The following is a 96727-nucleotide window of genomic DNA, read 5'->3' on the forward strand; positions in this document are numbered from 1 at the left end:
TGCTTTAATAACATCTATAAAACTCTATAATTACAGCTAAATATACAAAAAAAAGAGCAGAAAAACTAAGTTTTCTACTCCTTAAATTATTATACTTATTACTTAAAGGACTTTTTCAGTGCCCTCTAAATTTAGAAAGCCTTTTTTATTTAAAACCACATCATTCCGCCTGATTTCTTTTCTTTTCCTGCAATTTTTCTAGTTTGTAGGTTAATGAAAACATTACGTAACGTCTTAGCACTACGTTTTCTTCATCTCTAATTGATGTCGCTGTGATGTTTCTTGTTGCGTTTTGATTTTGATTCAACATGTCATATACTTTCACTTTGGCCATCAATTTCTTTTGATAAAAACTATAAGACAAACTGGTATTCCATAAGTAGAAATCTTTCTTGAATCCGCTTGCTATGTTTGAGTTGTATGTGTATCCAAAGTCGTTTCCGAAAGTCCAATTTTTTGGCCAAAAACTCGTCACTTGTAAGTTCAATCGATGAGTAAAATTGGATGCCGATTCAATCACATAATTTGAGAAATTAGTTTTGCTAAAGGAATAATTGTACGATGGATTAATCGTTAACAATTCGCCATATTCGTAAGTAAAATTAACTCTTGGATTGAATGTGTAAGTTTTTGCACTAAACAATTCACCATCGGTATAACCTTTTGACAAACCAAAATTATTGTTTGCTCTTAATTCAAATCTATATTTATGACCTTCTTTTTTGATGGATTTATTCCAGTATAAACCAAACCACGAATTATATGTGCCAGATACATTTTCGTATGAAGTAGTTCGTTTTCTATTAGCATCAAATGTTGTTGAAAAGACGATTTGATTATCGTAAAAATTTCCTCCTGTATAAACTCCATATCCAGAACGCGTTGCGTAATCGAAATCTCTATAAGAAAAATAAATACCGTGATTTTGATTCAAATCTAAATTTGGATTCCCAATTATAGTATTCAATGGATTGGCTAAATCTTCAACTGGCAAAATTTGTCTTGCAGTTGGAAGCGTGTAAGAGTAATTGTAGTTAATCCATAAGTTTTTACTTTTTGAAAAACGATAACTAGCATAAGTGTTTATATAGGGTAAAACAAATTCTTTTTCTAAACTGGTTTTTACATTTAAATATTCTGAATCATTATCAAAATTGATTAATGTTGTTCCTATATTCAAATTGAAATTCATTTTTTTGCTATTGTACGCTAAACCTGTGTTTGGGGTAATTGTTCGTTCTAACGAATTAAAAACATTAGATAATTCATCATTTGCAATCGAATAAGTTTCATTTGTTGCATCAAAATCAAAAGAATTTCTTCTATCTCTATTTCTATCCATTTTATATTCTACACCCAATTTTACTTGAAGTGAATCTGTAATTGGTTGATAAAACTCTAGTTCAGCCCTATAATTGGAGCTTATGTTTTTAGAATTATTGGTCTGATTCCTGACATCATCTGGATCGGCTCCTTGATAAAAAATAGTTGTTGATCTAACAATTTCATCTTCTTTTGTGTTAGAATTTTCGCTATCAAAAACAAAACTTAAACTCTTCCCTTTTCTTTTAAATGATTTGGTAAAAGACAAAGTATTATTGAACGAGTCATTATTGTTTTCATAGAAATTGTTTGAGCTACTTTCGTTTAAAAGAGCATTAGCTGCATCAAAAGAAGATTGAGAAGCAACATTTCTATTTTTGTTATTCGACTTTGTGAAATTTGGCTCTAATGATATTGTTGTTAATGAATCTATTTTAAATTCAAATAATGATGTAACATTATGAACATATCTGTCTTCGTTTGTATTTGAATTTGAGTTTGTTGAGAAATTTCCAGAAGGTAAAAAATTAGTCAAACTAGTTCTATTGGTGTTCTTAGAATTTGCTCCAGAATAAAAATAACTTAAGGAAGTTTCTGCATCTTTAAACCATTCATCAGAATAATTCAATCCAACTAAATTAGACTGCGTAATCCCTTTATTTCCTCCAAAACTTCTTCCGTTTATTCCAAACGAACCGTTGTCACCAATCCAGACACTCCTATTTCTTCCGCCACCCATATTATCAAAAACTTCATCCATTGAGAACCCAGTTGCATTGATATTATTGGAAGATGCCAAAACACTAATTTTTCGTTTATTTTTAAAATAATTCACCAAAGTACTAGATTCATATCGTTTATCAGAACCACGTCCGCCCATGAACTTGCCAAAAAATCCTTTGTTTTTATCTTCGTCAATGGTTAGATTTATACTGGCCGTATTGGCACTTGCTGCAGCACCTGTTTGCTCTTCTTTTTTAGTTTTAGTGTCAGAAACTTGAACTTTATTGATGATATCTGAAGGCAAATTTTGTAGCGCAATTTTACCATCTTTATCAAAAAATGGTTTTCCGTTGACTAGGATTTGATTTACTTCTTTTCCGTTTACCGTGATTTTTCCATCAGCGTCAATTTCTACGCCTGGTAATTGCTTTAATAAAGTTTCAACATTAGCATCTGGACGCACCTTAAATGAAGATGCATTAAACTCTAAAGTGTCTTTTTTAATTCTAATTGGAGGAGTTTCTTTCTTGATGATGACTTCATCTAGATTATTTATAGCAACTTTTAATGCTAAAGTTCCAAAATCTTTGTCGGCAGATACATTCTCTAAAGGTATTTTATATTCATCATAAGTTACAAAAGACACTTTTAGAAAAACTGGTTTGTCAATTTTCTTCAATTTGAAATCAAATTTTCCAAATTTATCTGTAATCGTATAATCAATCACGGTAGAATCTTTGGCTGATGAAAGATAAACTGTTGCAGATTCTATTGGTAATTTGGTTACTTCATCAATTACTTTTCCTTTTAAATTAAAGGTATTTTGACCATAAGTAAAGGAACAGAATACAATTGCAAGTACGACGTAGAAAGTTTTAGGCATAAATTTATTGGTTAGTTTTTCTAAATAACTACGAAATAAAGACTTTAGTATTTAAAGAAATAATTTCTTACAAAACTTTAACATAAGTAAATAAAAAAACGCCCAATTTCTTGGACGTTTTTTTTATTATTTCTTCTTTTTAGTTGTCTTTTTTACAACTTTCTTTTTTGTAGTTATAGGAGCTTTAGTTTCGGGTATTATTGGGTCTGCTCCTCATTTCAACAATTTCATAGACTCTAAAGCATAATTATTTGTTGGATCTAAAGCTAAAGTTTTACTGAAAAACTCTTTTGCTTTTACTTTATCAGTATTAGCATAGAATGCTGCAATACTGTTATAAGATTCTGTAATTTTTGCTTTGTTTTTAGCTATTTCTTCGTCACCTTTAGGTAATACGATATCTAAATATTTTTGATAAGTAGCTGCCATCACCTCATCTTTTTCTAAAGAACTATTAATTCTAGCTTTGTATAAATATGCCTCTTGATAAGTTGGTGATGCTGTAATTACATTATCCATGGCTTTATCAGCTTTATCTAAACTTACAAGGTCAATAGTTTTAGCATCTTTTCCTCTGTTGATTGTGAAAACAGAAAGACCATAGTATACATTATCTTCAAGATAGTTTTTTGACGTTGGGTTAGAAATTGCTGCTTCAAAAATAGCTGAAGAAACATCATACAACTTTTGTCCAAAATACTTTTTACCAATTTCGTTCAAACCATTTGCTAAAACTGGCTCCATATTAAGAGCTTTCTGAATCTCAGCTGCTCCATTTTTTAACATTGTTGCGTCAACTGTTTTCCCATCTGCACCAATTGATTTTTTTACAAGAGCTAATCCTAAGTAATAATAATCACCAGGAATTACTTTAGTTCCTTTAGCAATAAATTCATTAAGTGCTGTAATAGCTGCTTCTGTATTTCCATTTTCATAAGCAGAGTAACCTAAATAACGTAGAATTCTTGGATTAACTTTATCTAGTTTTTTCATTTCATTTGCTTCTGCTTCTAGAGCTACATAATCTCTTGCTAAGATTAAGAAGTCTGCATGACGCATACGAGATGTCAATGAATAATCTGTTAATTTCATGTACTCATTATAGCTATCTAATGCTTTTTTGATGTTTTCTGTGTAAGTAGAAGGTTTATTGTTAGCCCACAAATAGTAGGTTTCTGCTAATTCTCTATAAACAGGACCATAACTTTTGTTGATTGCAATAACTTCATCATACGCTTTAATTGATTCTCTATAAGCTTTAGCACCTTTTAACAAAACACCCAATTGCATTTTAGCTCTAATCAAAGAACTATCAGATTGGTAAGCGCTTCTATAAGCTGAATATGCTTCATTTTGATTTTTTTCACCATAGTATGCATCACCTAAAGCTAAGTGTATGTATGCATTAGTTGGATTTGCAACTTTGGCTTTATTCAAAACTTCAATCGCTGCTTTATAGTCAGGTTTGTCAGCATTCATATAAGCTTTTGCAATATAGATGTACTCTTCCACATCTTTCTTTTTAAGATCTTTAGTTACTGCATCAAATTTAGATTTTGCAGCTGCAACATTACCACTATTCAATTCTAATTGACCTAGACCAATGTTATTGATTTTTCCTTCTTCAGAAGATAAACCTCTGTCAAAAGAAATTTTTGCAGAATCCTCGATGTTTTGAGTTAGATATATATTCCCTAAAAGAAATGATGCTCTACCATTACTTTTGGTTTGAATAATACTCTTTAATAATGACTTAGCTTTTTCATACTGTTCAGCATCAATCGCTTTTCTAGCTTGATCTAAGTCTTGTGCTTGGCTCACTGCGGCTGAAGCTAACAAAGCAATACTGAAAATTTTAAATTTGCTCATCTTATTGTAATTTATTTCTTGTTTTCTATTTGATTTCTAATTCTAATATTTCGGCTTGGTTCTCTCATTGGAGAAAGTCCCGATTGTGTAATTATTCTTTGTCCTATCTCTCCGGCTATGAATGAAGCAAAGCCCATTCCTAATCCTTCATATCCTTGACAATTGATAATATACAAAACACGTGCCAAAGGGTATGCTCTACTTCCTATGTTCTCTTGTGATGGGTAAACATACTTGTTATCAGTAGTTTTCACACTTAAAATTTTTACACTATTTACATATTTTTGCATTGCTGCTTTTGGTTGTGTCAACCAATTTATTCCAACTACACCAATCATTCCATCATTTTCTGAAACATGTTTTATTACTTCATCATTAGTTTTGAATGAAAAAACACCTTCACTTGGTAGTGATTCTATCTTTGCTAATCTGCATAAATAGCTAACTGTACTTGAGTTAGGGTTGTCAAAAACCAATCCTTTTATGCTGTTTTTAGTTCCTTTTAAATAATCAATTACTTCTTTTAAATCAATTAAAGTATCGTTTGATTTTGTATTCTTTATAAATGTTATGGCATCTATTGCAAATGCTGTAGTTCTAGGTTTAATTTTTTTCTGATTAAAAATAGCTGTTTCCTCCTTATTTAATTCTCTAGAAAGTACGATAATTCCTGATTTTTCATTTGTAAAATCAATAACGCTTTCTTTTTCAGATTTTGGAAGCAAAGTTATTTTTGCATCATACTGTGTCTCAAAAATAGTTACTTGATCTTCAACAATTGGCATTAAAGTTTCATCTACTAAAATTGTAGTTTTTCCTTCAATGATTGTGTCTGACTTAGGATCATTTATATCTTTTTTCACACATGATATTACAATTCCTAAAATAAGAATTGGAACTAAAATCAAAAATAAAATCTTTTTATTCTTCATCATTGTTAGTATTAAAATATCTATAGAATCTGAAAAAACCGTAAGCCATTAATAATATTCCTAGAGCTATTCTATATTGTGGTTGCAATCGTATTGGAAAACTAGTCCAAAAAATTAGCACAATACCAAATGTTAAATAAATCAAAAAAAACAAAAATCCTATAAATAGAAGAAATCGCTCGTTAAGCGATTTCTTCTTATAGTTTAAAATTAATTTCTTAATCATTACTATTCTTCTTGAGGAGCTTGAAGCGTGATAGGCAATTGGTAAGAACATCTTACTTTTTTACCATTTTGTTCAGCTGGAGTCCATTTTGGAGATTTTCTCAATACTCTTTCTGCTTCTTTTCCGGTTCCGTAACCGATATCTCTTAAAACTTTGATATCTGTTAATGAACCATCTTTTTCAACTACGAATTGAATAAAAACTTTTCCACCCGGACTATCCGAAGGTACATTATAGTTGTTTTCGATAAATTTATAAAACTTTGCCATACCACCCGGAAACTCAGGTTTTTGTTCGATACCAGCTGAATTATAAATTGTATTATCTTCCTCAACTACTGCAGGCCCTTTTGGTCCGTCACCTGGAGGTGTTAAAACTAAATCGGCATTTGGATCACCTTTGATGTCCTCTTTACCAAGATTTTTGTCTTTAATATCCTCAATTTTAACAATTTCTTCTGTAACCTCATTTGTTTTTGCCACTACTGGCTTAACAAATTTTACTTGATCCACTTTTGGTGGAGGCGGTGGAGGTGGCGGAAGATTTTCTTTAGGTTTTTCTTCTTTTGGTGGTAATTTTACTGTTGTAATTTTCTCATTTAATGACAAATCATCATCAGAAGAATCTGGGATTAAATTTATCAATAATGGAGTTGCCACTGCAAAAGAGAAAATAACCGCACCAATTATTAAAGCACGAACATTGGTCTTAGTATTGTCTTTACGCAATTCATAAGCACCATAACTTTTGTTACGTCCTTCAAAAACGATGTCTAGCCATTTATTATTTAATAGGTCTAACTTCATTTTGTTTCTTTTTATTGTTAGTACTTATTTAGCACCTTTATTAAGTTCTTCAGCTAATTTTTTCTCTGGATCAGAAAAATCATTAACTATTGCATAAGTAGGCACTTTACATATTGCCATTTCATCTAGGATATCAACTAAGTTTTTGTAAGTTGATTTTTTAGTAGGTTTGATAATTACAATTAAACCTTTATCCTTATCACCTGTTACCTCTGGAACTGATTTAACTTTAGGAAGTAAAACACTACGAATTCCTTCTTTTCCATAACCAATATCTTGAGGTTTCCCTCCTGGTTCTGGAGTTTCAATAAGTCCATGAAACCATTTGATTTTATCATTATCTCCAAGAATAACAGTAACTGTCCTTCTTTGGTCAACTTTAATATCAGCAGGTGGAGTATCATCAGTTTCTTTGTCAGGCAAACCTAAATCCATTGCTTTGGGTTTAGATAACGAGGTCGTTAACATGAAGAACGTGATTAATAAGAATGCTAAATCCACCATTGCTGTTAAGTCAACTTTAGAATTTTGCTTTTTACTTCTTACTTTTCCGCCTTTGCCACCGCCACCGTCGCCGGTATTTAATTCAGCCATTTTCTACTATCTTTTTTGAATTAATAATTTTTACCTCTTGTACCAGTAACTAAATTGAAGCTATTGATTTTTTGGTCCTGTAAAATATCCATAATTTTTTTAATTTTTGGATATTCTTGTTTAGCATCACCTCTAATGGCGAAGTCGAGATCTTTTTCTTTACCTAATTCAATATTTGCTTGACGAGCAGTATAAATCCAATCTTTTAATTGATTGTCTAAAGAATCCATTGGGATTCCTGGTTGTAAACCTGCTTTATTTCTTTCTGCGCCTTTCATAGCAATAATTTGTTTAAGAGCTTGTATTGGCACTCCAAATTCATCAATTAGAGCAAATTGAGCTGATTCTTCTGGTGTAAATTTTATTTTATACATATTACCCATTAACTCAAGTGTTTTTTCGCGAACATCTCTGTCCTTCATTCCAAAAAACACTTTATCTTTTCCTTCACTTTTACCAACAGTCAACGTCACTAAACCAGTTTCAGGAAGTTTCACCTCTACTGTTGACGCTGGCGTTTCTACAGGCAATGGCTCAGGAGTCTTTGCTGTAGCTGTCAAAATGAAGAACGTAAGCAAAAGGAAAGCTACGTCACACATTGCTGTCATGTCGATAGATGCCGCCTTTTTAGACATTTTTATTTTTGCCATTTGTTATATATTTTTTTATTTAACACATATATAATTAGGTGCTAAAAAAAAGTTACTATTATTTTAAACTTCCTCTCAATCTTCTGTAAGTATTCACGATTGCTGTTCCAGCTTCGTCGATAGAATACGTTAAAGTATCGATTTTAGAAGTAAATAAGTTGTAAGTAATAATTGCTAAAGCAGAAGTAGAAATTCCTGTCGCAGTATTGATAAGTGCTTCAGAAATACCATTTGCTAATAAAGCTTGGTCAGGAGTACCAGCAGTTGCTAATGCACCAAACGCTTTAATCATACCAGTTACTGTTCCTAATAATCCTGCAAGAGTTCCTAAAGATACTAATGTAGAAAGAATAGTCATGTGTTTTTCTAACATTGGCATTTCTAATGAAGTAGCTTCTTCGATTTCTTTGTGAATCATTTCAGCAGCTTCTTCGCTTGAAAAACCTTCTTTTTTAACATCTTGGTATTTAACTAATGCAGCTCTAATAGCATTTGCTACTGAACCTTTTTGTTTGTCACAAGCATCGATTGCATCTTCAATGTTACCACCAGCAATGCTAGATTGAACTTTTTTCATGAATGCATCTAAGTTACCTTTTCCAGCAGCTTTAGAAATAACGAAATATCTTTCGAAAGAGAAAACGATTACCATTAATAATAATCCCATTAAGACTGGTACAATTGGACCTCCTTTGTATACCATCGCTAAATAATTTCCAGGAAGTGGATGTCCTGTGTTTACTCCACCTTCGAAGTTTGCACCATTACCCATAATAAAGTTCCAAATAATCCATCCAACAAAAATACATGCTACGATGATAATTCCAGAAATCATTCCTCCTCCGTTTGAACCGTTGTCTTTTTTAACGTTTGCCATTTTTTAAAATTTTAAGTTTTTAATAATTTATAAGTTTTAGTTGTAAGTAAACTTGAATAGGAGCAAATTTAATTTTTTAGTTTAAATAAAAAAACTTTTTTTGTTATTTATAACATTATCTTAAATCATACAAATTCATAGTATTTATTCTATTGAAAATTTAATTTTAATGTTAAATGTTTAAAAGTTTCAATTATAACTAATTAAAAACTCAATAAATCCTAATCTTAATAACGTTTAATTAACTGCATTTATTATTAATATAGAGGTGAAAAAAGTAGAAAAGGTTGGGAAGAGGTGAAAAAATGAATCATATAAGGACATTAAGAGAAGTAAAAAAATGTATTATATTCGCTTTATATTAAAAAATCATTCTAATTTTCATAATAATGAGTAAAAAAGATAACTTCATTCAGCACATTAACGAAGGTTACACTTCTAAAGGAGAAAGTATAATTCTAGGAGCTGCAATTTTAGACGCCGAACCTGTTGGAGAAACTCAAGTTAGAATTCCATTGAAAACATTAAACCGTCATGGATTAATTGCAGGAGCAACTGGAACTGGAAAAACTAAAACCATTCAAGTGCTTTCTGAGCAATTGTCTTCTTTTGGAATTCCTGTTTTAATGATGGATATCAAAGGTGATTTTTCTGGGATAGCACAACCTGGTGAAGAGAAACCTTTTATTACTGAGCGTCACGCAAAAATAAATATTCCCTACGCTACAAGTTCTTTTCCTGTTGAGCTAATGACACTTTCTGCTCAAGATGGCGTGAGAATGAGAGCAACCATTTCTGAATTTGGACCTGTTTTATTTTCAAGAATATTAGATTTAAATGATACTCAAGCTGGAGTGATGGCGGTTATCTTTAAATATTGTGATGATAACAAAATGCCTTTATTGGATTTAAAAGACATTAAAAAAGTCCTTAATTATATCACCGAAGAGGGAAAAGATGAAATTTCTGAAAACTACGGAAAGATTTCAACGGCTACGACCGGAACAATTCTGAGAAAAATTATTGAATTGGAACAACAAGGAGGTGATTTCTTTTTTGGAGAAAAATCATTCGAAATTGATGATTTGATGAGAATCGACGAAAACGGAAAAGGATACATTAATATATTACGTCTAACGGATATTCAAGATAAACCTAAATTATTCTCGACATTTATGTTGAGTTTGTTGGCTGAAATCTATCAGCAAATGCCTGAAAAAGGTGATGTTGATCAACCTGAATTAGTTTTGTTTATTGATGAGGCACACTTAATTTTTGACGAAGCAAGTAAAGTTCTTTTAGATCAAATAGAAACAATTATCAAGCTTATTCGTTCAAAAGGAATTGGCGTTTACTTTGTAACACAAAATCCTATGGATATTCCTAAAGGTGTTTTGGCGCAATTAGGTTTAAAAATTCAGCATGCATTGAGAGCTTTTACAGCAAATGATAGACAAGCCATCAAACAAACTGCAGATAATTATCCAACTTCTGATTACTATCAAACCGATGAAGTTTTGACTTCGCTTGGAATTGGAGAAGCCTTTGTTACTGCATTAAATGAAAAAGGAATTCCAACACCTTTGGCTGCAACAATGCTTCGCGCTCCTCAAAGTAGAATGGATATTTTAGTGGATTCAGAAATTGAAGCTATCAATGCCAAATCGAAACTTGTAAAAAAATATGCCGAAGAAATCGACAGAGAAAGTGCTTACGAAATTCTGAATAAAAAAATTGAAGAAGCGTTTGAACAAGCTGAAGAAACAGAAGTTGAAGAAAAGAAAAGCAATGAACCAAGCACCGCTGAAGTTATTGGTAAATCGGTGACAAAAGTGGTAACAAGTGCTAGTTTCATTCGTGGAGTTTTTGGTATACTGATGAAGTTATTTAAGAAATAAATTTGATAACTTTTTCATAATCAATTTATAAGATTTTTTTTATACTTTTGTTTGTAACGTTACGCAACCTTTGTAATCCTCTTGCATCTTAAAGTTAAAACTATTGATTATGAGAAAATTCTACACCATATTATCCCTTATTCTATTCACAGCAATTGCTCAGTCGCAAATTGTAAACATTCCTGATGCTAATTTTAAAAGTTTTTTACTTTCCTATCAACCTGTTATTGATACAAATGGTGATAATCAAATTCAAAATAGTGAAGCTTTAAATGTGACAACTTTAGATATACAAAGCTATAATACCACAAATTTAACAGGAATTGAAGCGTTTACTAATCTTCAAAGTTTAACTTTTAACACCTCTGCAACCTCTGTAAATTTGACTGGATTAGTGAATCTTGAAAATCTTTATAGTCAAGGCAATCAACTAGTTTCTCTAGATGTATCTATGTTGTCTAACCTACGAATATTAAATTGTTCTACTACTTACTTAACAAATTTAAATGTAACTGGTTTAACAAATTTAATTGATTTAAATTGTTTTGGATGTTCTAACCTATCATCTTTAAACCTTACTGGTCTAACTAATTTACAAAACTTAAACTGTTCTTATTGTGATCAATTAACCACTTTAAATTTAAATGGTTTAGTCAATCTTCAAAACTTAGATTGTTCTGATTTGGGTGGATTAACAAATTTGGATGTAAGTTCACTAGTCAATCTTCAAAATCTAAATTGCTCAGGAAATAATTTAACTTCACTGGATGTTAGCAACTTAAATGCGCTAACAAATCTACATTGTTCCTATAATTATATACAAACTTTAACAACTACAGGAGCAAACAATATAACTCAATTAAATTGTAGATATAATGCTTTATCATCATTAACAGTTAATAATATGCTAAATCTACAAATTCTGGATTGTGAATCACAAGGAGGCGGTGGAATATCTAATTTAGATTTAACTGGATTAAGTAGTTTAAACTTTCTAAGTTGCAGTGGTAATAATTTAAACACTCTAGATGTTACCAATTTGGTTAATCTTACACATTTAAGCTGTAGTGATAATTCTATAGGAACATTAAACTTGTCTAATTTAAACTTATTAACTCATTTAGAATGTTCGCTAAATCCTCTAACATCTTTAAATGTTTCTAACCTAATTAATTTGACTTTTCTAGGTTGTGCTTCAAATCAATTAAGTACTCTAAACGTAACTCCATTGATTAACCTTATAACACTAAACTGTGGACAAAATAACCTAACTAATCTTGATGTCTCAAGTTTAATAAGCCTTAGTAATTTAGTTTGTAGTGGAAATCAATTAACAAGTCTTGATGTATCAAATTCACAATACATTAGCAATTTAAATTGTTCAAACAATCAATTATCTAGCATTGATTTATCTAATCTTGGATATTTAATTTATATAAATGTTGCTAATAATTTATTTACTTCAATAGATCTAAGTAATACTGGATTAATCATTTCAACATCAACTAACATTCCTTCTTATGACTTCAATAGTAATCCAAATTTGACTTATATTAACCTAAAAAATGGACATCATATTGATTTTCTTTCTAGTTACATCTTTTTTAATTGTCCGAACTTAGCTTACATCTGTGTACAAGACCAATATATTCAATATATTCAGCAACAATTGCAATATGAAAATATTACAAATGTTCAAGTAAACTCTTATTGTAGCTTTGTTCCTGGTGGAGTAAACAATTCAATTACAGGAGCATTTACTTTAGACATCAATAATAATGGTTGCGATGTAAACGACTTACATCCTTATGATATAAAAATCAATATAAATGATGGAACTCTTTCTGGAGCTACTTTCACTAATAATAATGGCCTTTATAGTTTTTACAATCAAGCAGGAAATTTTGTTTTAACTCCACAATTTCAAAATCAATATTTTACAGTTTCTCCAACTGCGGCTACACTTAATTTTCCATCGCTGGATGGTTCTTCACAAACTCAAAACTTTTGTATTACACCTAATGGAATTCATAATGATTTAGACATTACTATAATTCCTATTCAGCCAGCCCAACCAGGATTTGACGCTTTATACAATATTGTTTATAAAAACAAAGGAAATCAAACACTTTCTGGAGCTATAAATTTTCAATTCAATGATGCTATATTAGATTACATTACTGCCAATCCAGTAGTTTCAAGTCAATCTTTAAATAATTTAAATTGGAATTTTAGTAATTTATTTCCACTTGAAAGCAGAAACATATTTTTAACCTTAAATGTAAATGCTCCAACAGAAATTCCTCCTGTAAATATTAATGATGAATTGGTGTTTACTTCTACAATAAACCCAATTTCTGGAGATGAAACAGCTTCAGACAATGTCTTCAATCTGAATCAAATAGTGGTTGGTTCTTATGATCCAAATGACAAAACGTGTTTAGAAGGTACAACAATTTCTCCAACAAAAATTGGTGATTATTTACACTATTTAATACGTTTTCAAAACTCTGGAACTGCTCCAGCAACAAATATTGTTGTAAAAGACATGATTGATGCTACAAAATTTGACATTAATACATTACAATTAATTACAACATCACATCCTCAAGTAACGAGAATAACAGGGAATAAAGTTGAGTTTATTTTTCAAGGAATTAATCTTCCTGCCGAACAAGACAATGAGCCTGCAAGTCATGGTTTTATTGCTTTTAAAATTAAAACTAAAAACAATTTAGTTCTTGGTAATTCGGTTTCTAATACTGCCGACATCTATTTTGACTATAATTTCCCAATAATTACAAACACAGCAACATCAACATTTACAGCACTTGGAGCAAACGAATTCGAAAATAAATCGGTTAGTGTTTATCCAAATCCAACCAAGAATATCTTGACTATAACTGCAAAAGAAAACATTACTTTTATTCAGTTATTCGATATTCAAGGACGATTAATTGAAACAAAATTAACTACTTCAACTGAAGCTAAATTTGATATATCTAAACAATTAGCTGGAATTTATTTTGTGAAAGTGTATACAGAAAATGGTGTGAAATTTGAAAAAATTATTAAGCAATAATGAAAAAATACTTAATCCAAAAAACACCTTTTGTAGTTCCAACTACTGATGGCAAATTGATTGAAGAACATCATGGAAAAGTCGCTACAAATAATAATGACATTTCAATTGCTCATATGGTTGCGCCACCAAAATGGAGTGAACCTTTTCAAACACCTGAATTTGAAGAATACACTTATATTATTTCAGGTAAAAAGCAATTCATTATTGAAGGTGAAGTTGTTGTTTTAGAAACTGGTCAATCTATAAAAATTGAAGCAAATACAAGAGTTCAATATTCTAATCCGTTTGATGAACCTTGTGAATATATTGCAATTTGCAAACCGGCATTCGATTTTACAAAAGTGCATCGAGAGGAAATTTAGTAAACAGTTTTCAGTTTTTGTAGAATCAAGTTCTCTACTTCTTCTGAATTCCAATTTTCTTGTATATTCTCTATTTTTAAAATTTCTTCCATGATTTTATTTTGAAAATCACCTATAGCTAAAGCTTCAGAATAAGGCTGTAAACTAAAAGTTACTCTACTATATAATGGCATCCATTTGTCAGGATGTTTGTCAGAAAACCATTTTTCAATTTTCTTTTGAAGAAGAAATTTTTCATCTGCGGTTTTCGAACTCATTTCCATGAAATTTCTATAGGAAAGTTCTGCAATAGCATCTGTATTTGGTTTTCTAGAGTTTTCGTAATCGTTTAACAAATTTGCCCAATCATCACCATATTTTTCAATCATATTATTTAAAACGGTAATATCTTCAAATCCAGCGTTCATTCCGTGACCATAAAATGGAACTATAGCATGACAAGCATCTCCAATTAGAGCAACTTTATCACTAAAAGTCCATGGGAAACACTTCATAGTAACTAAATAACTTGTTGGATTTTTAAAGAAATCTTCTACAAGATTTGGAATTACTTCTTTTGTATCTGGAAAATGTTTTGCGAAAAATTCAACTAATTGTTCCTTTGTTTTTAATTCTTCAAAAGAATTTTCTCCATCATGAGGCATAAACAATGTACAAGTAAATGTACCATCTAGATTGGCTAAAGCCATCAACATAAATTTACCTCTAGGCCAAATATGTAAAGAATTTTTATCTAATTTATGTGAACCATCTGCATTAGCAGGAATGTGTAATTCTTTGTAACCAATTTCTAAAAATTCTTGTGAATAATTAAACATACTCTGACGTTGCATTCTATGTCTAATTCTTGAAAAAGCTCCATCGGCACCAAAAGTTAAATCATAGTCTTTAGTAAACCACTCGCCTCTTTCAGTTTCTCCAATTGATATTGTTGCAGTAGTTAAATCAACATCCCAAACCTTTTCTTCAAAGAAAAATTCAACACCAGCTTTTTCAGCTAAATCAACCATTTTTTTATTTAATAAACCTCTAGAAAGCGAATAAATAACTTCACCATCTTTACCATAAAATTGTTCATTAACTGTATTTTCACCAACGTGAATAGCTCGTTTTTCAACAGGAATCCCAATTCCTAAGACCTCTTTCTCTAAGCCAACATCACTCAAAGCTCTAACACCTCTATCAGATAAAACTAAGTTTATAGATCTTCCAGAGAAATTTATTTTTCTAATATCTGGACTTCTATCATAAATATGAACAGTGTGACCTCTTCTTTTAAGATAAATTCCTAATAAAGTTCCAACTAATCCTGAACCTACAATGGCTATTTTTTTGGGAGTTTGCATTATATTTTTATAAGCGGTTTTGCAAATTTATCGAATTATATTTACATCTTACTGACAAAAACCAACTTTGTTGAAGTTTCCATAATCTCTTTCTTATTCATCTTCATTTTTCTGAATTTGCCTTGATTGTACATTTCGGCTTGGTCATTATAATGCTTACTCATTGGATTTCCTGAGTTTCCTGTTGGTAAAATACTCACACTATTTTCAACATCAGAAAAATCGATAATTCTTCTAGTTGAAGGTCCAGCTTTTACTTCATAAATTCCATTAGAAGGAAAGCCAAACATTAAATTATTAATCACTTCATTGCTTCCTGCTACTTCAAATTTTCCGACATTAAAAAATGAAGATAAAAGTTCAATTTGACCAATTGGATGAACGTGTTCCAAAGTATGAACCCTATTCCAAGTCCATTTTGAAATGTCATTTCCAAGTTGTTTTTCGAGTTCGGTAATGGATTCTTTAAATGATTTTGTTAGAATTTCTTTTCGAGTTTCTTTTTTATCTTTAGTTTTAGAATTATCCCACCAAACTGAATTTTCGTTAGCTACTTGAGGTTCAATTATTTGCTTAATTACATGTGTTGAAAGCAATGCCGAAAATTTAACTTTACCCAATTCGTCTTGAAACGTATTTTCTAAATATCTATAGATTAATTTATTATAAATTGTTGATTGAATAGTAGTTAATTCGTTTTCGCCATCCCATTTTACTAAAGAATACATTGCGTCTTTTTCTAAACGAGAAAAATCATTTGTATTCAAACTTGAAACAATTGATATTGCATTTTTTGCGGAATTGGTTGAAGTATTATCCAAAATCATTTTTTCAACATCCTTAGAAGTCCAATTGTTTTTTGGAAAAAGAATACTTTCAATTCTCATTGCTCTATCTTTTGGCAAATAATATCCAGGATACAAATAACCATCAACGGCTTCAGTTTGATTATTGGAAGAATACACATAATTCCAACTAGGATTTAAGGCTGTTGGATTTTTAGAAAAATCAAGAAACTCTTTTTTATCGTCTTCACCATTACTTCCATTTAAAATGAAATTTGGGTTGACATTTTTTGGTAATTTATACAATTTTCCTGCGGCTGTCCATGAGATATTATTTTGTGCATCACCATACATGATGTTTAATCCTGGCGCATGAATAAGCTCAATATTTGTTCTAAAATCAGTTATATTTTTAGAATGACTTAAATGATAAACTGCATCAAGAATTTGATTTTTTTGCTGCGTATAAATCCACGAAAGTGCAATAGGTTTGTCAGTAGAAATAGTATTCAAAACTCCATTCATAATGGGTCCATGAATGCTTTCCTTAATATTTAAAACAATATCGGAACTGTCTTTTACTTTGATGGTTTTTTTTCGATTCTTAAAATCTAAAAACTCATTTTTATACTTGTATTGATTTTCATCCTTCTGATTAATTTCCTCTTGAAACAAATCTATATCGTCGTTTTCAAACATCGTTAATCCATAAGCATAGTCTCGATTATGTCCTAAAAGTGGAAATGGAGTTCCTGCCAAATAGTAGCCATATATTTCGTAATCTGGACAAGAAATATGTGCTTCATACCAAGTGCAAGGTTGTGCAAAACCGATATGCGGATCGTTGGCAAAAATTACTTTTCCATTTTTGGTTTTTTGTGAACCAATTACCCAACTATTACTTCCAATAAATGCTGGAACTGGTGAATTGTCTAAAATACTTGCTACTTGTTTAGAAATCTCGGAATAATTAGAAACTTCGCCTTCAAAACTTTTTAATTGAACAGCACCAAAAGAACCATCAAGTCCAAAATCTTTCAAATATTCTGAACCCAAATTATCACGAATATCGGTCATTAAAGGATCAGTTTTTTGAGCCATTGCAAAACTAAAAGACATAAATCCGAAGATATTATAAACATCTTTTAGAGTAAATGGTTTCTTTTCTAATCCTAATAAAGTGTATTCGACTGGAGTTTTTCCGTTTTCAATGTATTGATTTATCCCATCAAGATAAGCCATTGATAATTTATAACTTTCTGAATTTTTATCAATATTCGCTACAGCTTTTTCAGAATTTTCATCAATACCTAAACCAACAAAAAACATATCTGTTTTAGAAACTTTATTCCCAAAAAGTTCCGATAATCTGCCAGCGGCAATTCTACGTAACAATTCCATTTGCCATAATCTATCTTGCGCATGAACATAACCTAAAACTACTTGAGCATCGGTTTGATTAGCAGCATAAATATGTGGAATTCCATATTCGTCAAAGAAAACTTCTGTGTTTTTAGAAATGTTTTTTATGTCAACTTCACCTTCGTATTGAGGTTTTGTTGTTTGAAGATAAATGTAAAGTGAAAGTGCAATTAGAAGTAGTAGTGCAACAAAAATAAGTAATGCTTTTTTGAATTTTTTCATAAAGTAAGATAAAACTCAAAGTTAAATAAAAAATCCGCAACAATTACTGCTGCGGATTTTAAAAATTTTATTTTAAAATTTTATTTTTTACTACTGTCAATTATTGCTCCTGTTCCAGCGCCAACTCCAGCTCCAGCAAGTCCGCCAATAATGGCACCTTCTCCTTTTTTCTTGCTAATCGCTGCACCAGTTATTGCACCAACTCCAGCACCAATTACAGCGCCTTTTGCTGCTCCACTCCAACCTTTTCTTTTTGTTGTTGATGTTGTTGTTGCTCCTGATGACTGAGTTTTTGTAGTATTATTAACTACAATTACTTCTTTCTCTTTTGCGATTTTAGCAGCGTCAACTTTCATCGAATCAATAATTCTTTGTTTTTCTGCTACAACTTTCATTGAATCAATAACAACTTGTTTTTCTGAATCTACAACACCAGATTTGTCTGAATTTTTACAAGAAGTAAAAAACATCATTCCTAAAATTGTTACCGAAACTAATAAATTCCTCATATATAATTTTTTATATTTTTTTAAAGGTACGTTATTACTAGCTGATAAGTTTTTTAAGGTGTTTAATTTAACGTTTCCTAAAACTTACTTTCTTGGAAACTCTATTTTTGTCCCAACATTCAATCCGTTATTTTTGGCTAAAACACCACACATGTGAAATAACATTCTTGCTCCTACATTTCCATCCCAATCGTCGTTTTCGCCTGGCGCTACTTCTACCAAGTCGAAACCTATGATTTCTTTGCCACTTTCGGCTAATTTGTTGAATAAATAGGTAGCTTGTTCAAATGAAAATCCGCCTGGAACTGGAGTTCCTGTATTAGGACAATACCATGGATACATTCCGTCGATATCAAAAGAGATGCAAACTTTTTGTGGCAGTGAAGCAATGATTGCATCGCATTGTTGTTGCCAAGTCATTCCTTCAAAAGTTTCTTTTTTCAAATCGGAATCGGTATGAACTAAAACTCTTCCGTTTTCTGATTTTACAACGTCAACTTCTTGCTCACAGAAATCGCGAATTCCAACTTGAACGATTTTAGAAATCTGCGGAATTTGTAACGCATTGTACATAATTGATGCATGCGAATAAGTAAAACCTTCGTAGGCAATACGCAAATCCATGTGCGCATCAAGGTGTAAAATTCCGAAATTATCGTGTTTGGTTGCCAAAGCTTCGTAATAACCAAGTGGTGTTGAATGGTCACCTCCAAGAAGAACGACCTTTTTACCTTGGTTCATCCAATGCAAAACCGTTTCTCTAACTTCTGAATGCAAATCTCTACAAACAGTATTTATTTTATCTAAATCGGCTTTCAATGCAGGAATTTCAAACACATCTTGACCGTCTTCCAATGCTTCTATAATGGGTTGAGCTAATGCTTTGTATTTATCAGAATTGGTTTTCCATGAATCTGGAATTTCTGCGTAATACATTCCTAGTTTCCATAATTCTGGAAAATCTTGATGATTCAAATCCACTTGAAAAGAAGCATCCAAAACAGCTTCTGGACCTTCTGAAGCACCAGCTCCATAACTTACAGTTACTTCCCAAGGCACAGGAATTATTATGATTTCTGATTGTTCTGATGAAAATGGCAATCCGAAAATAGTTGCATCAGCTAATCCTGGTTGTGATGGATCGAAAGTATTTATTATCTCTTGTTTAGTCATTTTGATAGTTTCAAAGTTTGAAAGCAGCAAAGTTAGTGTTTAAAGTATTTTTTTGAAACTATTTTTTCATCAAATCAAAATATACATATGATAATTGTCATCTTTTTTGCAAGCTAAAAAAGTCATCTTTGACGATTACAATTATTAATAATTATTTAGGTATGAATAAAATAAATGCACATACTTTTCATATTCCAGTTATGGGATTGGCCTACACTATTGATAGTCCGATTCGAGTGGCTCAGTATGGAATATCGTCGGTAATTTCGATTACTGATGATGAAGTTATTGAAAAAATGCGAGCGTTTTACAGCGAAAAATTTGAACAACCTTATCAAGAAATCACACAAAAGTTTCACGATTATAGAGCTGAAAGAATTACTCATTATTTGAATTTGGTAGATACTATCGTTAAAGAAAAGTTTGAAAATTTCAAAAACGAATTGGCGGAAAGCAAAACTTCATTGGAGAATTATATTGCCATGTTGCCGAACAAATCGGATTTGAAAAAAGGATTACAAGGTTTTATTGACGACGGAATTACGATAAAAGAAACTATCAAAAGTTATCTTGAACAACATCTTGCTCCTGGTGATATTGATGTGAATATTATGACCAAAGTCGATAAAGATAATTTTGATAAAAACGATCAATTACCAGTAGAATTCAATGATGCTCACGCAGCACTTCGTGGATTTGCCAATAGTAATTTGACTTCATCAGTTGTACTTTCTGCAGGAATGAATCCGAGATTGTATAGCTATTTTGAAAATTTTAAAGACTTTTTTCCAGATTTTAATTCAGATTTAAAAAAGAAAATCATTTTGAAAGTAAGCGATTTTCGTTCGGCTATGATTCAAGGGAATTTCTTGGCTAAAAAAGGACTTTGGGTTTCGGAATACAGAATCGAGTCGGGTTTGAATTGTGGCGGACACGCTTTTGCTACTGATGGTTATTTGATGGGACCAATTTTGGAAGAATTCAAAGAAAAGAAAAATCAATTGGTGCAATCGGCTCATGATTTATTGGTGAAAGCTTTAGGACAAAAAGAAATGCCTGTTCCAGAAAAACCATTAGCATTAAAAATCACGGCTCAAGGTGGTGTTGGAACGGCTGAAGAACATGAATTTTTATTAGAAAATTATAATTTAGACTCCATTGGTTGGGGTTCTCCATTTTTGTTGGTTCCAGAAGCAACTTCGCTTGATAATGAAACTAGAGCTTTATTGGCTAATGCAAAAGAAGACGATTTTTATTTGAGCAATATTTCACCACTTGGCGTTCCATTTAATTCGGTTAGAGGAACTTCTAATGAGTATTGGAAACAAAAAAGAATTGACGAAAATAATGCTGGAAGTTCTTGTCCGAAACGATTATTGGCATTAAGCAAAGAACACGACGACAAAGGTTTGTGCATGGCTTCGAAGAAATACCAAGATATAAAATTGGAAGAATTAGAAGCTAAAAAAGACGACATTTCTTCAAATGAATTTGATAAAATCAAAAATAAAATTACTGAAAAAGCATGTCTTTGCGTTGGATTAGTAAACGCTGCTTATTTAGAAAATGATATTAAAATAAAAGGGCAACAACAAGGAATTGTGATTTGTCCTGGACCAAATTTAGCTTATTTTGATACTGAAATTTCTTTGGCTGATATGGTAAAACACATTTATGGAAATGCGAGTGTAATGACTGATGCCAATCGTCCGAATGTTTTTGTAAAAGAATTGAGAATGTATGTTGAGTATTTAAGAAACGAGATTTCTGAATATACCAACGAACTTTCATCTGGTCAAATAAAAAAATGGAATTCGTTTAAGAATAATTTATTAGAAGGAATTAACTATTATCAAAACCTATTTGATACAACGGAATTCTTTAAAAACGAAAAGACTAAAATTCAAAATCAAATAAAACAATATCAATTGGAATTGCATGAAATAGAAATTCCTAGTTTGGTTTTGGCATAGTTTTTTTGCCACGGATTTTACAGATTTATACGGATTATCACAGATTAAAAAAAGGAATCTCTTTACAATTGTAGCGAAATTCCTTTTTTTTGATTTGAAATAGTTATCTGTTTTCTAAAATTCCTTGTTTAAGAATCTGTCCAAAGTTGTACATATCTTCATACGAAGTATATAACGGAACTGGAGCAAGACGAATTACATTTGGTTCGCGCCAATCGGTTATGACACCATTGCTCATTAAATAGTCAAACAAACTTCTTCCTTCTCCATGAAGAAAAACTGATAATTGACAAGCTCTTTCTTCTTGGTTGGATGGAGTAATTACTTCAAATGTGCTATCTACTTCTTTGTCTATTTCGTGAAGAATAAATTCTAAATAAGCTGTTATTTGATTTCTTTTTGCGATTAGTTTATCCATTCCAACTTCAGCAAATAGTTCAACTGATGCTAAATATGGTGCAAGAGAAAGAATTGGTAAATTAGAAACTTGCCATCCGTCAGCGCCGTGAACTGGATCGAAAGTTGGTTCCATTTTGAAACGTCTTTCTTTGTTGTGTCCCCACCAACCAGCGAATCTTGGTAAGTTAGAATGATGGTGCTTTTCGTGAACAAAAACGCCTGACGCATTTCCTGGTCCGGAATTCATATATTTGTAAGAACACCAAGCTGCAAAATCTACATTCCAATCGTGTAATTCTAATTTTATATTTCCAGCTGCGTGCGCAAGGTCGAAACCTACGTTTGCTCCTACTTTGTGTCCTGCTTCGGTGATGGTTTTCATATCGAAAACTTGACCTGTGTAATAATTTACGCCGCCAAATAATACTAAAGCTAATTCATCTCCGACTTCTTCAATTTTAGCTAAAATGTCTTCTAAACGAATGTTGTGCTCGCCTTCGCGTCTTTTGATTTCGACAATTGCATCTTCTGGTTTAAATCCGTGATGATTGACTTGAGATTGAAACATATATTGGTCTGACGGAAATGCTTTTTCTTCGCAGATAATTTTATAACGTGTTTTTGTTGGACGATAAAACGAAACCATCAATAAGTGTAGATTGATAGTTAACGTATTCATTACCGAAACTTCTGAAGGTTTTGCTCCTACAATTTTGCTTAATGGCTCTGCAAAACGTTCTTGATAATCCCACCAAGGTTTTTCAGCATAAAAATGACCTTCGACAGCAAGATTTGCCCAATCGTTCATTACTTCATCAACATAGGTTTTTGCAGACTTTGGTTGTAAACCAAGTGAATTCCCTGTGAAGTAAATCACGTCTTTACCATCATGTTTTGGAAAGATGAATTCTTGTCTGTATTTTTTTAATTCGTCTTGAGCATCTAATTGTTGAGCGAATTGGAGATTATTTTGAAATGTCATTGTGTGATTTGTTTGTGGTGTAAATGTAAAGAAAAAAGAGAATAGAGAAAAGAAAAAAGACTTTTGAAAATTGATTTTGTATAAGACAATTGCCAACTAGCCCTGATGCTGAAATTGTTTGAGCTCTTTTTCTAATGTTGCCTTCGAGAACCTCAGGCAACATTAGAAAAAAGCGAGTTTCAGCAGCAGGAAAATGGATTGCAAGAATGCGGTAGATTCGCTCCAAAAAAAAATCTCACCATTTCTGATGAGATTTATTAAAGGAATCTGAAACAAGTTCAGATTAAATTATCAACATTGCGTCGCCGTAAGAATAGAATTTATAACCTTCTTTGATAGCTTCTTCGTATGCTTTTTTCATTAAATCGTGTCCACAGAATGCTGAAATCATCATTAATAATGTTGACTTAGGCGTGTGAAAATTAGTAATCATTGCATCTGCAATACTGAAATCGTATGGTGGAAAAATGAATTTGTTTGTCCAACCATCGAACGGATTTAATGTTCTTTGTGATGAAACTGAACTTTCAATAGCACGCATTGAAGTTGTTCCTACACAACAGATTCTTTTCTTTTTAGCTTTGGCATTGTTTACAATATCACAAGCTAATTGGTTAATTTTTAACTCTTCTGAATCCATTTTGTGTTTAGATAAATCTTCAACTTCAACTGGATTGAAAGTTCCTAAACCTACGTGAAGCGTTACTTCTGCAAAGTCAACTCCTTTGATTTCTAATCTTTTCAAAAGGTGTTTTGAGAAGTGTAAACCGGCAGTTGGAGCTGCTACTGCACCTTCTTCTTTTGCATAGATGGTTTGGTAACGTTCTGCATCTTCTTCAGTTACTTCACGATTAATGTATTTTGGGATTGGAGTTTCTCCAAGTTCTGTTAATTTATTTCTGAATTCTTCGTAAGAACCATCGTAAAGGAAACGCAAAGTTCTTCCACGAGAAGTGGTGTTGTCGATAACTTCAGCTACTAATGAATCGTCATCTCCAAAATATAATTTGTTTCCAATTCTAATTTTACGAGCAGGATCAACTAAAACATCCCAAAGGCGTTGCTCTGCATTTAGTTCTCTTAACAAGAAAACTTCAATTCTTGCACCTGTTTTTTCTTTGTTTCCATACATACGTGCTGGAAAAACTTTGGTGTTGTTAAGAATCATTACATCGCCATCACCAAAATAATCGATAACGTCTTTGAACATTTTATGTTCGATAGTTCCTTTTTTTCTGTCGATAACCATTAAACGAGATTCGTCACGGTTTTCTGCTGGATATTCAGCAAGTAATTCTACTGGTAAATTGAATTGAAAATGAGATAATTTCATAATTAAATTTTAGATATTAGATATTAAATTTTAGATATTGAAATCATAAAAATTAAATCGAGTGCAAATATACGATTGTGAAATAGGCGTTGTCAAGTAAAAAGGGGTTTATTTTATAAATCTCCCATTTTACTTGACAACGCCAAGAAAAAAAACTAAAAACTACTTATCTTTAAATCTTACTTAACAGTTGAACTTTTCCATGCATATCTTTGGAAGCTGTTAGAATTAATGCTCCTTTTTTACCTTTTTCATAATAGTGAAGTTTGTCACCTTCTTCCATTTTGATTGTTGTTGTTGCTCCTTTGGTTAAGGAATAACTTCCGCCACTTCCTGCATTGATAACTTTAACTTCGTTATCGGTGTCATTTTTTATTTTGATATCGAATTTTTCTGAAACCAATTCTAACTTCTCTATTTTTGAAATAGCATTAGAAGAACTATTAAATGAAATTAATGTTAATGCGATGATTGAGATAAAAATTATTTTTTTCATGATACTTTTAATTAATGATTACTTTTTTAGTTACTAAATTATTTTCTAAATCTTGAATTCTAACTAAATACATTCCTGAAGACAAATTAGAAACATTGATTTGCTTTTGATTTGATTCTATTACTTTTTGTCCTTGAATGTTGAAAATTTCGATTGATTTTAATTCTAAAGCTGTTTCGATATTTAAAATATCATTCACTGGATTTGGATAAAGTGAAACTTCTAAGTTGTTTGAATTAAAGTTTTCAAAACTCAAAGAATTGTTGTTATATAAGCTAGTTATGTCTGCTTGAGATAATGCGTAATTATAAATTTTTAAATCGTCGATGGCGCCATTAAAATAACCTGTAAAACCATCTTCAGACAACCCAAGTTTAAATATATTAGTATTATTTGCTGTGTTAAAAGTTAAAGGCGCTGATGAAAGCAAAGTCCCATTTCGGTATATTTTTGCAGTGATTCCGTCATAAGTACATACAAAATGATACCAAGTTGCATTTACACTAGTCGCACTAGGTTGAATACTTGCACTTCCGTTAGCGAAATAAAGATTGGAACTTGGTCTAAAGGCACATCCATTTCCATTGGCAGCATTTCCATAATGAAATACATAATTTATTGTAGTATTTAAAGTAAATGTCTTTGCCCAAACTGATATCGTTCTACTACTTGATCCATAAGGTAAATTTGGTATAGTAGCTGTTGAACCTGTATTGAAAAGCACTAATGCTCCATTTGCATTTCCGTGACGGTCAACATCAAAAGTAGTTCCGCTTGATGAAAAAGGTGCATTCCCACTAATATTAGTGTAACTATTATCAAAATTATATTGAGCAATGCTCTGTGGAACATTTTCTATTGCAGTAAAATTATCCATTTTAAAAATCATAGCATTGTTATTGGATGCATACAAGTAAACTTTAAACGCTACATTATTTCCAGCTGGAATTGTACCTGCTGGAATTGTACCTGAAACAGTAGTACAAATCGTTGAATCGGTTGAAACTACTGAAATATTCACCCATGAACTTGTAGTGAAATTATAATATTGAAGATATAGAATACCACTTCCAGCACTGCTGTTTCTCTTATAATCACATGAAACTGAAATTGAACCGCCATTTGAAACGTAAGTTGGAGATGAAACTTCTGCTCCAGAGCCTGCTCCAAATGTGGTAAAGGTACAACCGTAAGTTCCCGAACAAGAACTTGTGTTGTTTATAGAAAAATTATTATTCATCCAGCCAGAAGGAAATGTACCCGATTCAAATCCTTCAGAAAAATTTATTTGGGCATTTCCATACAAGAAGGCGAATAATAACAATATTAGTAATTTTGTTTTCATAATAAGTTGTTTTATAAAGTTTTGTCAAAAGTATTTCGATTATCTACCTTAAAATGAAGCAGTTTACCAAATAAGCTTTTCAGTTAACCACATCTTTCTTCGTAAATCAAAAACAAGGTTTGGTAAACTCATCTTTAAATTTAGTTTCGTATTTATTACATTTGTTTAAATTCAATAGAAGTTGAAACACATTTACATAGTATTAATTTTCTTTTTCTCGCTTTTTGGCTTTTGTCAAAATCCGTTTTATGTTTCTATTGATAAAACTTCTGGTTTACCTTCTAATAGTGTTTACGATATTTTTCAAGATAGTAAAGGATTTATGTGGTTTGCTACTGGGAAAGGAATTTGTCGTTATGATGGTTCTACATTTAAAACATTTACTTCTGATGAACAAACTTCTAAATCAGGTTCTTGTCTAGCAGAAGATGGTTTTGGTAGAATTTGGTATTCCAATTTTGATGGCTATTTATATTATGTAGAAAAAAATGTACTAAAATCATTGAAACAGCCAACCTCTCTCGGATACTTTAGATTTGGAATAATCAAAGATGAATTGTTTTTGTTACAACCTAACATGGTTTTAGTTTATGATTTGAAAACACTTAAAGTAAAATCTAAAATTGATATTTCTGATAAAGAGATTAGTTTTTCATATGCTACAAAAGAGAAGTTTTATATTTTAGGAGCCTATTTGTATGAATTTAGTGATTCGAAAAAGTACACTAAACATATATTACCTGATGCATTTTATGACGAAATTAATGGTTCAATTATGAACTATTGGGACCATAAATTAATTATAAATTCAAAATCAAACAATATTTATTATAGTTTTAAAGACAATAAATTCTCAAGGAATACCCTTAATATTTCTACAAATTTTAATCAAAATACTTCCATTATAAATAACACTATTTGGATTTGCACTACCAATGGAATTATCAAAAATGATTTAGACTCTAAAGAAACTATCACCTATTTTGCAGACCAAAATATCTCTTACCTTTTTAGAGATAATCACAAAAATTATTGGATTTCAACATTAAATAAAGGAGTTTTATTTATTGAAGATTTCGAAAATAATTACATTGACATACAACCAAGACCGTTAACATTATCTCTTGGTAAAAACGAAATTTATATTGGAGCAGAGAAAGATTTAGTTTACAAATTGAATTTAAAAAAACTTGTAACAGAAAAAGTTTTTGAAACGGAAAACAATCATGCTACAGGTCAAATTTTTGCTGATACCATAACTAATAATCTCTTTTTTACTTCTTTTAAATTCAACATTTTAAAGAATAACAAAATAATAAGTGACTATGCTGTTGCTATTAAAGATGTTAAAAAAGTAGACCATAAATATTTTTCATTTGCAGCTAGCGGAATTTCTGGACTCTTTTTTGTAGATGAAAATTTAAAAAGTGATTGGGACATTATTTTCAATAAAAATAAATCTAAGGAGTTTTCTGGCTTTGGACAATCCATGTTAATAAAAAGAGTAAATGGAAAATCAACAGAGTACAATGCTGCAAATAAAACAATTTATTACGCTACAAATAACGGATTAATAGCTGTCACAAATGATGGAAAAAACGAAGAAATAAAATACAAAAACAAAACATTACATTTAATTAAAATTCAAAAATATAAAGACCAAATATATGGGCTTTCAACTTCTGAAAAAATGTATGTCATAAATTCATCTAATGAAGTTTCACCATTAAAATTACCCTATTTTTTATCTAACGAGAATTTCAATAAATTTTTTATTTGCAATCAATATTGCTATTTATTTGCTTCTCATGGCGTTTATGAATTTAATTTTATTTCGGGTGAAGTTCAAAAGGTTTTGTCTTTAAGCAGTGACATTGAAGCCACAGATGTAATTTTAAAAAACAACAAACTTTTTTTTGCTACTTCTAAAGGAATTGTAATTAAAAACAGAAAAGAAATTGGCAATTATCCAAAACCAAAACTATTCATAAACGAAATTCAAGTTAATGGAAAGCAAAGAGAACTTAATAAATTTTTAGTATTGCAACCCGATGAAAATGATATTAGTATTAACTTTTCAACACTTTCATTTATTCCTAACGAAAGTTATTCTGTATCCTACAAAATAAATGATTCTGACTGGAAAATACTTGATGCAGCTACCAAAAACTTAAAACTTTCTGCCTTATCATCTGGAAATTATACAATTCTATTAGCTTTAAATTACAACAACCAAAAAATAGATTTTCAGCAAATAAAGTTTGAAATTAAAAAACCTTTTTGGTTGAGTAATTTCTTTATTTTTATTTCAAGTCTTTTATTTTTATTGCTTTTCTTTTCTTTTTACAAGTATCAAATTAGAAAAATTGAGAAACAAAATCAAATGCTTTTAGAAAAAAATGAATTGGAAAAAAATTTAAATTTATCTACTTTAAAAGCTATAAAATCGCAAATGAATCCGCATTTCTTTTATAATGCTTTAAACACGATTCAATCCTATATTTTAGCAAATGATAAAAAGCAAGCGGTTAATTATTTATCTAAGTTTTCTTCTCTTACTAGAAATATTTTAGAAATGACTGAAAAAGAATTTATTTCTATCAATGAAGAAATTACTACTATGAGTTTGTATCTAGATATTGAAAAAGCAAGATTTGATAAGGATTTTGAATACGAAATTAATACCGAAAATATTTCCGATTTAGAGCACAAAATTCCCTCTATGTTGTTGCAACCTTATATAGAAAATGCTGTTAAACACGGATTACTTCACAAAAATGGTTTGAAAAAACTATTAATTACTTTTTCTAAAGATGGCGATAAAATAAAAATAGAAATCGATGATAATGGTATTGGAAGACAAAAAAGTGCTGAATTAAATGCTATAAAAAATAAAAATCATAATTCGTTTGCAACTAACGCCATGCAAAACAGAATTGACCTATTAAACAAGAATAATAAAAACAAAATAACAATTGATTTCATTGATAAGATGAACCAAAGTCAACAATCATTAGGAACAACTGTTGTTATTGAAATTCCAATAAATTAATATATTATGAAGGCTATTATAATTGATGATGAAAAAAGAGCTCGTGTATCGCTTTCACTACTTCTACAAGAATATTGTCCTGAAGTTGAACTTGTTGCTGAATGCGAAAATTTACCTGAAGGAGTAAAAGCAATCCGCAAATTCAATCCGGATTTAGTACTTCTTGATATTGAAATGCCCGGACATAGTGGATTGGAATTGGTTGATTTTTTTGATGAAAAAGAAATCAATTTTTCAATAATTTTCACAACTGCTTACAATGAGTATGCTATACAAGCATTTAAACTATCTGCTTTAGATTATCTTTTAAAACCAATCATTCCTGAAGAATTAATAAATGCTATTTCAAGAATGGAACGTCAAAAATCACTTCAATTTAAAGCATTAGCTGAAAATATTCTAAACGAGTTCTTTGAAAAAATTGCTGTTCCATCAGGAAATACCTTGATACTTATAAAAATTTCAGACATTGTTTATATCAAAGGTGAAGGTTCTTATTCAGAAATTTACATGCAAGATAAAAGCAAACATATGGTAAGTCGTAATCTGAAAAATTTTGAAGAAATTTTATTAAAAGACAAGCGTTTTTTAAGAACTCATAAATCTTATATTGTCAATTTTGATGAAGTTGTTTCGTTCAATAAATCGGATGGTGGCTGGTTGGATATGAAAAACGGCAATTCTATTCCAATTTCTTCAGAAAAAAGTAGTTTAATTATGGAACGAATTAAAATTGTAAAACGTTAATTACACTTCTTCTAACTGAAAACCAATGCTTTTCAAATCTTCCCAAAAAGTTGGATACGATTTAGAAACTACTTCTGCATCTTGAATAATTAATGACGTTTTTAGGGCTAAAGGTGCAAATGCCATTGCCATTCTATGATCTTGATAGGTTGCAATTGCTATATTAGAATTTAGAGTATTAGATTGTTGGATTGTTAGAGAATCATCAGTCACAGAAATGTTTGCTCCTAACTTAGAAAGTTCTGTTTTTAACGCTTCTAATCTATCGGTTTCTTTAATTTTTAGTGTGTGCAAGCCTGTTAGATTGCAGCCAATTCCTAATCCAAAACAAGTTACTGCAATGGTTTGTGCAATGTCTGGAGAGTTGTTTAGTTGCGAGTTAAAGATTGCAAGTTTCGGGTTTTTATCTTTTGAAATAGTTATGGAATTATCATTATTAAAAATCGTTTCCACTCCAAAGTTTTTATAGATTTCTACTAATGCTGAATCGCCTTGAAGACTATTTTGTTTGTAACTTGAAAGTATGATTTGTGTTCCAATTTCTGAAAGTGCGACAATAGAATACCAATAAGACGCTGATGACCAATCGGATTCTATTATTAGTGTTGTAGGTTGTAGGTTGTAGGTTGTAGGTTTGACTGAAATTACATTTTCAATAAAAGATGTTTCTACATCAATTTCATTTAGTAATGCTAAAGTCATTTTGATATATGGAATAGATGTAATTTCTCCTTCTAAGGTCAATTCTAATCTGTTTTCTAGTTTTGGTGCGATTAGTAATAATGCTGATATGTATTGACTACTAACATTTGCTGGAAGTGAAACTTTACTTTTCGTTAATTTTTTTCCTTGAATTTTTATTGGAGGAAATCCCTCATTCTCTTCATAAGTTATTTCTGCTCCAAGTTGTTTAAGTGCTTCAACCAAAATCTTAATTGGACGTTCTTTCATTCTAGAAGAACCAGTTAGCACAACTTCTTTTCCTTCTTGAGTAGCAAAAAAAGCTGTAAGAAATCGCATGGCTGTTCCAGCGTGATGAACGTCTATTAATTTTGAATTGTGAGTTGTGAATTGTGAATTTAATGCTTTATTCATCACATCTGAATCATCTGAATTTGAGGTGTTTTCTAATGAAATATTTGGATACAAAGCTTGCAGCAATAATAACCTGTTGGTTTCCGATTTGGAACCTGTTAACTTTAATTGTGAATTGTGAATTGTGAATTGTGAATTTAACAATAGGTTCATTTTTTTCCTATTTTTTGTTTAGTAGTAATAATAATTGATGCTAAAATTTTATTAATTTCAACAATGTCTGATTTCAATGATTGGAATTGAGTTTCATTTAAATATTCTGATTGATATAATAATTCTAACCAATAATCAGATTCATTAGCCTCTTTTTGAGCTATTGCTAATTTATGTATAAAATCTAATTTGCTTTCTGCTTGTTCTGATTCTCTAACCAAAGCACCTATTGCTGTTCCGCTTCTTAATAATTGCTTACTCAAAACGTATTCTTTTTTGTCAGAACATAAAAACTGATAAAGTTTAACAATACGTAAAGCAAAGCTAAATGATTTGGTTTTAATTACATTTTCACTCATAATTTACAATTCACCATTTACCATTCACAATTATTTCAGTTTCTCATTATTATGATGTCTGTCGTGATCACGATTGGTTTTCAAATCCATTTTTTTATCAAAAGCAGCTTGAAGGTCAATTCCTGTTTGATTGGCAAGACATAAGACTACGAAAACCACATCTGCAAGTTCTTCGCCTAAGTCTTTGTTTTTATCACTTTCTTTTTCGGATTGTTCTCCGTAGCGACGTGCAATAATTCGTGCCACTTCACCTACTTCCTCAGTAAGTTGTGCCATATTGGTTAATTCATTAAAATAACGAACACCGTGGTTTTTAATCCAGTTGTCGACTTCTAGTTGGGAGTTTTTTAGGTTCATGTTACTCTTTATTTTTTGTATCAATAATTATTGTCACTGGACCATCGTTTATAAGTGCTACTTTCATATCCGCACCAAACTGTCCGGTTTGTACTTTTTTTCCAATTTCTAGTTCCATTTGAGAAATGAAATTTTCGTAAATTGGAATAGCAATTTCGGGTTTTGCTGCTTTAATGTATGATGGTCGATTTCCTTTTTTGGTTAAGGCATGAAGAGTAAATTGACTAACAATAATTACATCACCATCGATATCTTTTAGCGATAAATTCATTACATCATTCTCATCTCCAAAAATACGAAGATTTGCAATTTTTGAAGTTAGCCATTCGATATCTTCGCTTGAATCTGCTTCTTCAATTCCGATTAGAATCAATAATCCTTTTTGGATTTCGGCTACAATTTTGTTATCGATTGTTACAGAAGAATGGGAAACTCTTTGGATTACTGCTTTCATTATTATTAACGATTGAAGATTAACGAATTTAGATTTTTGAAATTTCTGAAAACTGCGACTGAAAACTGCTTACTTGTTTCTAGTTTCATCACTTGCAATTCTATCTTCATTGTATATATCGGTTCGGTAATTTTCGTCATCACCTTCTAATATTTTTAGATAACTATTGTAGCGTGTCCAAGAGATTTCATCTTTTTCTAATGCATCTTTGATGGCGCATTTTGGTTCTTCTTTGTGCAAACAATTATTAAATTTGCATTGGTCTTTTAGTTTGAAAAATTCAGGAAAATAACCACTGATTTCCTCTTTTTCCATATCAACAATTCCGAAACCTTTGATTCCTGGTGTATCAATTATTTTTGCTCCAAAAGATAAATCATACATTTCTGCAAAAGTGGTTGTATGTTGACCTTGCATACTTTGTTCAGAAATAGTTTTTGTTTTTAAGTGTAAACTTGGTTCTAATGCATTTACTAGTGTTGATTTACCTACTCCTGAATGTCCAGAAAACATTGTAGTTTTTCCAATCATTAGTTCTTTTAGTTCCTCAATACCTTTACTTTCTTTAGCAGAAACCCGCAAACATTTATATCCAATTTGTTGGTAAACATGTTGCATATATAATTGTTCATCTAACGTTGTTTCGTCTAAAGTATCAATTTTATTAAAAACCAAAATTGTTTCAATACCATAAGCTTCTGCTGTAACTAAAAATCTATCAATAAAATTGAAAGTTGTAGGCGGATTATGAATAGTAATTAACAGAAAAACATAATCTAAATTGGAAGCAATGATGTGCATTTGATGAGACAAATTCACTGATTTTCTAACAATATAATTTTTTCTATCGTGAATGTTATTTATTACTCCTGTTGTAGTGTCTGAAGATTCGTCAAGTTCATAATCTACAATATCTCCAACCGCAATAGGATTAGTACTTTTAATACCTTTGATTCGGAATTTACCTTTTATACGACATTCCATAAAATCTCCTTGTAAAGATTTAACGGTGTACCAACTTCCTGTAGATTTATAAACTAGTCCTGTCATTTCAGATTTCAGATTTCAGATTTCAGATTTCAGACAATTACTAAAACTTAAATCTTAATTATCCACAAAAGTAGAAAAAAGAGTTTAGAAGTCTTTTATCATTACCATTTTACTTTAAACAAAAAAACCGTTTAAATTAATAAACGGTTTTAATTAAATTTTAATAGTTTAATACTTGTAAGCAACACCTTTTTTAATTGCTTGTGATCCGCCAAGCCCATTTGATGTTCCTCCAACGGTTGATTTATCCGCAGTTTGTAAAATGAATGGACACCCCATTGCTGCAGCTGCCATTTTTAATTTTTTCTCCGCTTTTTTATCACCAGTATTCCCAGTATGATAGTTAATTAATCCTGTTTTTCCTCTAACTTCGCCTTCTTTTATCAATCCTGATATATAGGCTTTGTCTTCAAGAATAACTACTTTTTCCCAATCGTCTTCACTACTAACAACTATTTTTTCTGTTACTTCTTCAACTCGACCAGATTTTCCATAAACAATTTTCTCAATTGCATACTTACTCAAAGTGTTTTCTGCATCTTCACCATCATATTTGAAAACGATAGTATATTCTTCTAGTTTTATTACTTTTCCATTCACAATTTCTCCATTGTGTTTGTAAATTTTGTCCACTTGAGCAAAAGCAGTAACACTAAAAAATAGCATAAATAAAAATAATTTTTTCATAATTTAAAATAATTAGAGGTTTAATTTTGCAATGATAATAAAAAAATCACAATTGATTAAATATTTTCTCCTGATGCGTTATACTCTCTTGGTGAATGGCTTTGAAAAATTGAATGATAAATTCTTCGCTCAATCCTTTTTGACTTCCGTCATTTACCATTTTTTCTAGAATTTCGTTCCAACGTTTGTTTTGTAAAACAGCTACATTTTTCTCTTTTTTTAGAGCTCCAATATCTTCAGAAACTTTCATTCTTTTTCCGATAACATCTAATAATTTAGCATCAAATTCATCTATTTTACTTCTCAATTTTGCTAATCTAGTTTGATATTCATCAGCATCATCGGTTTCTTTTCTGATGGTTAAATCAAAAATTATCTGTTTCAAACGCGTTGGTGTAACTTGTTGTGCAGCGTCACTCCATGCGTTATCTGGGTCAATATGTGTTTCGATTATCATTCCGTCATAATTCAAATCCAATGCTTCTTGCGTAACTTGAAAAATCATGTCGCGATTTCCAGTAATATGTGATGGATCAATAATCAATGGTATATCTGGAAATTTATTCTGAAAATCAATAGCAATTTGCCATTCAGGATTGTTACGATATTTTGTTTTTTCATAAGTAGAAAATCCTCTGTGAATCACTCCAAGATTCTTGATATTGGCATTGTATAAACGTTCCACACCACCAATCCATAAAGCCAAATCAGGATTTACAGGGTTTTTCACCAATACAATTTTATCAGTATTTTGCAAAGCATCGGCAATTTCTTGAACAGCAAACGGATTTACTGTTGTACGTGCACCAATCCATAACACATCAATATCATGTTCTAAAGCTAATTTCACGTGAGCAGCAGTTGCTACTTCTGTAGCCATTAATAAACCAGTTTCTGCTTTTGCTTTTTGCAACCATTTTAGTCCGATTTCACCCACACCTTCAAATCCACCAGGACGCGTTCTTGGTTTCCAAATTCCAGCTCTATAAACTGAAACTTTAGAATCCTTCAATTCACGTGCAATTTTCAAAACTTGTTCCTCGGTCTCAGCGCTACAAGGTCCAGCGATTACTAGTGGATGTGGTAAATTGAAATTATTTAACCACGTTCTCATTTCTTTTTTATTTTCCATTTTCTTTTGTTGTCGGTTGTCAGTTGTTTGTTGTCAGTTATGAAACCGAAAACAGACAACTCACAACTATTTATTTTAAAATTTCTTTAATTCTATTCGTGTTTTGCATTTCGTTATAAACTTCTTCGTAATTATCATCTTCTAACAATTTCTTGAAATTAGATAAATTCTGAATGTATTCTTCTAACGATTTTATCACTTGTTTTTTGTTTTGTTTAAAAATTGGCGTCCACATTGCCGGTGAACTTTTGGCTAAACGAACCGTACTTTCAAATCCGGAACCTGCCATGTCAAAAATATCTTGTTCATCTTTTTCTTTTTCAATAACAGTTTTTCCTAGCATGAAAGAACTTATATGCGACAAATGTGAAACATAAGCGATATGTTTATCATGCGATTTTGGATCCATATATCGAATGCGCATTCCGAGTTTTTTGAACAAATCCATTGCTTTTTCTTGCAATTTGAAAGTTGTTTTTTCTACTTCACAAATGATGTTTGTTTTACCTTCATACAAACCTTTAATTGCTGCTTTTGGTCCTGAAAATTCTGTTCCTGCAATTGGATGACAAGCCATGAAATTTCTTCTTTTTGGATGATTTTCAATTGCTTCACAAATTGGATTTTTGGTTGAACCAACATCAAAAACCAAGGATTGTTCTCCAATTTTATTCAAAATCTCAGGCAAAATTACTAAAGCAACATCAACTGGCACAGCAACGATTACTAAATCTGCGTTAATTAAATCATTTTCAGTTGCTTTTTGGTCGATTATTCCGAGATTTAATGCTTCTTCAAGATGTTTCTCATTGGCATCAATTCCGAAAATTGTGGCATCATCATAAATTGATTTGATGTCCAATGCCATCGAACCGCCGATTAATCCTGTTCCGATTATGTATATTTTCATAACTAAAATCTTTTTATTGCTTCTACAATATTTTCCTCTTTTACGCATAGTGAAAATCGTATGAAACCTTGGCCATTACTACCAAAAATGGTTCCTGGTGTTAGAAAAATATGTTTTTCGTATAATAAATTATTTATGAATTCTTCCGATTGAATTCCGGCTGGTAATTTTGCCCACACGAACATTCCTACAGCGTTTTTATCGAAAGTACAATTCATTTTTTCTGCTAATTCAAAAATCAAATTTCTTCTTTTGGTGTAAATTTCATTCTGACTTTCAAACCAATCTTTTCCTAATTTTAATGCTGCAATGGCACCTTTTTGAATTCCATAAAACATTCCCGAATCCATGTTGCTTTTTACTTTTAGAACAGCATCAATTAAAGTTGCATTTCCTAAAACCATTCCGACTCGCCAACCTGCCATATTGAATGTTTTGCTTAACGAATTTAATTCTAATGCAATATCTTTTGAACCTTCAATTTGAAAAATGGACAGCGGATTGTCATTCAAAACAAAACTATACGGATTATCATTCACAATTAAAATGTTGTGTTTTCTTCCAAAATCAATTAATTTTTGATACAGTTCTAAAGTTCCGTTGGCACCTGTTGGCATGTGTGGATAGGAAACCCACATCAGTTTTACTTTTGATAAATCGGATTTTTCTAAAGCTTCAAAATCGGGTTGCCAATTATTTTCCTCTTTTAAATCGTAATAAACTGCTTTTGCCTGAACCAATTCTGTCACCGAAGCATAAGTTGGATAGCCCGGATTCGGAATTAAAACCTCATCGCCTTCGTTTAAAAACGCTAATGAAATATGCATAATTCCTTCTTTCGAACCCATTAATGGCAGAATTTCTGTATTTGAATTTAATTCTACGCTGAAATTGTTCTTATAAAAATCAGCAAAACCTTGACGTAATTCTGGCAAACCTTGATAGCTTTGATACTCATGTGCTTTTTCATCAAACATAGCATTTTGAATGGCTTCAATTACCGACGAATGTGGCGCCAAATCGGGACTTCCTATTCCCATATTGATGATTGGTTTTCCTTCTGACATGAGTTGTCTTACCTCTTTCAATTTTCTTGAGAAGTAGTATTCTTGAACGGTTTCTAGTCTTTTTGCTGTTGTAATCATATTTTAACACGAATTGCACAAATTTTCACGAATTCATACTTTTTAAAATTTCACTAATTGAATTTTGAAATTGCTTTTTGTTATTGTTTTTTATTCTTGTATTCTCCTAAAACCTTGAATTGATTGGTCATTATTTCTAAAACTTTAACAGCTTTTTCATAATGTTTGTACTTTTCAAAAACTACATCCACAAAAAATGAATATTGAAAAGGTGTTTCAATTATGGGCATCGATTGGATTTTGGTTAGATTTAATTTGCAATTGGTCATGACATTTAAAACCGTTGCCAAACTTCCTGGTGTGTCGTCTAACTCAAACTTTATGGATGCTTTATTGATTTCTTCTTTATTTACTTGACCCTTTTCTTTACTAATGATAAAAAAACGTGTCATATTATTGTTAACCGTTTGAATTTCTGGCGCGATTATGGTTAAATCGTATAATTCTGCTGCGACTTTACTTCCTATTGCAGCAATATTTTTTAATTGATTTTGATGAATTCTTCTTGCTGTTTCGGCAGTATCTTTGTCTTCAACTAATTTGATATTTGGATGCTTTTTTAAGAAATCCATACATTGTAACAACGCCATTGGATGGGAATGAACTTCTTGAATTTCTTCTAAATTTTGTCCGTTTAAAACCATTAAATTCTGAATAATATCTAAATAATATTCGCCAATAATGTGAAAATTATTCTTGTCAATTATGGCGTAATTTGGAATTATTGAACCCGCAATAGAATTCTCAATTGCCATAACGGCTAGTTGCGATTGATTGTTAATCAAACTATCCGCAAGTGCTTCAAATGACAAACATTCATCAATAGCAACATTTTCTTGAAAATATTCTAATGCAACTTGATGATGAAATGATCCTTTAATTCCTTGTATGGCTATTTTTTCTTTCATTTTAGTCAAAAAAAAAATCCCGATTTGCATCGGGATTACTATTTATGTTTTCTATATAAATTACTTTTTTACATAACACAATAACAATCCCTGTCTCTTCCAAAAGAAGAAATAAGAAAAATTGTTATAATATGTTGCGAAAATTGTGCTCATTGTTGTTTTTATGTTCTGCTAAAGTAATAAAATTTCCTAAACCTTGACAAAAAATTTAAAAAAGTTACGGAAACGTTTTCGTTAAATCATAAAAGTTTAATTTAAACGTTATTAACCTTATTGGTTTTAGATTTCCTTTAGTATTTATTACATTTGCTTCAAATATCAAATTATGTCTATAGAAGTTCAAAATATTTCAAAAAGTTATGGTGCTCAAAAAGCATTAGACAATGTTTCGTTTTCAGTAAAAAAAGGAGAAATTGTTGGTTTTCTTGGTCCGAATGGTGCTGGAAAATCTACTTTAATGAAAATTTTGACGACTTATATCAATTCTGATGAAGGAAAAGCTTCTGTAAATGGCAATGATGTAAATGAAAATCAGAAAGCTGTGCAACAATCGGTTGGGTATTTGCCTGAGCATAATCCGTTGTATTTGGATTTATATGTTCGTGAATATTTAGAATTTAATGCTGATGTATACAAAGTTGCTAAATCTAGAATTGAAGAAGTAATCCAATTGACTGGTTTATCTTCTGAAAGCCATAAAAAAATCGGACAATTATCTAAAGGTTATCGTCAACGTGTTGGTTTGGCAACCGCTTTATTACATAATCCAGATGTTTTAATTTTGGACGAACCAACAACAGGTTTAGATCCAAATCAATTGGTTGAGATTAGAAATGTGATTAAAAACGTTGGTAAAAATAAAACCGTTTTTCTTTCTACACATATTATGCAAGAAGTTGAAGCGATTTGCGACAGAGTTATTATCATCAACAATGGAAAAATTGTTACTGATAAAAAACTTGATAAATTGGTTTCAGATATTGTTGAACAAATTATTGAAGTAGAATTTGATAAAGAAATTAACGAAGCTTTATTTTCAAAATTATCAGATTTAAAATCATTCAAGAATACACACGATAAAGTTTGGGAATTGACTTTTGAAACTGAAGAAGACAAACGTTCATCAGTTTTTGACTTTGCTCAAGAAAATGGTTTACGAGCACTTCAATTGACTTTGAAAAGTAAAAATTTGGAACAGATTTTTAGAGAGAAAACAGCCAAGAAATAGTATTCAGATTGCAGTTTTTAGATTGCAGATTGCAGTTTTTATCTTTTTTTTTACGAAATATTTATTAAAATGAATTTAGTAAATATGTTTGATATGAAAAGCTGGTTTGACTTCTAATTATAAATAACTTGTCCTTGATATAATTCTTCAACATCTACAATTGGCGGATTGTTCTTTAGAATTATATCTCCTGTACTTACCATTTTCCCAACAATACTTTGTATTGGTTTTACAATCATATCATTTGAACCTCTGTGAAAAACTTTGATAGTTTGTGCTGTTAAATTAGGAGCCTCAATTCTTCCATCTCCAGCATAGAAATTAAAGAATGCTTGGTTTGTACTTCCCGAAATAAAATATCTAGCAACATTATTGTTTTCAATAACTAACTGGCTATTATTTACATTAATATAAAAATCACTTGTTCCTGCTCCTTCTTTTCCATCGCCATCTTTATCTAGTGCATACAATCTTAAAACAGGATAAGTAAGCACACCATTAGATGAAATTTTTCGATCACTTTTAGAATAAATATCTTCTATGTTGGGCGCAGTTATATAAACTTTTGTTTGTCCGTATTCTCTAACCCAGTTACAAGACGAATTCTCTTTTAGCTTCAAAATGTTACCTTCTTGCTTAACCTCAACGTTTTCAATTATATTTTCACCAGTAACAATTTCTACTTTGTATTCTGCTCCTTGAGTTATGATAAGTTCAATACCAGTGTAAACTTCTACTCTTGTGAATGGTGTTACTTCTACAATTTTTGTAATAGTATTTCCAGCAGATTCAATACAATCACTTGGCTTTTCACAGGAAATTAATGTTATAAATAATACTGTTGCAATTATTATTTTCTTCATGTTATAGTTATTTTATAAACGTACTCCAACTCCAAACTCCAATGCTTCGGCAAGAAACAAATGGGTTTTTATTGTAAATCCGGCAAAAATTTTATTGGTGATGTAATATTTCATTCCTACTCTATCATAAATAGGTATTTCATTTTTGAATGGATCATAAACATAATATCCTATTTGAGCTTCGAGTGAAATTCTATTAACAAACAATTCGTGACCTATAAAAACTCCAACTCTTTTGTAATCAGTATTTGGATCTAAATTTAATTCAGGATAAGCAATAGATTTATATTTAATAAAATCTTTAAAGCTAGTAGTAAGAAAAACTTCTGTACCAAATTGAATGGCGCTTTTTCTATTTAATCTTTTATCAGCATAAACACCTATATGATAAAACGGATGTTGACCACTTCCAATAACAGCGCTTTCATTAACACCAGATCTAAAAACTATATTATATTTTATTGGTTCTTTATATGTCTTTTTAATCATAGTTGAATCAACACTATTGGTTTTTGACTCCTCAAAATTGTAATTAATTCCTAGATTTAAACCATAAGTATTTACACCACTATTTGGAGATTTTGTTCTACCATTTGAATAATGTGTGAAAAGAATTCCTGCTTCAATTCCGAACCTATCAATAATATTTTCTTTTTTGTAGAAAAGTCCGAGGTTGGTATTCGCCATTATCTTTGAACCAAAAGCTTTATTCTTACTATTTTCGACTTTATCATAAGGTGTAGTTGTAAGCGCAACTCCTTGAGACAAAAGCAACTTTACATTTCTATTCAAAAAATAAAAATTATATAAAGCTCCAACTGAATAATTACTTCCTATGTAAGGATTATTAGAATTTTGATAAAGAAAAAATGCACCATATTCTGGATAATTATATGCTGCATGCCATTCGCTGTTGCCATGAGTTTGTTTAACAAAGTCTACCATTACACCACTTGGATGCCCTTTAAGATGTTCTAAATCTGGAGTATGCGGAAGAACATTACCTCTAAAATAAGTTACACTTAAAGAAGGTGTGTCTTGATTATTTTGCGAAAAGCAACCTAAAGAAATCAATAAAAATAGATAGTAAAATCTCCTCATTTTAAAAAATTAATTCGCACAAATATAACAGAATAAGTTAAAGAATTAAATCTTTTTGATTTAGAGTAATCATTGATTTCTTGATTATTCTATCTATTTTTAAAAAATTTCTTTAGCAATAGCCTTGATATTTTCAGCTTTTCCCATTGAATAATAATGCAAAACTGGAATTCCTGCCGCAACTAATTCTTTACTTTGCTCAATACACCATTCAATTCCAATTTGTTTTACATGGTCGTTATCTTTAGCTTTTACAACCGCCATAATCAAATCATCAGGTAATTCTAAAGAAAAACGGTGTGGAATTAAATTCAGCTGCTTTTTAGTTGCAATAGGTTTCAAACCTGGAATAATTGGAACTGTAATTCCTGCAGCTCGACATTTAGCCACAAAATCAAAGAATTTTTTATTGTCAAAAAACATTTGCGTAATTATGTAATCGGCTCCATTTTTAATTTTTTGCTTTAAAAAGTGAATATCACTATCTAAACTTGGTGCTTCCATGTGTTTTTCTGGATAACCTGCAACTCCAATACAAAAATTAGTACAAGCTGAATTTTGCAAATCTTCATCCAAATAAATTCCGTTATTTAAATTATTGATTTGTAAAACCAAATCGGTTGCATATTCATTACCTTCTTTTTCAGGTTTGAAATAAGTTTCGTTTTTTAAAGCGTCTCCACGAAGTGCAACCACATTGTCAATTCCAAGAAAATCTAAATCGATTAGAAGATTTTCAGTATCTTCTTTAGTAAATCCACCACACAAAATATGCGGAATAGCATCAACTGAATATTTATTTTGAATTCCGGCACAAATACCAACAGTTCCAGGACGTTTTTTTACAATTTTCTTTTGCAAAAGTCCACTTGGTAATTCTTTAAACTCATATTCTTCACGATGATACGTTACATCAATAAATGGTGGTTTGAATTCCATTAAAGGATCAATTCCATCATAAATAAATTGAATATTTTGCCCTTTCAATGGCGGAAGAATCTCGAAAGAGAATAAAGGTTTTCCTTGGGCGTTTTCTATGTGTTGGGTTACTTTCATAATTTTTAGTTGTCTGTTGTCTGTTATCTGTTATCTGTTTCCAAAACAATTGAAAACTGAAAACTGAGAAAAGACAACTATTTTTAATCTGCTATATTCGGCGCAAGCCATTTGGTCGCTACTTCTGTTGAAATTCCTCTTCGTTTTGCGTAATCTACAACTTGGTCTTCTTTTATTTTTCCTAGTCCGAAATATTTACTTTCTGGATTGGCAAAATAATATCCCGAAACCGATGCTGCTGGCCACATTGCCATACTTTCTGTTAAGGTTACTCCTATTTCTTGTTCTACATTAAGCAATTTCCAAATGGTTGGTTTCTCCAAATGGTCTGGACAAGCTGGATAACCTGGCGCTGGACGAATACCTTTGTATTCTTCTTTAATCAAATCATCATTAGATAAATTCTCATCGGAAGCATAACCCCAAATTTCTTTTCTAACTTTTAAATGTAAATATTCTGCAAATGCTTCGGCTAATCTATCGCCAAGTGCTTTTACCAATATGGAATTATAATCGTCTAATTGCTTTTCGAATTCGGATGCTTTTTCATCAACACCAAAACCTGTTGTAACACAAAAACATCCAATATAATCTTGTTTTCCTGAATCTTTTGGTGCAATAAAATCGGCTAATGCAATGTTTGGTGCGCCTGCTGTTTTTTGAGATTGTTGTCTTAAAGTTAGAAAGGTTGCGAGTTGCGAGTTACGAGTTTCGGGTTCTGTATAAACTGCTATGTCATCATCGTTAATTGTGTTTGCTGGAAAAATTCCTAGAATTCCTTTTGCTGTTAGCCATTTTTCTGAAACGATTTGATTTAGCATTTTTTGAGCATCATCAAATAAATTTGTGGCTTGTTCACCAACAACTTCATCAGTCAAAATCGCTGGAAATTTTCCATGTAATTCCCACGATTGGAAAAACGGTGTCCAATCGATGAAATCTACTAATTCAGAAAGTTCAACTTCAATAGTTTTTGTTCCGATGAAATTTGGTTTTGATGGTTGGAAATTATTCCAATCTAATTGTAATTTATTCTTTCGAGCTTCTTCAATGGACAGATAATTTTTATCACGACTTCTGCTTAGATAGCCTTCACGAAGTTTGTCATATTCTTCTCGAATGGCTTTCACATAGCCTTCTTTCGTTTCGGCTTGCAACAAGTTACTAGCTACAGTTACTGCACGTGAAGCATCGTTTACATGAACTACTGTTTCTTTATATTCTGGAGCAATTTTTACTGCTGTGTGTGCACGTGAAGTTGTTGCGCCACCAATCATTATTGGAATTTTGATATTTAATTTATCCAACTCTTTTGCTAAATAAACCATTTCGTCTAATGATGGTGTAATCAATCCGCTCAATCCGATAATATCAACATTATGTTCAACGGCTGCTTGAATGATTTTTTCTGGCGGAACCATGACTCCTAAATCTATGATTTCAAAGTTATTACAGCCCAAAACTACAGCAACAATATTTTTACCAATGTCGTGAACATCACCTTTTACAGTTGCCATCAATACTTTTCCTGCCGATGAAGATTTTCCATCTTTTTGAGCTTCAATAAATGGAAGTAAATAAGCAACTGCTTTTTTCATAACACGAGCTGATTTTACAACTTGAGGCAAAAACATTTTTCCGCTTCCGAATAAATCACCTACTACATTCATTCCTGCCATTAAATTGATTTCGATAACATCAATAGCTTTTTCTGAATTTAATCGTGCTTCTTCAACATCAACTTCGATAAATTCGTCGATTCCTTTTACTAAAGAATGTGTAAGTCTTTCTTGAACAGAACCATTACGCCATTCTTGAATTGCTTTTTCATTAGTTTTGAAATCTCCTTTGAAGGTTTCTGCTAAATCTAATAATCTTTCTGTAGCATCATCTCTTCTGTTTAACAAAACATCTTCTACATGTTCTAATAAAATCGGATCGATTTCATCGTAAATCTCAAGCATTTCTGGATTTACAATTCCCATAGTCATTCCGTTTTTGATAGCATGATAAAGAAAAGCCGAATGCATTGCTTCACGAACTTTATCATTTCCACGAAACGAAAACGAAACATTACTCACACCACCAGAAATATTAGCATAAGGAAGATTTTCTCGAATCCATTTTGTAGCTCTGAAAAAATCTAAAGCATTTAATTTATGTTCGTCCATTCCTGTTGCTACTGGAAAAATATTTGGGTCAAAAATGATATCTTCTGCCGGAAAATGTACTTCATCGACTAAAATATCATAACTTCTTTTGCAAATTTCGATACGTCTTTCATAGGTATCAGCTTGACCATCTTCATCAAAAGCCATTACGATTACAGCAGCGCCATATCTTTTTATCAACTTGGCATGATGAATAAAAACTTCTTTTCCTTCTTTCAAAGAAATTGAATTGACAACTCCTTTTCCTTGAATGACTTTTAATCCAGCTTCGATAATTTCCCATTTGGAACTATCAATCATTACTGGAACTCGAGCAATATCTGGTTCGGCCGCAATTAGATTTAAGAATTTTGTCATGGCATAAACACCATCCAACATTCCTTCGTCCATGTTGACATCAATAATTTGAGCGCCACCTTCTACTTGCTCTCTGGCAACAGAAAGTGCTTCTTCGTATTTTTCTTCTTTTATTAATCGAAGAAATTTACGTGAACCTGTTACATTGGTGCGTTCTCCGACGTTGACGAAAATTGAATTTTCATCAACAAAAAGCGGTTCTAAACCTGAAAGCTGTAAATTTATTTTATTTGTTCTTGACATTTTTTATGCTGAATTTATTTCAGTATCTTTTAATTATTTTACATTAAATTAAGAATCATTATTAATTCTTTACTAAATAATTATTTTTATATTTTTCTAATATATCGCTACAATTACTTTCAAGACCTGGGTAAACATTCTCTTTTGAAATACCTAACCATCTCAATTCTTCCTTAATTTGTTTTTTTTTATAACCATCTATTAGAATACTTTTTAAAAAATTATCTTTTTGATCATTTTCCAATAATCCATTAATTTCATTACCAAAAATTGTAAAACAAGCTTTTTGTAATTTCATCCTTTCATCAAACAAATATGGATAAATAGCTAACGGATATGCTTTCTCATTTGAGTTAAAATCCATCTCTAAATATTTTCTACATAACTCATCAATATCCAATTTTCCTTCATCAGAAATCAAATCTTTCTTTTGATGACTATGAGGAAAATAAATATCCGAAGAATTTCCACTATATCCTTCAATACTTTTGTAAGTTAAATTATTTAATCTGTGAGGATTTAAAATCCAAATTACAGCATCATCGTCTGTTGAAACATCTTCAATTGAAAAATAGATAGCAACTAAAGCATTTTCTGTCCAATCCAACAATCGTGTCTTCAATCCATAATGTTGCATTAAAAAATATTTATTCCATTCATTATTTTCAATTCTATTTTGATTAAAAAAATTTATTGATTTTCGGGAGAATTCAGCTTTATAATTATTTTCAATATCTTTAGTATTCTCGAAAATATGTTCATAATCATTTATCTCAACTCGACCATAAATTCTGTAAGCATTGGGTAATAATGGAGTATATGGTTTTCTATTTGCTGTAGCTTCTGATAGTTTTTCTCCATCTTTTAGAAAAGAATTTACTATGTCGTATCTTTTTTCACCCCTAAACCATAAATTTCGAATTTCTGTACTATTTGATAAAAATTGAAATTGATTTTTTATTAATTCAATTATTTCAGAAACGCTACTTGCTTTAATTTCTTGATTCTCCATTATAAATCATTTTTTACATTTTTAAGATACTAACTATAAATTAACTTGTTTTTAACGCAAGGGTAAACCAACTAAATTTATAATCTTTTTACTCTCTAAATCTATAACCAAGCCATAATTTAAAGATTTATCTTCAAAATATGAATTCTTTTGCTCCTCTGACATATATGAAATATCTTTAATTTCCTTTTTTATATATTTATCAAATCCAACGAACAAAACTTGCTTTATGTAAGATGGAAAAGGTCTTGTAAATTTGACAACGATATTTTTTGATTCATTTGGTCCAAATTCAACAACAGTTTCTTTTGTGTTTTCAATGACTTCTTCATTAGAAAATGATGACAACGGCACTCCTTTACTGTTCTCAACTACGCGTTCATTAGTCATATAAAAATCCTCCTTAATACCAACAAAATTTCTATCTAATCCTTCATAATTTTCAGTTCCGATTTCGTAATACCAAGGAAATGGTATCCGCATTATTCTGTTATAAGGATTTTTTATATCAAATTCTATTGTAACTGAAGTTCCATTAATTTTTTCTGGTCTTGCATGTTTATCTTTTTTAATCTCAAAAACATTTTTGTGTTCAACAACTTTTAAATCAGTTATTGTGATATCAAAAGAATAATCTGAATCTATCTGATGTTTAAAATTATAAAAATCAATTTCAGCTGGCTTGTGTACTTCTTTACCAAAATCCTCAAATCCAGGTTCAACACTTTTTTCTTCATTTTTACAAGAATAAAAAGATATCAAAAAGATTAAAAAGAAAATTTTTTTCATAATTCTGTATTTATTAAAAATTATTATTTGATGAAGTTGTAATTCTCGGTTTGAATTCTTTGGCAACATCTGCTATTGCTTTGATATGTTCTGGCGTTGTTCCGCAACAACCTCCTATTATATTTATTAAATTATCTTTTAGATATTCTCTAATTAAGGCTTGCATTTCTAATGGCGTTTGGTCATATTGTCCAAAAGCGTTTGGCAAACCTGCATTTGGATGTGCTGAAATATTTAATTGTGTATTCATTGACAAACGTTGCAAATAGGGTTTTAATTGGTCTGCTCCAAGTGCACAATTGAATCCGATGCTTAATAACGGAATATGAGAAATAGATATTAAAAATGCTTCGACTGTTTGACCTGAAAGCGTTCTTCCAGAAGCATCTGTAATTGTTCCAGAAACCATTACCGGAATGTCTAAATTTCGTTCTTCCTTCACTTCTTCGATAGCGAAAAGTGCTGCTTTGGCATTTAATGTATCAAAAATAGTTTCTACTAATAAAACATCGCATCCGCCATCTATTAGAGCTTCTACTTGTTGACGATAGGCAATTTTTAAATCATCGAAAGTTACCGCACGAAATCCTGGATCGTTTACATCTGGACTCATAGATGCTGTTCTATTTGTTGGTCCGATAGAACCTGCTACAAATCTTGGTCTGTCTGTGAATTCGTCTGCAACTTCACGAGCGATTTTAGCAGATTCGTAATTTAGCTCGTAAACTAAATCTTCCATGTGGTAGTCGGCCATTCCGATTGTCGTACCTGAAAATGTGTTGGTTTCTACAATATCTGCTCCTGCTTGAAAATACAAACGGTGGACTTGTTTTACAGCTTCGGGTTGTGTGATGGAAAGTAAATCGTTGTTTCCTTTTAGTGGATGTGGAAAATCTTTAAAACGTTCGCCACGAAAATCTTCTTCAGAGAAATTGTTGCGTTGTAACATGGTTCCCATTGCTCCGTCTAGAACTAGGATTCTTTCTTGAATTGCTTCTGTTATTTTTGACATAAGTTTTTTTACACGAATTGCACGAATTTGCACGAATTCTTACTTTTTATTATTGCACTAATTTTAAAAACTTCGTTTTTTTAAACGAAATTATATTTGCTTTTTTAAACCATTAAGCTATTTAAGTTTATTAAGAAAATGTTCTTTTGGAAACTTGATTTTACAAAAATGGATAACTAATTAGCCCCGATTGCAATGGAAATCCTTTTTCTTTTTTCTTTAAAAAGGAAAAGATTGGAATGTAAAGCGGGATTATGGTTTGCTGAAATGCACAAGCCATTGCTTCGCCAATTCACTATCGCTCGGGTCGCTCTTAAAAAATTTTATGTTATCATGGAAAGTGAGAAGAAAATCTCGTGGTTATCTTTGCTTAAATTTACTTTAAACTAGAATGTAGCACCTTCTACAGTGTAGGGTTGCTAAGCTTTCATTGGGTCTATTCCCTCGGGCTTTCGTGATAACAATCAATAAGTTTATGAACAGTGCAAAGTAATAACATAGAAACTTATTTTGCAAGTGTTTGTGAAAAAATAAAAACTATAACGATTTAGTGATTTTTTAAAAAAAAGCAGATAATAATTTGCAATTCAAATTGATTTCATACATTTGCACTCGAAATAAAGAGGAAAAATTTGAACTGATTGCAACCTCGTAAAAAAATGCTAAAGCAGCAATTCTCCTTTAGTATTTCCGTTGCAATTTTCTTTTTTTCTTCACAATTAGTATTAACAGAATCTGAAATAAATTCAGATTAAAAAATTATATTATGGCTTATTTATTTACGTCAGAGTCAGTGAGTGAAGGACATCCGGACAAAGTTGCTGATCAAATTAGTGATGCGTTAATCGATAACTTTTTAGCATTTGATGCTGAATCTAAAGTTGCTTGTGAGACTCTAGTTACAACTGGACAAGTAATTCTTGCTGGAGAAGTAAAATCAAATACTTACTTAGATGTTCAACAAATTGCGAGAGATGTAATCAAGAAAATTGGTTATACCAAAAGCGAATACATGTTTGATGCAGATTCTTGCGGAATACTTTCGGCAATTCACGAACAATCTGCCGACATTAATCAAGGTGTTGACCGAGCTAACAAAGAAGAGCAAGGTGCAGGTGACCAAGGTATGATGTTTGGTTATGCAACTAATGAAACAGAAAACTATATGCCTTTAGCATTAGATTTGTCTCACGCTTTGTTGATTGAATTGGCAAATTTAAGAAGAGAAAATAATGAAATTACTTATTTGCGTCCCGATGCTAAATCTCAAGTAACTTTAGAATATTCTGACGACAATAAACCACAACGTATTGATGCTATTGTTATCTCTACTCAACACGATGATTTTGTTAAACCAGCGTCAAACTCTAGAGAAGACAAAGACAAGGCTAATGATGAGATGTTGGTTAAAATTAAAAGTGATTTGATTTCTATTTTAATTCCAAGAATCAAAGCAAAGTATCCTCAATATGCTCATTTGTTTAATGAAAACATCACTTATCATATTAACCCAACTGGAGTTTTTGTAATTGGTGGACCACACGGAGACACTGGTTTGACAGGAAGAAAAATTATTGTTGATACTTATGGCGGAAAAGGTGCTCACGGTGGTGGTGCATTTTCAGGAAAAGACCCTAGTAAAGTTGACCGTTCAGCAGCTTATGCAACACGTCATATTGCTAAAAACTTAGTTGCAGCAGGATTGTGTGATGAAGTTTTAGTTCAAGTTTCTTATGCAATTGGTGTTGCTAAACCTACCTCTATCAATGTGGTAACTTATGGCACATCAAAAGTAAACATGACTGATGGAGAAATAAGCAAAGTAGTTGAAAAAGTATTTGACATGCGTCCGTACTTTATTGAACAACGTTTAAAATTAAGAAATCCAATTTATAGTGAAACTGCTGCTTACGGACACATGGGAAGAACTCCTGAAACCGTTACTAAAACGTTTCAACTTCCGAATGGAGCACCTAAAACGGTTACAGTTGAATTATTTACTTGGGAAAAATTAGATTTTGTAGACCAAGTAAAAGCTGCTTTTGGATTATAATAACTTAGATTCTGAAATAAATTCAGAATTAAAAAAACCTGATTCTTAATTGAATCAGGTTTTTTGTTTTTTAGTAAGTTCCGTTTTTCATTTTTTCTAATACTGCTTTGTATTCTTCTATTAATGTTGAATCGGAAGAAAGTATTGCAGAGTCAATTGCCTTTTGTTCTGTTAAAATACCTAAATCTTTTTGACCATTTAAATAATATAATTGTGCTAATGTATCTAAGTAATAATAATTATCTTTTTCCAGTTTTAAACTAGTTTCAGACCACTTAATTGCATTTGACAGAATATCTAGATTTGTATTTTTTACTTTTTCAACAACATACCATGCAGCAGTATTTAAATCATTAGCAAACGAACTTTTATACTCAAACCAGCTGTAATCTACATCGGGATTATACTTTTTATCAAGTTGTTCAATAATACTCGAGTCATCTTTTATATAACTTTTATAAAAAGTATTGAAGGTATTTAAATATTGTACATCCAATTTATTTTCTTTTAAAAAAATCATTTTATTTTTAAGCACCCATATGTTATCACTTGATATTGATGCTGTTTTATCAAAATAATTTAAAACTTTATCGATTTGATTTTTGTTTTCTGTTCTTCCTAATGCCATAGAAATTGACTCTAAGAGATAATCTTTACGAAATTGATAACCAAGAATTTCTGATTGTAACAAAGGTATTTCATTGAAAAACTTTAATAAATAATCAATAGCTTTATAATCATTTGCATTTAATTCTTTATTATAGTCATTAAATAACAAACCACTAAATCCTGCAGATAGTCTTAATTCATTGATGATTATTGTACCTAAATCTGCATCTACAGCTTTATCATTTTGATGAAAATCTAGTAGATTTTTATATTTAGCATTAACTTCATCTGGTTTAGATTTTAATTTATACAAATTAATTTTTTCTTTTAGAATATCATAATAACTGTAATCTTGAAATGCTGCCGTAGCTGAATCGACTTCAACAACTGGAAAATCTTGTGTAGCATTTTCTTTTTCTTCTTCTACGACTTGAACTTCTCCGATTGTTTCAACAGGCATTGCTGGTGGTGGAATTGAAGACACATAAGTACTTCTTCCTGAACTTGTAATTTTAACTAGTTCTTGTTTAAATTGTGAAATTGTTTTCTTTTTATTTAAAACTACATCATCTAGTTGAGCATAGGAATTAATTAGTTTTAATTCACTAAATATGGTTGACATGTTGTAATAAGCAAAGTTATCATCATTAATTTTAGCTTTTGTATGATACAACTTAACGCCATCTGAATTGAAAAATATAATTGATTGATTATCTATAATACCCAGCTTTTTTAAACTGTTTTTATCCTTTTCTGTGGCAAGATAAAAATTGAAATTATCATATTCAGGATTATATTTATCATACATATAGTATTGATTACTATTTTGATAGTCTTCAATGTATTGGTCAAATTCCTTTTGTGCATTTTTGCTAGTGTCATAAAACACCAATAACATTTTATTTGGATACTTACTTGCTTCTTTTTGAGCTTCAACTAATGTTTTTTCAATTTTTAATTTGAAAACATATTTTGGAATTTCATCTGCATAACCAACTCCAACCGCAGTAGAATCAACAGCATAATTATAATTATCTACCTCTTTTTTTCCAGGATAGGTCCAATCTTTTTCAACTCTTTTTTCAATTGGGTTTTCCTTTATAATATCCTTTTTTATATCTTTATTTAATGAAAACTTTAATGGAATTTTCCCTTCAGACACAATTAACTCTTTATTAGATTGGTCATAAAATCCTTTTAAATTAAGTCTTCCAAGATCATTTGAATAATAGGTCACTTTTATTTGAGATACATTATTAGGAATTTGATATTTTTCAATAACCGTTTCTTTATATAAATTTTCTTCAACAAAATATATAAAACTAGATTTATCTATCTCAAAACTTAATTGTTTTCTTTCATAGTCAAAATCATCTGTGACATTTAAAAGTTCCTTAATCGTTTTATATTCTATTGCAGCATCACTAGTTTTCTGAATTCCTACGTATACATTATAAAATCTATAATATGAATTTTCACCTAAATCGATTGTAATTTTATCAGATTTTAGATTTGGATTTGAATATTCAAGAACAAATTTTGGAGTATCGTCATAAGATGTTTTAAAATAAACCGAATCATTTACAACCTCATAAGTTCCGGATAGAATAGATAACTGAAATTTATTGTTATCCGACAAGATCATCTTGAGCGATTCGGCTGCCGGAGTTGTTGAAGAATACTCGCCTGTTTCTAATTTATTGTTTTGTGAAAACAAACTAAAAGAGAGAACAAAAAACAAAAGTGTAAAATAATTTTTCATTTGGTTTTAAATATAAATTTCAAGCATTAAATCTACTAATAATTATAATGCACAAACAATATTTCTAACTATTTTTAGATATTATTTTACAACATTAATGACAAAAAAAAGGAGCTGCCATTGACAACTCCTTTAATCCATTAATGTAAAAATTTTACAAATTATACTTTAAACTAAATATTAAATACCTTGGTTGAACAGTATATTGAGATGTTCTAGTAGAGAATTGAGAAAAACTGTCATCATTCAACGATTTTGTATTCAAAATATTGGTAGCTGCAATTTTATATTCCCATTTGCTATCTTTTGTTTTTTGGTAAATTAAACTTGCAGATAGAAAATCGTACTCGTTTTCTATTGTTTTATCCTTGTTGTAATAGTGGTAAAATTCATATTCTGAAACGAAAGAAAAACTTTTTAGGAAATAATAATCCACTCTTACAAAAGGTCTGTCCGTAAAGAATTTAGCATTGTTATAATCATTTACAGTGTAGGAATAACCTAATTCTATGTTTGGTGCATTTTTATAATTTGTAGAAGCTGTTAATGTGTGAACTTGTGTAAAACTTTCTGCTGTTGCAAAAACACCATTTTGAAAATTATTAAACTTTGCCCAATTTAATCTTGTATTAAACGAAGCTTTATAGTTTTTCGAAAAAGAACGACTATAGCTACCAAAACCAGATAAAGTTTCTTCTGCAAAATCAGTGTTGAAAGGTGAAGAAGTTTGGTTTACACCTACGAAATTTGCTCTTAATTTTACTGCATCAATTGTTCTCGTATAAGTAATTGCTCCGTTGATGTTTTCAAAATTGAACATATTATACTTAAAATAACGTAGCGAATGATTTTGCTGTGTAGCATTTTCAAGTGTTCTACTTCCTCTTGACAAGCTATTAAATCCGTTTAACACAAAACCTTCAGTTAATCTGTTGATGTCGGTAAAAGTGTTGGTCATTGCATAATTATACGTCAATGTTTCTGCCTTTTTTATTTGGTATAACGCTAAGAAATCTGGCAGCACTCTATAGAAATTTAGTGTAAAATCGGTTCCTAGTTGACTGTTTGTCATGTTATACGCATGTAAACTTACTCCTGGAGTGAACGTGAATTTTCCAGTCAAAATTTTGTAATGCAATCCTAAGAAAGCGTCATTAAAGTTGTAATTAACATTATTGGTAGTACTGGCATCAGTCAAATTATTTTGTGTTCCACCATCTAATATTTGATAGATTGATGAATCAAAACTTTGGAAGGAATAAGTATTTCCTAGAGTTACATTAATATTACTTTTAGCTGTCAGCATATAGTAATAATCTAGTTTTGTATCTAATTTATTTGTTCTTACAAAACGTGTTTGATTAATGTCATTTCTATTTTGACCCGGAACATAACCTGCCAAAACAAATGGCTGTGTTTGTAAATTAGCATTGTAAAAAGGATCTTCATCTTGATACAAATGTTGCATTTCTAATGCGAAAATATTTTTATCGTTGTGTGTATAATAAAAACTCAAATTCTGGTTTACAGATTTAGGATCTTGTCTTTTAGCTGTTAAAATATTTTCTGTATTTGATGAACTACCTACTATTGATTGTCTTAGCAACGAATTGTCTTCATCTTGTTTTGAAAATTTTGATAAAATATCATAATCAAATTGAAATCTTGCACTTGGCTTGTAGCTAGAACTTAATTTAAAAAGTGCTAAATTACTTTTTTGATGCGCTACTTCATTTCTATTTTCTGTTGAAGCAACATTAGAAGAATTTGGCTGAAGAAAATTAGTTTGTGTCTTTGTTTCTAAATCGGTTATTGATGAAGAAAGTATTCCGAAACCACTTAAAGTCCACGCTTTTGTTGGATTGTATGAAAAGTTTGTAGCTCCGAATTGTGTTTCAATTTCTTTAGCACGATTGTTTCTTAATAATGAAATTCCTAAATCATTAGAGGCAACATTAAAGTTTGAACCACCTTTAGCCATCATACTTCTAAAACCGCCTGTGAACTTAAAATAATCTTGCACCGTTAAAGGTAATTCTCCAATATTATTAAAATTTGAAATCAAGTTAATACTATACTTTGGGTTGTAATAAAACAATTTCAGATTAATAAGATAACGGTCGTATTTGTTATCATCGGCTGTTCCGCCACCTGCAGTCATGTCACCAAACCAAAAGTTTTTCTTACCAGATTTCAATTTGATGTTCATTGCTAAATTATCTTGATTATTTTCAACACCTTTTAGGATAGAATTTTCATTATAATTTCTTAGCACTTGGATTTTATCAATAGCATCTGCTGGAATATTTTTTACACCAAGTTTGGTATCACCATCAAAAAAGTCTTTTCCTTCTACCATCAATTTGGTTACTTTTTTACCTTCTACTTCTACTTCTCCATCAGCATTTACTTCTACACCAGGTAATTTTTTTAAAACATCTTCAAGTTTTCTTTCAGTGCCCGATTTAAAAGAATCTGCATTGTAAACAATAGTATCGCCTTTGATTGAAACTGGCATTTCACGAACAATTTCAACACCATCCAACTGAATTCCGCCTGGTTCCATTGAAATGTTTTGTGTGATATTTTCTGTTTTGGTTTCAACGGTGATTTGTTTGTTTTCCATTCCAATGTAACTCAACTTAATTAAGTAGGTTGAATTTGGTTTTAGATTTAAAACAAATCTTCCTTTATCATTGGTTATGGCATAGCCATCCATTCCTTTTGTAACTTGATTTACAGCCATAATATTAGCCATTTCAAGTGGTGTCTTTCCAGATTCAAGAATAACACCTTCAAATCGGATAGTTTGAGAAAATGAGATAGTTGAAATAAAAAATAAGGCGAGTAGTAGTATTTTTTTCATAAGTGTTAGCTGTTGGTTTTTAAAAGAGATTATCTTCCCATTCTCATTTGAAATCCTCCACGACCTTGACCTTGATTCATTTCCATCATCTCTTCCATTTTTTTAGTCACAATATCATCATATTCTTTTTGTGTCACTACTTTACCATTATTTGGTGCTTTTATTTCTGTTTTTTCTTTAGGATTGATAACAATTTTAGAACATAAAATAATTGTTTTTCCGTCATTTACTTCAAGAATTAACCCAGGTAAACCCCAGTATCCTTCTGGACCTTGATTTACAGGTATGTCCATTGTGTACCAAGCTGTGATGGTTATTTCTTTTGGCAATTCTACTTCATCAAAAAAGCTTGTTTTCTTTTCTTTTTTATCTTCGGCTTTTGCATCTGCACTTTTATTCTCGCCTTCCTTTTTAACTTCCTCTTCTCTTTTCTTCGCTTCTTCTTCTTTCTTAGGTCTAAAATTTCTGAAATCAGTTTTACTTGCAGGAATTACCGCTGTTGCTTTGTAACACATATAACCCCCAATTTCTCTTGTTTCACCTTCCATTTTCCAGTTGTAATTTCTTAAAGTATCTTTTACAAGAAACTCTTTTCCCATAAATTCTTTATCAACTGTAAAGGTTTTTTCTTTTGCATTTTTAAAATAAGTTCCACCGCCACCCATCATAGATGACATAAATCTCATTCCACCGCCTTGTTGTCCTGGAGCCTCTAATTTTTCCTCTTCTTTGTAAATAGATGACGTTTTATCGAAATTAAGAATGAATGTTTTTTCAAACATTTTTTTCATTCGTTCTTCAATCATTTTTTGCATTTCTGGTGTCATGTCTTTATTTCCAGACATTCTCGATTTGAAATCGGCAGTGCTTGTTTTAGATTCATAAACAGCCATTCCTTGAAAATCTTTTTGAGCATTTGATGCAACAAAAACTAACAAAAGTGCTAAAGTGAACGTTATTTTTTTCATTTAAAGTATCTTAATTATTTTACGTAACAAATATGACGATTGAATTTGTGTTTTGTTACCAAAGATTTGTTAAATATTTTAGTTTGACTTCTTAAATATCAAATAGTTTAATGTAATTTAGCATCACGATGAAAAGAATATTTTATATACTACTTTTATTATTAGCTACTAATGGCTATTCCCAAAATGAAAAGCTAACTGTAACAAGATTAGATTCCATTGCAATAAATGCTGATGGTTTTGTTGGATTTGATGGATTTAATAATTGTATTTATTTTAAAAACAATGTTTTATATAAAAAAATAGATGCTTCAATTTTACAATACCAAAATCTTGGATTGGGAAAGATAACCAAAGTTGATATTACAAATCCGCTTAAAATTATTATTTTTTACGAAGAATTTAATGCAGTAATTGTGTTAGATAATCAATTGAATGAAATACAAAAAATTGAGTTTTCAAGTTTAGAAACACCTGTTTTAGCAACTGCAATTGGTATCTCTGGACAAAATAAATTATGGGTTTTCAATAATTTGAATCAGCAAATAGGATTGTATGATTTGAATTCAAATACTTATGAAAACAAAAGCATTCCTTTAAATGAAAGCATTACATACTATCAAACAGATTTCAATTATTTTCAGTGGATTGACAAACAAAACAATTGGTACGCCTCAACTATTTTCGGTAGAATTGTTAGCAATGGAAAAGTTGAAATAACTAATGACTTACAATTACTTCCTCAAAACAAAATACTTTTTTCTAAGGATAACAAGTTGTTTCTAAGAGATCGTAACATCAACAAACTGTATGAAATTGAAATTGTTGAGAAATCGTTTAAAAATTTTTATTACAAAGAACAAATTTTATCTATTTTTACCGACCAAGGAATTACAAATTATAAAATTACAATACCATAATGCATATAGCAGTAGCAGGAAATATAGGTGCAGGAAAAACAACATTAACTCGTTTTTTGGCAAAACATTTTAAATGGGAACCTCATTTTGAAGATGTAGTTGACAATCCATATTTGGATGATTTTTATCATCAGATGGAACGTTGGTCGTTTAACTTACAGATTTACTTTTTAAATAGTCGTTTTAGACAAGTTTTGCAAATTCGTGAAAGTGGTAAAAAAATCATTCAAGACAGAACGATTTATGAAGATGCGCATATTTTCGCTCCCAATCTTCACGCTATGGGATTGATGACCAATCGTGATTTTGAAAACTATTCTTCCTTATTTGAATTAATGGAAAGTCTTGTGGAAGCTCCAGATTTGTTAATTTATTTGAGAAGTTCTATTCCAAATCTTGTTGGTCAAATTCATAAAAGAGGTCGTGAATATGAAAACACCATTTCAATTGACTATTTAAGCAGATTGAACGAAAGATATGAAGCTTGGATTACAACTTACAATAAAGGAAAATTATTAATCATTGATGTTGATGATATTGATTTCGTAAATAACCCAGAAGATTTAGGAATGATTATCAACAGAATCGATGCCGAAATAAACGGTTTATTTTAAAATACAAAGCACTTCAATTGAGGTGCTTTTTTAATTTAAAATACATAATTTAGTCTACGAACAAAGATGTAAAAATTTCATCTGATGTGCTTTGCATTAGTGTCACACCATCTTTTAATATGATTTGTGATTGGTTTGTGGTACTATTTGCTTGTGAAGTTAGTAAATAAAGTGAATTGTTTTTAAAATCAAAACTTTCAATGCCAGAATTATTTGGAGTTGTATATAAAATAACACCATTTTTATATACATTCAATTCATTAACAGCATAAACATCACCATTATCAAAACACATTTTATAAATTGGCACATAAATAGATGGTAAATTTGTCTGTACATTAGTTGTTATACTTTTGTAAAAAGAGCTACCCCACACAGAACTAACATAAGATCTGCCATATAAATAAACATCAGTACTTGAGGAATTAACACCCCAAATAAAATCAGTTGAAGAATAGCTAATGCCATTGACATAATATGCTCCGTATGAAGTAATATAAATATTGCTACTATTCACCTTGATACATACTAAATGAACCGGTTCAGTAGTAAACGAATCAACAATGTACTTGATACCATTCTTCCAATAAACCAAATCATAAGTATTTGGTGTAACATTTATGTTTTGAGTTATTCCTGCAAAATAAACATCATTATTATTATCAACATCCATAGAGCAAATAGTAGCAATCTCAGTTGACGTAGAAAAAGTGTCCGTCAGATTGGTAAGCACATTATTTTTCCAATATAGCGTTTTGACATTTCCGCCAATAAAACCATTACCTAGCACATGAATATCATTATTCTTAACAATTAAAGTATCAGAACTTGATGAAGAAAAACCAACATCAGTTAAAGATGATAATATATTATTTTTCCAATAAGTAGCATGACTAGCTTTCGAGCCTGAAACATACACATCGCTAACAAGTGGAGCTCTTTGAATTTCTTCAGACGTACATGAAATTAAAATTATTGCAATAAAACTAGCAAATAATTTTATTAACTTATTTCTCATAAAGGATTTTATTAATTAGATACAAAAAAGTTAAAATGGTTGCGTTGACAATATTTTAATTTCTGAATTTGATTTTTTACTTTAATAAAACAAAAAAATACAACGAGATTTAATCTAAACTATTATAAAAATAAAACAGTGAAGAACAAATTGTATATAAATTTGCATTAAAAACTAAAAATCATCAAAATTAACAATATTGACTTTGTAAGTAATTCCGAAAACTTAAAATGATTATCAACAGAATCGATGCCGAAATAAACGGATTATTCTAATATATAAAGCACTTCAATTGAGGTGCTTTTTTTATTCATTTAACATATCAAATAAAGAAACCATCTTTATATTTACTGATGGTTTATTAGTCTTGATGATTTTGGAAATTCCTGGTAATAAATCAAAATAATTTTCTTTAAAAAAACTATCATTGGATTGTAAATACAAATTTTTAACTAACGTATTTGTTTTAAGTTCAATTAATGTTTCGCCTACAATTTTCATTTCAATAGTTGGCTTTTCTAGTTGTAGATCTTTTGGTTTAACAAAATAATGATAGGCAACTATTTTCTTGTTTTTGCATATAAATTCTAATTGTAATACCGTTTTTTCTTTTGCAAATTTTGGTAATTCAGTAAAAAGAATATCCATACAATTGTTGTTTTTTTCAGTAGTAAGTGAGCATTGTTTTGAAGCCGTCCAAAGTTCTTTTCCAGAAAAATCAATTAGTTTAGCATTTAGTGTTCCTTTTTGTACTTCAATATTGTCATTACTTCCAACAACTGAAAGTCCATTAGTATTTTCTGTTACAACTAAAAGTGTAGGCGCAAAACTTTCCTTCACTTGGTAATGAGACGCTTTCCAATTTCCATAATAATCTAAAGTGCTCCACGAAGTCACAGGCCAACAATCATTCAATTGCCAATACAAAGAGCCCATGCAATAAGGTTTTGCAAGTCGATGGGCTTCAATAGCGGTTTTCATTCCGTAAGCTTGCAAAATTTGCGACACATAATTATACTTTTCTATAGATTTTGGAACCGGAAAATCGCGTGACATATATTCATTTATGGTTTCAAAACCTGTAGGATGTTTTTGATGATTTTTAAAGGCATCGGAAGTAAAATTCAAGTCTTCTTTCGGGATGACTTTTTCTAATGTTTCGAAATTGGGCATTCCCTGAAAACCATATTCACTCATAAAGCGACCTACTTTTTGTTTGTAAATTTCAAAAGGCTCTTTGCCCCACCAAACACCCCAATAATGTGAATCTCCTTGTGTCAAACTCTCCTTTTTACCCCAACCAATTGATGGTGATGAGGGCCAATATCGATTCTCTTTTTTGGACAATAAACTATCTAATGTTTTCGGAATTAATTGATGAAATAGTTTTTCATAATCGTTCCAAATTTGAATGGAATCTTGCTTCGAATACTTGAATTGTTTTTGCCAACCCCAATTTTTCCAGCCTTCGTCATTCTCATTATTGCCACACCAAAGCGCAATACTTGGATGGTTTTGCAAACGAGTTACATTGTCGATTACTTCATTTTTTACATTATCAAGAAATTCCTCATCTCCAGGATACATGGCGCAAGCAAACATAAAATCTTGCCAAACTAAGATTCCGTTTTTATCACATTCATCATAAAAAGCATCTTCTGCATAAACGCCTCCACCCCAAACTCTCAGCATGTTCATATTAGCATCAACAGCGTTTTGTACAATGTCTTTGTATGTAGAAGTTGTAGTACTTGGTAAAAAACTATCCGGTGGAATATAATTGGCACCTTTCATGAAAACTGGTTTTCCGTTTAATTTGAAATAAAAGCTTTTACCTACGCTGTCTTTTTCTTGAATTAACTCGATGGTTCGCAAACCAACTTTTATAAGTTTATCATCAAGTTTATCATTATTTTTTTCTAATGAAAAGCGAAATAAGTATTGATGTGGCACACCCAAACCATTGCACCACCATAAAATCGGATTCTTAATTTCGATAGGAACATTAACTACATTAATCCCTTTTTTGAGCTTGAACCTGAACGGCATTATGTCCATTTTTATCACATAATCTCCTGCATTTTGAACATTGATGGTGAAACTAAAATTTACTTTGGCAAGATTATTACCGAGTTCATTTTGTTCGAAACGTACATTTTCTATTGTAGCATTATTCCAAAAAAGAAGTTTTATTGGTCTATAAATTCCAGAGGTTACAAATCTTGGACCCCAATCCCAACCAAAATGATATTGCGCTTTTCTTGAAAAAATTCGCTCTTTTTCAGGTAATGTACAAGGTAACTTTTGAGCTTTTGCTTTACCAATTTCAACAGCCGATTTGAAAACAATTTTTAGATTATTTTTACCAACTTTCAAATTGTTTTTCACATCAACTTTCCATGTTCGAAACATATTATTGGCATCTAAAATCTTCTCATTATTCAAAAAGACTTCGGCATAAGTATCTAATCCTTCAAATTGTAAAATGGTGTTTTGATTTTTTAATTCTTCTTTTGAAATTTTAAAACTGGTTTGATATTCCCAGGTTTCATTTTCAATCCACTGCAAGTCTTTTTCGTTGTTTCCGAAGAAAGGATTTGGAATAATTTTGTTGTTGTATAAATCGGTGTGAACTGTTCCTGGAACTTTCGCTGGAAGCCAATTGGAATCGGATATTTTTTTAAAACTCCAATTTTCAGAATTCAAATTTCGTTCAGAATTTTGCGACCATAAGATTAATGGTAACAGCATTAGAATTAAAAATTTAAATTGACGCTTCATTACTTTAAATTACTTTTTAATTTGAAAATTTCTTCTGGATTTGCAATTTGAGTTCCATCAATAATAGCTGAAGAATGATAAAAAGTGGCTTGTGTTACTTCTTGAACATCATTGATATTTGTAGAACGTAATCCACCACCAGGCATAATTGTAATTCTATTTTGTGCTAAGTGAACCAACTTTTTTAAAACATCAATTCCATCCATAACATTGAAGTGCGTTCCTGATGTTAAAATAGTCGAAAATCCACAAGAAATGACATCTTCTAAAGCTTGCTCATAATCTGCAACCTCATCAAAAGCACGGTGAAAAGTACATGGAAATGGCTTGGCTAGATTTACTAATTCGGTATTTCTTTCGATATCTATTTTATTATTTTCATCTAAAATTCCAAAAACAAAACCATTGACTTGTAACGATTTAATATTTAAAATATCCGATTTTATTTTTTCAAACTCTTCATTAGAATAAACGAAATCTCCACCACGTGGTCGAATCATTACAAACAAATCTGAAGATAAAAATTTTCTAGTATTAATAACATTCATTGGATTTGGAGTAGTTCCGCCAACTTCAAATCCGTCGCATAATTCAATTCTATCTGCTCCATTTTCATAAGCAATTTTAGCCGATTCAACATTAAAACATGCAATTTCTAATTTGTTCATTACTTCAAATAATAAGCAGCGTCAATTAATTTATTTCCGGAATTATCATTAACTGCATAATTAAATCCGCTTTGAATACAATATGAACCGTATTGCCCTTTTTTATTTAAAGCAATAAAACCTACTTGAATATCTTTGAGTTCTTTTCCTCGATTTTTAGTCAATTTTACAATTCTAGCAACGGCTTCTTCACAAGCTTTTTGTGGTGACTTTCCTTGACGCATCAATTCTACTACAAGATGACAACCTGTAATTCGTATCACTTCTTCTCCGTGACCTGTAGCCGTAGCAGCTCCGATTTCGTTGTCTACATATAAACCAGCGCCTATAATTGGTGAATCTCCAACTCTACCGTGCATTTTAAAAGCCATTCCGCTTGTGGTACATGCTCCAGATAAATTTCCGTGACTATCTAATGCAATCATTCCAATAGTATCGTGATTTTCGATATTGGCTTTCGGTAAATACTCACTTGTTTTAAGCCATTCTTTCCATTCTTTTTCTGATGCTTCTACTAACAAATTTTCTTTTTTGAACCCTTGAGAAAGGGCAAATTGTAGTGCTCCATCACCAACTAACATTACGTGTGGTGTTTTTTCCATAACAGCTCTTGCCACAGAAACAGGATGTTTTATATGCTCTAAACAAGCAACCGAACCAATATTTGAAAATTCGTCCATTATGCATGAATCTAGTGTTACTCTACCATCTCTGTCTGGTCTTCCGCCATAGCCAACACTTCTTTCGTTTGGATCGCCTTCAGGAATTTTCACTCCAGCTTCAACAGCATCTAAAGCTCTTCCATTGTTTTTTAGGATTTCCCATGCGGCTCCATTGGCTTGAACACCGAAATTCCATGTCGAAATAACTATTGGTTTATTTATTTTAGCATCATCAAACTCGACATCATCTTCTTTTGTTTTGAACGAATTCAAAGCAATGGCTACCGAACCAATAGCAGCAGTTTTAATAAAATTTCTACGATTTGCCATACTTATATTTTTTATTCTACTCCAATTTCATCAATAAACAACCATGCATTTGAACCTGCGCCAGGATTTCCTTCTGGAATTTTACCCAAATTTGAAGCAATTACTTTTATGAATTTTGCCTTTACGGATTTTACTTCAATTGTAATTTCTCCTCTTTTTTCAGTAATTTCTTTAGCTGAAATTGATTGCAAACTTTTGAAATTTACACCATCATCGGATAGCAAAAATTCAATGCTTTTTGGAAAATAAATCCAACTTCCTTCATTAGCTAAACTACTTATTGAAACTTTATTTATAACCTCAACTTTTCCTAAATCGATGATTGCATCCATGTCTTTACCTGAAAATCCGAGCCAATCTCGACCAAACTTTTGTCTATCACCAATAACACCATCAACTAATGTAAAAGCACCACTTGCAGCATAACTTTCGCTAGGTTGATTTTGTAAAGAAATCTTTTTACCTGTTGCTTTATTTATAGAAAATGATTGTTCGATGGTTGCGCTTTTTTGTTCTCCGTTTTCAAAATAAGCGGCTTTAATTGTTTGACTTTTTGTAATTGCAATTGGATTTTGATAACTATTAGAATTTAAACTAGGATTAGAACCATCAGAAGTAAATCGGATTCCTTCTTGATTTTTGGATGATTTTATTGAAAATAGAATATTTTTATCAACTTCTGACTGGCTTATTTTGGAGGTTAATTCGAAAATTGCCTTGCTGTAATTGATTTTATTTTCTTCAAAATATTGAAAATGTTGTATCATTCTATCTTGAAAATCTTTATATTTTTCAATATTAGATGTGCCCCAAAGTACTTCTGAAAGCGCCAACATTCTTGGGAAAATCATATATTCAACTTTATTCGCATCTTCCATGTATTCGGTCCAAACATTTCCTTGAGCTCCCAAAATATAGTTGGCTTCGTTTTTATTTAGAGTTGTTGGTGTTGGATTAAAACCATACACTTTTTCAACTGTTGTGAAACCTCCAATTGCCAGAGGTTCGTTTTTTGGTTCACCTTGATAATGGTCAAAATAGCAATGTGAACCTGGTGTCATTACTACAAAATGATTTTGTTTAGCAGCTTCAATTCCGCCTTTTGTTCCGCGCCAACTCATTACAGCGGCATTTGGTGCCAAACCACCTTCGAGAATTTCATCCCAACCCATTATTTTTCTTCCTCTGCTGTTTACAAATTTTTCAATTCTTCGAATAAAATAACTTTGTAATTCATGCTCGTCTTTTAATCCTTCTCGTTTAATAACTGATTGACAATTAGCACATTTTTTCCATCTTGTTTTTGGGCACTCATCGCCACCAATGTGAATATAATCCGATGGAAATAAAGTCAATACTTCTGATAAAATATTTTCTAGGAATTCAAAAGTTTCTTCTTTTGGACAAAACACATCATCTAAAACACCCCATTTTAATGCTACTTCAAAAGGTCCACCAGTGCATGAATATTGAGGATATGAAGCTAATGCAGCTACTGCATGTCCAGGCATTTCAATTTCTGGAACTACCGTAATGTGACGTTCTGTTGCATAAGCTACAATTTCTTTAATTTCCTCTTGTGTGTAGAAACCTCCATAAGGTTTATCATCAAATTTTTGTTCTCTGTAGTGACCAATCATCGAACCTTTTCGCCATGCTCCGATTTCGGTAAGTTTTGGATATTTTTTTATTTCAATACGCCAACCTTGATCATCGGTCAAATGCCAGTGAAAAACATTCATTTTGTATCTAACGAGATAATCAATGTACTTTTTAATAAACTCTTTTGGAAAGAAATGTCGGCTTACATCAAGGTGCATTCCACGCCATTTGTATTTTGAATAATCATTTATATATAAACAAGGTATTGCGATTTCATTCTTTTTATCAGAAGGAATTAATTGTAAAAGTGTTTGAATTCCATAAAAAATTCCTTGATTTGAAAATGAGGTTATTGTGATTTTACTATTTGATATATTTAATTCATAGTGTTCTTTATCAAAATTTATAGTATCTGGAAGTTTCATTATAAGCTGAATACTATTTGAACTATAAACTTCACTTATACTTAAATCTAATCCTGATTTTGATCTAATTATTTCTTTCAAATATTTTGCTTCAAATGAATTTTCAGAGGCTTGTATTGTAGTTTTATCGCTAAACACAAAATTCCCTAAGCCTAACTCTACTTGAGAAGGATATGGAATTATAGGTAATTGATTTTGTGAAAAAACAGTGTTGAAAATCAATAGTAGTAAAAATAGAAATTTCTTTTTCATGCAATTTTGAATTTATCAATGGCTAAATTTACATAAAAAAAGTCAAAAAAAAATGCCCCACTTTCGTGAGGCATTTTATATAAAACATTTTATTCTATTATTTTATAGCGTCAACTTTAGCTTTTACTTCAGCTTCAGTTCCTTCAATAATTTCTTCAGTTACTTTACCATTATTTGTTTTAGTAACAGTAGCTTTAACTTTATCATTACTTACTTTTTCCATGATAACTTTAACTGAAATATTTTCTTTTACTTCACCTTTAAATTTACCATTTTCATCGTACATAGCCATACATTTAGCTTTGTCTTCTGCAGAACAACCATTTTCGTCACACATTGCTGCACACTCTTCTTTGGTCATTGAAGCGCATTTGCTCATATCGCATTTTCCTGTAGCAGCACCTTTAACTTCACATGAAGCGTTTGTACATCCTTTTTCTTCACACTCTTCTTTGCTCATTGAAGCACATTGTTCGGTTTTAGCACAACATGAAGCTTTATCAGTTGCTGCACCTGCTGTATGTCCACCTAAAATTGGAGCTATTACTAAACCAATTAAACAAGTTAATTTGATTAAAATGTTCATCGATGGACCAGAAGTATCTTTGAATGGATCACCAACAGTATCACCAGTTACAGCAGCTTTATGAGCATCAGAACCTTTGTAAGTCATTTCACCGTTGATTTCAACACCAGCTTCAAACGATTTTTTAGCATTATCCCAAGCACCACCAGCATTGTTTTGGAACACAGCCCAAAGTACACCAGAAACTGTTACTCCAGCCATATAACCACCTAACATTTCGGCAATTAATTGGTTGTTATCTCCGTAAACTAATTTACCTAAAAGTACAATTGCAATTGGGAAACCAATAGTTAAGATTCCTGGCAACATCATTTCACGTAATGCAGCTTTTGTAGAAATTTCAACACATTTACCATATTCAGGTTTTCCAGTTCCTTCCATAATTCCTGGAATTTCTTTGAACTGACGACGTACTTCATATACCATGTCCATTGCAGCTTTACCAACAGAATTCATTGCTAAAGCAGAGAAAACTACAGGAATCATACCTCCAACAAATAACATTGCTAATACTGGAGCTTTGAAGATGTTGATACCATCAATTCCTGTAAAAGTTACATAAGCAGCAAATAAAGCTAACGATGTTAAAGCAGCAGAAGCGATTGCGAAACCTTTTCCTGTTGCAGCAGTTGTATTACCAACTGAATCTAAAATATCTGTACGAGTACGAACTTCTTTAGGTAATTCACTCATTTCAGCGATTCCACCAGCGTTATCAGAAATTGGTCCGAAAGCGTCAATTGCTAATTGCATTGCAGTTGTAGCCATCATTGCAGAAGCTGCAAGAGCTACACCGTAAAAACCAGCGAAAGCATAAGAAGCCCAAATAGCACCAGCAAATAATAATACTGTTGGGAAAGTAGAAATCATACCAGTAGCTAAACCAGCAATTACGTTAGTTCCTGCTCCAGTAGAAGATTTTTGTACAATTGCCAAAACTGGTTTTGTACCTAAACCTGTGTAATATTCAGTTACAGAAGAGATAACTCCACCAACTACTAAACCTACGATTGTTGCATAAAAAACTCTCATTGAAGAAATTTCTTTTAAACCTTCGCCGTAGAATTCCATTTGCATTACTTCTGGCAACATATATTTTACCAAAGCAAAACATGAAACAGCTGTTAAAGCAATAGAAACCCAGTTTCCAACGTTTAAAGCACCTTGAACTTGTTTTTCTTTAGCATCATCACTTGATATTTTCACTAACATAGTACCGATGATTGAGAATAAGATTCCAAAACCAGCGATAGCCATTGGTAATAAAATTGGACCGATTCCACCAAAAGCGTCTTCGATTTTACCACCCATATCTTTAATTACGTAGTTCCCAAGAACCATTGCAGCAAGAACTGTAGCCACATAAGAACCAAATAAATCGGCACCCATACCAGCAACGTCACCCACGTTATCTCCAACGTTATCTGCAATTGTAGCAGGATTTCTTGGATCATCTTCTGGAATTCCAGCTTCAACTTTACCTACTAAGTCAGCACCAACATCGGCAGCTTTTGTATAAATACCACCACCAACACGAGCAAACAAAGCGATAGATTCTGCTCCAAGAGAGAAACCAGCTAGAGTTTCAAGAACGATAGTCATGTCTTCTGTAGAAGTCCAAACACCTTTCATGAAATATTGGAATAATATAATAAAGAAACCTGTTAAACCAAGAACTGCTAAACCAGCAACTCCAAGTCCCATAACAGTTCCACCACCAAAAGAAACTTTTAATGCTTGTGGTAAACTAGTACGAGCAGCTTGTGTAGTTCTTACGTTAGTTTTTGTGGCAATTTTCATTCCCATGTTTCCTGCTAAAGCTGAAAAGAAAGCTCCAAAAATAAATGCAACTACGATTAATATATGTGTTGTTGGAACTATAAAAGAAATTCCAGCTAACACAATACTTGCTCCAACTACGAAGAAAGCTAATAATCTGTATTCTGCTTTAAGGAAAGCTAAGGCACCTTCGTAGATGTAATCTGAAATTTCTTTCATTTTTCCATCTCCAGCGTCTTGTTTTAATACCCAAGATCTTTTGATTGCCATAAAAGCTAATCCTATTAATGCCATGACTATTGGCACATAAATCATAAATTCATTCATAATAAACTAATTAGATAGGTTGTTAATGTTTGTTACTATTTATTAATGTTAACAAACATATAAAAAAAAAGACAATTTAAATTTATCTAAATTGTCTTTTATTAATAATGTTATTAACTTTTTATACTGAATAATCCTTTTGGTCTATCAGGGATTGCTTCAAAACGATCTACACATTCTCTAATGATTCTGTAGGCTTCTTTAACATCACCCCAACCTTCTACATCTACTTGCTTGTTTTCTAAATCTTTATAAACTTGAAAGAAATGCTCAATTTCCTTTAATAAGTGTGGATTGATATCAGATAAATTTTCTAAAGTATTCCATATTGGATCAGAAACAGGAACACAAATTATTTTCTCATCTGGGCCTTTATCATCAGCCATATGGAAAACTCCTATAGGTTTTACTTCGATTACACAACCTGGAAATGTTGGTTCGTTAATTAAAACTAATACATCTAACGGATCGCCGTCTAATGCTAATGTTTGAGGAATAAATCCATAATCTGCTGGATACATCATTGATGAAAATAACATTCTATCAAAACGCATTCTTTTTATAGCAAAATCATATTCATATTTATTTCTACTTCCTCTTGGAATTTCGATTAAAACATCGAATGTTTTCAATTTATCTGCAGTCATTTTACTTTCTTTTTTTAAAGGGTCGCAAAGGTAAGTAATAAAAGAAAAAAGCAAAAGAAATGTATAGTAAATTTACAATTTAATTTTATTTCTTTTAACTAGATAATAATGCCAAATAACAAATGAAGCAAAAGTTCTATAAGGTTTCCAACGATTAGAAACTTGTTCCATTTCTTCTAGTGATTGACAATTGTATAACTCTATTAATGTGTTTTTAATCGCAATGTCGCCAAGCGGTACAACATCTGGTGACTGAAGACAAAACATTAAATAGACTTCAATACTCCAATTTCCGACTCCTTTTATAGTAATTAATTCGGAGCGGATTTGCTGTTCGGATTTAGATGAAAAGCTATCGAAATTAATTTCGTTGGAAAGTACTTTAGATGCTAAATCTTTGAGGTAAACTATTTTTTGTCGTGACAGACCACATGATTTTAATTCGTCATCAGAAGAATAATAGATATTTTCTGGTGTGATTTTCTTGAAATAATTTTCTAATTTAACATAACATGCTTTGGCAGATTCTATTGAAACTTGTTGCTCAAGAATAATATGACACATCGAAGCAAATCCTTCTTGGCGCTTTTGAATAATTGGATTGCCGTAAGTATCAAGAATAAATTTTAAAGTTTCATCTTTAGAAGTCAGAAATTCAACAAATTGCTCCATAATTAAAGAAACTAGATTGAATTAAAAATAGAAACCAAATTCTCCTTTAATTGTAAAATTATTTGTTCCCGGAATATCTCTGTAATTTCCTCTCCAGCTAGCATCAATTCGGAATACTTTAAATATGTTTCCGATTCCGACACTGTATTCCCAATAAGGTTGTTTTGGTGCTTTATACACTAATCCTGAGGCATTGATTAATTGATTTTCATTGGAAATAGAACCATAAACTCCTCTAACACCAATGATTTCTCTCCAATTAAGTTTTCGCATCAATGGAATTCTAGATAGTAATCTTCCTTGGAAATTATGATCCCATTGTAAAGTGGCATATTCATCGGAAACAAACTCATAAAAATTTAAATTATTAAAGGTGTTGCCAATAATGAAATAGGTTTGATTTCCGGGAATTACACTCATCAATCCAAGTGGCACTTGTCCGAAAGTTTTTCCGAGTTCCATAGTCAAGTTTGTTCTTCCTAATGGTCCTATTGTTATGGGTTGTTTGTAATATAATTGTAGTTTACTATAATCAAAATCACTGTCTATTAAACCTTTAAATCCTTGACTGTAATTTACAAAAAAGCGACTATACGGACTATCTACATTAAGACGTTCTACTCCATAACCTACTGTTTTTCGTCCAGGAGTATATTCTACTTGAAGATTAACCTCAGATTGTTTTACTTCACTTTTAGTTGTTGTATAAGTATCATCAGAATAATAATCTAAACTAAATGTTGGTGAGGCTGATTCTAAGGTACGATAAGAAAATCCTGTTTTAAAAATTAAATTTTTTATAGGCTCTATTTCAACAGAAGCCATGGTAAGATTGATATTAGTTAATTTTCCATTATTCCCAGAAGCAAATAAAGCAGAAGATGCAAAACTTCTTCCTAAAACATCATTTGTTGTTGTTAAACTGGCTCCAATTTGCTCTACATCTCTTCTATTTCCGGCCTCAACAATAATTCGTCTTTTAGAATCCACCATCCATTTTCCTGACAAACCATATTTGAATTTATTATCATCAAATCCGTAAGCAGTATATCCCTGGAAACGCCATTTATCGTTTGGTCCGAAATAGGTTCTTCCTCCTACTCTAACTCGAATTCCTTCTACAACATTGTACCCAAAGGTTGAAAAAATAGGTCCGAAATCTATATTTCCTTTTTGTATATATCCGCTACCTAAAATGGTTACAAGATTATACATTTGCTTGAATTTTTTTACCGTTTTTAAAGTATCAAGCATTTTGTAAACTCCAATTTCATCTTTATTTAGTTTCTCAAATCGGTTTTCTTCCCAATATTCATCTGATTTAGTATAAACAGCATTATCAATAAAATTGACTTCTTCTTTATAAAACTTATCGGGTTTTACTTCGTTAAATTTATGATTTCTTACTAAAGTTGTTCGTTTTCCATAAACACCTTTAGATTCTTCTTTTTTGTTGATTGCAAAATCTGACATCATGTAATCTCTGGTAAGAAGAAAAACAGAATCATTTACCACTTCAAATTCTTGTTCAATATAAATATCTTTAACCCAGTTAATATTAGCACTTTTAGAAACCGCCATATTGATGGTTTTGATTGCATAAGTAGAATCATTAACCCAAAAATCTCCTTTAAAAGTTAGTTCGTTTTTTCTTCTTGGATAAAACACAATATTGTAACACCATTTATTATCAATAAAAGAGCTATCTCTTAAAACATAATTATAAACATCTATTCCAGTGGTTGAAAGTGGACTTGTAAAACTTTTATCAAAAAAAGTTAAATGATTATTGTAGATATTGTAATCGTTGTAAAGGTCTTTAATAAAAGTGTTTACTCCATCGCCATTTCCTAAACCTGAGTTTTTATTGGCTTTGATAATTGATTTTTCCTTCTTTAATTTATTATCACCATAGACATCATACATAGATTCGTTGATAAAAATAGGCAAATAGGTTTTCCCTGTGACTTTAGAAGTATCTACTTTATTGAAAACAAACTCCATTCCTTTGAAGATTTTTTGCTTCATAAAAGCACTATCTATGGTATTCAAATCAAATTCAACTTTCTCGTATTTTTCGTATTGATATTGATCAAACATACGCAAGCCATTCTTTCTTTTTCTTTCCCAAATTTTTCTAAGAATATCTAATGCTGGATTGTTTTTCTTTGATGTTTTTCCTTTATAGATAACAACCTCTTGCAACATTTCCTCTTCATTCAAAACCACTTTCATGTTGTAAGTTACCAGCTTTTCTAAATCTACATCTTTAGTTGTAAAACCAACGAAAGCTACTACTAATGTTGTGTAATTTTTAGTTGATTCTAAGTAAAACTTACCATTTTCATCACTAACTGTTCCTTCGTTAGAGCCTTTAAACACAATATTTGCATACGAAACTGGTTGATTTTTCTTATCAATAACAACACCACTTACTTTTGTTTGGGAAAAAACAAAAGAGGAAAAAAGAAGAAAAAAAACTATAGAAAAAGATATTTTTTTAAGCATAATACTATTTGCGAATTTTTGGTAAAAAAAAAGCTTCATCAAGATTTCTCCGATGAAGCTTCAAATATAATAGATTATATTATTTGTACATTACTTTTTTTACTGCTTTAACAACATCTTGAGCATTTGGCAACCATTCTTTCAATAAAGTTGGTGAATAAGGCGCTGGAGTGTCAGCAGTTGTAATTCTTTGAACTGGTGCATCAAGGAAATCGAAGGCTTTGTCTTGAACCATATAAGTGATTTCTGAAGCCACACTTGCAAAAGGCCAAGCTTCTTCAAGAACTACTAAACGATTTGTTTTCTTCACAGAATTGATAATCGCATCATAGTCCATTGGGCGAACTGTTCTTAAGTCGATAATTTCACATGAAATTCCTTCTTTAGCTAATTCGTCAGCAGCAATGAAAGCTTCTTTAATGATTTTTCCGAAAGAAACGATAGTTACATCAGTTCCTTCTCTTTTAATATCGGCAACTCCTAATGGAATAATGTATTCACCATCTGGCACTTCACCTTTGTCACCATACATTTGTTCTGATTCCATGAAAATAACTGGGTCATTATCACGGATTGCAGCTTTCAACAAACCTTTAGCATCATAAACTGTAGATGGAACTACAACTTTTAAACCAGGCGTATTAGCAAACCAATTTTCAAAAGCTTGTGAATGCGTTGCTCCTAATTGTCCAGCAGAAGCTGTTGGTCCACGAAAAACCATTGGCATTGGAAATTGTCCAGCCGACATTTGACGCATTTTAGCAGCATTATTTATAATTTGGTCAATTCCAACTAACGAAAAGTTGAACGTCATGTATTCCACAATTGGACGACAACCGTTCATTGCTGAACCAACTGCAATTCCTGCAAAACCTAACTCAGCAATAGGAGTATCAATTACTCTTTTTGGACCGAATTCATCAAGCATTCCTTTTGATGCTTTGTAAGCACCATTATATTCGGCAACTTCTTCACCCATTAAATATACGGCTTCATCGCGACGCATTTCTTCACTCATCGCTTCGGCAATCGCTTCTCTAAATTGTATCGTTCTCATATATATTGTTTCTTAAAATCTATTTTGGATAGCAAAAGTAAAAATTTTATTTAGATTATTGGATATTTAGATTGGTAGATTGTTAGATTTACTATTTTGTTTTTAACGAAAACGATGTAATGTATTATTTTAATTGTTTAAATAGAATTTATAACAATACTTCATAAAAATTTTAAGACTCAAAAAAGTCAGAAAATAAAACTACAACAAAGTGATTAATTTATTAGATTTGTTTTGATATAGAATTTTGACACGGATTGCAAATCCGCGCTATCGAGTTTAGAGAGTAGTTGGAGATATTTTTATACCTGTAGATACTTTAACTAGTCTAGAATTATTAATCAGATAAAACTAATATTATGAAAATTTTTAAATTATTTTTAATTGCTATTTTTAGTTTATCACTCGCAGGTTGTCCAACAGACTCATCTGAAGATAATCCTGAAAATTATATTAAAGTTACAAATTCATCTAGCGAGGACATTTTTATTCATATTACCATGAATAACGAGGTCGTAAATGCTGACTATTTTAATGAAAAACCAACAAAATTAATAATGGTTAATCAAACTTTCAGTAACGGTTTATCTGATTATTTTTTTAATGATAATAAAAAGCTTTGGATTTTGTTGTATAAGAAAAGTACAATTGACAATAACACATGGACTCAAATCCAAGATAATAACTTATTTGATAAAAGATATGAGCTTACTTTAGGCGAAGTAGAAACTTTTAATTATAATATTGTTTATAATGGAAATTGAGATTATAAAATTATGAAAAAATAATTTACTCGACCATACAGATATATTCCACGGTAGATAGTGTAGAATTACATCCCAAACCCAAAACAAAATAATTCCAAACAATAACCAATAAAGTTTCGAATAATTTGCATCAAAATTTTCTTGAATAAAAAAACAATTCATTTCAACTCCACCTGAATTCATCTAAATTTTTAATTCAACAAAAGTTAAATCTTCTCTTTTGGTTTCAAGTAATATCAGCGAAATCGATATAATACTGACTTTTTTTAAAAAAATAGTATGCACGCATACAAATATTCGAAATATATTTTATACTTTTACACTCAGAAAAAACTTTTAAAAAATATATAATGAAAATATTAGTTTGCATCAGCCATGTGCCTGATACTACTTCAAAAATCAACTTCGTGAATGGCGATTCTGAATTTGATACCAACGGAGTTCAGTATGTTATCAATCCAAATGATGAATTCGGATTAACTAGAGCTATTTGGTTTCAAGAACAACAAGCAGCTAACGTAACGGTTGTGAATGTTGGCGGACCAGATACAGAACCAACTTTAAGAAAAGCATTAGCTATCGGAGCGAACGAAGCGATTCGTGTAAACGCAACTCCAACTGATGGTTTCTTCGTTGCAAAACAATTGGCAGAAGTTGTAAAATCTGGTGGTTATGATTTAGTAATTTGCGGAAAAGAATCATTAGATTATAATGGTGGAATGGTTCCAGGTATGTTAGCTGGTTTATTAGGTTACAACTTTGTAAATTCAGCTGTTGAAATGACCGTTGACGGAACTTCTGCAAAAGTAGGAAGAGAAATTGATGGTGGAAAAGAAATCGTTTCGGCATCATTACCATTAATTGTAGGTGGACAAAAAGGCTTGGTTGAAGAAAAAGACCTACGTATTCCAAATATGAGAGGGATTATGACAGCTAGAACTAAAGTTTTAACTGTACTTGAGCCAGTAGCAGCTGACAATAACACTAAAGCGGTGAAATTTGAAAAACCAGCAGCAAAATCGGCAGTGAAATTATTTTCAGCTGACGATTTAGATGGATTAGTAAGTGCTTTACACAATGAAGCGAAAGTGATCTAGTTTCGGGTTGCGAGTTTCGGGTTGCGAGTTTTAAAACTAAACTCTCAAACCTTTTAAACTCTTAAACCTTTTTTTAACCTTTTAAACTAAAAAAAATGTCAGTATTAATATATGCAGAATCAGCAGACGGAAAATTCAAGAAAGTAGCTTTCGAATTAGCGTCTTATGCAAAAAAAGTTGCCGAATCAATTGGCACAACAGTAACCGCTGTAACAGTTAACGCAGGAAATGTTTCTGAGTTATCTAAATATGGTGTAGATAAAGTTTTAAAAGTAACTAACGATAAGTTGGCTAACTTTAACGCAAAAGCTTATGCCGATGTAGTAAAACAAGCTGCACAAAAAGAAGATGCAAAAGTAATCGTGCTTTCATCAACAACAGACAGTTTATACCTTGCTCCTCTTGTATCAGTTGGATTAGAAGCAGGTTTTGCATCAAATGTTGTTGGATTACCACTATCAACTTCACCATTTCAAGTAAAAAGAACCGCTTTTTCAAACAAAGCATTCAATATCACAGAAATTTCAACAGATGTAAAAGTACTTTCAATTAGCAAAAACTCTTTTGGTTTAGTTGAAACTGCTTCCTCTTTATCTGAAGAAGATTTTGCACCAACATTAAACGATGCCGATTTTTCTGTAAAAGTTGAATCTGTTGAGAAAACAACAGGAAAAGTAACTATTGCAGATGCTGATATCGTTGTTTCTGGTGGTCGTGGAATGAAAGGTCCAGAAAATTGGGGAATGATTGAAGAATTAGCATCAGTTCTTGGAGCAGCAACAGCTTGTTCTAAACCAGTATCAGATATTGGATGGCGTCCTCACAGTGAGCACGTTGGTCAAACAGGAAAACCAGTTGCAAGTAATTTATACATCGCAGTAGGAATTTCTGGTGCAATTCAACACATTGCCGGAATCAACTCTTCAAAAGTGAAAGTGGTTATCAACACCGATGCTGAAGCGCCATTTTTTAAAGTAGCTGATTACGGAATTGTTGGTGATGCTTTGGACATTGTTCCAAGATTGACTCAAAAATTAAAAGAATTTAAAGCAAATAATAGCTAAAAATAAAACTAACTCAAACGTGATAAGCTATCTGAAATTATTTTTAGGTAGCTTATTTTTTTTGTTTAAAAAAGAGAAAGTTTTTTGTTACTTTGCAATCAATACAAATACAAAGTATTATTGTTTTCCAAATTTGATAAAATATAAAAATGAGTTTAGTAAAACTTACCATAAAAGGAATTTCGTACAGTCAAACCCAAAATGGAGCTTATGCCTTGATTTTAAACGAAGTTGATGGAGAAAGAAAACTACCAATCGTTATTGGAGCTTTTGAAGCACAATCCATCGCAATAGCTTTAGAAAAGGAAATCAAACCTCCAAGACCATTAACGCACGATTTATTTAAAAGTTTTGCAGACCGATTTGATATAGTAGTTAAACAAGTCATCATTCATAAACTAGTTGATGGTGTATTCTATTCAAGTATCATTTGTGAAAGAGACAAAATTGAAGAGATTATTGATGCTAGAACTTCTGACGCTATTGCATTAGCATTGCGTTTTTCTGCACCGATTTTTACCTATAAAAACATTCTTGATAAAGCCGGAATTTATTTGAATGCCAATCCATCTGAAACTGAAAATACAGAAGATGAAGGAGCACTTTCAACACCAGAAACTTTTGGAATTGAAAGCGATTCAAATACTGAAAATTCCTATGCTAAACTAAGTTTATCTGAACTTCACGAACTTTTAGAAAGCGCAGTTCAAGACGAAGATTACGAGAAAGCTGCAAGAATAAGAGATGAAATTTCAAAAAGAGAATCGTAACTCATAAACTTTTAAACACATAAACTTTTAAACCTTTTTCAAAGTGAAACAATACCACGATTTAGTAAAACACGTTTTAGAAAACGGAACTCAAAAAGGCGACCGCACAGGAACAGGAACCAAAAGTGTTTTTGGTTATCAAATGCGTTTTGATTTAGCTGACGGTTTTCCGATGGTTACAACTAAAAAGTTACATCTAAAATCGATAGTTTACGAATTACTTTGGTTTTTGAAAGGCGATACCAACATAGGCTATTTAAAAGAAAATGGCGTAAAAATTTGGGACGAATGGGCTGATGAAAATGGCGATTTAGGTCCAGTTTATGGTCACCAATGGCGCAATTGGAACAGTGAAGAAATTGATCAAATCACTGAATTAATCGATACTTTAAAAACCAATCCAAACAGCAGAAGAATGTTGGTTTCAGCATGGAATCCATCGGTTTTACCTGATACATCCAAATCATTTTCTGAAAATGTTGCCAATGGAAAAGCAGCTTTACCTCCATGTCATGCCTTCTTTCAGTTTTATGTTGCCGACGGAAAATTATCTTGTCAATTGTACCAAAGAAGTGCCGATATTTTCTTAGGTGTTCCATTTAATATTGCTTCTTACGCATTATTTACCATGATGATAGCACAAGTTTGTGATTTAGAAGTTGGCGAATTCATTCACACATTTGGTGATGCACACATTTATAACAATCATTTTGAACAAGTGGAATTGCAATTGTCTCGTGAACCAAAACCACTTCCAAAAATGATTTTAAATCCGAATGTGAAAAATATTTTCGATTTTACTTTTGAAGATTTTACTTTAGAAGGTTATGATCCTCATCCACATATTAAAGGAATTGTTGCTGTATAAATTTATATTATGAAATCGCCACTAACAACAAGTTTATTGCAAACAAACACCAATGATTAAAAAGGCGATACCATATGTTACCTCTAAAAAATAAAATTTAAACATATGAAAAAAATTATTCTTTTCTTTCTGCTTTTTTCAAAAATGGTTTTTGGACAAGAAATGATGTCTGCAATTAAATATCTTGATTCCTTAGGAAAACCAGCTACCAAAGAAAATTTTTTCAAATATGAAGTATTCAAAAAAGAAAATTTGGAGCAAGAGAAGTATACTTTACAAACATTTGACAAAGAAAACCATTTAATTCAAAGTTATTCTTACTCCGATGCCGAAGCACAAAAACTTAATGGCGAATCCATCACCTATTACAAGAACGGTAATAAGCGAAGTTTAATTACTTATGATAACGGAAAACCTGTAGGTACTTTTTTTACATGGTATGAAAATGGAAATCCAAAAGAAGAAAGTTCCTATTTTGATGTCTCTTGGGGCTCAGCAAAACATCAAAAAATGATTAATTACTGGAATGAAAAAGGCGAAAAAACAGTTGACAATGGTAATGGTTTTTTAGAATCTAATGGTGAATATTTAAATGAAAAAGGAAATTATAGAAACGGTTTTAAGGATGGAAAATGGACTGGAAATTCATTAAAAAATACATTCAGTTATGAAGAAACTTATACTGATGGTGAATTAGTTTCTGGAGTAAGCATTGAGTCTGATGGTACTAAAAATGAATATACAAGTCTTGAAGTTAAACCAGAGCCAATTAAAGGAATGGGACACTTTTACAAGTATATATCAAAAAATTTTAACGCACCCAATAGTGCTTACAAGAACAAAATACAAGGTAAAATAATTGTAGCTTTTGTTGTAGATAAAGAAGGTAAAATTACAGAACCAAAAATTGTAAGAAGCCTTGGAACAGAACTAGACAATGAAGCCATCAGAATATTAACAAGTTATGAAAACTGGAAACCAGCGCTGCAAAAAGGGAGAAAAGTAAGATGCTCATTCAATATCCCAATCCAACTAGATTTTAGTAGATAAAAAAATCCGCTTAACAAAATTGCCAAACGGATTTTTAAACAAACAAACTAAACCTATACTTCTAAAACGCTGTTTTCAGCATTTGCGAATTCATTCCAACGATAGCTATCTGCCTCTGGTTCGTTTACATAAGAACCATCAACGATGTATCTAAATTCAAATGAATTATCTTTTGGTAAATCGAAAGCCGCTTTGAACGTTCCGTTTTTTAACTTAGATAATTCTCCTTCTGATGGATTCCAATTATTGAAATCACCAACAACAGCAGCTGCATTTGCTTCTTTTGCTTCTAGTGAAAAAGTAACTTTACAAACTGGTTTTGTTTTTATAAATTGTTTCTTAATTGCCATAACTATTTCATTTATAGATTAATGCAACAAAGTAAAGGAATAAAAATATAGATTTTACATCGAAATGACGAATTATTATTTTATCATATTTGCTCAAAAAAACAAGATACATTCTTAATTTTTAAGCAGTTAAATTTTGATATTAAAATAAGAAAACGTTTTCTTAATAAATAATATCCATTTACCATTTTTATAATTTCAAAAATATTTGTATCTTTAAATTCAAATTTTCGACTTATGAATACAGAACAACACGAAATGTATGAATACGCACGAAGAAGAATTAAACAAAAAAAAGGATTGTATTTTCATTTTGTTTTATTTTTCCTTGGAGGTCTTTTTATATTTGCATTGAATAAATGGATGAATGTTGGAGAACCAACAAATTGGTATATTTGGGTTATAACAGCATGGTTTTTCATCTTTATTTTGCACTTCATCAAAGTCTTTATAACAGATAGTTTCATGAACAAAAACTGGGAAAGAGAACAGATTAATCGTTTGATGACCATGCAAGAAAAAAAAATAGAACAACTTAAAAACGAAGTTGAAAATAAAAAAATTGTTTAATGATAACTCTCATAGCAGCTGCAGCTGAAAATAATGCTTTAGGAAAAGACAATCAATTAGTTTGGCACTTACCTAACGATTTTAAACGTTTCAAACAAATAACTTCTGGTCATTATATTATTATGGGTAGAAAAACATTTGAAAGTTTTCCTAAACCATTACCCAACAGAACTCACATCATTATTACAAGACAAAAAAACTACAAAGTTGAAGGCTGTCACGTTGTAAATTCAATAGAAAAAGCAATTGAAATTAGCCCAAAAGACGAAGAAGTTTTTATCATTGGCGGTGCAGAAATCTACAATCAATCTATTGATTTTGCTGACAAAATTGAACTAACAAGAGTTCATGCTAATTTTGATGCAGATGCTTATTTTCCAGAAATCAATCTCAACGAATGGGAATTAATTTTTGAAGAATTTCACACCAAAGACGAAAAACATAATTTTGATTTTACCTTTCAAACTTTTGTAAAGAAGTAGTTTACTCAGAAGCAAATAATTTTAACACAAAAGTCACAAAAGTTTTTGTCCTTAATTTTATTTGATTCTACTAAGTAAATTTATTTTAGTCAATAAGAAAATATCCTTATGTGACTTTTGTGTTTAAAAAATCTATAACTTTAAATTGTATTTTGTTTAATGCACTTTCAATTTTTATTATTTGTACTTTTGCACCCTAAAAGCGCTGAAAATGTCAAAAAATGTTACTCCATATAAAGATTCTACTTTAGGAAAAAAAGAACAAGTTACTCAAATGTTCGATAACATTTCAGAAAATTATGATGGTTTAAACCGTGTAATTTCTTTTGGAATTGATGTAAAATGGCGTAAGAAAGTTTTAGATCTTGTAAGTGCGAAAAACCCTGAAAACATTTTAGACATTGCTACAGGAACTGGTGATTTGGCAATATTAATGACCAAAACAAAAGCCAAAAAAATCATTGGATTGGACATTTCTGCTGGAATGCTTGAAGTAGGAAAAAAGAAAATTGCTGAAAAAAAATTAGACCATATTATCGACATGGTAATAGGTGATTCTGAAAACATGCCTTTTCCAGACAATCACTTTGATGCAATAACAGTTTCGTTCGGAATTAGAAATTTTGAAACACTTGAAAAAGGACTTTCAGAAATCTTGAGAGTACTGAAACCACAAGGAATTTTTGTGATTTTAGAAACTTCTGTCCCAGAAAAAACACCTTTCAAACAAGGATATAATTTTTATAGTAAAAATATTTTACCTATCATTGGAAAACTTTTCTCGAAAGACAATGTTGCCTACGGATATTTATCTGAATCTGCTTCTGTTTTTCCTTATGGTGAGAAGTTAAACAATATTTTGAGAAAAATTGGGTTTATAGATGTTGAAGCAATGCCACAAACATTTGGAGTTGCAACCATTTACAAAGCATCAAAAAAATAAAAATAGGTACGTTTGATTAAGTTCAAGCCAAATTAAAATGAAGAAACTACTTAATATTATACTATTATTACTTAGCATTACGACGCACTCGCAATCTAAAGGAATTTTTTCTAAAAACCCAATTTTGAATTTAGAAAACTTCGACAAACAGCGAGTTCATTGGGGTTATTTTCTAGGATTTAATATCTATGATTTTAAAATTGATTATTTAGACACGCCAGATGTTGATATTGCAGTAAAACGAAATACTGGTTTTAATGTTGGTTTAGTAGGAAACCTGAGACTTCATGAGCACATTGATTTAAGATTTGAACCAGGTCTTTATTATTCACAAAGAAATCTAACTTACTCTGGTTTTATCAAAAAACTTGATGCCGAACGAGAAGTAAGATCTACTTATATTGATTTTCCATTATTAGTGAAGTTTTCTTCATTAAGAACTGGAAATATTAGACCTTATCTTGTAGGTGGAGTTTCTGCAACATTAAACCTTGCAAGTAATTCAAAATCTTTGGACGATAACTACCAACAGCGTTTTAGAGTGAAACCTTGGACACAAAACTATCAAATTGGTTTTGGAGTTGATTTATATTTAGAATATTTCAAATTCTCACCATCTATTAGAGGTGTTTTTGGCTTGAATGACGAGCTAATTCGTGACAACAACCCAAATAGTCCTTGGACAGGAAATATCAAATCTATGCAGTCTCGTGGAATTTTTGTAAATTTTACTTTCCACTAAGAATTCCTTTTAAACTCACTTAAGAAAATTGCGGTTGCTGTTGCTACATTCAAACTTTCTGTTTGTTGTAAATCACCAAATCTTGGAATAGCCAATCTATCGGAAACTAATTTTTCTATTTTTTCTGAAATTCCGTTGGCTTCATTACCTAAAACTAAAATTCCTTCTTGAGGTAAATTTTCTTTGTAGACATTTTTTCCATCCATAAAAGTTCCAAAAATTGGAGTACTTGCTCTTTTTAGATATTTTTCTAAATCTAAATAAGCTACGGAAACTCTCGAAATCGAACCCATTGTTGCCTGAACCACTTTTGGATTGTAAACATCAACTGTTTGTTCACTACAAACCATTTGATCAATGCCATACCAATCACACAATCTAACAATTGTACCTAAATTTCCAGGGTCTCTAATGTCGTCTAACGCAACTATTAAACCCTTATCATTTCTTGGTTTTTGCTCAGGAATTTGAAATAATGCCAAACAATTATTAGGCGTTGATAAACAAGATATTCTTTTCAAATCTTGATCCGAAATTTGTGTTTTTTTATCAGAACTTATTGTTTCAAAAATATTCTGTGTTACATACAAATGTTCTAGCACAAAATTTGATTGTAAGAGTTCTTGGATTACCTTTACACCTTCAGCAATAAACAATTGATGAATTTGTCTGAATTTTTTTTGTTGTAAACTCGTAATTAGCTTTATTTGGTTTTTACTAACCATAAAAAAATGTACTTTTGAATTAAATTTTCCAACCCATTGAAAAAACACGTTACAAAAATATCATTATTTATTTTAATCGGACTCATAATTGTCTCTTGTAATGTCACAAAAAAAGTGCCTGCTGGAAAACGACTTCTTGTTAAAAACGAAATAACCGTTGATAATAAAGAGACCAAGCAAGAAGATGTGTTTATTCAATTGTATCAAAAACCCAATAGTTCGATTCTTGGCTATCGTTTGCGTTTAAATTTATACAATCTGGCAAAGAAAAACGCCGACACTTCTTATGCAAAATGGTTGGCAAAAAAACCTAATCGCAGAAAAAATCTAGCCAAATTACTATCTGAAAAACAAGTTGATCGCCTTGGAAAATCCTTTTTAGTTTCTGGATTTAGTAATTTTTTGATGAAAACTGGTGAAGCTCCAGTGGTTTTTGATACAATTAGCACAAAAAAATCACTTAGAAGATTAGAATCTTTCTATTACAACAAAGGTTATTTTGATGTCAAAGCAAATTACACAAGAGATACTAGTGTTTCTAAAATAATTGGTATTAAATATAATGTTGATTTAAAAAAACCTTACATAATTGATTCTCTAAAAACCGTAATTGAAACTCCGGCGCTAGATTCATTGTATCAAACAAGAAAAAGCAATTCGATTATTAAATCAAATGTACAATACAATACAGAAGATTTTAATAATGAAAGAAATAGAATCACAACCCATTTTAGAAATAACGGTGCGTTCCTTTTTCAACAAAATTATATTACTTACAAGTTAGACACTATTGACACTAACAAAAAAGTAAATGTAAAATTACTCATAAAAGATTATTCTTACAGAGAAGATGATTCTTCTAAAACCGCTCCTTTTAAATTATATAAAATAAGTAAAGTTGCCATTTATACTGACCACACAACTAACAAGAACGATATAAAAATAAAAGATAGTCTAGAATATAAAGACTTTTTCTTGTATAGCGAAAACAAATTAAAATACCGTCCAAAAGCAATTACAGATGCAGTTTTCATTACCAAAGGAAGTCTGTATTCTGATAATTCTAATGTGCTTACCACTCGATATTTGAGTAATCTAAAAGTATTTAACTATCCAACAATTCAATATAAAGTTGACCCTAAAGATGAAAATGCTTTGATTGCAAATATTTTCTTAACTCCAAGAAAGAAATATACTTTTGGAGCATCTGTAGATTTCACACATTCTAATATTCAAGATTTTGGTATTTCTGGAAACACTTCTATGGGAATTAGAAACGTATTTAACGGAGCAGAAACTTTTGAACTTGGATTTAGAGGAAACGTTGGAGCCTCAAGAGATAATGCTAATCCGAACAATACTTTTTTCAACATTTCAGAAATTGGTATTGATGCTAAGTTGAATTTTCCGAGAATTTTCTTCCCATTTAATACAGAAAAAATTATTGCAAAAAGTATGATTCCATCTACTTCTATAAGTGTAGGTTTTGCAAAACAAAGAAACATCGGATTGGACAAACAAAACTTTACAAGTGCTTTTTCCTACAATTGGACACCAAAAATAAATACTGCATTCCGATTTGATATTTTGAATATTCAATTTGTTAAAAATGTAAACATTGGAAATTATTTCAATATTTATCAATCTTCTTATAATGTTTTGAATCTTCTAGCAAACAATTATCCAAGTAATCCAAACTATTTTGACAATAATAAATTGATTATTGGAACAGGAACAGATGGTTTTGTAAACGATGCTTTATTTGGTCCTTTATCAAGTTCTATAAGCGCAAGCGATTTAAAAACCATTAGAAGTATTGAAGAAAGACGAAAAAGATTAACCGAAAATAACTTGATTTTTGCGACGAATATAAGCTACTCTAAAACCACTAGCAAAGGTCTAAACGACAATAGTTTCTATTCGTATAAAACTAAAATTGAATCTGCAGGAAATCTACTTTCAATCTTGGCAAGAGCTTCTAAACAACTTGAAAATCAATCTGGCGCCAACACTTTCTTTGAAGTAGAATATTCTCAATACATAAAAGGCGAGTTTGAATTTATTAAACACTGGAATTTTGGTACAAAAAAAGTTATTGCTATGAGAAGTTTTGCTGGAATAGCTGTTCCTTATGGAAATTCGAATAGCATTCCTTTCTCTCGAAGTTATTTTTCTGGTGGATCAAACGATAACCGTTCTTGGCAACCTTATAGTTTAGGTCCAGGAAGCAGTGGCGCTATCAACGACTTTAATGAAGCCAACATGAAACTAGCTTTTAGTGCGGAACTTCGATATAATTTATTCGGAAAATTCAACAGTGCGATTTTTACTGATATCGGAAATATTTGGAATGTTTTTGACAATGTTACCGACGAAGCAAATAAATTTAAAGGATTAGAATCCATGAAAGAACTTGCTGTAGGAACTGGAGTAGGTTTACGATACGACCAAGGTCTTTTTGTAGTGCGATTTGACCTCGGATTTAAAACCTATAATCCTTCAAAAATTGAAAATGAAAGATGGTTTAGAGAATTGAATTTTTCTAAATCAGTATTAAATATTGGAATAAATTATCCTTTCTAATTTTAGAAATTATTACTTTTGTAAACTTAACTAAAAAACATAACTACAAGATGTCACACAATATCAAACCTGGAGTTGCCACTGGAGATGAAGTTCAAGCAATTTTTGCTTATGCAAAAGAAAAAGGATTCGCGCTTCCTGCGGTAAACGTAACTGGTTCAAGTACCATCAATGGTGTTTTAGAAACAGCAGCCAAATTAAATGCACCTGTTATCATTCAGTTTTCAAATGGTGGAGCACAATTTAATGCTGGAAAAGGACTTTCAAATGCTGGCGAAAAATCGGCTATTGCTGGTGGAATTGCTGGAGCAAAACACGTTCATACTTTAGCAGAAGCTTATGGAGCAACTGTTATTCTTCATACAGACCATTGTGCAAAAAAATTATTACCTTGGATTGATGGTTTATTAGATGCTTCTGAAAAACATTTTGCAGAAACAGGAAAACCTTTGTATTCTTCTCACATGATTGACTTGTCTGAAGAACCAATTGAAGAAAATATCGAAATCTGTAAAACTTATTTAGCTCGTATGAGTAAAATGGGAATGACTTTAGAAATCGAATTAGGAATTACTGGTGGTGAAGAAGACGGAGTTGATAATTCTGACGTTGATAGTTCTAAATTATATACACAACCTTCAGAAGTTGCTTATGCTTATGAAGAACTTTTAAAAGTAAGTCCAAGATTCACAATCGCAGCTTCTTTCGGAAATGTACACGGTGTTTACAAACCGGGAAATGTAAAATTAACTCCAAAAATCTTGAAAAACTCTCAAGAGTACGTTCAAAACAAATTCAATACTGGTGCTAATCCTGTTGATTTTGTATTCCACGGAGGTTCAGGTTCTACATTAGAAGAAATTAGAGAAGCTATTTCTTATGGTGTAATCAAAATGAATATTGATACTGACTTACAATTTGCTTTCACTGAAGGAATTCGTGATTATATGGTAAACAATATTGAGTATTTAAAAACTCAAATCGGTAATCCAGAAGGTGCTGATTCACCAAATAAAAAACATTATGACCCAAGAAAATGGGTTCGTGAAGGAGAAGTTACTTTCAACAAAAGATTAGAGCAAGCATTTGCTGATTTAAACAACGTGAACACACTTTAGTAATTTTAGAATTAACTGATAACTGAACACTGATAACTGAATACTGAAATTATGGCTTGGTTTAAAAGAAAAGAAAAAGGAATTACTACTGCAACTGAGGACAAAAAAGATGTTCCTAAAGGATTGTGGTACAAATCGCCAACAGGAAAAATTATTGATACTGACGAATTAGCAAGAAATCTTTGGGTAAGTCCAGAAGACGATTTTCATGTTAGAATTGGAAGTAAAGAATATTTCGAAATTTTGTTCGATAACAACGAGTTCAAAGAGTTGGATGCTAAAATGACATCTAAAGATCCTTTAAACTTTACAGATACTAAAAAATATTCTGAACGATTGAAAGACGTTATGGACAAAACCAAATTGAAAGATGCGGTTAGAACAGGCGTTGGAAAATCTAAAGGCAAAGATTTAGTGGTTTGTTGTATGGATTTTGCCTTTATTGGTGGATCAATGGGTGCGGTTGTTGGAGAAAAAATTGCTCGTGGAATTGATTATTCTATCAAACATAACGTACCGTTTTTAATGATTTCAAAATCAGGTGGTGCTCGTATGATGGAAGCGGCTTTTTCATTGATGCAATTAGCCAAAACCTCAGCAAAATTAGCTCAATTAGCCGAAGCAAAAATTCCTTACATTTCATTATGTACAGACCCAACGACTGGTGGAACTACAGCATCTTACGCTATGTTAGGTGATATTAATATCGCTGAACCAGGAGCTTTAATCGGATTTGCTGGACCAAGAGTAGTTCGTGATACCACAGGTAAAGATTTACCAGAAGGTTTTCAAACATCAGAATTTTTGTTAGAACATGGTTTCTTAGATTTTATTACTCCAAGAAAAGAACTAAAAGACAAAATCAATCTATACATTGATTTAATTTTGAATCAAGAAATTAGATAGATTTTAAAAGATATTTAAAAACAAAAAACACAAAGTGATCGCTTTGTGTTTTTTTTTGTATATATTTATTTTAACCTTCGTACTTCTTACTTCTACCTTCGTACTTCCAAATTACATTCCACTACGAATAGCTTCTACTGGGTCAAGTTTTGAAGCTGAGATGGCTGGTAAAATTCCTGCAATTAATCCAATTATAATAGCTAAACCTGAGCCTAGCATAATGTTGCTTAAACTCAACACAAACTCAAAGTCGAGTAATTTTGTTAAGGTAATTGCAATAATCCAGACTAGAAAAATTCCTATCAATCCGCCAATTAAACACAAGATTACGGCTTCAAATAAAAACTGAAATAAGATGAATCTATTTTTTGCACCAAGTGATTTTTGAATTCCGATTAAGTTGGTTCGTTCTTTTACAGAAACAAACATAATGTTGGCTACACCAAAACCTCCAACCAAAAGAGAAAATCCTGCAATAACCCATCCGCCAAGATTCATAAAACCAATTACGCCATCAATCAAATCGGTAAATCCAGAAAAAACGTTCACAAAAAAGTTATCAATTTCACCAGTTTTAACACCACGAAACGTACGTAATTTTTGTTTTAAGTCGGCTTTAAAGGCTTCCATATCAATGCCTTTTTTGGGTTTGATAACTATTACAGGCGTCATCGAATCGTTATTATCGCCATACATTCTTCTAATGAAATTCACAGGAATAAATGCCGAAGTATCATCGTCACCAAACATTCCAGCGCCTTGTTTTTTCAACACGCCAATCACAGTAAAACGTTGTCCGTAAAGTCTGATTTCTTTTCCGATAGGATCAATATTTTCAAAAAGACTGTTGGCTAACTCGTGTCCAATTACCGTTACAGCAGCACCAGAATTCGATTCCGACTCGTTGTAAAATCGTCCATCGGTAAATTCTAAACCTTGAATATCAATAAACTCATAAGAAACCGGAACCACATTTACATTACTAACCGATTTCTCTTCATATTTTACGGTTTCCCAACTCAAGAAAATCTGAAAAGCTAATTCTTGCGCGTCTGGAAGTGATGATTTAAGATATTCATATTCTGTATAAGTCACATCTGGAAATTGCTCTCGCTTCCATCTTGGTACTTCTGAAGGACCAAAACTACCTTTGAATAAATAAATAGTATTTTTATCTAAACTACTTAACTCCTTTTTGATTTTTTGATCTAACGAATCGACTGCTGCTAAAACAGCAATAATAGAAAATATTCCAATCGTTACTCCAAGCAGCGAAAGAAGTGTACGCAACTTATTGTTTCGCAACGCATTCATTGCAAAACTGAAACTTTCACTCAATAATCGAAGGTAAACAAGCATATCGGTTTTATTTTCTAGGTCAAATTTAAGATATTAGTAAATAGAATGATGTAATTGTTACAGAAAATAAAGTGAAATTGTAAGTTGTCATAATATTTTTGAAAAATCAACTAATAACTATCATTTTATAAACCTAAAAAACATCCAATTTTGTTAAAATATTCTACAAAAAACTAAAATAAAATCCGATAAAAAAAACTACTTTTGCGTGCTTAACAACACAACACAATGAGCACTACAAAAACAATTCAATCTGCTCTTATTTCGGTATTTGATAAAACGGGATTAGAGCCTATTGTGAGACAACTTCACAAACAAAACGCAACCATTTATTCTACTGGAGGAACCGAAGAATTCATTAAAAATCTTGGTATTCCTGTAGTTCCTGTAGAAGATATTACTGCTTTTCCAGAGATTCTTGGTGGAAGAGTAAAAACATTACATCCTAAAATTTTTGGTGGTATTTTAAACCGTCAAGACAATCCAACCGATGTGGAACAAATGAAACAGTTTGAGATTCCGCAAATCGACTTGGTCATTGTTGATTTATATCCGTTTGAAAAAACAGTAGCTTCTGGTGCAAATGAAACCGATGTTATCGAAAAAATCGATATTGGTGGTATCTCCTTAATTCGTGCTGCTGCAAAAAACTTTAAAGACACCGTAATTGTTCCCTCAGTTGCAGAATACGAATTGTTCTTAGGAATGATTACTGAAGGAAACGGCGCAACAACATTAGAACAAAGAAAATATTTAGCAACAAGAGCGTTTCACGTTTCATCTAATTATGATACGGCTATTTTCAATTATTTTAATACAGAAGATACTTATTACAAAGAAAGTATTGCTAATGGACAAGTATTGCGTTATGGAGAAAATCCACACCAAAAAGGATTCTTCTTTGGCGATTTTGATGCTATGTTTACCAAACTTCACGGAAAAGAATTATCGTACAACAATTTGCTAGATGTTGACGCTGCTGTAAATTTGATTGAAGAATTTAAAAACAACGAACCAACTTTTGCCATTCTAAAACACAATAACGCTTGCGGATTGGCAACAAGACCAACAATGAAAGAAGCTTATCTTGCTGCTTTAGCTTGTGATCCAACCTCTGCTTTTGGCGGAGTTTTAATGGCAAATGGTCATATTGATACTGACACTGCTACAGAAATCAATTCTTTATTTTGTGAAGTAGTAATTGCACCAAGTTATGATGACGAAGCGTTAAATATTCTACAAGAAAAAAAGAACCGAATTGTATTGACAATAAATGATGTACCTTTACCTCAACGCCAAGTAAGAACTTGTTTAAACGGATTGTTGGTACAAGATAAAAACAACGTCACAGATACTAAACAAGACTTAAAAAACGTTACTATAACAATACCTACAGAGCAAGAAGTAGAAGATTTATTGTTTGCTTCTAAAATCTGTAAAAACACCAAGTCAAATACTATAGTTTTTGCCAAAAACAATACTTTAATTGCTTCTGGAACGGGACAAACCTCTCGTGTAGATGCTTTAAAACAAGCCATTGAAAAAGCAAACACTTTCGGATTTGATTTACATGGAGCTGTGATGGCAAGCGATGCTTTCTTCCCATTTCCTGATTGTGTAGAGATTGCAAATCATGCTGGAATTACGGCTGTTATTCAACCAGGAGGTTCTATAAAAGACGAATTGAGCATCAATTATTGTAACGAAAATAAAGTTGCAATGGTATTTACAGGAACACGTCATTTTAAACATTAATTTTATTATTTTTGTAGGCTGATAAAAAATTAACAAACTAAACACCCTTTTTTGAATATGGGATTTTTTGATTTCATGACCGAGGATATAGCAATTGACCTTGGTACCGCTAATACACTAATCATTCACAACGACAAAGTTGTTATTGATAGTCCTTCTATTGTTGCAAGAGATAGAATCACTGGAAAAATCATCGCAGTTGGTAAAGAAGCCAACATGATGCAAGGTAAAACCCATGAAAACATCAAAACCATTCGACCATTAAAAGACGGAGTTATTGCCGATTTTGATGCATCAGAAAAGATGATTAGCATGTTTATCAAAAGTATTCCTGCTTTAAAGAAAAAAATGTTTACTCCTGCTTTACGTATGGTGGTTTGTATTCCATCAGGAATTACAGAAGTAGAAATGCGTGCGGTTAAAGAATCGTGTGAGCGTGTAAACGGAAAAGAAGTTTACTTAATTCATGAGCCAATGGCTGCAGCAATCGGTATTGGTATCGATATTATGCAACCAAAAGGAAACATGATTGTTGATATTGGTGGTGGAACAACAGAAATTGCTGTAATTGCTCTAGGTGGAATTGTTTGTGACAAATCGGTAAAAATTGCCGGTGACGTTTTTACAAATGATATTATCTACTACATGAGAACACAACACAATTTATTTGTTGGAGAAACTACTGCAGAGAAAATCAAAATTCAAATCGGTGCCGCTACAGATACTTTAGATTCTCCACCAGATGACATGTCAGTTCAAGGTAGAGATTTACTTACAGGTAAACCAAAACAAGTAGAAGTTTCTTTTAGAGAAATTGCTAAAGCTTTAGATAAATCAATTCAACGTATTGAAGATGCTGTGATGGAGACTTTATCACAAACTCCGCCAGAATTAGCTGCTGATATTTATAATACTGGTATTTATTTAGCTGGTGGTGGTTCGATGCTACGCGGATTAGACAAACGTATTTCTCTTAAAACAGATTTACCAGTTTACATCGCTGAAGATCCTTTGAAAGCAGTTGTAAGAGGAACAGGTATGGCGTTGAAAAACATCCCAAAATTTAGAAGCATTCTTATAAAATAGTATTTAAATACAAATACTAAAAACTGAAAACTGACCACTGAATACTTTAAAAGATGCAGCAAATATTTAATTTCATATTTAAAAACAGCTATCGTATGCTGTTTTTGCTGCTTATGATAATAGCTGTTTCTTTAACCATTCAATCGCATTCCTATCACAAAAGTAAAGTTATTAGTTCTGCTAATTTCTTCACTGGAGGTGTTTATGAAATGACGAGCAATGTGGAAGGTTATTTCAATTTAAAAGTACAAAACGAAGAACTTGCAAAAGAAAATGCTCGTTTGAAAGGATTGCTTTTTAATATTAAAGACTCTACAAAAGTCCCAAATTTAGATTCTATTAAAGGTGTTAAGAAAACCGACATCATTATTTCGAAAGTTATCAAAAACTCTTATAGCAATCAGGTTAACTTCTTGACGCTAAACTCTGGATCTAATCAAGGTGTTAAACCAGAAATGGGTGTAATCAATAGTTTAGGAATTGTAGGAGTTGTAGAAAATACCTCAGCAAATTACAGTACTGTATTGAGTATTTTAAATACAGAATCTCCTTTAAATGCTAAAGTTAAAAAATCTAATCATATTGGTTCATTAACTTGGAATGGTAAAAATACTGGTTTTGTTCAACTAACAGACGTCCCAAGATTGGCAACTGTTAGAAAAGGTGATACTATTGTTACCGGAGCACAATCTACCATCTTTCCAGAAAACATCGGAATTGGAACCATTGAAAAAATTTACATCGACAATGAAACTAATTTGTACATGATAGACGTAAGACTTTTCAATGATATGACAAGTTTAGGTCACGTATACATCATCAGAAATAAAGATAGAGAAGAAATCATTAACTTAGAAAAGAAGACTCAAAAAAATGAATAGTGCTATGTTGTTCAATATGGCCCGTTTTATTTTACTGCTTGCGGTACAAGTTGTTATTTTTAATAATTTCAATTTCTTAGGTTATATCAATCCGTTTCCTTACATCCTTTTTATTATTCTTTATCCAGTTAATGGAAATAAATATGCTTTACTAATGTCAAGTTTTTTTCTAGGTATTACGATGGATTTATTTTGTAATTCTGGAGGAGTCCATGCTGCAGCTTGTCTACTATTAGCATTTGTAAGGCCATCTATTTTTAAATTTTCATTCGGATTAAGTTATGAATATCAAACTGTTAGACTGAATGATACTTTAACACCAGAGCGTTTTTCATTTATCCTATTAGCAGTAATAATACATCATTTAACACTTTTTGTTCTTGAAGTTTTTACTTTTGAATACCTTTGGGATATTGTTCTTAGAACTATTATTAGCACCATTTTTACTATTATAATTTGTATCTTAATTATTTACTTAATCAAGCCAAGTAAACGATGAGAAAAGCATTATTACCTTCTGTAGTAATTATAGCAGCATCTTTGTTGTTGCTAAGAATTTTTTATTTGCAAGTTATAGACGACTCTTTCAAACTAAAGTCGGAGAATAACGCCATTAAAATCAAATATGATTATCCTGAAAGAGGTTATGTATATGATAGAAATGGAAAATTATTAATTGCCAATCAACCATCCTATGATATTATGGTTGTGCCAAAAGATGTAAAAAACATAGATACTTTAGAGTTTTGTTCACTACTTGATATTAGCAAAGAATTTTTTATCAAAAAAATTAATAAAGCTAAAGTCTATAGTCCAATGCTTCCATCTGTTTTTTTACCTCAATTAAACAAATTGGAATATGCTGCTTTTCAAGAAAAAATTAGAAAATTTGGTGGTTTTTATATTCAAAAACGTTCGTTAAGAGATTATCAAGTTGATTATGGTGCCAATGTTTTTGGATTCATCACTCAAGTAAATGAAAATATCGTTAAAAAAAATCCATACTACATTGGAGGTGATTTAATTGGAAAACAAGGTATCGAACAAAGTTATGAAGAATTCTTAAGAGGTCAAAAAGGTGTAAAATACATTTTAAGAGATAAATTCAATAGAGAAATTGGTTCTTATAAAGAAGGAAAATACGATACGATTTCCAAACAAGGAAGCGATTTAACTTTAACTATTGATGGAGAACTTCAAAAATATGGTGAAGAATTAATGATTAATAAATGGGGTGGAATTGTGGCAATCGAACCAAAAACCGGTGAGATTTTAGCATTAGTAAGTGCTCCAAGTTTTAATCCAGCTTTGTTAGTAGGTAGACAACGTTCAAAAAATTATACTTTGCTTCATAATGACTCTATAGCAAAACCATTATACGACAGAGGTCTTTTGGCAGAATACACTCCAGGTTCTCCTTTCAAAATTCTAACTGGATTAATTGCCTTACAAGAAGGTGTTGTCACTGATAGTACACGATTTTCATGTCATCGAGGTTTTAGTTATGCTCGTGGACGTTTTATGAAATGTCACTGTTCTGGTGGAGCAGTTCAATTACACAGAGGAATTTATCAATCTTGTAATACCTATTTTTCTAATTGTTATATCAAATTGATTAATAAATACAAAGACCATAGTTATGCAGTTGACAGATGGGCAGACCATTTAAAAAGTTTTGGTTTAGGCGCTTTTATGGGTTATGATTTACCAATTGGTAAAAAAGGAAACATACCAACTTCTAAAACCTATAATAGGGTTTATAATGGATGGAATTGGGATGGAAAAACCATTGTATCAAATGCCATTGGACAAGGAGAAGTTTTGATGACTCCTATTCAACTCGCCAATTTTATGGCTACCGTTGCTAATAGAGGTTATTATTATACACCTCACATTGTTAAGAGAATTAAAGGTAATATTATTGATAAAAAATACAGAACCAAACATACTACTACGATTGATAGAAAATATTTTGAGCCAATAATCACAGGTATGAATGCAGTTTATGGTCCAGGCGGAACAGCTTCAGGACTTGGAGTTGCAGGAATTGAAATCTGCGGAAAAACAGGTACAGCAGAGAATTATTTGAAAGTTAATGGTAAGCGCGTCAAACTTCAAGATCACTCGATTTTTGTCGCTTTTGCTCCAAGAGACAATCCGAAAATTGCAATTGCAGTATTTGTTGAAAATGGATATTGGGGTAAACGTTGGGCTGGACCAATTACAACTTTGATGATTGAGAAATATTTGAACAAAAAAATCACTAAAGTTGATTTCGAAAAAAGAATGTTAACTGGAAGTTTGAAAGCTCAATACGACAAGTTATATCCAAGAAAACATCAGGATAGTATTTCATTAATTAATAATAGAATTAAAGATAGTTTAGCAAAAATTAAAAGAACAAGAGATTCAATAAACGGAGTTTTGAAAAAAGAAATTAAAATTGATACTTTACAAAATCCCTAGTTTAAGTTAAAAATGAGAAACCAAAGTGTAACCAATAATATCGACTGGATTAGTATTGTCATTTACATTGCATTAGTTGTAATGGGATGGCTAAATATCTATTCGTCATCATTGTCTACCGTTTCAGAAGATGCCTCTATTTTTGATTTTACTCAAATTTATGGAAAACAATTTCTTTTCATTGCCTTCTCCATTCCTATCATTTTCATCGTTTTATCAGTAGAAGCTAAATTTTATGAAAAGTATTCTATAATTATTTTTGCAGTAGCACTTTTATCATTAATTGGATTATTCCTTTTCGGAAAAACTATTGCTGGCCAGCGTTGTTGGTATGCTATTGGAAGTTTTACCTTACAACCTTCAGAGTTTGCAAAAGCTGCGACTTCACTAGCTTTAGCTAAATACTTAAGTGATGTTCAGGTTAACTTAAAAGACGTTAATAGGCAAATTCAAGTTTTAATCATCATTTTCCTTCCTGTGATGTTGATCCTTCCACAACCCGATCCTGGAAGCGCCTTAATTTATAGTGTATTCTTTATAGTGCTTTACAGAGAAGGTTTGCCTGGTTGGTATTTACTTACTGGTTTTATTGCCATAGTTTTATTCGTTCTAACTTTAGCAACAAATAACCCATACATTGTAATAGGAATTACAGCTTTAGTATTAATTATAAACTATTTTAGAAGCAGATTAGTTGACAGAAACATTATTGCAAGTGCTATTCTTTTGATTGTTATTACTGCTTTTTCATTTTCTGTAAATTTTGTTTTTAACAATGTGTTCAAACAACACCATAGAGATCGTTTCAACATTCTCCTTGGTAAAGAAGTTGATATGAAAGGTGTTGGATACAACACAAATCAATCTGAAATTGCTATTGGTTCGGGAGGATTTTTTGGAAAAGGTTACCTAGAAGGAACACAAACAAAAGGAGGTTTTGTACCAGAACAGCACACCGATTATATTTTTACAACCGTTGGTGAAGAATGGGGTTTCTTAGGCTCTATCTTCGTTATAGGATTGTTTGTTGGATTGATTTTAAGAGTAATATATTTGGCAGAACGACAAAAGACTAAGTTTAGTCGAGTCTATGGCTATTGCGTCGCCGGAATTCTTTTTATTCACTTTTTTGTAAATATAGCAATGGTTGTAGGTGTATTCCCAACAATTGGGGTTCCGTTACCTTTCTTTTCATATGGAGGTTCCGGACTTTGGGGTTTCACAATATTGTTATTTATTTTCTTAAAAATGGATGCAAATAAAGTAAACGAATGGTAGTTTAATTAAAACTCCAAGATTTGTAATCGCTACTTTTTTCCAAACTATTCTCAATTTTATCATTCAAACTCGGATAGAAATCAATTCCGGTCATTTTTTCTATTTCATCAACCGGAACAACAAATTCGTAAAGCGGCTTATTACTATCAACCGCCGGAACCAAAAAGCCTATCATCTTATACTCACTTCTTGAAGTATCTAATAAAACTTTGTAAAAATATTCAGGAACAGCAACATCTTCCTCTCCAATAGTTTTTAAATTATCATTCAAAACACCTCCTGTTACAACATAAATCCCATCATATTTTGATGCCCAATAACGAACTTTTTGTTCTAAAGTATTCCAGATTCCATCATTGAAGTCATGTTTTTGCGGAGATATATTTGATGTTAAAAAAGTTTCATAATAAGCTTCTTTAGAAAATTTCATATCACCAGCCGGACATAAATGACCTTTATCATAACCAGAACGTTTGTAATTTCTCCAATCAGCAGAACCAGTATTTACCTTTTCATCTTCAATAAAAAAAGGTCTATCATAATCGGAGGGCACTGAAAAACATCGTTTATTTTGATTAGCACCGTTTTTTAGAGAATAAAAAAACGCTTATAGTAGGATTTTATACATCCGTTATAAGCGTTTTACTTTTTGCAACTGTTTTTTATT

At 31.2% G+C, this 96727-nt stretch carries 77 protein-coding genes, 1 pseudogene and 1 riboswitch; of the genes and pseudogenes, 29 read left to right on the top strand and 49 right to left on the bottom strand.

The genetic code is table 11. The features are described from left to right. Window positions 1-160: 160 nt before the first annotated feature. The 7 genes from ACIQ06_RS07735 to ACIQ06_RS07765 form a co-directional block, all read right to left on the bottom strand. On the bottom strand, window positions 161-2929 hold the full coding sequence (locus ACIQ06_RS07735) for an outer membrane beta-barrel protein (protein ID WP_396145144.1): 2769 nt from the start codon (window positions 2927-2929) through the stop codon (window positions 161-163). Between the two features lie 213 nt (window positions 2930-3142). Continuing rightward, window positions 3143-4798, bottom strand: a complete 1656-nt coding sequence (locus ACIQ06_RS07740; protein ID WP_396145146.1) for a tetratricopeptide repeat protein — start codon at window positions 4796-4798, stop codon at window positions 3143-3145. Between the two features lie 11 nt (window positions 4799-4809). Next, window positions 4810-5733: a PstS family phosphate ABC transporter substrate-binding protein gene (locus tag ACIQ06_RS07745; RefSeq protein WP_396145148.1), complete on the bottom strand. Its 924-nt coding sequence runs from the start codon at window positions 5731-5733 to the stop codon at window positions 4810-4812. Between the two features lie 225 nt (window positions 5734-5958). After that, entirely contained in the window at window positions 5959-6762 is an 804-nt protein-coding gene (locus ACIQ06_RS07750; RefSeq protein WP_396145150.1) for an energy transducer TonB, read from the bottom strand. A 24-nt stretch (window positions 6763-6786) separates the two neighbouring features. Next, entirely contained in the window at window positions 6787-7356 is a 570-nt protein-coding gene (locus ACIQ06_RS07755; protein ID WP_396145153.1) for an ExbD/TolR family protein, read from the bottom strand. Between the two features lie 20 nt (window positions 7357-7376). Next, complete coding sequence (locus tag ACIQ06_RS07760; protein ID WP_396145155.1) at window positions 7377-8006, bottom strand: ExbD/TolR family protein; 630 nt, start codon at window positions 8004-8006, stop codon at window positions 7377-7379. A gap of 58 nt (window positions 8007-8064) precedes the next feature. Beyond that, window positions 8065-8883 carry a MotA/TolQ/ExbB proton channel family protein gene (locus tag ACIQ06_RS07765; protein ID WP_396145158.1) on the bottom strand — a complete coding sequence of 273 codons (819 nt, stop codon included), beginning with the start codon at window positions 8881-8883 and terminating at the stop codon, window positions 8065-8067. A 389-nt stretch (window positions 8884-9272) separates the two neighbouring features. On the opposite strand from ACIQ06_RS07765, the gene ACIQ06_RS07770 reads away from it, so the two are divergent. From ACIQ06_RS07770 to ACIQ06_RS07780, 3 genes are all read left to right on the top strand, one after another. Continuing rightward, window positions 9273-10781, top strand: a complete 1509-nt coding sequence (locus tag ACIQ06_RS07770) for a helicase HerA-like domain-containing protein (protein ID WP_396145160.1) — start codon at window positions 9273-9275, stop codon at window positions 10779-10781. Between the two features lie 109 nt (window positions 10782-10890). Next, complete coding sequence (locus ACIQ06_RS07775; protein WP_396145162.1) at window positions 10891-13863, top strand: T9SS type A sorting domain-containing protein; 2973 nt, start codon at window positions 10891-10893, stop codon at window positions 13861-13863. After that, window positions 13863-14228: a cupin domain-containing protein gene (locus ACIQ06_RS07780; RefSeq protein ID WP_396145164.1), complete on the top strand. Its 366-nt coding sequence runs from the start codon at window positions 13863-13865 to the stop codon at window positions 14226-14228. Before ACIQ06_RS07775 ends, ACIQ06_RS07780 begins: the two co-directional genes overlap by 1 nt. Here ACIQ06_RS07780 and ACIQ06_RS07785 read toward each other — a convergent pair. The 4 genes from ACIQ06_RS07785 to ACIQ06_RS07800 form a co-directional block, all read right to left on the bottom strand. Then, window positions 14225-15574, bottom strand: a complete 1350-nt coding sequence (locus ACIQ06_RS07785) for an FAD-dependent oxidoreductase (RefSeq protein WP_396145166.1) — start codon at window positions 15572-15574, stop codon at window positions 14225-14227. The genes ACIQ06_RS07780 and ACIQ06_RS07785 overlap by 4 nt on opposite strands. A gap of 41 nt (window positions 15575-15615) precedes the next feature. After that, the gene (locus tag ACIQ06_RS07790) at window positions 15616-18003 is read right to left on the bottom strand and encodes a penicillin acylase family protein (RefSeq protein ID WP_396145168.1); all 2388 of its coding nucleotides are present in this window, start codon (window positions 18001-18003) and stop codon (window positions 15616-15618) included. Between the two features lie 80 nt (window positions 18004-18083). Further along, window positions 18084-18512, bottom strand: coding sequence for a glycine zipper family protein (locus ACIQ06_RS07795; RefSeq protein WP_396145170.1), 429 nt, complete (start codon window positions 18510-18512; stop codon window positions 18084-18086). 84 nt (window positions 18513-18596) lie between these two features. Continuing rightward, window positions 18597-19685, bottom strand: coding sequence for an agmatinase family protein (locus tag ACIQ06_RS07800; RefSeq protein WP_396145172.1), 1089 nt, complete (start codon window positions 19683-19685; stop codon window positions 18597-18599). A 161-nt stretch (window positions 19686-19846) separates the two neighbouring features. Between ACIQ06_RS07800 and ACIQ06_RS07805 the strand changes: the two genes are divergently transcribed. Then, the gene (locus tag ACIQ06_RS07805) at window positions 19847-21658 is read left to right on the top strand and encodes a hypothetical protein (RefSeq protein WP_396145284.1); all 1812 of its coding nucleotides are present in this window, start codon (window positions 19847-19849) and stop codon (window positions 21656-21658) included. A 103-nt stretch (window positions 21659-21761) separates the two neighbouring features. Here ACIQ06_RS07805 and kynU read toward each other — a convergent pair whose 3' ends face one another. The 4 genes from kynU to ACIQ06_RS07825 form a co-directional block, all read right to left on the bottom strand. Further along, entirely contained in the window at window positions 21762-23039 is a 1278-nt protein-coding gene (gene kynU, locus ACIQ06_RS07810) for a kynureninase (RefSeq protein WP_396145174.1), read from the bottom strand. Between the two features lie 283 nt (window positions 23040-23322). Then, complete coding sequence (queA, locus tag ACIQ06_RS07815; protein WP_345090442.1) at window positions 23323-24372, bottom strand: tRNA preQ1(34) S-adenosylmethionine ribosyltransferase-isomerase QueA; 1050 nt, start codon at window positions 24370-24372, stop codon at window positions 23323-23325. 172 nt (window positions 24373-24544) lie between these two features. Next, entirely contained in the window at window positions 24545-24868 is a 324-nt protein-coding gene (locus ACIQ06_RS07820; protein ID WP_396145176.1) for a hypothetical protein, read from the bottom strand. A gap of 7 nt (window positions 24869-24875) precedes the next feature. Next, on the bottom strand, window positions 24876-26213 hold the full coding sequence (locus ACIQ06_RS07825; protein ID WP_396145178.1) for a LamG-like jellyroll fold domain-containing protein: 1338 nt from the start codon (window positions 26211-26213) through the stop codon (window positions 24876-24878). A 181-nt stretch (window positions 26214-26394) separates the two neighbouring features. Here ACIQ06_RS07825 and ACIQ06_RS07830 point away from each other — a divergent pair, with 181 nt between their 5' ends. Both ACIQ06_RS07830 and ACIQ06_RS07835 read left to right on the top strand, forming a co-directional pair. Then, window positions 26395-29265, top strand: a complete 2871-nt coding sequence (locus ACIQ06_RS07830; RefSeq protein ID WP_396145181.1) for a histidine kinase — start codon at window positions 26395-26397, stop codon at window positions 29263-29265. Window positions 29266-29271: 6 nt separating this feature from the next. Continuing rightward, a complete protein-coding gene (locus ACIQ06_RS07835) occupies window positions 29272-30012 on the top strand; it encodes a LytR/AlgR family response regulator transcription factor (RefSeq protein ID WP_396145183.1) in 741 nt (246 codons plus the stop codon). Here the strand turns inward: ACIQ06_RS07835 and aroA are convergent, their stop codons facing one another. The 10 genes from aroA to ACIQ06_RS07885 form a co-directional block, all read right to left on the bottom strand. Further along, window positions 30013-31260: a 3-phosphoshikimate 1-carboxyvinyltransferase gene (gene aroA / locus ACIQ06_RS07840; RefSeq protein WP_396145185.1), complete on the bottom strand. Its 1248-nt coding sequence runs from the start codon at window positions 31258-31260 to the stop codon at window positions 30013-30015. It abuts the gene before it with no gap. After that, window positions 31257-31619 (bottom strand): four helix bundle protein, encoded by a 363-nt coding sequence (locus tag ACIQ06_RS07845; RefSeq protein ID WP_396145188.1) that lies wholly within the window; start codon window positions 31617-31619, stop codon window positions 31257-31259. The genes aroA and ACIQ06_RS07845 overlap by 4 nt, the downstream gene beginning before the upstream one ends. 30 nt (window positions 31620-31649) lie before the next feature. Further along, window positions 31650-31976: a nucleotide pyrophosphohydrolase gene (locus ACIQ06_RS07850; protein ID WP_288110994.1), complete on the bottom strand. Its 327-nt coding sequence runs from the start codon at window positions 31974-31976 to the stop codon at window positions 31650-31652. Window position 31977: 1 nt separating this feature from the next. After that, the gene (gene dtd / locus ACIQ06_RS07855) at window positions 31978-32430 is read right to left on the bottom strand and encodes a D-aminoacyl-tRNA deacylase (RefSeq protein ID WP_396145191.1); all 453 of its coding nucleotides are present in this window, start codon (window positions 32428-32430) and stop codon (window positions 31978-31980) included. Between the two features lie 69 nt (window positions 32431-32499). Beyond that, the gene (gene rsgA / locus ACIQ06_RS07860) at window positions 32500-33480 is read right to left on the bottom strand and encodes a ribosome small subunit-dependent GTPase A (RefSeq protein WP_396145193.1); all 981 of its coding nucleotides are present in this window, start codon (window positions 33478-33480) and stop codon (window positions 32500-32502) included. A 168-nt stretch (window positions 33481-33648) separates the two neighbouring features. Beyond that, window positions 33649-34167 (bottom strand): hypothetical protein, encoded by a 519-nt coding sequence (locus tag ACIQ06_RS07865; protein WP_396145195.1) that lies wholly within the window; start codon window positions 34165-34167, stop codon window positions 33649-33651. 46 nt (window positions 34168-34213) lie between these two features. After that, window positions 34214-35299, bottom strand: coding sequence for a chorismate mutase (locus ACIQ06_RS07870; RefSeq protein ID WP_396145197.1), 1086 nt, complete (start codon window positions 35297-35299; stop codon window positions 34214-34216). Window positions 35300-35369: 70 nt separating this feature from the next. Continuing rightward, window positions 35370-36209, bottom strand: a complete 840-nt coding sequence (locus tag ACIQ06_RS07875) for a prephenate dehydrogenase (RefSeq protein ID WP_396145199.1) — start codon at window positions 36207-36209, stop codon at window positions 35370-35372. A gap of 2 nt (window positions 36210-36211) precedes the next feature. Then, complete coding sequence (locus ACIQ06_RS07880; protein WP_396145201.1) at window positions 36212-37354, bottom strand: pyridoxal phosphate-dependent aminotransferase; 1143 nt, start codon at window positions 37352-37354, stop codon at window positions 36212-36214. An 80-nt stretch (window positions 37355-37434) separates the two neighbouring features. Beyond that, a complete protein-coding gene (locus ACIQ06_RS07885; protein ID WP_396145203.1) occupies window positions 37435-38262 on the bottom strand; it encodes a prephenate dehydratase in 828 nt (275 codons plus the stop codon). Between the two features lie 325 nt (window positions 38263-38587). Here ACIQ06_RS07885 and gldA point away from each other — a divergent pair, with 325 nt between their 5' ends. Continuing rightward, a complete protein-coding gene (gldA, locus tag ACIQ06_RS07890; RefSeq protein ID WP_396145205.1) occupies window positions 38588-39490 on the top strand; it encodes a gliding motility-associated ABC transporter ATP-binding subunit GldA in 903 nt (300 codons plus the stop codon). A 113-nt stretch (window positions 39491-39603) separates the two neighbouring features. Here gldA and ACIQ06_RS07895 read toward each other — a convergent pair whose 3' ends face one another. The 7 genes from ACIQ06_RS07895 to ACIQ06_RS07925 all read right to left on the bottom strand — a co-directional run bounded on the left by ACIQ06_RS07895 (window position 39604) and on the right by ACIQ06_RS07925 (window position 48094). After that, entirely contained in the window at window positions 39604-40353 is a 750-nt protein-coding gene (locus ACIQ06_RS07895) for a head GIN domain-containing protein (RefSeq protein WP_396145207.1), read from the bottom strand. A gap of 12 nt (window positions 40354-40365) precedes the next feature. Then, window positions 40366-41454, bottom strand: a complete 1089-nt coding sequence (locus tag ACIQ06_RS07900) for an acyloxyacyl hydrolase (RefSeq protein WP_396145209.1) — start codon at window positions 41452-41454, stop codon at window positions 40366-40368. A 99-nt stretch (window positions 41455-41553) separates the two neighbouring features. Continuing rightward, window positions 41554-42510 carry a methylenetetrahydrofolate reductase [NAD(P)H] gene (gene metF, locus ACIQ06_RS07905; RefSeq protein WP_396145211.1) on the bottom strand — a complete coding sequence of 319 codons (957 nt, stop codon included), beginning with the start codon at window positions 42508-42510 and terminating at the stop codon, window positions 41554-41556. An 83-nt stretch (window positions 42511-42593) separates the two neighbouring features. Then, window positions 42594-45281, bottom strand: coding sequence for a methionine synthase (gene metH, locus ACIQ06_RS07910; protein ID WP_396145213.1), 2688 nt, complete (start codon window positions 45279-45281; stop codon window positions 42594-42596). Window positions 45282-45342: 61 nt separating this feature from the next. Next, window positions 45343-46293, bottom strand: a complete 951-nt coding sequence (locus tag ACIQ06_RS07915) for an FRG domain-containing protein (protein WP_396145215.1) — start codon at window positions 46291-46293, stop codon at window positions 45343-45345. A 51-nt stretch (window positions 46294-46344) separates the two neighbouring features. Continuing rightward, complete coding sequence (locus ACIQ06_RS07920; protein WP_396145218.1) at window positions 46345-47082, bottom strand: hypothetical protein; 738 nt, start codon at window positions 47080-47082, stop codon at window positions 46345-46347. Between the two features lie 13 nt (window positions 47083-47095). Beyond that, window positions 47096-48094 (bottom strand): homocysteine S-methyltransferase family protein, encoded by a 999-nt coding sequence (locus tag ACIQ06_RS07925; RefSeq protein WP_396145220.1) that lies wholly within the window; start codon window positions 48092-48094, stop codon window positions 47096-47098. A gap of 357 nt (window positions 48095-48451) precedes the next feature. Further along, window positions 48452-48558: riboswitch (SAM riboswitch) on the bottom strand. Between the two features lie 302 nt (window positions 48559-48860). Between ACIQ06_RS07925 and metK the strand changes: the two genes are divergently transcribed. Then, window positions 48861-50147 carry a methionine adenosyltransferase gene (metK, locus tag ACIQ06_RS07930; protein WP_396145222.1) on the top strand — a complete coding sequence of 429 codons (1287 nt, stop codon included), beginning with the start codon at window positions 48861-48863 and terminating at the stop codon, window positions 50145-50147. A 70-nt stretch (window positions 50148-50217) separates the two neighbouring features. Here the strand turns inward: metK and ACIQ06_RS07935 are convergent, their stop codons facing one another. The 3 genes from ACIQ06_RS07935 to ACIQ06_RS07945 form a co-directional block, all read right to left on the bottom strand. After that, entirely contained in the window at window positions 50218-52518 is a 2301-nt protein-coding gene (locus ACIQ06_RS07935) for a hypothetical protein (protein WP_396145223.1), read from the bottom strand. A 154-nt stretch (window positions 52519-52672) separates the two neighbouring features. Next, window positions 52673-55384, bottom strand: a complete 2712-nt coding sequence (locus ACIQ06_RS07940; protein WP_396145225.1) for a carboxypeptidase-like regulatory domain-containing protein — start codon at window positions 55382-55384, stop codon at window positions 52673-52675. 29 nt (window positions 55385-55413) lie between these two features. Beyond that, a complete protein-coding gene (locus ACIQ06_RS07945; RefSeq protein ID WP_396145227.1) occupies window positions 55414-56352 on the bottom strand; it encodes a GLPGLI family protein in 939 nt (312 codons plus the stop codon). Window positions 56353-56480: 128 nt separating this feature from the next. On the opposite strand from ACIQ06_RS07945, the gene ACIQ06_RS07950 reads away from it, so the two are divergent. Both ACIQ06_RS07950 and ACIQ06_RS07955 read left to right on the top strand, forming a co-directional pair. After that, entirely contained in the window at window positions 56481-57272 is a 792-nt protein-coding gene (locus ACIQ06_RS07950; RefSeq protein WP_396145229.1) for a hypothetical protein, read from the top strand. Beyond that, complete coding sequence (locus ACIQ06_RS07955; protein ID WP_298303709.1) at window positions 57272-57886, top strand: deoxynucleoside kinase; 615 nt, start codon at window positions 57272-57274, stop codon at window positions 57884-57886. Before ACIQ06_RS07950 ends, ACIQ06_RS07955 begins: the two co-directional genes overlap by 1 nt. A 49-nt stretch (window positions 57887-57935) precedes the next feature. On the opposite strand, the gene ACIQ06_RS07960 is transcribed toward ACIQ06_RS07955, so the two are convergent. The 10 genes from ACIQ06_RS07960 to ACIQ06_RS08005 all read right to left on the bottom strand — a co-directional run bounded on the left by ACIQ06_RS07960 (window position 57936) and on the right by ACIQ06_RS08005 (window position 73200). Then, window positions 57936-58904 (bottom strand): hypothetical protein, encoded by a 969-nt coding sequence (locus tag ACIQ06_RS07960; RefSeq protein ID WP_396145231.1) that lies wholly within the window; start codon window positions 58902-58904, stop codon window positions 57936-57938. A gap of 306 nt (window positions 58905-59210) precedes the next feature. Next, window positions 59211-61685: a glycoside hydrolase family 2 protein gene (locus ACIQ06_RS07965; RefSeq protein WP_396145233.1), complete on the bottom strand. Its 2475-nt coding sequence runs from the start codon at window positions 61683-61685 to the stop codon at window positions 59211-59213. After that, on the bottom strand, window positions 61685-62353 hold the full coding sequence (locus tag ACIQ06_RS07970; RefSeq protein WP_396145235.1) for a copper homeostasis protein CutC: 669 nt from the start codon (window positions 62351-62353) through the stop codon (window positions 61685-61687). The genes ACIQ06_RS07965 and ACIQ06_RS07970 overlap by 1 nt, the downstream gene beginning before the upstream one ends. Further along, window positions 62353-63345, bottom strand: coding sequence for an isoaspartyl peptidase/L-asparaginase family protein (locus tag ACIQ06_RS07975; RefSeq protein ID WP_396145237.1), 993 nt, complete (start codon window positions 63343-63345; stop codon window positions 62353-62355). Before ACIQ06_RS07975 ends, ACIQ06_RS07970 begins: the two co-directional genes overlap by 1 nt. Before the next feature lie 11 nt (window positions 63346-63356). Further along, window positions 63357-65624 (bottom strand): family 20 glycosylhydrolase, encoded by a 2268-nt coding sequence (locus ACIQ06_RS07980; RefSeq protein WP_396145239.1) that lies wholly within the window; start codon window positions 65622-65624, stop codon window positions 63357-63359. A gap of 97 nt (window positions 65625-65721) precedes the next feature. Further along, window positions 65722-68316 (bottom strand): sodium-translocating pyrophosphatase, encoded by a 2595-nt coding sequence (locus ACIQ06_RS07985; RefSeq protein ID WP_396145241.1) that lies wholly within the window; start codon window positions 68314-68316, stop codon window positions 65722-65724. A gap of 113 nt (window positions 68317-68429) precedes the next feature. Beyond that, window positions 68430-68963, bottom strand: a complete 534-nt coding sequence (locus ACIQ06_RS07990; RefSeq protein ID WP_298303720.1) for an inorganic diphosphatase — start codon at window positions 68961-68963, stop codon at window positions 68430-68432. 72 nt (window positions 68964-69035) lie between these two features. Further along, window positions 69036-69635 (bottom strand): DNA-3-methyladenine glycosylase family protein, encoded by a 600-nt coding sequence (locus ACIQ06_RS07995; RefSeq protein WP_396145243.1) that lies wholly within the window; start codon window positions 69633-69635, stop codon window positions 69036-69038. 21 nt (window positions 69636-69656) lie between these two features. After that, on the bottom strand, window positions 69657-72143 hold the full coding sequence (locus tag ACIQ06_RS08000) for a DUF5686 family protein (protein WP_396145245.1): 2487 nt from the start codon (window positions 72141-72143) through the stop codon (window positions 69657-69659). Between the two features lie 79 nt (window positions 72144-72222). Beyond that, window positions 72223-73200: a pyruvate dehydrogenase complex E1 component subunit beta gene (locus ACIQ06_RS08005; RefSeq protein WP_298303726.1), complete on the bottom strand. Its 978-nt coding sequence runs from the start codon at window positions 73198-73200 to the stop codon at window positions 72223-72225. A 359-nt stretch (window positions 73201-73559) separates the two neighbouring features. Between ACIQ06_RS08005 and ACIQ06_RS08010 the strand changes: the two genes are divergently transcribed. The 6 genes from ACIQ06_RS08010 (at window position 73560) to ACIQ06_RS08035 (ending at window position 78816) form a co-directional block, all read left to right on the top strand. Beyond that, a complete protein-coding gene (locus ACIQ06_RS08010; RefSeq protein ID WP_396145248.1) occupies window positions 73560-73964 on the top strand; it encodes a hypothetical protein in 405 nt (134 codons plus the stop codon). 353 nt (window positions 73965-74317) lie between these two features. Continuing rightward, the gene (locus ACIQ06_RS08015; RefSeq protein ID WP_298307949.1) at window positions 74318-75064 is read left to right on the top strand and encodes an electron transfer flavoprotein subunit beta/FixA family protein; all 747 of its coding nucleotides are present in this window, start codon (window positions 74318-74320) and stop codon (window positions 75062-75064) included. Between the two features lie 95 nt (window positions 75065-75159). After that, on the top strand, window positions 75160-76128 hold the full coding sequence (locus ACIQ06_RS08020) for an electron transfer flavoprotein subunit alpha/FixB family protein (RefSeq protein WP_396145250.1): 969 nt from the start codon (window positions 75160-75162) through the stop codon (window positions 76126-76128). A gap of 149 nt (window positions 76129-76277) precedes the next feature. Next, entirely contained in the window at window positions 76278-76898 is a 621-nt protein-coding gene (locus tag ACIQ06_RS08025) for a bifunctional nuclease family protein (protein ID WP_298302924.1), read from the top strand. Window positions 76899-76941: 43 nt separating this feature from the next. After that, entirely contained in the window at window positions 76942-77766 is an 825-nt protein-coding gene (locus ACIQ06_RS08030; RefSeq protein ID WP_396145253.1) for a thymidylate synthase, read from the top strand. Between the two features lie 105 nt (window positions 77767-77871). Further along, window positions 77872-78816, top strand: a complete 945-nt coding sequence (locus ACIQ06_RS08035) for a TonB family protein (protein ID WP_396145255.1) — start codon at window positions 77872-77874, stop codon at window positions 78814-78816. A 53-nt stretch (window positions 78817-78869) separates the two neighbouring features. On the opposite strand, the gene ACIQ06_RS08040 is transcribed toward ACIQ06_RS08035, so the two are convergent. After that, complete coding sequence (locus tag ACIQ06_RS08040; protein ID WP_396145257.1) at window positions 78870-79166, bottom strand: isoamylase early set domain-containing protein; 297 nt, start codon at window positions 79164-79166, stop codon at window positions 78870-78872. A gap of 237 nt (window positions 79167-79403) precedes the next feature. Between ACIQ06_RS08040 and ACIQ06_RS08045 the strand changes: the two genes are divergently transcribed. The 4 genes from ACIQ06_RS08045 to ACIQ06_RS08060 all read left to right on the top strand — a co-directional run bounded on the left by ACIQ06_RS08045 (window position 79404) and on the right by ACIQ06_RS08060 (window position 81903). Beyond that, complete coding sequence (locus tag ACIQ06_RS08045) at window positions 79404-79736, top strand: 2TM domain-containing protein (RefSeq protein ID WP_396145259.1); 333 nt, start codon at window positions 79404-79406, stop codon at window positions 79734-79736. Continuing rightward, window positions 79736-80218, top strand: coding sequence for a dihydrofolate reductase (locus tag ACIQ06_RS08050; RefSeq protein WP_396145261.1), 483 nt, complete (start codon window positions 79736-79738; stop codon window positions 80216-80218). The genes ACIQ06_RS08045 and ACIQ06_RS08050 overlap by 1 nt, the downstream gene beginning before the upstream one ends. 211 nt (window positions 80219-80429) lie before the next feature. Continuing rightward, window positions 80430-81161, top strand: a complete 732-nt coding sequence (ubiE, locus tag ACIQ06_RS08055; protein ID WP_396145263.1) for a bifunctional demethylmenaquinone methyltransferase/2-methoxy-6-polyprenyl-1,4-benzoquinol methylase UbiE — start codon at window positions 80430-80432, stop codon at window positions 81159-81161. A gap of 37 nt (window positions 81162-81198) precedes the next feature. After that, complete coding sequence (locus ACIQ06_RS08060) at window positions 81199-81903, top strand: porin family protein (RefSeq protein WP_396145265.1); 705 nt, start codon at window positions 81199-81201, stop codon at window positions 81901-81903. Here ACIQ06_RS08060 and ACIQ06_RS08065 read toward each other — a convergent pair. Beyond that, complete coding sequence (locus ACIQ06_RS08065) at window positions 81900-82628, bottom strand: TrmH family RNA methyltransferase (protein ID WP_396145267.1); 729 nt, start codon at window positions 82626-82628, stop codon at window positions 81900-81902. The genes ACIQ06_RS08060 and ACIQ06_RS08065 overlap by 4 nt on opposite strands. Before the next feature lie 36 nt (window positions 82629-82664). Between ACIQ06_RS08065 and ACIQ06_RS08070 the strand changes: the two genes are divergently transcribed. Genes ACIQ06_RS08070 through accD form a run of 3 tightly spaced genes read left to right on the top strand, consistent with a single transcriptional unit; the run spans window position 82665 to window position 87235 of the window. Next, entirely contained in the window at window positions 82665-85211 is a 2547-nt protein-coding gene (locus ACIQ06_RS08070) for a BamA/TamA family outer membrane protein (RefSeq protein ID WP_396145269.1), read from the top strand. 50 nt (window positions 85212-85261) lie between these two features. Further along, window positions 85262-86329 (top strand): class II fructose-bisphosphate aldolase, encoded by a 1068-nt coding sequence (gene fbaA / locus ACIQ06_RS08075; RefSeq protein ID WP_396145271.1) that lies wholly within the window; start codon window positions 85262-85264, stop codon window positions 86327-86329. Between the two features lie 51 nt (window positions 86330-86380). Further along, window positions 86381-87235 carry an acetyl-CoA carboxylase, carboxyltransferase subunit beta gene (gene accD, locus ACIQ06_RS08080; RefSeq protein WP_298302955.1) on the top strand — a complete coding sequence of 285 codons (855 nt, stop codon included), beginning with the start codon at window positions 86381-86383 and terminating at the stop codon, window positions 87233-87235. Window positions 87236-87346: 111 nt separating this feature from the next. Here accD and ACIQ06_RS08085 read toward each other — a convergent pair whose 3' ends face one another. After that, complete coding sequence (locus ACIQ06_RS08085; protein ID WP_396145272.1) at window positions 87347-88594, bottom strand: ABC transporter permease; 1248 nt, start codon at window positions 88592-88594, stop codon at window positions 87347-87349. Between the two features lie 228 nt (window positions 88595-88822). Between ACIQ06_RS08085 and purH the strand changes: the two genes are divergently transcribed. From purH to rodA, 6 genes are read left to right on the top strand one after another with little or no spacing between them, the layout of a single operon-like run. After that, window positions 88823-90349 (top strand): bifunctional phosphoribosylaminoimidazolecarboxamide formyltransferase/IMP cyclohydrolase, encoded by a 1527-nt coding sequence (gene purH / locus ACIQ06_RS08090; protein ID WP_396145274.1) that lies wholly within the window; start codon window positions 88823-88825, stop codon window positions 90347-90349. Between the two features lie 57 nt (window positions 90350-90406). Next, window positions 90407-91435, top strand: a complete 1029-nt coding sequence (locus ACIQ06_RS08095; protein WP_298302974.1) for a rod shape-determining protein — start codon at window positions 90407-90409, stop codon at window positions 91433-91435. Window positions 91436-91488: 53 nt separating this feature from the next. Next, window positions 91489-92316, top strand: coding sequence for a rod shape-determining protein MreC (gene mreC, locus ACIQ06_RS08100; RefSeq protein ID WP_396145276.1), 828 nt, complete (start codon window positions 91489-91491; stop codon window positions 92314-92316). After that, entirely contained in the window at window positions 92309-92815 is a 507-nt protein-coding gene (locus ACIQ06_RS08105; RefSeq protein ID WP_344815341.1) for a rod shape-determining protein MreD, read from the top strand. Before mreC ends, ACIQ06_RS08105 begins: the two co-directional genes overlap by 8 nt. Further along, window positions 92812-94782 (top strand): penicillin-binding protein 2, encoded by a 1971-nt coding sequence (gene mrdA, locus ACIQ06_RS08110; protein ID WP_396145279.1) that lies wholly within the window; start codon window positions 92812-92814, stop codon window positions 94780-94782. Before ACIQ06_RS08105 ends, mrdA begins: the two co-directional genes overlap by 4 nt. Before the next feature lie 12 nt (window positions 94783-94794). Beyond that, on the top strand, window positions 94795-96060 hold the full coding sequence (rodA, locus tag ACIQ06_RS08115; RefSeq protein ID WP_396145281.1) for a rod shape-determining protein RodA: 1266 nt from the start codon (window positions 94795-94797) through the stop codon (window positions 96058-96060). Window position 96061: 1 nt separating this feature from the next. On the opposite strand, the pseudogene ACIQ06_RS08120 reads toward rodA, so the two are convergent. Beyond that, window positions 96062-96607, bottom strand: a pseudogene (locus ACIQ06_RS08120) (DNA/RNA non-specific endonuclease); the annotation flags it as partial. Window positions 96608-96727 lie beyond the last annotated feature (120 nt).

The sequence above is a fragment of the Flavobacterium sp. genome (genome assembly GCF_044341265.1).
In the GTDB taxonomy this organism is placed as follows: domain Bacteria; phylum Bacteroidota; class Bacteroidia; order Flavobacteriales; family Flavobacteriaceae; genus Flavobacterium.

Bases quoted from the DNA above. Each gene is read 5' to 3' on its own strand.
- ACIQ06_RS07735 (WP_396145144.1), bottom strand. From the start codon at position 2,929: ATGCCTAAAACTTTCTACGTCGTACTTGCAATTGTATTCTGTTCCTTT.
- ACIQ06_RS07740 (WP_396145146.1), bottom strand. From the start codon at position 4,798: ATGAGCAAATTTAAAATTTTCAGTATTGCTTTGTTAGCTTCAGCCGCA.
- ACIQ06_RS07745 (WP_396145148.1), bottom strand. From the start codon at position 5,733: ATGATGAAGAATAAAAAGATTTTATTTTTGATTTTAGTTCCAATTCTT.
- ACIQ06_RS07750 (WP_396145150.1), bottom strand. From the start codon at position 6,762: ATGAAGTTAGACCTATTAAATAATAAATGGCTAGACATCGTTTTTGAA.
- ACIQ06_RS07755 (WP_396145153.1), bottom strand. From the start codon at position 7,356: ATGGCTGAATTAAATACCGGCGACGGTGGCGGTGGCAAAGGCGGAAAA.
- ACIQ06_RS07760 (WP_396145155.1), bottom strand. From the start codon at position 8,006: ATGGCAAAAATAAAAATGTCTAAAAAGGCGGCATCTATCGACATGACA.
- ACIQ06_RS07765 (WP_396145158.1), bottom strand. From the start codon at position 8,883: ATGGCAAACGTTAAAAAAGACAACGGTTCAAACGGAGGAGGAATGATT.
- ACIQ06_RS07770 (WP_396145160.1), top strand. From the start codon at position 9,273: ATGAGTAAAAAAGATAACTTCATTCAGCACATTAACGAAGGTTACACT.
- ACIQ06_RS07775 (WP_396145162.1), top strand. From the start codon at position 10,891: ATGAGAAAATTCTACACCATATTATCCCTTATTCTATTCACAGCAATT.
- ACIQ06_RS07780 (WP_396145164.1), top strand. From the start codon at position 13,863: ATGAAAAAATACTTAATCCAAAAAACACCTTTTGTAGTTCCAACTACT.
- ACIQ06_RS07785 (WP_396145166.1), bottom strand. From the start codon at position 15,574: ATGCAAACTCCCAAAAAAATAGCCATTGTAGGTTCAGGATTAGTTGGA.
- ACIQ06_RS07790 (WP_396145168.1), bottom strand. From the start codon at position 18,003: ATGAAAAAATTCAAAAAAGCATTACTTATTTTTGTTGCACTACTACTT.
- ACIQ06_RS07795 (WP_396145170.1), bottom strand. From the start codon at position 18,512: ATGAGGAATTTATTAGTTTCGGTAACAATTTTAGGAATGATGTTTTTT.
- ACIQ06_RS07800 (WP_396145172.1), bottom strand. From the start codon at position 19,685: ATGACTAAACAAGAGATAATAAATACTTTCGATCCATCACAACCAGGA.
- ACIQ06_RS07805 (WP_396145284.1), top strand. From the start codon at position 19,847: ATGAATAAAATAAATGCACATACTTTTCATATTCCAGTTATGGGATTG.
- kynU (WP_396145174.1), bottom strand. From the start codon at position 23,039: ATGACATTTCAAAATAATCTCCAATTCGCTCAACAATTAGATGCTCAA.
- queA (WP_345090442.1), bottom strand. From the start codon at position 24,372: ATGAAATTATCTCATTTTCAATTCAATTTACCAGTAGAATTACTTGCT.
- ACIQ06_RS07820 (WP_396145176.1), bottom strand. From the start codon at position 24,868: ATGAAAAAAATAATTTTTATCTCAATCATCGCATTAACATTAATTTCA.
- ACIQ06_RS07825 (WP_396145178.1), bottom strand. From the start codon at position 26,213: ATGAAAACAAAATTACTAATATTGTTATTATTCGCCTTCTTGTATGGA.
- ACIQ06_RS07835 (WP_396145183.1), top strand. From the start codon at position 29,272: ATGAAGGCTATTATAATTGATGATGAAAAAAGAGCTCGTGTATCGCTT.
- aroA (WP_396145185.1), bottom strand. From the start codon at position 31,260: ATGAACCTATTGTTAAATTCACAATTCACAATTCACAATTCACAATTA.
- ACIQ06_RS07845 (WP_396145188.1), bottom strand. From the start codon at position 31,619: ATGAGTGAAAATGTAATTAAAACCAAATCATTTAGCTTTGCTTTACGT.
- ACIQ06_RS07850 (WP_288110994.1), bottom strand. From the start codon at position 31,976: ATGAACCTAAAAAACTCCCAACTAGAAGTCGACAACTGGATTAAAAAC.
- dtd (WP_396145191.1), bottom strand. From the start codon at position 32,430: ATGAAAGCAGTAATCCAAAGAGTTTCCCATTCTTCTGTAACAATCGAT.
- rsgA (WP_396145193.1), bottom strand. From the start codon at position 33,480: ATGACAGGACTAGTTTATAAATCTACAGGAAGTTGGTACACCGTTAAA.
- ACIQ06_RS07865 (WP_396145195.1), bottom strand. From the start codon at position 34,167: ATGAAAAAATTATTTTTATTTATGCTATTTTTTAGTGTTACTGCTTTT.
- ACIQ06_RS07870 (WP_396145197.1), bottom strand. From the start codon at position 35,299: ATGGAAAATAAAAAAGAAATGAGAACGTGGTTAAATAATTTCAATTTA.
- ACIQ06_RS07875 (WP_396145199.1), bottom strand. From the start codon at position 36,209: ATGAAAATATACATAATCGGAACAGGATTAATCGGCGGTTCGATGGCA.
- ACIQ06_RS07880 (WP_396145201.1), bottom strand. From the start codon at position 37,354: ATGATTACAACAGCAAAAAGACTAGAAACCGTTCAAGAATACTACTTC.
- ACIQ06_RS07885 (WP_396145203.1), bottom strand. From the start codon at position 38,262: ATGAAAGAAAAAATAGCCATACAAGGAATTAAAGGATCATTTCATCAT.
- gldA (WP_396145205.1), top strand. From the start codon at position 38,588: ATGTCTATAGAAGTTCAAAATATTTCAAAAAGTTATGGTGCTCAAAAA.
- ACIQ06_RS07895 (WP_396145207.1), bottom strand. From the start codon at position 40,353: ATGAAGAAAATAATAATTGCAACAGTATTATTTATAACATTAATTTCC.
- ACIQ06_RS07900 (WP_396145209.1), bottom strand. From the start codon at position 41,454: ATGAGGAGATTTTACTATCTATTTTTATTGATTTCTTTAGGTTGCTTT.
- metF (WP_396145211.1), bottom strand. From the start codon at position 42,510: ATGAAAGTAACCCAACACATAGAAAACGCCCAAGGAAAACCTTTATTC.
- metH (WP_396145213.1), bottom strand. From the start codon at position 45,281: ATGTCAAGAACAAATAAAATAAATTTACAGCTTTCAGGTTTAGAACCG.
- ACIQ06_RS07915 (WP_396145215.1), bottom strand. From the start codon at position 46,293: ATGGAGAATCAAGAAATTAAAGCAAGTAGCGTTTCTGAAATAATTGAA.
- ACIQ06_RS07920 (WP_396145218.1), bottom strand. From the start codon at position 47,082: ATGAAAAAAATTTTCTTTTTAATCTTTTTGATATCTTTTTATTCTTGT.
- ACIQ06_RS07925 (WP_396145220.1), bottom strand. From the start codon at position 48,094: ATGTCAAAAATAACAGAAGCAATTCAAGAAAGAATCCTAGTTCTAGAC.
- metK (WP_396145222.1), top strand. From the start codon at position 48,861: ATGGCTTATTTATTTACGTCAGAGTCAGTGAGTGAAGGACATCCGGAC.
- ACIQ06_RS07935 (WP_396145223.1), bottom strand. From the start codon at position 52,518: ATGAAAAATTATTTTACACTTTTGTTTTTTGTTCTCTCTTTTAGTTTG.
- ACIQ06_RS07940 (WP_396145225.1), bottom strand. From the start codon at position 55,384: ATGAAAAAAATACTACTACTCGCCTTATTTTTTATTTCAACTATCTCA.
- ACIQ06_RS07945 (WP_396145227.1), bottom strand. From the start codon at position 56,352: ATGAAAAAAATAACGTTCACTTTAGCACTTTTGTTAGTTTTTGTTGCA.
- ACIQ06_RS07950 (WP_396145229.1), top strand. From the start codon at position 56,481: ATGAAAAGAATATTTTATATACTACTTTTATTATTAGCTACTAATGGC.
- ACIQ06_RS07955 (WP_298303709.1), top strand. From the start codon at position 57,272: ATGCATATAGCAGTAGCAGGAAATATAGGTGCAGGAAAAACAACATTA.
- ACIQ06_RS07960 (WP_396145231.1), bottom strand. From the start codon at position 58,904: ATGAGAAATAAGTTAATAAAATTATTTGCTAGTTTTATTGCAATAATT.
- ACIQ06_RS07965 (WP_396145233.1), bottom strand. From the start codon at position 61,685: ATGAAGCGTCAATTTAAATTTTTAATTCTAATGCTGTTACCATTAATC.
- ACIQ06_RS07970 (WP_396145235.1), bottom strand. From the start codon at position 62,353: ATGAACAAATTAGAAATTGCATGTTTTAATGTTGAATCGGCTAAAATT.
- ACIQ06_RS07975 (WP_396145237.1), bottom strand. From the start codon at position 63,345: ATGGCAAATCGTAGAAATTTTATTAAAACTGCTGCTATTGGTTCGGTA.
- ACIQ06_RS07980 (WP_396145239.1), bottom strand. From the start codon at position 65,624: ATGAAAAAGAAATTTCTATTTTTACTACTATTGATTTTCAACACTGTT.
- ACIQ06_RS07985 (WP_396145241.1), bottom strand. From the start codon at position 68,316: ATGAATGAATTTATGATTTATGTGCCAATAGTCATGGCATTAATAGGA.
- ACIQ06_RS07990 (WP_298303720.1), bottom strand. From the start codon at position 68,963: ATGACTGCAGATAAATTGAAAACATTCGATGTTTTAATCGAAATTCCA.
- ACIQ06_RS07995 (WP_396145243.1), bottom strand. From the start codon at position 69,635: ATGGAGCAATTTGTTGAATTTCTGACTTCTAAAGATGAAACTTTAAAA.
- ACIQ06_RS08000 (WP_396145245.1), bottom strand. From the start codon at position 72,143: ATGCTTAAAAAAATATCTTTTTCTATAGTTTTTTTTCTTCTTTTTTCC.
- ACIQ06_RS08005 (WP_298303726.1), bottom strand. From the start codon at position 73,200: ATGAGAACGATACAATTTAGAGAAGCGATTGCCGAAGCGATGAGTGAA.
- ACIQ06_RS08010 (WP_396145248.1), top strand. From the start codon at position 73,560: ATGAAAATTTTTAAATTATTTTTAATTGCTATTTTTAGTTTATCACTC.
- ACIQ06_RS08015 (WP_298307949.1), top strand. From the start codon at position 74,318: ATGAAAATATTAGTTTGCATCAGCCATGTGCCTGATACTACTTCAAAA.
- ACIQ06_RS08020 (WP_396145250.1), top strand. From the start codon at position 75,160: ATGTCAGTATTAATATATGCAGAATCAGCAGACGGAAAATTCAAGAAA.
- ACIQ06_RS08025 (WP_298302924.1), top strand. From the start codon at position 76,278: ATGAGTTTAGTAAAACTTACCATAAAAGGAATTTCGTACAGTCAAACC.
- ACIQ06_RS08035 (WP_396145255.1), top strand. From the start codon at position 77,872: ATGAAAAAAATTATTCTTTTCTTTCTGCTTTTTTCAAAAATGGTTTTT.
- ACIQ06_RS08040 (WP_396145257.1), bottom strand. From the start codon at position 79,166: ATGGCAATTAAGAAACAATTTATAAAAACAAAACCAGTTTGTAAAGTT.
- ACIQ06_RS08045 (WP_396145259.1), top strand. From the start codon at position 79,404: ATGAATACAGAACAACACGAAATGTATGAATACGCACGAAGAAGAATT.
- ACIQ06_RS08050 (WP_396145261.1), top strand. From the start codon at position 79,736: ATGATAACTCTCATAGCAGCTGCAGCTGAAAATAATGCTTTAGGAAAA.
- ubiE (WP_396145263.1), top strand. From the start codon at position 80,430: ATGTCAAAAAATGTTACTCCATATAAAGATTCTACTTTAGGAAAAAAA.
- ACIQ06_RS08060 (WP_396145265.1), top strand. From the start codon at position 81,199: ATGAAGAAACTACTTAATATTATACTATTATTACTTAGCATTACGACG.
- ACIQ06_RS08065 (WP_396145267.1), bottom strand. From the start codon at position 82,628: ATGGTTAGTAAAAACCAAATAAAGCTAATTACGAGTTTACAACAAAAA.
- fbaA (WP_396145271.1), top strand. From the start codon at position 85,262: ATGTCACACAATATCAAACCTGGAGTTGCCACTGGAGATGAAGTTCAA.
- accD (WP_298302955.1), top strand. From the start codon at position 86,381: ATGGCTTGGTTTAAAAGAAAAGAAAAAGGAATTACTACTGCAACTGAG.
- ACIQ06_RS08085 (WP_396145272.1), bottom strand. From the start codon at position 88,594: ATGCTTGTTTACCTTCGATTATTGAGTGAAAGTTTCAGTTTTGCAATG.
- purH (WP_396145274.1), top strand. From the start codon at position 88,823: ATGAGCACTACAAAAACAATTCAATCTGCTCTTATTTCGGTATTTGAT.
- ACIQ06_RS08095 (WP_298302974.1), top strand. From the start codon at position 90,407: ATGGGATTTTTTGATTTCATGACCGAGGATATAGCAATTGACCTTGGT.
- mreC (WP_396145276.1), top strand. From the start codon at position 91,489: ATGCAGCAAATATTTAATTTCATATTTAAAAACAGCTATCGTATGCTG.
- ACIQ06_RS08105 (WP_344815341.1), top strand. From the start codon at position 92,309: ATGAATAGTGCTATGTTGTTCAATATGGCCCGTTTTATTTTACTGCTT.
- mrdA (WP_396145279.1), top strand. From the start codon at position 92,812: ATGAGAAAAGCATTATTACCTTCTGTAGTAATTATAGCAGCATCTTTG.
- rodA (WP_396145281.1), top strand. From the start codon at position 94,795: ATGAGAAACCAAAGTGTAACCAATAATATCGACTGGATTAGTATTGTC.